This window comes from Caballeronia sp. LZ034LL (assembly GCF_031451215.1).
Taxonomy (GTDB): Bacteria; Pseudomonadota; Gammaproteobacteria; order Burkholderiales; family Burkholderiaceae; genus Caballeronia.
Window position 1 is genome coordinate 1 of sequence record NZ_JARUXR010000004.1, and the last position, 113,855, is coordinate 113,855.

104 protein-coding genes and 1 pseudogene (1 of these 105 running past the window's edge) are annotated in these 113,855 nt (G+C 63.9%); 41 read left to right on the forward strand and 64 right to left on the reverse strand.

The window, feature by feature from the left end; genetic code table 11:
- Both sdhC and QCE83_RS27390 read right to left on the reverse strand, forming a co-directional pair.
- Positions 1-387 (reverse strand): succinate dehydrogenase, cytochrome b556 subunit (gene sdhC, locus QCE83_RS27385; protein WP_309818781.1); only part of this gene is annotated, 387 nt, incomplete at its 3' end.
- A 179-nt stretch (positions 388-566) separates the two neighbouring features.
- Entirely contained in the window at positions 567-1,355 is a 789-nt protein-coding gene (locus QCE83_RS27390; protein ID WP_309818782.1) for a GntR family transcriptional regulator, read from the reverse strand.
- Positions 1,356-1,926: 571 nt separating this feature from the next.
- Here QCE83_RS27390 and QCE83_RS27395 point away from each other — a divergent pair.
- The 6 genes from QCE83_RS27395 to acnA all read left to right on the forward strand — a co-directional run bounded on the left by QCE83_RS27395 (position 1,927) and on the right by acnA (position 10,267).
- Positions 1,927-2,913, forward strand: coding sequence for a malate dehydrogenase (locus tag QCE83_RS27395; RefSeq protein WP_309818783.1), 987 nt, complete (start codon positions 1,927-1,929; stop codon positions 2,911-2,913).
- Positions 2,914-3,114: 201 nt separating this feature from the next.
- Positions 3,115-4,119 carry an aldolase/citrate lyase family protein gene (locus QCE83_RS27400; protein WP_309818785.1) on the forward strand — a complete coding sequence of 335 codons (1,005 nt, stop codon included), beginning with the start codon at positions 3,115-3,117 and terminating at the stop codon, positions 4,117-4,119.
- A 106-nt stretch (positions 4,120-4,225) separates the two neighbouring features.
- Positions 4,226-5,407 (forward strand): 2-methylcitrate synthase, encoded by a 1,182-nt coding sequence (gene prpC / locus QCE83_RS27405; RefSeq protein ID WP_309818787.1) that lies wholly within the window; start codon positions 4,226-4,228, stop codon positions 5,405-5,407.
- Between the two features lie 89 nt (positions 5,408-5,496).
- Positions 5,497-6,027, forward strand: a complete 531-nt coding sequence (locus QCE83_RS27410) for a hypothetical protein (protein WP_309818788.1) — start codon at positions 5,497-5,499, stop codon at positions 6,025-6,027.
- A 33-nt stretch (positions 6,028-6,060) separates the two neighbouring features.
- Positions 6,061-7,512 (forward strand): bifunctional 2-methylcitrate dehydratase/aconitate hydratase, encoded by a 1,452-nt coding sequence (locus tag QCE83_RS27415; protein ID WP_309818790.1) that lies wholly within the window; start codon positions 6,061-6,063, stop codon positions 7,510-7,512.
- 37 nt (positions 7,513-7,549) lie between these two features.
- The gene (gene acnA / locus QCE83_RS27420) at positions 7,550-10,267 is read left to right on the forward strand and encodes an aconitate hydratase AcnA (protein ID WP_309818793.1); all 2,718 of its coding nucleotides are present in this window, start codon (positions 7,550-7,552) and stop codon (positions 10,265-10,267) included.
- Positions 10,268-10,372: 105 nt separating this feature from the next.
- Here the strand turns inward: acnA and QCE83_RS27425 are convergent, their stop codons facing one another.
- A complete protein-coding gene (locus tag QCE83_RS27425) occupies positions 10,373-10,696 on the reverse strand; it encodes a DUF2917 domain-containing protein (protein ID WP_309818795.1) in 324 nt (107 codons plus the stop codon).
- Positions 10,697-11,006: 310 nt separating this feature from the next.
- On the opposite strand from QCE83_RS27425, the gene QCE83_RS27430 reads away from it, so the two are divergent.
- Positions 11,007-12,431: a PLP-dependent aminotransferase family protein gene (locus tag QCE83_RS27430; RefSeq protein WP_309818797.1), complete on the forward strand. Its 1,425-nt coding sequence runs from the start codon at positions 11,007-11,009 to the stop codon at positions 12,429-12,431.
- Between the two features lie 4 nt (positions 12,432-12,435).
- Here QCE83_RS27430 and QCE83_RS27435 read toward each other — a convergent pair whose 3' ends face one another.
- From QCE83_RS27435 to QCE83_RS27445, 3 genes are all read right to left on the reverse strand, one after another.
- Complete coding sequence (locus QCE83_RS27435) at positions 12,436-13,275, reverse strand: DUF1932 domain-containing protein (protein WP_309818798.1); 840 nt, start codon at positions 13,273-13,275, stop codon at positions 12,436-12,438.
- Between the two features lie 57 nt (positions 13,276-13,332).
- Positions 13,333-13,563 carry a hypothetical protein gene (locus QCE83_RS27440; protein WP_309818799.1) on the reverse strand — a complete coding sequence of 77 codons (231 nt, stop codon included), beginning with the start codon at positions 13,561-13,563 and terminating at the stop codon, positions 13,333-13,335.
- Positions 13,564-13,792: 229 nt separating this feature from the next.
- Positions 13,793-15,244, reverse strand: a complete 1,452-nt coding sequence (locus QCE83_RS27445) for an NAD-dependent succinate-semialdehyde dehydrogenase (protein WP_309818801.1) — start codon at positions 15,242-15,244, stop codon at positions 13,793-13,795.
- Positions 15,245-15,397: 153 nt separating this feature from the next.
- Here QCE83_RS27445 and QCE83_RS27450 point away from each other — a divergent pair.
- Positions 15,398-15,814 (forward strand): annotated as a pseudogene (locus QCE83_RS27450) (MarR family winged helix-turn-helix transcriptional regulator).
- Between the two features lie 68 nt (positions 15,815-15,882).
- Here QCE83_RS27450 and QCE83_RS27455 read toward each other — a convergent pair.
- Genes QCE83_RS27455 through QCE83_RS27465 form a run of 3 tightly spaced genes read right to left on the reverse strand, consistent with a single transcriptional unit; the run spans position 15,883 to position 17,906 of the window.
- Positions 15,883-16,494 carry a hypothetical protein gene (locus QCE83_RS27455; RefSeq protein ID WP_309818802.1) on the reverse strand — a complete coding sequence of 204 codons (612 nt, stop codon included), beginning with the start codon at positions 16,492-16,494 and terminating at the stop codon, positions 15,883-15,885.
- 50 nt (positions 16,495-16,544) lie between these two features.
- The gene (locus tag QCE83_RS27460) at positions 16,545-17,318 is read right to left on the reverse strand and encodes a molybdopterin-dependent oxidoreductase (protein ID WP_309818804.1); all 774 of its coding nucleotides are present in this window, start codon (positions 17,316-17,318) and stop codon (positions 16,545-16,547) included.
- Between the two features lie 3 nt (positions 17,319-17,321).
- Positions 17,322-17,906 carry a cytochrome b/b6 domain-containing protein gene (locus QCE83_RS27465; protein WP_309818806.1) on the reverse strand — a complete coding sequence of 195 codons (585 nt, stop codon included), beginning with the start codon at positions 17,904-17,906 and terminating at the stop codon, positions 17,322-17,324.
- A gap of 177 nt (positions 17,907-18,083) precedes the next feature.
- On the opposite strand from QCE83_RS27465, the gene QCE83_RS27470 reads away from it, so the two are divergent.
- Positions 18,084-18,755 carry a heavy metal response regulator transcription factor gene (locus tag QCE83_RS27470; RefSeq protein WP_309818807.1) on the forward strand — a complete coding sequence of 224 codons (672 nt, stop codon included), beginning with the start codon at positions 18,084-18,086 and terminating at the stop codon, positions 18,753-18,755.
- Complete coding sequence (locus QCE83_RS27475) at positions 18,752-20,155, forward strand: heavy metal sensor histidine kinase (RefSeq protein WP_309818809.1); 1,404 nt, start codon at positions 18,752-18,754, stop codon at positions 20,153-20,155. Before QCE83_RS27470 ends, QCE83_RS27475 begins: the two co-directional genes overlap by 4 nt.
- A gap of 9 nt (positions 20,156-20,164) precedes the next feature.
- Here QCE83_RS27475 and QCE83_RS27480 read toward each other — a convergent pair whose 3' ends face one another.
- The 13 genes from QCE83_RS27480 to QCE83_RS27540 form a co-directional block, all read right to left on the reverse strand.
- A complete protein-coding gene (locus QCE83_RS27480) occupies positions 20,165-21,958 on the reverse strand; it encodes an FAD-dependent oxidoreductase (protein ID WP_309818811.1) in 1,794 nt (597 codons plus the stop codon).
- On the reverse strand, positions 21,955-23,058 hold the full coding sequence (locus QCE83_RS27485; RefSeq protein ID WP_309818813.1) for a DedA family protein/thiosulfate sulfurtransferase GlpE: 1,104 nt from the start codon (positions 23,056-23,058) through the stop codon (positions 21,955-21,957). The genes QCE83_RS27480 and QCE83_RS27485 overlap by 4 nt, the downstream gene beginning before the upstream one ends.
- Before the next feature lie 292 nt (positions 23,059-23,350).
- Complete coding sequence (gene denD, locus QCE83_RS27490) at positions 23,351-24,310, reverse strand: D-erythronate dehydrogenase (RefSeq protein ID WP_309818815.1); 960 nt, start codon at positions 24,308-24,310, stop codon at positions 23,351-23,353.
- A 13-nt stretch (positions 24,311-24,323) separates the two neighbouring features.
- Positions 24,324-25,112, reverse strand: coding sequence for a 2-oxo-tetronate isomerase (otnI, locus tag QCE83_RS27495; protein ID WP_309818817.1), 789 nt, complete (start codon positions 25,110-25,112; stop codon positions 24,324-24,326).
- Positions 25,113-25,228: 116 nt separating this feature from the next.
- Positions 25,229-26,524, reverse strand: a complete 1,296-nt coding sequence (otnK, locus tag QCE83_RS27500; RefSeq protein WP_309818819.1) for a 3-oxo-tetronate kinase — start codon at positions 26,522-26,524, stop codon at positions 25,229-25,231.
- Positions 26,521-27,555, reverse strand: coding sequence for an L-threonate dehydrogenase (ltnD, locus tag QCE83_RS27505; protein WP_309818821.1), 1,035 nt, complete (start codon positions 27,553-27,555; stop codon positions 26,521-26,523). The genes otnK and ltnD overlap by 4 nt, the downstream gene beginning before the upstream one ends.
- On the reverse strand, positions 27,443-28,147 hold the full coding sequence (locus tag QCE83_RS27510; protein WP_309818823.1) for a FadR/GntR family transcriptional regulator: 705 nt from the start codon (positions 28,145-28,147) through the stop codon (positions 27,443-27,445). Before QCE83_RS27510 ends, ltnD begins: the two co-directional genes overlap by 113 nt.
- A gap of 331 nt (positions 28,148-28,478) precedes the next feature.
- Positions 28,479-28,913, reverse strand: coding sequence for a DUF3757 domain-containing protein (locus tag QCE83_RS27515; protein ID WP_309818826.1), 435 nt, complete (start codon positions 28,911-28,913; stop codon positions 28,479-28,481).
- A gap of 365 nt (positions 28,914-29,278) precedes the next feature.
- Positions 29,279-29,617 (reverse strand): thioredoxin family protein, encoded by a 339-nt coding sequence (locus QCE83_RS27520; protein ID WP_309818828.1) that lies wholly within the window; start codon positions 29,615-29,617, stop codon positions 29,279-29,281.
- Between the two features lie 64 nt (positions 29,618-29,681).
- Positions 29,682-30,209, reverse strand: coding sequence for a chromate transporter (locus QCE83_RS27525; RefSeq protein WP_309818829.1), 528 nt, complete (start codon positions 30,207-30,209; stop codon positions 29,682-29,684).
- Positions 30,206-30,754 (reverse strand): chromate transporter, encoded by a 549-nt coding sequence (locus QCE83_RS27530; RefSeq protein WP_309818831.1) that lies wholly within the window; start codon positions 30,752-30,754, stop codon positions 30,206-30,208. The genes QCE83_RS27525 and QCE83_RS27530 overlap by 4 nt, the downstream gene beginning before the upstream one ends.
- On the reverse strand, positions 30,751-31,686 hold the full coding sequence (panE, locus tag QCE83_RS27535) for a 2-dehydropantoate 2-reductase (protein ID WP_309818833.1): 936 nt from the start codon (positions 31,684-31,686) through the stop codon (positions 30,751-30,753). The genes QCE83_RS27530 and panE overlap by 4 nt, the downstream gene beginning before the upstream one ends.
- A 27-nt stretch (positions 31,687-31,713) precedes the next feature.
- Positions 31,714-32,055 (reverse strand): hypothetical protein, encoded by a 342-nt coding sequence (locus tag QCE83_RS27540; RefSeq protein ID WP_309818834.1) that lies wholly within the window; start codon positions 32,053-32,055, stop codon positions 31,714-31,716.
- Between the two features lie 272 nt (positions 32,056-32,327).
- On the opposite strand from QCE83_RS27540, the gene gndA reads away from it, so the two are divergent.
- Positions 32,328-33,734: an NADP-dependent phosphogluconate dehydrogenase gene (gene gndA, locus QCE83_RS27545; RefSeq protein ID WP_309818836.1), complete on the forward strand. Its 1,407-nt coding sequence runs from the start codon at positions 32,328-32,330 to the stop codon at positions 33,732-33,734.
- A 175-nt stretch (positions 33,735-33,909) separates the two neighbouring features.
- The gene (locus tag QCE83_RS27550) at positions 33,910-34,257 is read left to right on the forward strand and encodes a DUF1493 family protein (RefSeq protein ID WP_309818838.1); all 348 of its coding nucleotides are present in this window, start codon (positions 33,910-33,912) and stop codon (positions 34,255-34,257) included.
- Here the strand turns inward: QCE83_RS27550 and QCE83_RS27555 are convergent.
- From QCE83_RS27555 to QCE83_RS27580, 6 genes are read right to left on the reverse strand one after another with little or no spacing between them, the layout of a single operon-like run.
- The gene (locus QCE83_RS27555; RefSeq protein WP_309818841.1) at positions 34,252-35,373 is read right to left on the reverse strand and encodes a Gfo/Idh/MocA family oxidoreductase; all 1,122 of its coding nucleotides are present in this window, start codon (positions 35,371-35,373) and stop codon (positions 34,252-34,254) included. The genes QCE83_RS27550 and QCE83_RS27555 overlap by 6 nt on opposite strands.
- Positions 35,370-36,431 carry a sugar phosphate isomerase/epimerase family protein gene (locus QCE83_RS27560; protein ID WP_309818843.1) on the reverse strand — a complete coding sequence of 354 codons (1,062 nt, stop codon included), beginning with the start codon at positions 36,429-36,431 and terminating at the stop codon, positions 35,370-35,372. Before QCE83_RS27560 ends, QCE83_RS27555 begins: the two co-directional genes overlap by 4 nt.
- 51 nt (positions 36,432-36,482) lie before the next feature.
- Positions 36,483-37,445 carry a substrate-binding domain-containing protein gene (locus QCE83_RS27565; RefSeq protein WP_309818846.1) on the reverse strand — a complete coding sequence of 321 codons (963 nt, stop codon included), beginning with the start codon at positions 37,443-37,445 and terminating at the stop codon, positions 36,483-36,485.
- A 36-nt stretch (positions 37,446-37,481) separates the two neighbouring features.
- Positions 37,482-38,498: an ABC transporter permease gene (locus tag QCE83_RS27570; RefSeq protein ID WP_309818847.1), complete on the reverse strand. Its 1,017-nt coding sequence runs from the start codon at positions 38,496-38,498 to the stop codon at positions 37,482-37,484.
- Positions 38,479-39,966, reverse strand: coding sequence for a sugar ABC transporter ATP-binding protein (locus QCE83_RS27575; RefSeq protein ID WP_309818849.1), 1,488 nt, complete (start codon positions 39,964-39,966; stop codon positions 38,479-38,481). Before QCE83_RS27575 ends, QCE83_RS27570 begins: the two co-directional genes overlap by 20 nt.
- A gap of 2 nt (positions 39,967-39,968) precedes the next feature.
- Positions 39,969-40,988 (reverse strand): LacI family DNA-binding transcriptional regulator, encoded by a 1,020-nt coding sequence (locus QCE83_RS27580; RefSeq protein WP_309818851.1) that lies wholly within the window; start codon positions 40,986-40,988, stop codon positions 39,969-39,971.
- Between the two features lie 201 nt (positions 40,989-41,189).
- Between QCE83_RS27580 and QCE83_RS27585 the strand changes: the two genes are divergently transcribed.
- On the forward strand, positions 41,190-41,606 hold the full coding sequence (locus tag QCE83_RS27585; protein ID WP_309818853.1) for a YciI family protein: 417 nt from the start codon (positions 41,190-41,192) through the stop codon (positions 41,604-41,606).
- A 27-nt stretch (positions 41,607-41,633) separates the two neighbouring features.
- Here QCE83_RS27585 and QCE83_RS27590 read toward each other — a convergent pair whose 3' ends face one another.
- Complete coding sequence (locus QCE83_RS27590; protein ID WP_309818855.1) at positions 41,634-42,341, reverse strand: SDR family oxidoreductase; 708 nt, start codon at positions 42,339-42,341, stop codon at positions 41,634-41,636.
- Positions 42,342-42,421: 80 nt separating this feature from the next.
- Positions 42,422-42,850, reverse strand: a complete 429-nt coding sequence (locus tag QCE83_RS27595; protein ID WP_309818857.1) for a MarR family winged helix-turn-helix transcriptional regulator — start codon at positions 42,848-42,850, stop codon at positions 42,422-42,424.
- A 368-nt stretch (positions 42,851-43,218) separates the two neighbouring features.
- Between QCE83_RS27595 and QCE83_RS27600 the strand changes: the two genes are divergently transcribed.
- Positions 43,219-44,373, forward strand: coding sequence for a branched-chain amino acid ABC transporter substrate-binding protein (locus tag QCE83_RS27600; RefSeq protein WP_309818859.1), 1,155 nt, complete (start codon positions 43,219-43,221; stop codon positions 44,371-44,373).
- A 15-nt stretch (positions 44,374-44,388) separates the two neighbouring features.
- Here the strand turns inward: QCE83_RS27600 and QCE83_RS27605 are convergent, their stop codons facing one another.
- Complete coding sequence (locus QCE83_RS27605) at positions 44,389-45,315, reverse strand: LysR substrate-binding domain-containing protein (RefSeq protein WP_309818861.1); 927 nt, start codon at positions 45,313-45,315, stop codon at positions 44,389-44,391.
- Between the two features lie 128 nt (positions 45,316-45,443).
- On the opposite strand from QCE83_RS27605, the gene QCE83_RS27610 reads away from it, so the two are divergent.
- From QCE83_RS27610 to QCE83_RS27620, 3 genes are all read left to right on the forward strand, one after another.
- Complete coding sequence (locus tag QCE83_RS27610) at positions 45,444-46,598, forward strand: methionine aminotransferase (RefSeq protein ID WP_309818863.1); 1,155 nt, start codon at positions 45,444-45,446, stop codon at positions 46,596-46,598.
- Positions 46,599-46,621: 23 nt separating this feature from the next.
- On the forward strand, positions 46,622-47,404 hold the full coding sequence (locus tag QCE83_RS27615; RefSeq protein ID WP_309818865.1) for an ABC transporter substrate-binding protein: 783 nt from the start codon (positions 46,622-46,624) through the stop codon (positions 47,402-47,404).
- A gap of 246 nt (positions 47,405-47,650) precedes the next feature.
- The gene (locus tag QCE83_RS27620; protein WP_309818868.1) at positions 47,651-49,222 is read left to right on the forward strand and encodes a DHA2 family efflux MFS transporter permease subunit; all 1,572 of its coding nucleotides are present in this window, start codon (positions 47,651-47,653) and stop codon (positions 49,220-49,222) included.
- A 42-nt stretch (positions 49,223-49,264) separates the two neighbouring features.
- Here the strand turns inward: QCE83_RS27620 and QCE83_RS27625 are convergent, their stop codons facing one another.
- The 3 genes from QCE83_RS27625 to QCE83_RS27635 all read right to left on the reverse strand — a co-directional run bounded on the left by QCE83_RS27625 (position 49,265) and on the right by QCE83_RS27635 (position 55,173).
- On the reverse strand, positions 49,265-49,702 hold the full coding sequence (locus tag QCE83_RS27625; RefSeq protein WP_309821148.1) for a DUF29 domain-containing protein: 438 nt from the start codon (positions 49,700-49,702) through the stop codon (positions 49,265-49,267).
- Between the two features lie 107 nt (positions 49,703-49,809).
- Complete coding sequence (locus QCE83_RS27630; protein ID WP_309818870.1) at positions 49,810-53,508, reverse strand: DUF748 domain-containing protein; 3,699 nt, start codon at positions 53,506-53,508, stop codon at positions 49,810-49,812.
- Between the two features lie 207 nt (positions 53,509-53,715).
- Complete coding sequence (locus QCE83_RS27635) at positions 53,716-55,173, reverse strand: DUF1214 domain-containing protein (RefSeq protein ID WP_309818872.1); 1,458 nt, start codon at positions 55,171-55,173, stop codon at positions 53,716-53,718.
- A 481-nt stretch (positions 55,174-55,654) separates the two neighbouring features.
- Between QCE83_RS27635 and QCE83_RS27640 the strand changes: the two genes are divergently transcribed.
- Positions 55,655-57,928: a heavy metal translocating P-type ATPase gene (locus QCE83_RS27640; protein WP_309818874.1), complete on the forward strand. Its 2,274-nt coding sequence runs from the start codon at positions 55,655-55,657 to the stop codon at positions 57,926-57,928.
- On the opposite strand, the gene QCE83_RS27645 is transcribed toward QCE83_RS27640, so the two are convergent.
- From QCE83_RS27645 to QCE83_RS27660, 4 genes are all read right to left on the reverse strand, one after another.
- Complete coding sequence (locus QCE83_RS27645) at positions 57,871-58,350, reverse strand: thioesterase family protein (protein ID WP_309818876.1); 480 nt, start codon at positions 58,348-58,350, stop codon at positions 57,871-57,873. The genes QCE83_RS27640 and QCE83_RS27645 overlap by 58 nt on opposite strands.
- 10 nt (positions 58,351-58,360) lie before the next feature.
- Positions 58,361-59,308 (reverse strand): L-carnitine dehydrogenase, encoded by a 948-nt coding sequence (locus tag QCE83_RS27650; RefSeq protein ID WP_309818877.1) that lies wholly within the window; start codon positions 59,306-59,308, stop codon positions 58,361-58,363.
- A 36-nt stretch (positions 59,309-59,344) separates the two neighbouring features.
- Positions 59,345-60,274 carry a 3-keto-5-aminohexanoate cleavage protein gene (locus tag QCE83_RS27655; protein ID WP_309818879.1) on the reverse strand — a complete coding sequence of 310 codons (930 nt, stop codon included), beginning with the start codon at positions 60,272-60,274 and terminating at the stop codon, positions 59,345-59,347.
- 89 nt (positions 60,275-60,363) lie between these two features.
- On the reverse strand, positions 60,364-61,323 hold the full coding sequence (locus QCE83_RS27660) for a choline ABC transporter substrate-binding protein (RefSeq protein WP_309818882.1): 960 nt from the start codon (positions 61,321-61,323) through the stop codon (positions 60,364-60,366).
- A 514-nt stretch (positions 61,324-61,837) separates the two neighbouring features.
- On the opposite strand from QCE83_RS27660, the gene QCE83_RS27665 reads away from it, so the two are divergent.
- Complete coding sequence (locus QCE83_RS27665) at positions 61,838-64,906, forward strand: acetoacetate--CoA ligase (RefSeq protein ID WP_309818884.1); 3,069 nt, start codon at positions 61,838-61,840, stop codon at positions 64,904-64,906.
- Between the two features lie 104 nt (positions 64,907-65,010).
- Positions 65,011-65,988 (forward strand): GlxA family transcriptional regulator, encoded by a 978-nt coding sequence (locus tag QCE83_RS27670; protein WP_309818886.1) that lies wholly within the window; start codon positions 65,011-65,013, stop codon positions 65,986-65,988.
- Here the strand turns inward: QCE83_RS27670 and QCE83_RS27675 are convergent.
- Entirely contained in the window at positions 65,985-67,163 is a 1,179-nt protein-coding gene (locus QCE83_RS27675; RefSeq protein WP_309818888.1) for a porin, read from the reverse strand. The genes QCE83_RS27670 and QCE83_RS27675 overlap by 4 nt on opposite strands.
- A 728-nt stretch (positions 67,164-67,891) precedes the next feature.
- Between QCE83_RS27675 and QCE83_RS27680 the strand changes: the two genes are divergently transcribed.
- From QCE83_RS27680 to QCE83_RS27690, 3 genes are read left to right on the forward strand one after another with little or no spacing between them, the layout of a single operon-like run.
- Complete coding sequence (locus QCE83_RS27680) at positions 67,892-68,386, forward strand: type VI secretion system tube protein Hcp (protein ID WP_309818889.1); 495 nt, start codon at positions 67,892-67,894, stop codon at positions 68,384-68,386.
- Entirely contained in the window at positions 68,383-68,793 is a 411-nt protein-coding gene (locus QCE83_RS27685) for a DUF3592 domain-containing protein (protein WP_309818890.1), read from the forward strand. Before QCE83_RS27680 ends, QCE83_RS27685 begins: the two co-directional genes overlap by 4 nt.
- Positions 68,786-69,334: a hypothetical protein gene (locus QCE83_RS27690; RefSeq protein ID WP_309818891.1), complete on the forward strand. Its 549-nt coding sequence runs from the start codon at positions 68,786-68,788 to the stop codon at positions 69,332-69,334. Before QCE83_RS27685 ends, QCE83_RS27690 begins: the two co-directional genes overlap by 8 nt.
- Positions 69,335-69,433: 99 nt before the next feature.
- Here the strand turns inward: QCE83_RS27690 and QCE83_RS27695 are convergent, their stop codons facing one another.
- Positions 69,434-70,381 carry a choline ABC transporter substrate-binding protein gene (locus QCE83_RS27695; RefSeq protein WP_309818892.1) on the reverse strand — a complete coding sequence of 316 codons (948 nt, stop codon included), beginning with the start codon at positions 70,379-70,381 and terminating at the stop codon, positions 69,434-69,436.
- 39 nt (positions 70,382-70,420) lie between these two features.
- Positions 70,421-71,965 (reverse strand): choline-sulfatase, encoded by a 1,545-nt coding sequence (gene betC / locus QCE83_RS27700; RefSeq protein WP_309818893.1) that lies wholly within the window; start codon positions 71,963-71,965, stop codon positions 70,421-70,423.
- Positions 71,966-72,090: 125 nt separating this feature from the next.
- Between betC and QCE83_RS27705 the strand changes: the two genes are divergently transcribed.
- Positions 72,091-73,002 carry a choline sulfate utilization transcriptional regulator gene (locus tag QCE83_RS27705; RefSeq protein ID WP_309818894.1) on the forward strand — a complete coding sequence of 304 codons (912 nt, stop codon included), beginning with the start codon at positions 72,091-72,093 and terminating at the stop codon, positions 73,000-73,002.
- A gap of 119 nt (positions 73,003-73,121) precedes the next feature.
- Positions 73,122-73,997 carry a formyltetrahydrofolate deformylase gene (purU, locus tag QCE83_RS27710; protein ID WP_309818895.1) on the forward strand — a complete coding sequence of 292 codons (876 nt, stop codon included), beginning with the start codon at positions 73,122-73,124 and terminating at the stop codon, positions 73,995-73,997.
- On the opposite strand, the gene QCE83_RS27715 is transcribed toward purU, so the two are convergent.
- Genes QCE83_RS27715 through QCE83_RS27730 form a run of 4 tightly spaced genes read right to left on the reverse strand, consistent with a single transcriptional unit; the run spans position 73,994 to position 76,688 of the window.
- Complete coding sequence (locus tag QCE83_RS27715; protein WP_309818896.1) at positions 73,994-74,908, reverse strand: DMT family transporter; 915 nt, start codon at positions 74,906-74,908, stop codon at positions 73,994-73,996. The two genes, purU and QCE83_RS27715, sit on opposite strands and share 4 nt — an antisense overlap.
- Positions 74,901-75,287 carry an NUDIX domain-containing protein gene (locus QCE83_RS27720; RefSeq protein WP_309818897.1) on the reverse strand — a complete coding sequence of 129 codons (387 nt, stop codon included), beginning with the start codon at positions 75,285-75,287 and terminating at the stop codon, positions 74,901-74,903. Before QCE83_RS27720 ends, QCE83_RS27715 begins: the two co-directional genes overlap by 8 nt.
- A gap of 10 nt (positions 75,288-75,297) precedes the next feature.
- Positions 75,298-76,032 carry a hypothetical protein gene (locus QCE83_RS27725; protein WP_309818898.1) on the reverse strand — a complete coding sequence of 245 codons (735 nt, stop codon included), beginning with the start codon at positions 76,030-76,032 and terminating at the stop codon, positions 75,298-75,300.
- Entirely contained in the window at positions 76,029-76,688 is a 660-nt protein-coding gene (locus tag QCE83_RS27730; RefSeq protein WP_309818899.1) for a TIGR00730 family Rossman fold protein, read from the reverse strand. Before QCE83_RS27730 ends, QCE83_RS27725 begins: the two co-directional genes overlap by 4 nt.
- Before the next feature lie 121 nt (positions 76,689-76,809).
- Here QCE83_RS27730 and QCE83_RS27735 point away from each other — a divergent pair, with 121 nt between their 5' ends.
- The gene (locus tag QCE83_RS27735; RefSeq protein WP_309818900.1) at positions 76,810-77,742 is read left to right on the forward strand and encodes a LysR substrate-binding domain-containing protein; all 933 of its coding nucleotides are present in this window, start codon (positions 76,810-76,812) and stop codon (positions 77,740-77,742) included.
- A 36-nt stretch (positions 77,743-77,778) separates the two neighbouring features.
- On the opposite strand, the gene QCE83_RS27740 is transcribed toward QCE83_RS27735, so the two are convergent.
- From QCE83_RS27740 to QCE83_RS27780, 9 genes are all read right to left on the reverse strand, one after another.
- Complete coding sequence (locus tag QCE83_RS27740; RefSeq protein WP_309818901.1) at positions 77,779-78,633, reverse strand: glycine betaine ABC transporter substrate-binding protein; 855 nt, start codon at positions 78,631-78,633, stop codon at positions 77,779-77,781.
- A gap of 163 nt (positions 78,634-78,796) precedes the next feature.
- A complete protein-coding gene (locus QCE83_RS27745) occupies positions 78,797-80,035 on the reverse strand; it encodes an FAD-binding oxidoreductase (RefSeq protein ID WP_404985727.1) in 1,239 nt (412 codons plus the stop codon).
- A 33-nt stretch (positions 80,036-80,068) separates the two neighbouring features.
- Positions 80,069-81,367 carry an aromatic ring-hydroxylating dioxygenase subunit alpha gene (locus tag QCE83_RS27750; RefSeq protein ID WP_309818902.1) on the reverse strand — a complete coding sequence of 433 codons (1,299 nt, stop codon included), beginning with the start codon at positions 81,365-81,367 and terminating at the stop codon, positions 80,069-80,071.
- A 92-nt stretch (positions 81,368-81,459) separates the two neighbouring features.
- Positions 81,460-82,218 (reverse strand): electron transfer flavoprotein subunit beta/FixA family protein, encoded by a 759-nt coding sequence (locus QCE83_RS27755; protein ID WP_309818903.1) that lies wholly within the window; start codon positions 82,216-82,218, stop codon positions 81,460-81,462.
- Complete coding sequence (locus tag QCE83_RS27760; RefSeq protein ID WP_309818904.1) at positions 82,215-83,378, reverse strand: electron transfer flavoprotein subunit alpha/FixB family protein; 1,164 nt, start codon at positions 83,376-83,378, stop codon at positions 82,215-82,217. The genes QCE83_RS27755 and QCE83_RS27760 overlap by 4 nt, the downstream gene beginning before the upstream one ends.
- A gap of 4 nt (positions 83,379-83,382) precedes the next feature.
- Positions 83,383-85,293 (reverse strand): (Fe-S)-binding protein, encoded by a 1,911-nt coding sequence (locus QCE83_RS27765; RefSeq protein ID WP_309818905.1) that lies wholly within the window; start codon positions 85,291-85,293, stop codon positions 83,383-83,385.
- Between the two features lie 15 nt (positions 85,294-85,308).
- Positions 85,309-87,372, reverse strand: a complete 2,064-nt coding sequence (locus QCE83_RS27770; RefSeq protein WP_309818906.1) for an NADH:flavin oxidoreductase — start codon at positions 87,370-87,372, stop codon at positions 85,309-85,311.
- A gap of 69 nt (positions 87,373-87,441) precedes the next feature.
- Positions 87,442-87,975 carry a DUF5943 domain-containing protein gene (locus tag QCE83_RS27775; RefSeq protein ID WP_309818907.1) on the reverse strand — a complete coding sequence of 178 codons (534 nt, stop codon included), beginning with the start codon at positions 87,973-87,975 and terminating at the stop codon, positions 87,442-87,444.
- Between the two features lie 29 nt (positions 87,976-88,004).
- The gene (locus tag QCE83_RS27780) at positions 88,005-88,976 is read right to left on the reverse strand and encodes a dipeptidase (RefSeq protein ID WP_309818909.1); all 972 of its coding nucleotides are present in this window, start codon (positions 88,974-88,976) and stop codon (positions 88,005-88,007) included.
- A gap of 528 nt (positions 88,977-89,504) precedes the next feature.
- On the opposite strand from QCE83_RS27780, the gene QCE83_RS27785 reads away from it, so the two are divergent.
- A complete protein-coding gene (locus tag QCE83_RS27785) occupies positions 89,505-90,500 on the forward strand; it encodes a GlxA family transcriptional regulator (protein ID WP_309818912.1) in 996 nt (331 codons plus the stop codon).
- A gap of 3 nt (positions 90,501-90,503) precedes the next feature.
- Here QCE83_RS27785 and QCE83_RS27790 read toward each other — a convergent pair whose 3' ends face one another.
- Positions 90,504-91,034, reverse strand: coding sequence for a GNAT family N-acetyltransferase (locus QCE83_RS27790; RefSeq protein WP_309818914.1), 531 nt, complete (start codon positions 91,032-91,034; stop codon positions 90,504-90,506).
- Between the two features lie 64 nt (positions 91,035-91,098).
- Positions 91,099-92,295, reverse strand: a complete 1,197-nt coding sequence (gene fdhA / locus QCE83_RS27795) for a formaldehyde dehydrogenase, glutathione-independent (protein WP_309818915.1) — start codon at positions 92,293-92,295, stop codon at positions 91,099-91,101.
- A gap of 239 nt (positions 92,296-92,534) precedes the next feature.
- On the opposite strand from fdhA, the gene betI reads away from it, so the two are divergent.
- From betI to QCE83_RS27815, 4 genes are all read left to right on the forward strand, one after another.
- Positions 92,535-93,122, forward strand: a complete 588-nt coding sequence (gene betI / locus QCE83_RS27800) for a transcriptional regulator BetI (RefSeq protein ID WP_309818917.1) — start codon at positions 92,535-92,537, stop codon at positions 93,120-93,122.
- Positions 93,123-93,148: 26 nt separating this feature from the next.
- Positions 93,149-94,618: a betaine-aldehyde dehydrogenase gene (betB, locus tag QCE83_RS27805; RefSeq protein ID WP_309818918.1), complete on the forward strand. Its 1,470-nt coding sequence runs from the start codon at positions 93,149-93,151 to the stop codon at positions 94,616-94,618.
- Between the two features lie 11 nt (positions 94,619-94,629).
- Positions 94,630-96,324, forward strand: a complete 1,695-nt coding sequence (gene betA / locus QCE83_RS27810) for a choline dehydrogenase (RefSeq protein ID WP_309818920.1) — start codon at positions 94,630-94,632, stop codon at positions 96,322-96,324.
- A gap of 127 nt (positions 96,325-96,451) precedes the next feature.
- A complete protein-coding gene (locus QCE83_RS27815; RefSeq protein ID WP_309818922.1) occupies positions 96,452-99,835 on the forward strand; it encodes a hypothetical protein in 3,384 nt (1,127 codons plus the stop codon).
- Positions 99,836-99,857: 22 nt separating this feature from the next.
- Here QCE83_RS27815 and QCE83_RS27820 read toward each other — a convergent pair whose 3' ends face one another.
- The 7 genes from QCE83_RS27820 to QCE83_RS27850 are packed head-to-tail and all read right to left on the reverse strand — an operon-like array spanning position 99,858 to position 107,218.
- Positions 99,858-100,121 carry a hypothetical protein gene (locus tag QCE83_RS27820; protein ID WP_309818923.1) on the reverse strand — a complete coding sequence of 88 codons (264 nt, stop codon included), beginning with the start codon at positions 100,119-100,121 and terminating at the stop codon, positions 99,858-99,860.
- Positions 100,118-100,555 (reverse strand): dihydroneopterin aldolase, encoded by a 438-nt coding sequence (locus tag QCE83_RS27825; protein WP_309818925.1) that lies wholly within the window; start codon positions 100,553-100,555, stop codon positions 100,118-100,120. The genes QCE83_RS27820 and QCE83_RS27825 overlap by 4 nt, the downstream gene beginning before the upstream one ends.
- A complete protein-coding gene (locus tag QCE83_RS27830) occupies positions 100,552-101,214 on the reverse strand; it encodes a sarcosine oxidase subunit gamma (RefSeq protein ID WP_309818927.1) in 663 nt (220 codons plus the stop codon). The genes QCE83_RS27825 and QCE83_RS27830 overlap by 4 nt, the downstream gene beginning before the upstream one ends.
- Entirely contained in the window at positions 101,204-104,206 is a 3,003-nt protein-coding gene (locus QCE83_RS27835) for a sarcosine oxidase subunit alpha family protein (protein WP_309818929.1), read from the reverse strand. Before QCE83_RS27835 ends, QCE83_RS27830 begins: the two co-directional genes overlap by 11 nt.
- Complete coding sequence (locus QCE83_RS27840) at positions 104,203-104,502, reverse strand: sarcosine oxidase subunit delta (protein WP_309818931.1); 300 nt, start codon at positions 104,500-104,502, stop codon at positions 104,203-104,205. The genes QCE83_RS27835 and QCE83_RS27840 overlap by 4 nt, the downstream gene beginning before the upstream one ends.
- Positions 104,503-104,535: 33 nt before the next feature.
- Complete coding sequence (locus QCE83_RS27845) at positions 104,536-105,780, reverse strand: sarcosine oxidase subunit beta family protein (RefSeq protein ID WP_309818933.1); 1,245 nt, start codon at positions 105,778-105,780, stop codon at positions 104,536-104,538.
- Between the two features lie 43 nt (positions 105,781-105,823).
- Positions 105,824-107,218, reverse strand: a complete 1,395-nt coding sequence (locus QCE83_RS27850; protein WP_309818935.1) for an L-serine ammonia-lyase — start codon at positions 107,216-107,218, stop codon at positions 105,824-105,826.
- Between the two features lie 262 nt (positions 107,219-107,480).
- On the opposite strand from QCE83_RS27850, the gene QCE83_RS27855 reads away from it, so the two are divergent.
- The 10 genes from QCE83_RS27855 to QCE83_RS27900 all read left to right on the forward strand — a co-directional run bounded on the left by QCE83_RS27855 (position 107,481) and on the right by QCE83_RS27900 (position 113,057).
- Positions 107,481-108,569 carry a GlxA family transcriptional regulator gene (locus QCE83_RS27855; protein ID WP_309818937.1) on the forward strand — a complete coding sequence of 363 codons (1,089 nt, stop codon included), beginning with the start codon at positions 107,481-107,483 and terminating at the stop codon, positions 108,567-108,569.
- Positions 108,570-108,629: 60 nt separating this feature from the next.
- Complete coding sequence (locus QCE83_RS27860) at positions 108,630-109,397, forward strand: class II aldolase/adducin family protein (RefSeq protein ID WP_309818939.1); 768 nt, start codon at positions 108,630-108,632, stop codon at positions 109,395-109,397.
- Positions 109,398-109,549: 152 nt separating this feature from the next.
- Positions 109,550-110,029 carry a DUF2778 domain-containing protein gene (locus QCE83_RS27865; protein WP_309818941.1) on the forward strand — a complete coding sequence of 160 codons (480 nt, stop codon included), beginning with the start codon at positions 109,550-109,552 and terminating at the stop codon, positions 110,027-110,029.
- The gene (locus QCE83_RS27870; protein WP_309818943.1) at positions 110,026-110,340 is read left to right on the forward strand and encodes a hypothetical protein; all 315 of its coding nucleotides are present in this window, start codon (positions 110,026-110,028) and stop codon (positions 110,338-110,340) included. The genes QCE83_RS27865 and QCE83_RS27870 overlap by 4 nt, the downstream gene beginning before the upstream one ends.
- A 111-nt stretch (positions 110,341-110,451) precedes the next feature.
- Positions 110,452-110,910, forward strand: coding sequence for a DUF3592 domain-containing protein (locus QCE83_RS27875; protein WP_309818945.1), 459 nt, complete (start codon positions 110,452-110,454; stop codon positions 110,908-110,910).
- A gap of 5 nt (positions 110,911-110,915) precedes the next feature.
- Positions 110,916-111,212 carry a hypothetical protein gene (locus tag QCE83_RS27880; RefSeq protein WP_309818947.1) on the forward strand — a complete coding sequence of 99 codons (297 nt, stop codon included), beginning with the start codon at positions 110,916-110,918 and terminating at the stop codon, positions 111,210-111,212.
- Positions 111,213-111,450: 238 nt separating this feature from the next.
- On the forward strand, positions 111,451-111,930 hold the full coding sequence (locus QCE83_RS27885; RefSeq protein ID WP_309818950.1) for a DUF2778 domain-containing protein: 480 nt from the start codon (positions 111,451-111,453) through the stop codon (positions 111,928-111,930).
- On the forward strand, positions 111,927-112,241 hold the full coding sequence (locus tag QCE83_RS27890; protein WP_309818952.1) for a hypothetical protein: 315 nt from the start codon (positions 111,927-111,929) through the stop codon (positions 112,239-112,241). Before QCE83_RS27885 ends, QCE83_RS27890 begins: the two co-directional genes overlap by 4 nt.
- Positions 112,228-112,548: a hypothetical protein gene (locus tag QCE83_RS27895; protein ID WP_309818954.1), complete on the forward strand. Its 321-nt coding sequence runs from the start codon at positions 112,228-112,230 to the stop codon at positions 112,546-112,548. Before QCE83_RS27890 ends, QCE83_RS27895 begins: the two co-directional genes overlap by 14 nt.
- Before the next feature lie 32 nt (positions 112,549-112,580).
- Positions 112,581-113,057 (forward strand): type VI secretion system tube protein Hcp, encoded by a 477-nt coding sequence (locus QCE83_RS27900; protein WP_309818955.1) that lies wholly within the window; start codon positions 112,581-112,583, stop codon positions 113,055-113,057.
- 1 nt (position 113,058) lies between these two features.
- Here QCE83_RS27900 and QCE83_RS27905 read toward each other — a convergent pair whose 3' ends face one another.
- A protein-coding gene (locus QCE83_RS27905; protein WP_309818958.1) for a choline ABC transporter substrate-binding protein crosses the window boundary here: on the reverse strand, positions 113,059-113,855 show its 3' portion. Its footprint extends 151 nt past the window's final position; 797 of the gene's 948 nt are visible here — the last part of the coding sequence; its start codon lies off the right edge, out of view — the gene reads right to left on this strand; it ends in the stop codon at positions 113,059-113,061.

Here is a 113,855-nt window from a genome sequence, read left to right on the forward strand (position 1 = left end):
CGCCATCGCGAGCGTGAGCAGCAGCGAGACGATCAGCACGATCATGGCGCTCTGCTTGCCGCCTTCCTTGTTCACGCCGACGTGCGTATCGAGCAGCAGGAAACGGATGCCCGCGCAGAAGTGATGCAGGTACGCCCACGACAGCACGAGCGTAACGATCTTGACGAAGGGGTTGGCGAGGAAGCCCTTGAAGGCGTCGAAACTGATTTCCGACGTGAGGCTCTGATCGAGCAGATACAGGATGAACGGCAGACACACGAAGAGCAGCAGGCCGCTCACACGATGCAGGATGGAGACCTTCCCCGCCAGCGGCAAGCGATACTTCGCGAGTTGGCCGATCCCGATGTTCCGGTACTCGGGCCTTGGTTTTTTTACGGCTTCAGCCATGCTAGACCCCAACTTGTTAACACACTAATCCGCGATTTTAGCGCCTTTTTATTTCGCGCTGCAGCGAGAAACCGTCCAATAGACTGTTGCTCCGCGCGTGAAGAAAGCGCCTGGCGCGCCCATTCGGCGCGTACCCACGACCCCGCTTCCGATCGATCAACTCAAGGATCAACTCAAGATCAACTCAGGTCGTTCTGATAGTAATAGCCGGTCGTGACATACCATCCACGCCGCACTTCGACCGGGCGATCGCCATAGGTATAGGACACGCGTTCCACCGACAGCAGCGGAAAACCCTGCGCCACCTGGAGATGCTGTGCAACGGCTTCATCGGCGGGAACGGCGCGGATTTTCTCCGACGCACGAATCATGCGCGTGCCGAACTCGGTTTCGAACATCGCGTAGAGCGGGCCCTTGTATTCCGACAGCCGTTCCGCCGTCAGTCCGCGAAACACCGCGCCCGGCAACCAGATTTCATCGAAGACAGTAGTTACGCCATCAAACTGCAACAGGCGCCTGATAAGAACGACGGGATCGGCCGGTTTCAGGTCGAGCTGGCGGGCAATCTCCGCCGGCGCGCGCAGGCGCTTGCATTCGAGCAGGCGGCTTACGTGAGGATGGGCGTCGCCGTCGTCGGGCAGCAGGCGCAGGAAGCGAAACTGCACGCGGTCTTCGCTGTGCGTCGCAACGAACGTGCCTTTGCCCTGACGGCGCACCAGCAAGTTGTCGGCAGCGAGTTCGTCGATGGCCTTGCGAACGGTGCCCTGGCTCACCTTGTAGCGCGCGGCGAGTTCGACCTCGCTCGGGATGATTTCACCAGGCTTCCATTCGCCGGATTCGAGGCCCTGCGTAATGAGCGCCTTGATCTGCTGATACAGCGGGCTGAACGTCGGCGACGGCACACCGGCGGCCTCAGCCGCAGGCGCGGTGCCGTTGGGGGTCGTCGAGCTCGCCGGGTTGGAATTCATGCCGCGCATTTCAACACAAAGGCCCGCCGTGCGTCCAGACCTTTCCCATAGAATCCTATGTCTTATATAAGACATAAGATAGTGTTGACTTTACCGGGGCACGCTCCTACACTCCTTGTCGAGCAAGGGTTTGCGGGTTGTCGCATGTGCGCACGAAACGCCGGTTTCCGGTCTTCGCCACGCGCGGCACATCGCCAGGCACGCCCTTTCGCTTTCGCCTCACGCCGACCGCCCCACTCGTTCGCGCACCGCTGCCTGCCCCACGTCTCGCAACGTCAAGCGCCGTCTCGAATGGGCGCCTTGCCGTCAGACCCAAGCGAATTCCTCGCGTCCTCACAGAACATCCCGCTGGCCTCGCGCTCGAAGAGAAAGATTCATCGGCATGACGGTCACGCCGCTCACGCATTCATGCGGCGCGAAACCCTATGCACACGTGCGCAACGCCTGCTGCGCCGGTGCTTTTCGGGGGTCGCGCGGGGCCAGGGCCGCATGTCTTCATCAACGCTTGGCGTATCGCGCATAAAATGGCGCTTTTCCCTTGCGTTCCACGCACCGTCCAGGAGAGTTATCAATGGCTAAGTCCGCAAAGCGCGTTGCCGTCACCGGCGCCGCAGGTCAAATCGGCTACTCGCTGCTGTTCCGCATCGCCAATGGCGATCTGCTCGGCAAAGACCAGCCCGTGATTCTTCAGCTGCTCGATCTGCCGCAAGCGCAAGCCGCCGTGAAGGGCGTCGTGATGGAACTGGAAGACTGCGCGTTCCCGCTGCTCGCGGGCGTCGTCGTCACGGACGATCCCAAGGTCGCCTTCAAGGATGCCGACGTCGCGCTGCTCGTGGGCGCCCGTCCGCGTTCGAAGGGCATGGAGCGCAAGGACCTGCTGTCGGCCAACGCCGAAATCTTCACGGTTCAGGGCAAGGCGCTGAACGACGTCGCCAGCCGCGACGTGAAGGTGCTGGTCGTCGGCAACCCGGCGAACACGAACGCCTACATCGCGATGAAGTCGGCCCCGGATCTGCCGAAGAAGAACTTCACCGCCATGCTGCGCCTCGACCACAACCGCGCGCTGTCGCAACTGGCCGCCAAGTCGGGCAAGCCGGTCGCGTCCATCGAAAAGCTCGCCGTGTGGGGCAATCACTCGCCGACCATGTACCCGGACTTCCGCTTCGCAAGCGCCGAAGGCCAGGACCTGACCAAGCTGATCAACGATGACGAATGGAACCGCAACACGTTCATCCCGACCGTCGGCAAGCGCGGCGCGGCGATCATCGAAGCACGCGGCCTGTCGTCGGCGGCATCGGCGGCCAATGCAGCGATCGACCACGTGCGTGACTGGGTGCTCGGCACGAACGGCAAGTGGGTCACGATGGGCATTCCGTCGGACGGCTCGTACGGCATCCCGGAAGACATCATCTACGGCGTGCCGGTCACGTGCGAAAACGGCGAGTACAAGCGTGTCGAAGGCCTGGAAATCGACGCGTTCTCGCGCGAAAAGATGGACGGCACGCTGAACGAGCTGCTCGAAGAGCGTGACGGCGTCGCGCATCTGCTGGGCAAGTAAGCACACGTCGTCTGGCGGAAGCCCTCGGGAAGCTCCGGGGGCCTGTCTTCACGTCCGCCACGACAGCGCGAGCGCCTGTGCGTCTCGCGCCTGATCCGCCCGCGCTTGAGCAAGCAGCACCATGTTCGAGCGCGGCCGAATCGGAATCAGAGCACCTGAGCAAGCCGGACCTCACTCCCCACATCGGACCCCACGCCGAGTATGCGCGCCCTCACTCCCGCCGAAGTGCTGTTTGACGGCGAACCGCAGCCCGCGGTTCTTCCCCCTTGCGATCACTACGCCGGCAGCGAAAAGCTGATTCGCAAATCGCTGGCCTTGCAGGCGCAACTGGGACCCGTGTTCGACATCACGCTCGATTGCGAAGACGGCGCCCAGGTTGGCCACGAGGCGGAACACGCGGAGATGGTCGCGTCGTTCGTGGGCGGCGAGGATGATCGCTTCGGCCGCGTCGGCGTGCGCATCCACGATTTCAATCACCGCGCGTGGCGCGACGACGTGCGCATCATCCTGCGCAACGCCCGCAAGGCGCCCGCCTTCGTCATGCTGCCGAAGATCCGCAGCGTCTTCGACGCCGCCGAGATGGTGGCCTTCATCGAGGCCTCGCGCTGCGAGTTCGGCATTTCGCAGCCGGTTCCCTGTCATCTGCTGATCGAAACTCACGGCGCACTCGCTGAAGCTTTTGAACTGGCGGCGCTGCCGGGCGTCGAATCGCTGAGCTTCGGCCTGATGGACTTCGTATCCGCGCACAATGGCGCGATTCCCGATACCGCGATGCGCTCGCCCGGCCAGTTCGATCACCCGCTGGTGCGGCGCGCGAAGCTCGAAATTGCAGCGGCGTGTCACGCGCATGGCAAGGTGCCGTCGCACAATGTGTCGACGGAAGTGCGCGACATGAGCGTCGTCGCGAACGATGCCGCGCGCGCCCGCAACGAGTTCGGCTACACGCGCATGTGGAGCATTCATCCGGACCAGATCCGGCCGATCGTCGAGGCCTTCTCGCCGCGCGCGGAGGAGATCGCGCTGGCCGCGGAGATTCTGCTGGCCGCGCAAAACGCGCAGTGGGGCCCGACGCGCCATGGGGACACGCTGCATGATCGCGCGAGCTATCGCTATTACTGGTCGGTGCTGCGGCGCGCGCATGCCACCGGACAAAGCGTGCCCGAGGACAGCGCGCCGCTGTTTGCAGCGCCGGCGCAGGCAACCTGAATCATCGAATCGCAGTTCAGCACCACGCCGGGACCGGGTCCGGGCGCATTCTTCAAGCACAACGAGTCACGCCGCATCGCGGACGTACGAAAGGAGACTGGAGAGCATGACTGACACCGCATCGACCGAAGCACCCGCAACCTCCACCGCAGGCGGTTTCAAACCGAAGAAGTCCGTTGCGCTGTCCGGCGTGACGGCGGGCAATACCGCGTTGTGCACGGTCGGCCGCACCGGCAACGATCTGCATTATCGCGGTTATGACATTCTCGATCTCGCCAACACGTCCGAGTTCGAAGAGATCGCCTACCTGCTCGTGCACGGCAAGCTGCCGAACGCCGCCGAACTGAAGGCCTACAAGACCAAGCTGAAGGCCATGCGCGGCCTGCCCGCGAACCTCAAGGCCGCGCTTGAATGGATTCCCGCTTCGGCGCATCCGATGGACGTCATGCGCACCGGCGTCTCGGTGCTCGGCACGATCCTGCCCGAGAAGGACGATCACAACATTCCGGGCGCGAAGGACATCGCCGACAAGCTGATGGCTTCGCTCGGCTCGATGCTGCTTTACTGGTATCACTACTCGCACAACGGCAAGCGCATTGAAGTGGAAACCGATGACGATTCCATCGGCGGACACTTCCTGCATCTGCTGCATGGCGTGGAGCCGTCGAAGTCGTGGGTCGATGCGATGCACGTCTCGCTCAACCTCTACGCCGAACATGAATTCAACGCGTCCACCTTTACGGCACGCGTGATCGCGGGCACGGGCTCGGACATGTATTCGGCGATCGCGGGCGGCATCGGCGCATTGCGCGGTCCGAAGCACGGCGGCGCCAACGAAGTCGCGTTCGAGATCCAGTCGCGCTATCTGAACGCCGACGAAGCCGAAGCCGACATCAAGCAGCGCGTCGAGAAGAAGGAAGTGGTGATCGGCTTCGGGCATCCGGTGTACACGATCTCGGATCCGCGCAACAAGGTCATCAAGGAAGTCGCGAAGAAGCTCTCGAAGGAAGCGGGCGATACGAAGCTCTTCAACATCGCCGAGCGCCTCGAAACGGTCATGTGGGACGCGAAGAAAATGTTCCCCAATCTCGACTGGTTCAGCGCCGTGTCGTATCACATGATGGGCGTGCCGACTGCCATGTTCACGCCGCTGTTCGTGATCTCGCGCACGTCGGGATGGAGCGCGCACATCATCGAGCAACGCATCGACAACAAGATCATCCGGCCGAGCGCGAATTACATGGGACCGGAGAATTTGAAGTTCGCGCCGCTAAATAAGCGAAAATAGCGGGCTGCGCGGGTCAGATCCTGCGAGGACAGGGTCACCCCGCGCGGCAGAACCGCCATTCAACCCAATGTTTTTGAAAGGTTTTATCGATGAATAAAATTTTGATCGCTGCAATCGCCGGCACGCTGGCTACGACGAGCCTCTTCGTCAGCGCCGGCGCTTTCGCCGCGACCGCGACCACGACCGAATCGGGCAAGGCCAAGGCCACGGCCAAGACGACCGCCAAGCGTCCCGCCCCCGCACGACGTCTCATCAAGCGCAGCCCGAAGGCCGAAGCCGCCGCGGCAGCCAAGGTCGATCCGATCCCGGACGGCGCAACAAAATGGTCCTGCAAGGACGGCAATGCTTTCTACCTGAAAGGCGACATGAAGCGTGACGCCGTCGTGACCGTCAACTGGGCCAAGAAGGACTACCGTCTGCCGCGCCAGGACACGACCACCGGCGCCGACCGTTTCCACGATGCGGCAACGGGCATGGATCTTGTGGTGATCCCGACGAAGGCGATGTTGTTCTCCGACAAGGATTCGTCGCGTCTCGCCGATGAATGCATGACGGCCGAAATGGCCGCCGGCGGCGCCGCACCCACGCAGTCGAACGCGCTGATCAAGCCTGCGCAGTAAGGCGGCTGAGCGCGCATCAACAGGAAATCTTCGATGTCCGCACCGATCTCCACGGTCCGGCCCGATCCGGACAAGGTACTGGTCGACATGGTCGACTATGTCCTCAATACTCGTATCGACAGCACGCTTGCGCTTGAGACCGCGCGCAACTGCCTGATCGACACGCTCGGTTGCGGACTCGAAGCCCTTTCCTACCCCGCCTGCACCAAGCTGCTGGGACCCATCGTGCCGGGCACGATCGTCCCGCACGGCGCAAAGGTGCCAGGCACGCAGTTCCAGCTCGACCCGGTTCAGGCCGCGTTCAACATCGGCGCGATGATCCGCTGGCTCGACTTCAACGACACCTGGCTGGCCGCCGAATGGGGCCACCCGTCGGACAATCTGGGCGGCATCCTCGCCACCGCCGACTGGCTCTCGCGCAGCGCCACGGCCTCCGGCAAGCAGGCGCTCAGCATGAAAGACGTCCTGATCGCGATGATCAAGGCGCATGAAATCCAGGGCTGCATCGCGCTCGAGAATTCGTTCAACAAGGTCGGTCTCGATCACGTGCTGCTCGTGAAGGTCGCTTCCACCGTCGTGGTCGGCCAGATGATCGGCCTCACGCGCGACGAACTCATCAATGCCGTCTCGCTCGCTTTCGTCGATGGTCATTCGCTGCGCACCTACCGGCACGCGCCGAACACCGGTTCGCGCAAGTCATGGGCGGCCGGCGACGCCACCTCGCGCGCCGTGCGTCTCGCGCTGATCGCGAAGACCGGCGAGATGGGCTATCCGTCGGTGCTGACGGCGAAGACCTGGGGCTTCTACGACGTGCTCTTCAAGGGCAACGCGTTCAGTTTCCAGCGTCCGTACGGCTCGTACGTGATGGAGAACGTCCTCTTCAAGATCTCGTTCCCGGCCGAATTCCACGCGCAGACCGCCGTGGAAGCGGCCATGACGCTGCACGGCATGCTGAAGGATGCCGGCAAGTCCGTGGACGACATCAGCCGCATCACCATTCGCACGCACGAAGCGGCGCTGCGCATCATCGACAAGCAGGGTCCGCTGAACAATCCGGCCGACCGCGATCACTGCATCCAGTACATGATCGCCGTGCCGCTGATCTTCGGCCGTCTCACCGCCGCCGATTACGAAGACACTATCGCGCAGGACCCGCGCATCGACGCATTGCGCGACAAGATGACCTGCGTGGAAGTCCCGCAGTACACGAAGGACTATCACGATCCGGACAAGCGCTCGATTGCCAATGCGCTCACTGTCGAGTTCAATGACGGCTCGCGGCTGAACGAGATTGCAGTCGAGTATCCGATCGGTCACAAACGCCGCCGCGCGGAAGGCATTCCGCTGCTCGTCGAGAAGTTCAGGACGAACCTGGCGCGCCGCTTTCCGCAGAAGCAACAACAGGCGATCCTCGCGGCATCGCTCGACCAGGCACGGCTCGAAGCCATGCCGGTGCATGAATATGTCGATTTGTACGTGATTTAAGCAGCGCAATTTCCTCGTCCAGCCCAAGGAAAACAACATGGCCCACAATCTCCACAACACGCTCAAGGAATTCGACAGCGGTTCCGGCAAAGCCAAGTTCTACTCGCTGCCGCAACTCGGCGACGCGCTGAAGATCAAGATCCAGCGCCTGCCGGTTTCGATTCGACTGGTGCTCGAATCGGTGCTGCGCAACTACGACGGCAAGAAAATCTCGGAAGAGCACATCGAGCAACTCGCGAACTGGAAGCCGAACGCTTCGCGCGTCGACGAAATTCCGTTCGTCGTCGCCCGCGTGGTGCTGCAGGATTTCACCGGCGTGCCGCTGCTCGCCGACATCGCCGCGATGCGTGGCGTCGCCCAGCGCGCGGGCAAGGATCCGAAAGCCATCGAGCCGCTCGTGCCGGTGGATCTCGTCGTCGATCACTCGGTGCAGATCGATCACTTCCGCGAACCCAACGCGCTCGACCTGAACATGAAGCTGGAATTCCAGCGCAACAACGAGCGCTACCAGTTCATGAAGTGGGGCATGCAGGCGTTCGATACGTTCAAGGTCGTGCCGCCGGGCATCGGCATCGTGCACCAGGTGAACCTCGAATACCTCGCGCGCGGCGTGCACAAGAAGGGCGAAGGCAAGGACACGGTTTACTACCCGGACACGCTCGTCGGCACCGACTCGCACACCACGATGATCAACGGCATCGGCGTGGTGGGCTGGGGCGTGGGCGGCATCGAGGCGGAAGCGGGCATGCTCGGCCAGCCGGTCTACTTCCTGACGCCGGACGTGGTCGGCGTCGAGCTGAAGGGCAAGCTGCGCGAAGGCTGCACGGCAACGGACCTCGTGCTGACCATCACCGAAATGCTGCGCAAGGAAAAGGTCGTCGGCAAGTTCGTCGAGTTCTTCGGCGAAGGTACGGCGTCGATCGGCGTGCCGGATCGCGCGACCATCGGCAACATGGCGCCCGAATACGGCGCGACCATGGGCTTCTTCCCGGTCGATGAAAAGACCATCGACTACTTCAAGGGCACGGGCCGCACCGACGCCGAAATCGCCGCGTTCGAGAAGTACTTCAAGGCGCAGAAGCTGTGGGGCGTGCCGAAGGCCGGCGACATCGACTACACCAAGACGCTGACGCTCGACCTGGGCACGGTGGCGCCGTCGCTGGCGGGTCCGAAGCGTCCGCAGGACCGCATCGAAATCGGCAATGTGAAGAGCAACTTCGTCGATCTGTTCTCGAAGCCGGTCGGTGAAAACGGCTTCAACAAGAAGGCCGCCGAACTCGACACGCAATACACGACCACCGACGGCGTCGACGTCAAGAACGGCGATGTGCTGATCGCCGCGATCACCTCGTGCACGAACACGTCGAACCCGAGCGTGCTGCTCGCCGCCGGCCTGCTCGCGAAGAAGGCTGTGGAAGCCGGCCTGACGGTGGCGCCGCACATCAAGACGTCGCTGGCGCCGGGATCGCGCATCGTCACCGAGTACCTGACGAAAACCGGCCTGCTGACCTATCTCGACCAGCTCGGCTTCACGCTCGCCGCGTACGGCTGCACGACGTGTATCGGCAACGCGGGCGACCTGACGCCGGAACTGAACGACGCCATCGTGAAGAACGATATCGTCGCGGCGGCCGTGCTCTCGGGCAACCGCAACTTCGAAGCACGCATTCACCCGAACATCCGCGCCAACTTCCTGGCTTCGCCGCCGCTGGTCGTGGCGTATGCCATCGCGGGCAACATCACGCGCGACCTGATGACGGAACCAGTCGGCAAGGGCAAGGACGGCCGCGACATCTATCTCGGCGACATCTGGCCGACGAGTGACGAAGTCCACGCGCTGCTGAAGTTCGCGCTCGACGCGAAGGCGTTCCGCGAGAACTATTCGCAGCTCACGAAGGACGGCGACCTGTGGAGCAAGATCGCGGGCGAAAGCGGGCAGGTCTATGACTGGCCGAAGTCGACGTACATTGCCGAGCCGCCGTTCTTCGGCAGCAACTTCTCGATGAAGCCGGCCGACTCGATTCCCGCCGTGAAGGGTGCGCGCGCGCTCGGCATCTTCGGCGACTCGGTGACGACCGACCACATCAGCCCGGCGGGTTCGATCAAGGAAACGTCGCCGGCGGGCGTGTGGCTGAAGGCGAACGGCGTGCAGAAGGCCGACTTCAACAGCTACGGCTCGCGCCGCGGCAATCACGACGTGATGATGCGCGGCACGTTTGCGAACGTGCGCATCAAGAACCTGATGATCCCGGCGAAGCCGGACGGCACGCGCGTGGAAGGCGGCCTGACGCTGCATCAGCCGAGCGGCGAACAGCTGTCGATCTATGACGCGGCGATGAAGTACATCGAAGCCGATACGCCGACCATCGTCTTTGCGGGCGAGGAATACGGCACGGGTTCGTCGCGCGACTGGGCGGCGAAGGGCACGCAACTGCTCGGCGTGAAGGCCGTGGTGGCGCGCAGCTTCGAACGGATCCACCGCTCGAACCTGGTGGGCATGGGCGTGCTGCCGCTGCAGTTCAAGGGCTCGGACAGCATCCAGTCGCTGAACATCACGGGCGAGGAAACCTATGACGTCGAAGGGCTCGGCGACGACTTCAAGCCGCAGCAGGAAGTCACGCTGGTGATCCATCGCAAGGACGGCAAGGAAGATCGCGTGCAGGTTCTGCTGCGTATCGACACGCCGATCGAGGTGGATTACTACAAGCACGGCGGTATCCTGCCGTTCGTGCTGCGCTCGCTGCTCGCGGCGTAGACTACGCTTGTTTTGCAGGTGACCGCGCTCGAAAGAGCGCGGGAACATTGGACCCGGCCTCGGCCGGGTTTTTTTTCGCCTTGGTGGGCGCGGCCATACCCGTTGTCATGCCTTGATCGCGGCGAGCTTCGCCGGCTGCGCACGACGACCGAACCACGCACGCATCATGTCGCCGGGACCGCGCGTGCGCACAGGGGCAGAAGTCGACGCCAGCGAGAACCAGCTCGCCTCCCGATTGCCGCTGACCCAGATCGTCGTATAAGGCGGCAACTCGACCGAGTCGCCCGCGCCCAGCCAGTGATCGTCCGTCTGGCCTTCGATGGTCAGCCAGATCTGGCCGCGCGTGACACGCAGCGTTTGAGGCCGGTCGATGATCCAGCGCGCAGGCGCTTCGCGCCCGTCCAGTTCGAAAGTCCGAATTTCACGCATGATGCCGCTCCTTCTGTTCACGTTTCGGAAGGCCACCTCCGTTCATGCAGTTCGAGCAGGAAGCAACCGTTGATGTCATTATTCGACCGATTCCGAACAGCTTGAATGTACAGTTATGAACAGTTGCAGCGGAACTGTTAAGCTGATTTGGCCGAACAGTTCGACACCTTTTTGACACTAAAAAATTGCGACGTTAGCCGTCTGGCCAGTCTTGACGGCGGTTTTCGGATGCGTTCGAATGGCGAAATGACACGGCTGAACAGCGAAATCACAACTGTTCACTCAGACTCACTGAACACTTTGGAACACCATGAACGCGCTTCCGCTTCATATCGACGGCGGCACCGGCGTGCCGCTCACCGAGCAGATCGTCAGCCAGATCGAGACGATGATTCGCTCGCGCCGCGTACTTGCCGGCGCCAAGCTGCCGTCCATCCGCCAACTGGCAGCGGAGCAGCACATCAGCCGCTTTCCGGTGATCGAGGCGTATGACCGGCTCGCGTCGCGCGGGCTGATCCAGCCGAAGCACGGCTCGGGCTTCTATGTGGCGAATCACGTCGAAGAGCGCGACAGCAGCGCCGGCAACTGCAATCCGCGTCTGGCGGAAGAGGAATCCACCCAGATCCTTCAGCAGTTCAACTACCCCGGCGAGACCCTGAAGCTGTCGAGCGGCTTCATTCCGGAAGCATGGCGCGAAGTGGACGGTCTCACGCAGGCCATCCGGCAGGCCTCGCGCAACGACGTGTCGAGCGTGATCGACTATGCACTGCCTCACGGCGACACGGGTCTGCGGCAGCAGATCGTGATGCGCATCAACGCGCTCGGCATCGACGCCGATCTGCCCAACGTGATGCTCACGAGCGGCGCGAGCCAGGCGCTCGACCTGGTCGTGCGCTACATGCTGAAGCCGGGCGACACCGTGTTCGTCGAGGATCCGGGCTACTACAACCTCTTCGGTCTCTTGAAGCTGCAAGGCGTGCGGCTGGTCGGCGTGCCGCGGCTCGCGAATGGCCCGGACATCGACGCCGCCGAGGCGCTGCTCAAGCAGCATCAGCCGAAGCTCTTCTTCGTCAACACGGTCTTCCAGAACCCGACCGCGACCAACATCGCGCCGCAGGTGGCGTTCAAGCTGCTGCAACTGGCGGCCCAGCATGGCTTCTCGATCGTCGAGGACGACATCTACGCCGACTTCCAGGCCGTGCCGACACAACGGCTCGCGTCGCTCGACCAACTCGACCGCGTGATCTATGTGGGCGGCCTGTCGAAGACGCTGTCGTCGTCGCTGCGTATCGGCTATCTCGCGGCGAATCGCGAACTGGTGAAGAATCTCGTCGACGTCAAGGTGCTGACGAGCCTCGGCGGCTCGCGCTTTGCGGAAAGCGTCGCGGCCAGCCTGCTCGAGCGCGGCACCTATCGCAAGTATCTGGAGCGCCTGAGAAAGCGCGTGCGCGATTCGCTGTCGAGCGCGGTGCAGACGCTCGAAAGCCACGGCTGGGATGTATTCGATGAACCGAGCGGCGGCAATTTCGTCTGGGCGAAAGTGCCGGGCATCGAGGATTCGACGGTACTCGTGAAAGCCGCCCTCGAGTTCGGGGTGACGCTTGCGCCCGGCAGCTACTATCGGCCGAACGGCGAAGTGAGTCCGTGGGTGCGCATCAATTCGGCCTATGCGGGCGACCGCCGCGCGGGACGCTTCTTCGCGGCGATGACGGAGCAAGCCATCGCCGGGAACTAGGCGGTCATTTATCCCGCTCGGCGAAGAAGCGTTCGAGCGCATCGGTCGCGTCGCGATCCTTCGCGAGCCGTGCGTAGAGTCCGGCGGCGCCTTCATATACGCGATGCTCGGCGAACTCCTCGCCGATGAACTGCGCGATCTCTTCCATCTCCGCCACCCAGCGATACGCCTTTGGCGGCATGCGCGGCACATTGCGCGAAAGCCATGCGGCGAGCGCGGGCTGGCTCTCTGTCAGTTCGGCGAAGAGCGCGTCGCCGGCGCCGTTGCGCATCGCGGCCAGCGACATCGCGGAACCGATTGCCGTCAGTCCCTTCGTGATGCCCGCGTACGACATCTTGAGCGCCGATGCCGCACCGATCGGACCATCGAGCACGTGGATGACGAGGCCGGCTTCGCCAAGCGGCTGCGCGTCCGGCGCATGCGGCCCGGACAGATAGAACTTCGGCGCGGCAGGCAGACCGATGATCGCGCCATCGACGAAAGGCGTGCCCGACGGTTCGAGCACCTGAGCCACCGTCCTGACCGTATCGGGATTGATGGCGTTGCAATCGACGTAGACGGCTTTGCGCGAGGCACGTTCGAGCGCCGGTGCAAGACGCTGCGCAGTCTCCACGGCCACCGCCGGCGGCACGACGGAGAGGATGAAGTCGCACGTGACGAGATCGTCGAGGCTGGCGTCGCGCATGCCGGCTTCCTGCGCCCGCTTCGCACTCGCGGCGCTGCGGCCCTCGAGCGACGTGAAAACCTGCGCGCCGCCCTGTGTCAGCGCATGTCCTACCGCGGATCCCATGTTGCCCGCGCCGAGCAGCGCGACAGTCGGTTTCTTCGCATCAGTCACTTGCATGCTCCATGTGTCGGGGTCGAACCACAGCATACCCTCGCCGCTTCGGGACCGCTCGCGCTAGCCGTTCTCGTCGTGATCGTCAGCCGCCTGACCGCGCAGTGCGCCGAGCCGCAGCAGCATGTCCCGGCCTTTCGGTGTCAGCGAAGGCAGCGCGTGACCGCTCGGCAGACGCGTCATCTCGATCAACGCCTCCTGACGCAGACGGACCGTATGGAAGCCGGCTGCTTCGACCAAATGAGGCGAGCGCTGGATCAGCAGCAGCGTGGATAGTTCGTGAGGGCTCAGCATGCGATTCTCCAGGAACAGGACGGGCAGATCACGCGCGTCCCGAACCCATCCTAGAGAGTGAAGCTGGCAATTCGGCTACGCACATTTTTCCGCGCGTTACGTGGTTACACTCTTGAAACTGACCCGTATTGCATGGACCTTGCGTTGCTGCTTACAACCCGCGAGCGATAAAAAAAAGCGGCCTCGACGAGGCCGCTTCCATGCAGCACATGCGCTGCAATTCAACGATTTAACGATGTTCCGTGACGAACTTCGTGACGAGATACGCTTCCATCGCTTCGCTGCCGCCTTCCGAACCGTAGCCGGAATCCTTCACGCCGCCGAACGGCGTCTCGGGCATGCCGAGGCCATGATGGTTGATCGACACCATGCCGCTTTCGATATCGTCGGCGAACGCAGCGGACGTGGCCGCCGAGCTCGTGTAGCCATAGGCCGCAAGACCATAAGGCAGGCGGTTCGCCTCGGCGATCACCTCGTCATACGAACTGAACGAAGCGATCGGCGCGATCGGGCCGAACGGCTCTTCGGTCATGATGCGCGCGCTCATCGGTACGTCGGTGAGCACGGTCGGCGCGAAGAAGTAACCTTCACGGCCGACGCGCTCGCCGCCCGTCAGCACCTTGGCGCCGTGTTCGCGCGCATCGGCAACCAGACGTTCCATGGCTTCCAGGCGGCGACCATTGGCGAGCGGCCCCATCTGCACGCCGTCTTCCAGACCGTTGCCGACCTTCACGGCGCTGGCCGTGGCGACGAAGTGATGCACGAACTCTTCATACACGGCTTCTTCGACGAGAAAGCGCGTCGGCGAGATGCACACCTGCCCCGCATTGCGGAATTTCGCGCCCGCCAGCATCTTTGCGGCACGCGGAATGTCGGCGTCCTTGAACACGACGGCCGGCGCGTGACCGCCCAGTTCCATCGTCACGCGCTTCATGTGCTCGCCCGCCATGGAGGCGAGCAGCTTGCCCACCGGCGTGGAGCCGGTGAACGAGATCTTGCGGATGACCGGATGCGCGATCAGGTACTTCGAGACATCGGCGGGCACGCCGAACACGAGGTTGACGACACCGGCGGGCACGCCTGCATCGGCATACGCCTGAACCAGCGCTGCGCAGCTCGCGGGGGTTTCCTCCGGGCCTTTCAGCACGACCGAGCAGCCTGCCGCGAGCGCCGCCGATACCTTGCGCACCGCCTGATTGATCGGGAAGTTCCACGGCGTGAATGCGGCCACCGGACCGACCGGCTCGCGCGTGACGATCTGACGCACCGCATCCGCGCGCGACGGGATCACGCGGCCATACGTACGGCGTCCTTCCTCGGCGAACCATTCGATGATGTCGGCAGCCGAAAGCGTCTCGATGCGCGCTTCGCCCAGGGGCTTGCCTTGCTCCATCGTCATGATCGCGGCGATGTCGGCCGCGCGTTCACGAATGATCTGCGCGGCGCGGCGCATGATCTTGCTGCGCTCGTAGGGCGACACCTTGCGCCATTCCTTGAAGCCGCGCGCGGCTGCGTCCGCCGCGAGCGCCAGTTCTGACTCTCCGGCCAGCGCCAGGCGGCCAATCTCGGCTTCGCTTGCCGGATTGATCACAGCCGTGTCGCGCGAGCCGTTGCGCCACGCGCCGTCGATATACAGCTGGACATTCGGATAAGCAGGAAGGTCGGAACGAGTGTTGCTCATGCATGTCTCCTTGAGTGTGGAGCGGCGCAACGCAAAGTTGCCCAGGATCGAAAAACGCAGGCGGCCATCTTATCGCGAACGCGTAAAATCTGCCGATGAACCCCGCCCCACTGATAGTTGCAGAGCGAATCACATGACTTCACGGTGAACCGTATGTTCGACCAATGCCTTTATTTCAACACGACCGCGCTGGCCCGCTCGCTCGAACGCGAATAGGCAAAAGCATTCAAGCCCTTCGGACTCACGCCGTCGCAGGCTTTCATGCTGCGCGCCGTCGTCGATCATCCCGGTCTGTTGCAGAGCAATCTCGCCGATGCCCTTGCTATCTCGCGCCCGACGGCCACGCGCACGCTCGACGGACTACAGCAGTTCGGACTCGTCGAGCGCTGGTCCACTGAAAGCGACGGCCGCGAATCCGCGATCCATCCCACCGATGCCGCGCATGCCGTGATGAAACGCATTGGCACGGCAAGCGCCGAAGTGACGCGCCGCATCAAGCGCAAGCTCGGCACGTCGCAGTTCGACGACACGGTGACGAGCGTCCGTCATCTGCGTGCATCGCTGGAATGAGCCGTTGAAAAAAATGCCCGCCGGATCGCTCCAGCGGGCATTCATGCCGCATTCGAAGCACACGCCGATTACATCGGCGGCACGACACCATCCTTCTCGACCACGATACGCTGCGCCGCGAAGTCCGAGCCCGCCGGGCTCGCCACGACGAACACCTTCTTGCCCGGCTTGAGGTCGTCATGCGTTGCAGGCGAGAAGGTCACGACCGGCACGTTCTCCGGCACCGTCACCGAGTTCGAACCGCCCTTGTACGAGAGCTTCAGGTCGCGGCCGCTCGTGCCCTGCACCACCTGGTCGACGTTCGCGTTGGTCATCGAGCTCTTCGGGCCGAGATCCCAGTCATAGTGACCTTCGCCGGTGCCGCGCGCTGCTTCCGGGAACACCAGCACTTCGGTGGCGGTGAGCTTGCCGTCCGTGCCGGTCATCGCCGCCGTGCCGACGAACGAACCCGGCTTGATGTCCTGCAGCTTGATGTTCTTCAGCGCGGTGACGGGCGTGTCCGACTTCACCGCGATCTTCACGGTGTCGCCGCTCTTGCGATGCACGGTCAGCGTATCGCCCGACAGCGACACGATATCGCCGCGAATGCGCGTGGGTTTGGCGGCGGGCGCCTGGGCAAAGGCGGTGGAAGCAAGTGCAAGCGTCACGATGCTGACGCCGAGTTTCATGCGGATCGACATGCAATCTCCTTGGGTTAATCGAAGCGGAAGCGTTGAGCGAAACACGGCGATCAGGACCCGCCGAACCAGTTGTAGCCCTGGTTCTCCCAATAGCCGCCGGGGTAATCGTTGGTCACGGTGATCGCGACAATGTGCTTCGGATTCTTGTAGCCGAGCTTGGTCGGCATGCGCAGCTTCATCGGAAAACCATACTTGGGCGGCAGGATCTGCCCGTCATAGGTCAGCGTCAGCAGCGTCTGCGCATGCAGCGCAGTGGGCATGTCGATGCTCGTCGAATAGTTGTCGGCGCAATGGAAGGCCACGTACTTCGCGCTGGTATCCGCACCGGCGCGGGCGAGGACGTTCGCGAAGCGCACGCCGCCCCACTTGCCGATCGCGCTCCAGCCCTCGATGCAGATATGCCGCGTCACCTGGCTTTCCTGCGGCAGCGCGTGCAGTTCGTCGAGCGTCCAGACGCGCTTGCCCTTCACCCTGCCGCCGATTTCGAGCTTGTACGCAGCCGGATCGACTTCGGGCACTTCGTCGATGTCATAGAACGCGTTGAACGGAAACGGCCGCGTGATCATCGACTCGGGATACGTGGGCGCGAGCGCGTTCGGATCGAACAGCAGCGCCTGCACATCGTCATTGAAGGACGAGATGCGCCGCAGCATGGCATTGACGGACTTGTCGTCGGTGATGTTGCAGCCGGAGAGCATGGCCAGTCCGCCGAGCGAAAGAATGCGCTTGCCGAACAGACGGCGCGCCGGCGCCTTCAGTTCCTTCGCCGCATCCTTGATGATGAGGTCGGCGTCGGGTCTCGATTTGAACAGTTTCAGCGACATGGATCAGCGGCCTCGAATCATCAGCACGAGCGAGCGCGGCACGAGCGCGACCATCGCGACGTGCACCACGAAGAACGCCACCAGGAAGCTCATGCCGAAGAAATGCACGACGCGGGCGTTGTCATAGCCGCCCATCAACGCGCGCAACAACGGGAACTGCACGGACTTCCACACCGCCAGCCCCGACAGAATCACGATCACGATGTCCACGATGACCGCGAGATAAGCGAACTTCTGCACGGCGTTGTAATGCGTGAGGTCGTCGTGACCAAGCTTGCCGCGCACGGCGGCCAGCGCATCGGTGAAGATGCTCTTGATGGACAGCGGGAACATGCGGCGGCGCAGGCGGCCCGTGAAGAGGTTCATCGCCAGATAGACGATGAAGTTCGCGACCAGCAGCCACATTGCCGCGAAATGCCATTGCAGCGCACCGCCGAGCCAGCCGCCCAGCGTGATGGCCGGGGCGAAGGTCAGCGACTTGAAGATCGGCGAGGCGTTGTAGATCTGCCAGCCGCTCGTCACCATGATCAAGACGGCGAAGGCGTTGAGCCAGTGCGTGATGCGCAGCCAGAGCGGTTGTACTTGCACGGGTTTCCTCGCGAATGGCGAAACAATTAGCGAAACAATGTGCAGGCATGTTAGCCACGCCGCGCTGAATGATCGATGACCCTTCAATGACTTTTTTGTCATTCTTGGCGGCCGACGGACGGGCTCTGGCTAGAATGTCGTCAATTCATCCGAACTCGAACCCCGCGCAGCGCGAGCATGACCATCCTCGTTATCGAAGACGACCGCAAGACCGGCGACTACCTGAAAAAAGGGCTTATCGAGTCCGGTTATCAGGTCGAGCTCGTGCGCAACGGCACGGACGGGCTGCATCAGGCGCTCGCGAACCCGTACGAGCTGATCGTGCTCGACGTGATGCTGCCCGGCATCGACGGCTGGCAAGTGATGGCCGCGTTGCGCGCGAAACGTGACTTGCCTGTCATTTTTCTGACCGCGCGCGATCACGTGACGGACCGCATCCACGGACTCGAACTCGGCGCGGATGACTACCTCGTCAAGCCGTTCTCCTTCACGGAACTGGTGCTGCGCATCCGCACGCTGCTGCGTCGGGGCGTGATGCGCGAGTCGGATACCTTCCAGATCGCGGACCTGCACGTGGATGTCCTGCGCCGCAAGGTGACGCGCCAGGGCGCCGACATCGCGCTGACCAACAAGGAATTCGCGCTGCTGCATCTGTTCTGCAAGCATCAGGGCGAGGCGCTTTCGCGCACGCTGATCGCCTCCGAAGTGTGGGACATGAATTTCGACAGCGACACCAATGTGGTCGATGTCGCCATCAAGCGCCTGCGTGCGAAGCTCGACAACCCGTTCGAGCTCAAGCTGATTCACACGGTGCGCAGCATCGGTTATTCGTTCGGGGAGAATCCTTGAAGCGGCAGTCGCGCTCACTCGCGGTACGCATCGCGCTGTCGTTCGTCGTGATCGTGTGCATCGTGCTGGCCATGGTTTCGGCAGCGCTCTATCACGCCACGAACGTGGCGCTCTCCACGCGCGCGGACTACCAGTTGATCGCGCGCGTCGAGCATTTCCGCTCGCTGCTGCACGATCTCTATACGATCAAGGAAATCGAGGCGCGGCCACGGCTCTTCGAAACCATGCTGGGCGACCGGCAGGACGTGATCCTGTTCCGGCGCGCGGGATCGGCGCCCTTCATCAACGTCAATCCGGAACAGATGTCCTTGCCGCCGCTGCATGTCGTGCCCGTGACGCAGCCTATCGGCCTCGACGATCTCTACGAAGGAACCCGCGCCGACGGCGTGCGCATGCGCTGGGTCGGCGCACAGGCGCGCATCGGCGATAACGGCGAGGTCGTGGAGATCATCGCGGCGCACGTGATGACGCAGGAAGCGCGCGTGCTGTCGGTCTATCTGGAGCGTGTGTGGCTCAACGTGATCGGCGCTGCGCTCGTCACCATGCTGCTCGCATGGTGGGTGACGAGCCGCGGTCTCAAGCCGCTCAAGCTGATGGCGGACAAGGCCGCGGAGATCGCGCCGGACCGGCTGTCCGCGCGGCTCGACGTGGCGCATGCGCCGGCCGAGTTGCAGAGTCTCGCCGCGTCGTTCAATGCCATGCTCGATAGGCTCGAACATGGCTATGAGCGCCTGCTGCAGTTCTCCGCCGATCTCGCGCACGAACTGCGCACGCCTATCGGCGTGTTGATCGGCGAGACGCAGGTCACGCTCGCGCACGAGCGCAACGTTGCCGAATATCGCAACGTGCTCGAATCGAATCTCGAAGAACTCGAACGGCTCGCGCGCATCGCGCAGAACATTCTGTTCCTGGCGCAGGCGGATCATGGGGAACAACGCATCGAGCGCGAGCGGCTCGACATTCACGACGAGCTCGACACGATCTGCACTTACTTCGAAGGCATTGCGGACGAGCGGCGTATTCGCTTCGATATCGACGCAAGCGGCGAAATGGTTGCGAATGCAATCATGTGCCGCCGGGCCGTGGGCAATGTGGTCGTGAACGCCGTGCGCTATGCGACGGCAGGTTCAGTCGTGCGTCTGCATGGACACGCGGACGCTGCAGGCGCGGTGGTGAAAGTGCGCAATCAGGTGGATGGCGATATCGGCCCGGAAGAACTCGGCAAGCTGTTCGACCGGTTCTATCGCGGGGATGCGGCGCGCAGCGAGTTCACGGAATCGAGCGGGCTGGGACTCTCGATCGTGCAGGCGATCATGCGGCTGCACGGCGGCAGCGCCACCGTCGAATCCCCCGGCGAGGGGTGGATCGAGTTCACGCTGCGCTTTCCGTCGGCGAACTAGAAGCGCCTGTCACACCGGCACGGCCAGCGCCTGGCGCTTCGCCAGCAAGCCGTGGATTTGCGAGACGACCGCCGCCCCTTCTCCCACCGCCGCCGCGACGCGCTTGGTGGAACTGGACCGCACGTCGCCGATGGCAAACACGCCCGGCACGCTCGTCTCCAGCGCCATCACGCCCTCGGTGCGGCCTTCATGCGCCTCCGGTCCGGTCAGCACGAAACCCTTGCCATCGACGTTCACATTGCAGTTGCGCAGCCAGTCCGTGTTGGGATCCGCGCCGGTGAACAGGAACAGATGCCGTGAGTCGAGCGTGAGCGGGCCGTCCGGCGTCTTGCAGTGGATCGCGTTCAACGCGCGGCCATCGCCCTCGAGCGACGTGATCTGCGTATGCGTACGCACCGTCACGTTCGGCAGCGAGCGGATGCGCTCCACCAGATAGTGCGACATGCTCGCCGCCAGCCCCGCGCCGCGAATCAGCACGTGCACGTGCTTCGCGTGCGTCGCCAGGTACACGACGGCCTGTCCCGCCGAATTGCCGCCGCCGACCAGCACCACCTCCGAGTTCTTGCACAGCTTCGCCTCGACCGGCGACGCCCAGTAATACGTGCCATGCCCTTCGTAGCGTTCGAGCCCGTCGATATCGGGCCGCCGATACGCCGCGCCCGACGCAATCACCACCGTCTGCGACGTGACGCGCGTGCCGTTCTCCAGTTCGATCTGGATCGGCGCGCAATCGCAGTGCAGCGACTTGATCTTGGTCGGGATCGCAATGTGGGCGCCGAACTTCTGCGCCTGCACGAAGGCACGCCCGGCAAGCGCCTGGCCGGAAATGCCAGTGGGAAAGCCGAGGTAGTTCTCGATGCGCGAACTGGCGCCCGCCTGGCCGCCCGGCGCGCGGCAATCGAATACCGCGACCGACAAGCCCTCGGACGCCGCATAGACTGCCGTCGCCAGTCCGGCCGGTCCCGCGCCGACGATCGCGACATCGTAGACATGCGCCGAATCGAATTCCGGCAGCCAGCCGAGTTGCGTCGCCACCTGGTTCTCGCTGGGCGCGCGCAGCACGGTGCCGTCCGGACAGATCACAAGCGGAAAATCCGCCGTGGAGGCCGAGATGCGTTCCAGCAAGGCGATCGCATCAGGATCAGCGCAGGCGTCGATCACCGTGTGCGGATAGCCGTTGCGGCGCAGGAAGCCTTGCAGGGACACGAGGCGCCCGTCGTCGGACTGGCCCAGCAGCACCGGACCGCTGCCCTTCTCGATCAAGCCCACGCGGCGCAGGATCAGCGCCCGCATGATGCGCTCGCCGAGCTCCGCCTCCGCGACCAGCAGCGCCCGCAGCCGCTCCGGCGCAATCACGATGCCCTCGACATCTTCGGCCGCCATGCCGTCGACGAGACAGGGCTTGCCCGACAGCTGCGCCACTTCAGCCAGGAAGTGCCCCGGCCCGTGCTCGACCACCAGATGCTCCTTGCCGAGCGCGTTGCGCCGCGTCACCCGCACAAGCCCCTTCAGCACGATCACCATGCCGCGCCCGGTCTCGCCCATGCGGAACATCCAGTCGCCCTGACGCCACCGCGACGTCTCGCCGAAGCGGCTCATGCGCTCGATCTCGCCGTCGGTCAGACGCGGGAACATCTGGTGTGCGCGGCTTTCGAGCGGCGAGTACGGCGCGTTGTCGTCGCTGACGGGCGGCGCGGCGGCGGGCGTCGGCACGACATTCGGGTTCTCGGGCGTTTCGCGCGCGCTCCAGGCGACGACGTTCGGCATGCTCTGACGCGAATGGTCGAACGGGGTGGTGCTCATGCGCGATCTCCGTGTGGCAAACCAGCTTCATGAAGGGATGCAGCGCTTGATGGTGTCGCGGCCGATGCCGCCGACTTCACCGACCAAGGGCACATCGCGGCCATCTCCGCGACTTCTTCAGGCGTCGTCGCGACGAGCTCGCCGAATTCGGTCAGCGTCGCGACTTCGAAACCGGCGAGGCGCCAAGCATCGAGACCGCCGGTGAGCGGCACGACATCGCGGAAACCGGCGTTGCGCATCGTCTTGGCCATCCACGCCGCCGAGACTTCGTTGGGACACGAGCAGTAGATGACGACCTTGCGCGACTTGTCGTAGTTCTCGATGATCCTCGCGAGATCGCGCTCGTCGGCGAACAGCGAGCCGGGAATCGCGGCGGGATCGAGCATGCGTTTCTCGGGCGAGCGGATGTCGAAGATCACCGGCAGCGGCTGGTCGTTCATCAGCGCATAGAGTTCGTCGACGCTGATGCGCGCCTTTTCGAGCGTCGCCATGAGCGCGCGGCGGCGCCACCAGCGATAGGCGACATAGACGGCCAGCAACACCGCGACCACCATCACCGCCTGCCGGCCGAGCTGCGAGATCAGCGCGAAGACCATTTCGAGCTGCGCGGCAAAGACGACGCCGACCGTCAGTCCGACCATGCCCCACAAGGCGACGCCCGCACCGTCATGCACGATGAAGCTGCGCAGCTTGACGCCCATGGCGCCGGCGAGCGGCACCGACACCAGCGAGAGGCCCGGAATGAATTTCGCGACCAGCAGGACGCGGACGCCCCAGCGGCCGAAGAAGCGTTCGGTCTTCTTCACGCAGGTATCGCGCGAGAGGGACAGCTTGCAGATGGTCTTGAGGGTCTTGTCGCCGTACTTGCGCCCGCCCTGGAACCAGACGAGATCGCCGATCACGCCGCCCGCCACGGCTACGCACAGTACGCCCGCGAGTGGCGGCCAGAACGCGCCGCCGTTCACCGCCATGAGCGCGATGGACGCGCCGACGATGATCATGGTCGGCATCGCGGGAACGGGCAGCCCGAGTGCCGAGCCCATTACGTTGAGAAACACGATCGCCGGGCCGAATCGATCGACGAGATGATGCAACGACATGGAAGACTCCCGCGCGGGAAGGATGCGTAATCACCGGGCGACGAGGCGGCGCGGCTCGGGTGCGGCTCAGGCGGAATACAGCCGCAAGGGAGCCGCAAACAAGCGCAGGAAGCATGAAAGCGACGGAGAAACGAGCGTGCGGACGCTCGTGATTCAACGCGGTGCATGCAGCGCCGGGCCGACGTTCGTCACATATAAGCGAACAGTGTAGCCCGGAAATGCGAACGAAAGCATGACGGCTGTCGCGCTGCCCCTGAACGCCGGGGCAGCGCGTGCAGGACGCGGCGCGGGATCAGGAATCCGCGATATGGGCGCGGATCACGTCGGCGAAGGCGGCATCCCCTTCGAGCCCCAGCGCTTCGGCGCGTGCGGTGTTCCACGCGCCGGGCCAGCTGTACACGATCTTCTCGATGCGCTCGTCGCGCTGGAAGTCGATGCGCGCTACCGCATCCTCGCCCGCCACCTCGCGCAGCGCCGCGATCATCTCGTCCACGCTGACCGAAAGCCCCGGCAGATTGATCACCGGCCGGTCGCCGAGCCTGCCGCGCTCGATCTCGCAGCCCGCGATCAGCGCTTCCACCGCGCGCTGCGGCGAAAGGAGCCAGACGCGCGTGTCGCCGCTGACGGGACACACCGAGCGTTCGCCGTTCAGGGGCTCGCGAATAATGCCGCTCGCGAAGGACGAAGCCGCCGCATTCGGCTTGCCCGGACGCACGCTGATGGTCGGCAGCCGCAGCACGCGGCCATCGACGAAGCCACGCCGCGTGTAGTCGCACAGCAGCAATTCGGCGATGGCCTTCTGAGTTCCATATGACGATTGCGGATTGAGCGCGGTATCGTCCTGAACGATGTCGGGCAACGCGCCGCCGTAGACCGCCACCGAACTCGTGAACACGACGCGCGGCCGGTGCCCCGCCGCGCGGCACACTTCCAGCAGCGCGCGCGAGGCGTCGAGGTTGATCTTCATGCCGAGGTCGAAGTCCGCCTCCGCCTGACCGCTGACGATGGCCGCGAGATGGAACACGGCTTCCGTCTGCGGGTCGAGATGGCGCCGCAGCACCGCCGGGTCCGAGATGTCGCCGGTTTCGGCACGCACGCGCGGGTCGTCCAGCAGGCGCTCGTCGCCGGGCCGCGCGATATCGAGCAAGACCAGTTCGGTGACCGGCTGGCCGTCGAGCGTGCCGCGTTCGAGCAGACGCCTGGCGAGCCGCTGGCCCAGAAAGCCCGCGCCGCCTGTGATCAGGATCTTCATGAGCGTCGTCTCCTCACAGATAGGGCTTGAGCCAGCCGAGGCCAGCGGACGTGCCGGCCTTCGGCTTGTATTCGCAGCCGATGAAGCCCGCGTAGCCGAGCGTGTCGATCAGCTCGAACAGATACGGATAGTTGAGTTCGCCCAGGTCCGGCTCGTGACGCTCCGGGACGCCCGCGATCTGGATATGCCCGATGCCCGCGTTGGCGCGCTGCATGTCGCGCTTGAGCTTGATCGCGATGTCGCCTTCGACGATCTGGCAGTGATAGATGTCGAACTGCACTTGCAGGTTCGGCGCGCCGATTTCCTCGCAGATGGCCTGCGCGTCGTCCTGACGATTCAGGAAGAAGCCGGGAATGTCGCGCGTGTTGATGGGTTCGATCACGATGCCGATGCCCGCCTTGCGCGCCTCCTCGGCCGCATGGGCCAGATTGGCCAGATAGACCGCGCGATGCCGTTCGCGCGGTTCCTCTGGCTTGATGAGGCCGGCCATCACGTGCAGTTTCTGGTTACCGAGCACCGCCGCGTATTCGAGCCCCTTCGCGACGCTTTGCCGGAACTCCGCCTCGCGGCCCGGCAGCGAGGCGATGCCGCGCTCGCCCGCCGCCCAGTCGCCGGGTGGCGCGTTGAACAGCGCCTGCGTGAGACCGTTGTCGGTCAGGCGCTGCCGGATGTCCTCGGCCGGATAGTCGTACGGAAACAGGAACTCGACGGCCTTGAAGCCGTCCTTCGCGGCGGCGGCAAAGCGGTCGAGGAACGCGTGTTCTGTGTACATCATCGTGAGATTCGCGGCAAAACGTGGCATGGGTTCGTGTCTCCGTTGCGAAGGTGCGAAAGGGTTTGACGTCGCGCGGTCGATGGCCGCTTCAGCTAGCGGCCTGCGACGCGGCGACGTCGAAAGTTACGGATGGGGGCATTTCATCACAGCGCCCGCAGCGCTTTCTCGAAGAAATCGGCGGTGCCGAAATTGCCGGATTTGAGCGCGAGGCCGAGCGCATCGCCCGCTTGCGCGCCGATGGACTGCGTCGCCGGCACGCCCGGATCGATCTGCGGGCCGATCCGCAGGCTGCGCACGTCCAGCGCCTGCACGACCGCGCCGGAGGTCTCGCCGCCCGCGACGACGAACTTGCGCACGCCTTCATCCCGCAAGCGCCGCGCGATGCCGGCAAGCGCCGCTTCCACCAGTTGTCCCGCCTGCTCAACGCCCAGCTGGCTCTGCACCGCCTTGACTTCGTCAGGCGACGAGGTTGCGTAGATCAGCACGATTTCGTTCTTGCCGAAGTGCTCGCGCGCGAACGCGACCGCCTGATCGACCACCGGCTCGCCGCGCGCGAGCGCCAGCGGATCCACGCGAAAGCTCGGCCTCGACGCGCGCCACGCCGCCACCTGCGCGTTCGTCGCTTTCGATGCGCTGCCCGCCAGCACGACCGCCTTGCCGTCGATCGACGGCAGCGCCGCCGCCTGTTCCGCATGCGCGAGCCGGTTGGCCGCGCCGAAGTTGCGCGGCAAGCCCAGCGCGACGCCGGAGCCGCCGGTAATCAGCGCGAGATCGCGGCATGCTTCGCCGAGCGTGTAGAGATCGGCGTCGGAGACGGCATCGGCGATCGCCAGGCGCACGCCTTCCTGCCGCAATCCGGCGATGCCCGCGCGCACCGCGTCCGCGCCTTGCGCGATCGTGTCGTAGCGCAGCAGCCCGACCTTCGATGGCGTCTGCCGTTGCAGGACGCGCACGAGATTCGGATCGGTCATCGGCGTGAGCGGATGATGCTCCATGCCCGATTCGCTCAGCAGCACGTCGCCGACGAACAGATGGCCGCGGAACAGCGTCCGGCCGTTCTCCGGGAACGCCGGGCAGGCAATCGTGAAGTCGTCGCCGAGCGCATCGAGCAGCGCGTCCGCGACGGGGCCGATGTTGCCGCGATCGGTGGAATCGAAGGTCGAGCAGTACTTGAAGAAGAACTGTGTGCAGCCTTGCGCGCGCAGCCAGTCGAGCGCGTCGAGCGACTGGCGCACGGCCTCTTTTGCGTCGATGGTGCGCGACTTGAGCGCGACCACCAGCGCATCCGCCTCGATGCGCGCGCCCGCCTCCGGCACGCCGATAGTCTGCACCGTGCGCATGCCGCCGCGCACCAGCATGTTGGCGAGATCGGTGGCGCCGGTGAAATCGTCGGCGATGCAGCCGAGCAGCGCTTGCGGCGCTTGTGTGTTGCCCGTCATGCCTTCGCTCCCTTCGGCACCTCGATGCCCGGAAAGATCTTGATGACCGCGGAATCGTCCTCGCCGCCATGGCCGGCGGTGGACGCCATCATGAACATCTGATGCGCCGCCGCCGACAGCGGCAGCGGAAACTTCGAGGTGCGCGCCGTATCCAGCACCAGGCCGAGATCCTTGACGAAGATATCGACGGCGGACAGCGGCGTGTAGTCGCCAGTGAGAATGTGCGGCACGCGGTTCTCGAACATCCACGAATTGCCCGCGCTGTGCGTGATGACTTCATAGAGCGCATCGGGATCGACGCCTTCCCGCAGACCCAGCGCCATGGCCTCGGCCGCCGCCGCGATATGCACGCCCGCCAGCAGCTGATTGATGATCTTGACCTTCGACCCCGCGCCGTGCGCCTCGCCCAGCCGATACACCTGCCCGGCGATCGCCCCGAGCACGTCCTCGCACGCGGCATAAGCGGCAGCGGGGCCGGACGTCATCATCGTCATCGCACCGGAGTTGGCCTTCGCCGCGCCGCCCCAGAGCGGCGCATCGAGCATCTGCACGCCCCGCGCCTCGCAGCGCGCGCCAAGGTCTGCGGCGAACTGCGGCGATACCGTCGCGCACGCGAGGACCACGCCGCCCGGCTTCATCGCGGGCACGGCGCCGGTTTCGGCGAACAGCACGGCTTCGGTCTGCGCCGCGTTGACGACGACCGTCAGCACCACGTCGCACTGCGCGCCGAGTTCGGCCGGCGATGCACACGCCACGCCGCCTTCCGCCGCGAACGCGTCCAGCACGGGCTGGCGCACGTCGCACGCGTGCACCGCAAAGCCCGCGCGCAGCAGCGAACGGGCGACGCCCATGCCCATCGCGCCCAGCCCGATAACGCCCACGTTTCTCGTCATGTTGTCCTCTTCGTCGGATAGGGATTCAGCAAATGCCCGCTTCCGCCAGACGGCGCGCGGCGTTGATGAGATGCGTCTGCGCGGCGCGGCGTGCGGCGTCGGCATCGCGTGCGCGGATGGCCTCGACGATCGCCGCATGTTCCTCGCGCACCTGCCGCATGAAGTCCTCGCGCAGCGCTTCGTTGCCGCGCGTGACGAGCGTGCCCGCTTCGAGATACTGGTTCAGGAAGGTGAGCGTTTTCAGGAAATAAGGATTGCCGCTGGCGGTCGCGATCTCGCGATGGAACGCGACGTCTTCCGCGACGCCGTCGCGCGCCTCGCGCACGGCCACGTCGATCTGCGCGAGCGCCTGGTCGATGGCCGCCATGTGCGCGGCGCTGTGCCGGAGCGCGGCTTCGCTGGCCACTTCGGCCTCGATGGCGCGGCGCAGCGCGAGGATCTGCACGACCGCGCCCGGCTCGACCGCCTGCGCGTAATCGATACGCAGCGGCCGGATGCCCGCCCGTTCGACGATGAACACGCCGCTGCCCTGGCGCGGTTCCACCATGCCTTCGTTCTTGAGCCGGGAGATGGCCTCGCGGATGACCGTGCGGCTGACGCCGAATTGCTGCGCGAGCACGGTCTCGCTCGGCAGCTTGCCGGTGCCGGCAAAGCTGCCTTTTTCGATCTGCTTCTGCAATTGCTGCGCGACGGTGTCGGACAGCGCGCGCGGCGGAATCTTCTCGAACATGCGGTGACGACGTGCTCAGTCCTGTCAGGTTGTCGGGTTATCATACAACTTAGTTCGACGCTAAAGGACTGGGCGAAAACCCTTGGTTTCTGGGTGATGTCTTCGTTATCAAGAAGAAGGCACGCCTGACCCCGCCACGCGCGATGATCCGCGCCGCGGGGTGGCCCTGCTTCAGCTCACTTGTTTTCGGAACACTTCAGTTTCACAACAGCAGGCTTTTTTAGTTCTAGTTTTAGTGCTCGTTTATTAAACAAGCTGCCTTCGAAATTCAGAAACTCGAGTGGGATAATCCGAAAGAAGCAGTGATGCTTTGAGGGTGTGGGTTAATGAATCAACCGAGTTGGAAAGTGCATTTTTGCGGCTTATCCGCAACACAGCGGGGCAAAACGCTGCCATCCGGCTGCTTCTGATTTTGCCAATTGGCTCCCACGGCTTTGGCGCTGGAATCGATCTTGATCGACATGCGCATACCGCCACCCTGATCGTTCGGGAGGACATAATCGCACGCGACGAAATTCCGCGCATTTAGAATATAGGCTTCCTTGAAACCCGTTGCGCGCAGATCCGACTCGTTGGCCATGATGTTTTCGCCCGTCCACTGCTTGCCATCGCCGGCTGCGGCCATGTAGGCAAAGCCGCCGTACGACCCGGGGGTCTGCTTGATATCGGAAACAGCGGGGCACTTCAGGGAAGCCGCCATGGCATTACCCGCGATTGCGACAGCAATGACCACACCAAATTTCAACACTTTGCTCGTTTTAATCATGTTTTGGCTCCAGCCAATATGGTGATATTTTCATCGAAATACAACTCTGGCGATTGCGCCTTCCATTTTCTCAATAAGAAGAAAGGGCAGTCACATTTACGATAATAATGCAGGGATTTTTTAATCAATCAGGTATTTTTGGAAATTTTTGTAGATTTACCGCGCAGTCAATTATGCGAACAACTCTATATCGCATTTAAGACGTGGGACATAAAGACATGCCAGTGTCTCAAGTCAAAGCCTGATGGACGTTTCGACCTGCGGCTCGCAATCGAGTCAGTGCAAAGCGATTTGCGCGATCGGCTCACCGGCTTCGGAATTCAATGACAAAGCGCAATGCCGTTGCGGCATTGCACATGGCGGCCTTATTGCGCGGACGGTGCCTCGATCTGCGCCAGCGCGTCGCGGATCGGGGCGACATCGCCCGGCCTAACGAGCCGCGCGACTTCCTTGCCATCACGCAAAAAGACGAGCGTCGGCCAGAGCTTGACCCGGAACGAGCGGCCGAGCGGCCGGCCGCTGCCGTCCTCGATCTTCATGTGCCGCACCGCGTCATGCTCCTGAAACGCCTGCGCAATCAGCGGCTGCGCCGCGCGGCAATGGCCGCACCAGTCCGTGCCGAACTCGACAACCAGCGGGCCGCGCGTGGTGTCGAGTTCCGCGCGTTCCGGCGCGGTCTTCACGTATTCGAGGTTCGTCGTCATGGCGCTCGTCCTTGTGTCCTGGTTGTGAGTTTTTCAGCAGGAAGCCTGCCCGCGCAAGCCTCGGCTATTGCCCGAATCCCGTCAGGCCGATCAGCGCACCGGCCGCCAGCAGCCACAGCGGATGCAGCTTCGTCCGGTACGACAGCAGCGCCACGGCGGCGGTGATCGCCGTCAGCATGACGGTTTCGTCGGAGGCCTCGGCGATCAGCAGCGCACTCGCCGCCACGAGTCCCGCCGTGATCGGCACGAGCCCGAGTTGCACGGTGCGCCGCCACGGACGCGTCTTGAAGCGTTCCCACGCGTGGAGCGCGGCCATCGTCACCAGCGACGACGGTCCGAACTTCGCAATCGACGTGACCAGCACGCCCGGCCAGCCGGCCACATGCCAGCCGATCAGCGTGACGACCATCATGTTCGGGCCCGGCGCCGCCTGCGCGAGCGCGAACAACGCCGAGAAATCGGCCTTCGACATCCATTCGTGCACCTGCACGACCTGACGCTGCATCTCCGGCAGGATGGAATTGCCGCCGCCGAACGCCAGCAGCGAGAGCTGGCTGAAGATGGCCGCGAGCGAAACCAGGTCGTGATTCATCGGCCCACCTTCCAGGCGACCAGGACCGAGATCGGCGTGAAGACGAGCATGGTCGGCAGGAGCGGCGTGCGCAGGAACGCGATGGCCGCGAACATCAGCAGCGCGACACCCGCCGCCTCGGGTTTGCGCCGCAGCGGCCAGAGGAGCTTCACCGCCATCGCGATCAGCAAGCCCGCCGCGGCCGCCGCGAGGCCGGCGAACAGATGCGCGATGCGCGGGTCATGATGCGTGCGCTGATAGATCACGCCGAGTCCGATCACGATCAGCGAAGGCCCGACCAGCAGCCCGAGCAGGCCCGCGAGCGCGCCGGGCACGCCGCGAAAGCGCATGCCGATCGCCACCGACAGGTTGATCACGTTGCCGCCCGGCAGGAACTGGCAGAGGCCGAGGAGATCGGTGAATTCGTCGGCATCGAGCCATTTGCGGCGCTCGACGATTTCACGCCGCGCCAGCGGCAGCGCCCCGCCGAACGCGGTCAGTCCGAGCGTGAGAAAGCCCGTGAAGATTTCCGCGATGCCGGGACGCGGCGCGTGCTGCTCGGTCATGCGCGTGCGGTGCGCGTCCGGCGCGCTTCGTAGGCTTTCAGATGCGCGTACGCCACTTCCAGCATCGATGCGCCCTCCACCTTCGAGCGCCGCCGCGCGATCAGATCGCCGACGATGTGATCCGCTTCGATCGGCGCGCCGTTCTCGAGGTCGCGCAGCATCGACGCGGTCAGCAGCGAGCCGCGCTGCCCGAAGCTCGCGCGCGCCCGCTCGATGACCGCTTCCGGCGGCGGATGATCGTTGTCCGCCGCGACGCCCTGGCACTCCATGAAGAGCCGCCTGAGCACGTCTTCGCCGCCGGGCGCATCGAGAATGTCGCCGATTGGCGCACGCATCAGGCACGTGCCGGTCGCGAGCGTGGCGAGGAACACCCACTTGTCCCACATCGATTGCAGGATGTCCTCGCTCACGTTCAGTTCGAATCCGGCGCCGTCGAGCTGCGCCGCGACCGCCTCGATGCGCGCGGAGCGTCCGCCGGCGCGCTCGCCGACCGTCATCGAATGCATGTTGTTCAGATGGACGATCTCGCCTTCGGCATCGAGCGTCGCGGCGATCACGCACTGGCCGCCGAGCACGTTGGCCGCGCCGAAGCGCGCGTCGAGCGCATCGAGATGCGCCATGCCGTTGAGCAGCGGCAGGATCACCGTGTCCGGACCGACAGCGGGCGCGAACGAATCGATCGCATTTTGCAGGTCGTAAGCCTTGCAGCTCAGCAGGATCAGGTCGAACGGGTGGGTCAGGTCTTTGGCGAGAGTCATCGGCGGGCAGGCGAACGTGAGATCGCCCTCCGGACTCTTCACCTTCAGGCCGCATTGCCGCAGCCGTTCCGCGCGGCGCTCGCGCACGAGAAACGTGACGTCCCGGCCCGCTTCCAGCAGCCGCGCCCCGAAATAACCGCCGATCGCCCCCGCACCCACTACCAGAATCCGCATGTCCCGCTCCTTGTCATTGAGTCCGTGTCAGGCCTGCCAGACGCCATAACCCGCTTCCCGCAAACCGATGCCCAGTTCCACTTCCATGTCGCACGCGCCGTCGTAGGGCATCGGGTTGTACATCTCGTACAGTTGCGGCAGGAGCCGCAGACCGTAGTCGCGCACGAAGCGGTTCGACTGGATGCCCGCCTTGTGCTTGTCGAAACGCACGTCCGGATCGATGCCCGTCATGCCCACATAGACGAACGGCTTGCCGACGACATAGTCCGGATTGGCGCGGCGAAAGCGCGCTTCGTTCCAGACCTGGTCGGACAATTCGACGACGTAGACCGAGTAATGATGGCGTCGCGCGCGCCGTGCGGGCGGCATGTTCCAGGCGCCTTCGCGGCGTGTTCGTTGCGGGCTGACATTCTAAGACGGGGCGGCGTCCGGCGCTCGTCCGGACAGCGCGCTCCCTGCTGGAAGCGCGTCAAAGTGGTAAATTCGGGTCGGTCTGCGTTCGCGCGTCTGACCGGTCCGGCCCATCGCCGGCCGCACCGTGAGGCGATCTCTCCACGCGCGGGCGCCGCTCCCATCGACACGTTTTCACCCCGAAGCCGCGCGCCACGAGCCGCGCGGCTTCGGTCTTTCGGAGATCAAGCATGAGCAAGCAAGCTATCGGCGTGGTGGGCCTCGCCGTCATGGGCCGCAACCTGGCCCTGAACATCGAGAGCCGCGGACACGCCGTTTCGGTCTACAACCGCAGCCGCGAGAAAACCGACGAACTGATTGCCGAACACCCCGATAAGAAGTTGGTCCCCACGTACACGCTCGAAGAGTTCGTGCAGTCGCTCGAAAAGCCGCGCCGCATCCTGATGATGGTGAAGGCCGGCGCCGGCACCGACGACACCATCGCCCAGCTTCGCCCGCTGCTCGAGAAAGGCGACATTCTCATCGACGGCGGCAACACCCATTTCACCGACACCATCCGCCGCAACCAGGATCTCGCGAAGTCGGGCCTGCATTTCATCGGCACGGGCGTGTCGGGCGGCGAGGAAGGCGCGCTGAAGGGTCCGTCGATCATGCCGGGCGGCCAGAAGGAAGCCTACGAACTGGTCGCGCCCATCCTCACCGAGATCGCAGCGAAGGCGCCGGACGGCGAGCCGTGCGTCGCGTACATGGGTCCGGACGGCGCGGGCCATTTCGTGAAGATGGTGCACAACGGCATCGAATACGGCGACATGCAGTTGATCGCCGAAAGCTATGACGTGCTGAAGCGCGTGGCGGGTCTGTCGAATGAGGAACTCGGCAAGGTGTATGTCGAGTGGAATCAGGGCGAACTGGATAGTTACCTGATTGAAATCACGTCGAAGATCTTTTCGAAGAAGGACGAGGAAACCGGCAAGGATCTCGTCGATGTCATCCTCGACCGCGCCGCGCAGAAAGGCACCGGCAAGTGGACGAGCCAGAATGCGCTCGATCTCGGCGCGCCGCTGCCGCTGATCACGGAAGCCGTGTTCGCGCGCGTGCTGTCGTCGCTGAAGACGCAGCGGGTCGCGGCGAGCAAGGTGCTGTCGGGACCGAAGCCGGGCTTCGAAGGCGATCGCGCGGCATTCGTCGAAGCGGTGCGGCGTGCGCTGTATCTGTCGAAGATCGTTTCGTATGCGCAGGGTTTCGCGCAGTTGCGCGCGGCATCGGACGAATACAACTGGGATCTGCATTACGGCGAGATCGCCAAGATCTTCCGTGCGGGCTGCATCATCCGCGCGCGCTTCCTGCAGAAGATCACCGATGCCTACAAGACCAATCCGGAACTCGCGAATTTGTTGCTGGACCCGTACTTCAGCGACATCGCGGCGAAGTATCAGGACGCGCTGCGTGAAGTGATTGTCGCAGCGGTGAAGGCGGGCATTCCGGTGCCGGCGTTCTCGTCGGCGATTGCGTACTTCGACGGCTATCGTTCGGAGACGCTGCCGGCGAACCTGGTGCAGGCACAACGCGATTTCTTCGGCGCGCATACGTTCGAACGGACGGACAAGCCGGGCAGCTTCCACGCGAACTGGGCGTGAGCGTTCGGGTGACTGAATGCTGAAGGTGAATGCGGCTCTTTCGGGAGCCGCATTTTTTTTGGGTGGGGGCTTTGGTTGATTGTGTTGTGGCAAGCGTTGCTGGCGTGAGTACACCCGGCTATGCTCGTGCGATTGCGTAACGGAACGACGCAACCGTCAAGCCGGAGGGCCGTTGATGATAGTCACGGAGCATCAAGCCTGGGACGCGCTCCTGACGTTCGTCGAAGCGCTCCTCGGACGAAACCACTTCACCCGCGACACCGATCTCTATCACGACCTCGATCTGAACCCCGACCGCATCTCGGCGTTTCTCACCGAGTGGAGCGCGGCGTTCGACGTCGACATGCGTGCGTTCGACATCACCCACTACTATCCCGCCAGCACGCTGAGCCTGTCACGTCTCCTGCTCACCGTGTTCAAAACGCCTTTCAGCCGCGCGTCGCGCGACACGCTCGGCGGTTGCCAATTGACCCTGGGCATGCTCGAAGCAGCGATGCTGGGCGGCAAATGGCCCGCCTCATGACACGCCCACCCACGCCCCGTCCTTCCCGTTGCTCCGCAACACCGCATCGATGAAGCGCAAGCCAGCGACGCCATCCTCGACCGTCGTGAGCCAGCCATCGCCCTGCGTCGTGCCGCTCGTGATACACGTCGCCGCATCCGCATAAAGCTGCGCGAACGCCTCCAGATAGCCTTCCGGATGCCCCGCCGGCACGCGCGTCGCGTGCACTGCCTCGGCGCTCTGCACGCGCCCGCGCGTGACCCGTTCCGACGCCCCGCCTATCGGCGTGAACCACAGTTCGTTCGGCGTCTGCTGATCGAACGACAAACCCGCCTTCGTGCCATACACGCGCAGCCGCAACGCGTTTTCCTCGCCCGCCGCCACCTGACTCGCCCACAACATGCCGCGCGCGCCGTCGTCGTAGCGGAACATCGCCTGCACGTGATCGTCCACGCGCCGGTTCGGCACGAAGGTCGTCACGTCCGCCGCCAGTTCCGACGGACGCATGCCGGTCACGTACTCGGCCAGCTGATACGCATGCGTGCCGATATCGCCGAGACAACCCGCCGGACCCGCCAGCGCCGGGTCCGTGCGCCATACGGCCTGCCGGTTCGACTGCGTCTCCACCGGCAGCGACAGCCAGTCCTGCGCATACTCGACCTGCACCACGCGAATGTCGCCGAGCAGTCCGTCCCGCACCATGCCGCGCGCGTGCCGCACGAGCGGATAACCCGTGTAGGTATAAGTCACCGCGAACAGCAGGCCCTTCTCGCGCGCAAGCTTCGCAAGCGCCTCGCCTTCGTCGAGCGACACCGCCAGCGGCTTGTCGCAGATCACGTGGATGCCGGCTTCGAGAAAGGCCGTCGCGACCGGCGCATGCAGATGATTCGGCGTGACGATCGCCACCGCTTCGACGCCATCGGTTCGCGCCGCCTCGGCCCGCGCCATCTCGCGATAGTCGTCGTAACTGCGCGAAAGGCCGATCGCCGCCGCGCTCGCCGCCGCCCGTCCCGCATCCGCCGACAACGCGCCTGCCACCAGCTCCCAGCGGTCGTCGAGCCGCGCCGCCATGCGATGCACCGCGCCGATGAACGCGCCCTCGCCGCCGCCGACCATGCCCAGCCGCACGCGCCTCATCGCGCCTCTCCGATGCCCAGCAGCCCGCGCATTTGCGCGCGGCTCGCGCCGCTGCCGGCGAAGTCGTCGAAGGCACGTTCCGCCACGCGGATGATGTGCTCGCGAATGAACGGCGCACCCTCGCGCGCGCCGTCTTCCGGATGCTTTAACGCGCATTCCCATTCGAGCACGGCCCAGCCCGGAAAGTCGTACTGCGCCATCTTCGAGAAGATCGCCTTGAAGTCGATCTGGCCGTCGCCGAGCGAACGAAACCGTCCCGCCCGCTCGGCCCATCCCGAATAACCGCCGTACACGCCCTGCCGTCCGTTCGGCCGGAACTCCGCGTCCTTCACATGGAACGCCTTGATGCGGGCGTGGTAAATGTCGATGAACGCGAGGTAATCCAGCTGTTGCAGCATGAAGTGGCTCGGATCGAACAGGATGTTCGCGCGCGGATGATCGTCCACCGCCGCGAGAAAGCGCTCGAAAGTCACGCCGTCGTGCAGGTCCTCGCCCGGATGCAGTTCATAGCAGACATCGACGCCCGCACGATCGAACTCGTCGAGAATCGGGCGCCAGCGCGCCGCGAGTTCGTCGAAGGCGGCTTCGACCAGACCCGCCGGACGCTGCGGCCACGGATACACATACGGCCAGGCCAACGCCCCCGAAAACGTCACGTGCGCGGCGAGTCCCAGCCGTTTCGACGCCGCCGCCGCCAGCTTGAGCTGCGCGATCGCCCATTCGGTGCGCGCCTCGGGATGACCGCGCACGTGCGGCGCGGCGAAGCCGTCGAAGAGCGTGTCGTACGCCGGATGCACGGCGACCAGTTGCCCTTGCAGATGCGTCGAGAGCTCGGTGATCGCAACGCCCGCGTCTTCCACCGTGCGGCGAATCTGGTCGCAATAGGCATCGCTGGACGCGGCTTTCTCCAGGTCGATCAGGCGCGGATCGGCGGGCACCTGGATGCCCTCGTAACCGAGCGAGGCCGCCCAGGCCGCGAGGTTGCCCAGCGTATCGAACGGCGCCTGGTCGCCCATGAACTGCGCCAGAAAGATCGCAGGGCCCTTGATGGTCTTCATCTTCCGCCTCTCAGTGGAAACTGCAGGGCCGCATGACGCGGCCCGCGCGCGTCAGAACGGCGAGTTCGGGAAATAGAACTGCTTGGCGTTGTCCTTCGTGATCAGCACCGAAGGAATGATGGTCGTCGCCGGCAGCTTGTCGCCCTTCAGCCGTGCTTCGGCCGTCAGCTTGATCGCGTCGTAGATGAACTTCGGCGAGTACGACACGTCCGCCGGCACGCGCTTGTCGCCGTCCATCACGCGCTTCACCGCTTCCTTCGATCCCGCACCGCCGAACACAATCTTGACGTCCGTGCGCTTGGCCTGATCGATCGCCTTCAGCACGCCGATCATCATGTCGTCGTCGGCGGCCCAGACGGCGTCGATATGCTTGAAGCGCGTCAGATAATCCTGCATCACCTTGAAGGCATCGTCGCGATTCCAGTTGGCATACTTCGCGTCGAGGATCTTCATGTCCGGATGCTGCTTGATGACGCCTTCGAACGCCGTCCAGCGCTCGTTGTCGAGCGTCGTCGGAATGCCGCGCAGCGCGACGATGTCACCCTTGCCGTCCAGCGCCTTCGCCAGATACTCGGCGGGGATCTTGCCGAACGCGGTGTTGTCGCCGGCCACGTAGGCATCCTGCGCGCTGGTGTCGGTCAGGCCGCGATCCACCACCGTCACATACACGCCCTTCTTCTTCACCTGCGCGACCGGCTGCGTCAGCGAGGCCGATTCCTGCGGGAAGATCACGAGCGCATTGATCTTGTTGACCGTCACCAGATCCTGCACCTGGTTGGCCTGCTCGGGCGCGCTGCCCGCCGTCTTCACGATGACCTTGAGATCAGGATGCGCCTTCTCCAGGTCCTTCTTCGCTTCATTGGCCCACCAGACGATGCCGCCCGTGAAGCCGTGATCCGCCGTGGGAATCGCGACGCCGAGCACGACCTTGTCGGCGGCCGACGCGGGAGCGATGGCGGCACAGGCGCTGGCCACGAGTGTCAGCGCACCGAGCGCGCGAAGCATTTTTTTCATGACGATGTCTCCGGTTTTATGAATGTGCAGGCGCGGCTAGCAGCGGCCGCGCTGCAGATACGCTACAAGGATGATCACGGCGCCCTGCACCGCCGCATTCAGATACACGCTGATGATGCTCGTCAGGTTCAGGATGTTGTTGATGACCGAAAGCAGGATCGCGCCGATCACCGTGCCGATCACGCGGCCGTCGCCGCCCTTCAGCGCGGTGCCGCCGACCACGACGGACGCGATTGCTTCGAGTTCCCACAGCAGGCCCGTCGTCGGCGTGGCCGATCCGAGGCGCGGCACGTACAGGATGGTGGCCACGGCGACGCACAGGCCGAGCAGCACATAGGTCACGATCTTCACGCGATCGACCTGAATGGCCGCGTAGCGCGCCACCTGTTCGTTCGAGCCGATGGCCTGCACATGCCGGCCATACACGGTGCGGTTGAGCACGAGCGCGCCGCCCGCCGCGACGATCAGGAACACCCAGATGGGCACCGGCACGCCGAACAGGCTCGCGTAATAAACCGGGCCGTAGAGATCGGCGAGCGAATTGTCGAGCGTGAGCGCGCCGCCGTCCGCGAGCCACGTGAGCAGCGCGCGAAAGATCCCGAGCGTGCCGAGCGTGACGATGAACGGCTCGATGCGTCCCTTCGTCACGAGCACGCCATGCGAAAAGCCGAACAGCGCGCCGAGCACGAGCGCCAGCACGATGCCGAGCGCGATGATCGCGAGCGGCGGCACCGCGTGCCCGTGAAAGCCCTGCAGCAGCCCGTTCATCACGTAGATCATGCTGCCCGCGATGAGCGCGGCCATCGAACCGACCGAGAGATCGATGCCGCCGGAGATGATCACGAAGGTCATGCCCACCGCGATGATGCCGATGAACGACGTGCGCGTGAGCACGTTCATCGCGTTGTCGACGGTGGCGAAATCGCCGTTGAGCAGCGTGCCGCCGATGCACAGCGCAATCAGCCCGATCAGCGGCCCGACGCCGAACAGGAAACGCGCGACGCTGGAGAGCCGGCTCTCGCTTGCAATGTCTTCAGTGTGTGCCGGTCGCATGCGCGATCAACCTCTCTTCGGTCAGAAGATCCATGCCGAGCGTCGCGACGAGTTCGCCCGCGCACATCACGGCGACGCGATGACACAGGCCAATCAGCTCGATCAGTTCGGACGAGATCACGATCACCGCGCGCCCTTCCGCGGCGAGCCGGTGAATCAGGAAATAGATGTCGCGTTTCGCGCCAACATCGACGCCGCGCGTCGGTTCATCGAGCACGATCACGCGCGGGTCGGGATGCAGGAACTTGGCGAGCGCGAGCTTCTGCTGGTTGCCGCCCGACAGCATCCGCGCACGCGCCGACAGGTTGCCCGTGCGAATGCCGAAGTCGCCGACCGCCTGCTTCAGCGCATCGCGTTCGGCGCGCATGTCGACGAGCGGATGCGCGTAGCGTTCCAGCGTCATCATCGTCAGGTTGTCTTTCAGCGCCATGTCGACATGCAGGCCGCGGCCCTTGCGATCTTCGCTCAAATAAGTGAGGCCATGGCGCATCGCGTCGCGCGGATTGCCGAGCTTCACGCTCGCGCCATTCACCGCGACGCGCGCCGCGCCCAGCGGCCGCAGGCCGACCAGCGCCTCGAACAGTTCCGTGCGGCCCGCGCCCACGAGGCCCGCAAAGCCGAACACTTCACCCTGGCGCACGGCGAAGCTCACGTCGTGCGCCCAGCCCGGCACCGAAGCCCGCTCGACTTCGAAAGCGACCGGCGCCGTCGCGGCGAGCGCGGGTTTGGCGGGGAACATGTCGGAGACTTCGCGGCCCACCATCAGGTTCGCCATCTGCTGGCGCGTGAGTTCGGCAGTCGGCGCGCGCGCGACAAAACGCCCGTCGCGCATCACGATGACTTCGTCGGTGACGCGCTCGACTTCATCGAGCTTGTGCGAGATGTACACGATGGTCGTGCCCGCTTCCTTCAGGCGCGCCATCAGCCCGAAGAGCCGCTGCGTCTCCGAAGGCGTGAGGGTCGCGGTCGGCTCGTCCATGATGAGCAGGCGCGCTTCGCGCAGCATCGCCTTCGCGATCTCCACCAACTGCTTCTCCGCGACGATCAGATCGCGCACCCGCGTATCCGGATTCTTGTGCAGACCCACTTCGGCGAGCCGCGCGCGTGCGGCCTCGCGCATCGCGGTCTCGTCGAGGAAGAAGCCCTTCTTCAACTCGTGCCCGAGAAACATGTTCTGCGTGATGCTCAGGTGATCCGCCAGATTCAATTCCTGGTGGATCAGCACGATGCCGGCCTCTTCGGCATCGCGTGAACTGCCGAAGTCGCGCGCACGTCCGTCGATCAGGATTGCGCCCGCGCTCGCCCGCTCGTAGCCCGCGAGAATCTTCATCAAGGTCGACTTGCCCGCGCCGTTCTCGCCGAGCAGGCCATGGATGCGCCCCGGCGTCAGCTCGAAGTCCACACCGTGCAGCACGCGCACCGGCCCGAACTGCTTTTCCACTCCGTCGAAGCGCACCGCGAGGCTCATGGTCAGGCGCTCCCACGCTGGATCAGCCGATGTGGCAGCAACACGCCCGGCACGTCGGCGCGCGGATCGCGCAGGCGTTTGAGCAGCAACTCAGCCGCCGATTCGCCGAGCTGCTGCATCGGTTGCGAGACCGTGGTGAGCGGCGGATCGACATGTGCCGCCACGGCGATGTCATCGAAGCCGACGACCGCGACGTCGTCCGGCACGGCGAGGCCCGCGCCGCGCAAGCCGTTCATCACGCCGATGGCCAGCGTATCCGAGACGGCGAACACCGCAGTCGGCCGCGTTGCGCCGAGCGCGGCAAGACGCGCGGCCGCGTCTTCGCCTGCGTCATAGTCGAGGCTGTCGAGTTCGATCAGCCACGCGGGATTCGGTTCGATGCCGGCGTCCTGCAACGCATCGCGATAACCGGCGAGCCGCTGACGTCCGTAGAGATAGCCTTGCCCCGAGTTGATCAGCGCGATGCGCCGGTGGCCCTTGCCGAGCAGATAGCGCACGACATCGCCGGCGGCGAGATGATTGTCGATGCCGACATACGGCACGCCCGCAGCGGGATCGAACTCGCAGCATGCAACCCAAGGCAACGTCGAGGCCTCTTCAGCCAGCGCCTTCTGCACGGCGGCCGGATCGAGGCAGATCGCGCCGTCCGCCCGCCGGCCACGCAACAGATCGAAATAGCTGCGCTCGCGCAGCGGGTCCGCGCCGGTATCGCACAACAACATGAAGTAGCCGTTCTGGCGTGCAACGCTGTCGATGCCGCGCACGATCGCCGCGTAGAACGGATTGCCGAAGTCGGGAACCATGGTGAGCAGCAGGCGGCTTTCGGCCGTGCGCAGATTGCGCGCGAGCTCGTTGATGCGATAACCGCTCGACGCCACCGCGGCACGCACTTTCTCACGCGTGACCTCGCGAACGTTCGTATGGCCGTTGAGCACGCGCGATACGGTCGCCACCGACACGCCCGCGCGCTGCGCGACATCGGCAATGGACACTTCCTCGCGTGGACGAACCGTCTCCGGCATACGCTGCGCCGCCGACCGGCGAACGGGATGTAATGGATTACATTATTTGATCGTATGGTCGCGAAGGCAACATCAATCGACTAGGGACAAACGCCAATCCGCTGCTTTCCGACAGCTGTCGATTTGGCGTGGCGTCAGTCGTCGTAGAGTTCGAACGGGCACATTCATGCTCGCGTACTCAACCTTCCGGAGACCCCTCTCATGCGATTCATGATGCTGATGATCCCGCGCGGCTACGAAAGCGCCGCACCCGGCACGATGCCGAGCGCCGAAGCCGTCACTGCGATGATGAAGTACAACGAGGAACTGCAGAAGGCCGGCGTGCTGCTCGCGCTCGATGGTCTCCATCCGCCTTCGATGGGCGCGCGCGTCAGCTTCGCAGGCGGCAAGCCGCGCGTGACGGACGGCCCGTTCGCCGAGGCCAAGGAAGTACTCGGCGGCTACTGGATGCTGCAGGTGAAGTCGCGCGACGAAGCCATCGAGTGGGCGAAGCGCTGTCCGGCGGGCGACAACGAAACGATCGAAATCCGCCAGGTCATGGAAATGGAAGACTGCCCGCCCGACGTGCAGCAGGCAGCCGCCAGCTTCGAAGACCTGCACAAGGCCGAGAAGGACTAGTCGCTTCGCCCGGCGTTCGGCTTGCGCTCAGCGCGGAATGCCCGTCAGGTAGATCGGCTTGTCGGTGGAGAGCGACTGCTTGACGGCGCGCCCGGTTTCATCGACGAGCACTTCCTCCTGGTCACGCGCCACCGCCGCGAGCACTTCGTTCACGACGTGCTCCGGCGTCGACTTCGCACCGGTGACGCCCGCGGTCATGTCGGTGTCGATGTAGGCCGGATGCGCCGCGACCACCAGCGTGCCCTGCTCGCGCAGTTCTTCGCGCAACGCATTGGTCGCCGCCCACATCGCCGCCTTCGAGAGGTGATACGCGCCGCCCGCCGGCAACGAGACCCAGCTCAGCACCGACAGAATGTTGATGACCGCCCCGCCGCCGTTCTTCTTCAAGACCGGCGCGAAGGCCTGCGTCAGCGCGATCGGACCGAAGGTGTTGATCTCGAGCACGTCGCGGATGCCCTGGGTCGAAGCCGGATCGACGAGCTTGCCGCGCGTCGTCACGCCCGCGTTGTTGATGAGCACCTGCACGTCCGTGTACGTGGCTGCGGCTTCGGCGATGTCGGCGGCATTCGTTACGTCGAGGCGAATCGCTTCGACGCCCGGAATATCGACGCTCTTCGGATCGCGCGCGGCCGCATAGACCTTCGCGGCGCCCGCCTTCAGCAACGAAAGCGCGAATTGCTTGCCGAGACCGCGATTGGCGCCCGTGACGAGTACGACTTTTCCCTTGATTTCCATGATGAACTCCGCTTCAAAGTGCATATGCACTAAATGACGTAAAAGAAAGGCTCGCGCGAGGCGAGCCGAGGTTGTTCCACTCACTCCATCGTCGTCAGTTCGAAGAGCGACTTGCGCAAGGCCTTCGCGCGCTGCTCGCCGAACTTCGCTTCGAATTCTTCCTGCGCCGCGCGCCATTGCGCCGATGCCTTGGCGAGCGTGTCCTTGCCGAGCGCCGTGAGCCGCAGACCGACGGCGCGTGAACTGCGCGACTCCTGCGCCGCCTCGACGATGCCGTCACGCTGCAACGGCTTCAGCGCACGCACGAGCGTGGTGCGGTCCATGACCATTTGCTCAGAGAGTTCGGCCATCTGCACGCCGGGCTTGCGGCCGATGGCCGCGAGCAGCGTGAACTGCGCGGCCGTGATGCCCGCCACGTTCAGATGCCGCTCGTACATCTGCGACACGTAACGCGCCGCCTGACGAATGGCGAAGCAGTTGCAATCCAGAGGAGATGAGTTGGAAGTCATGCACGGAGAATAATTTGTGCATATGCACTCTGTCAAGTCGGCAAATCAATGACGCCGATAGGCAGGACATCGGCGGCTTTTAGCCGGTGGAAGCAAATCGTCGCGCGCGAATGGGCGGCGAAACGCCCGAAGCCGCGCCCGGCTTGCGCGCAGGCGCCGTCGGGCCTGTGCCGAAATCCGCACGTCCGGCGCGACGAAACTTCAAGACGCGCCGAAATTGGCTTCCTACATTGCGCATGTCCGCTGTCCGAGCGTCGCCAGGCATGTCGGCGGCAGCGGTTACCCGCACGCTCAAGGGCAAGTCCGTCTTGCCGGCACGGAAGGGCTCGTGTTCCATTCGATTGCCACACTAAGAAGGAGAGGAAACCATGCGCTTTCTTACCCAACCTCTGGCCTGGGCCGTTGCCTGCGCCACGGTCGCGTTTGCTGCAGCGCCGCTGACGGCGTCGGCGGAAGACATGCCGGTGAAGGTCGGTTTCGCTGCGCCGCTGACCGGCGCGAACGCGGGATACGGAAAGGACCTCCAGAACGGCGTGCAGCTCGCGCTCGATGAAGCCAACGCGAAGAAGATCACCATCGGCGGCAAGACGGCCAAGTTCGAGATTCACGCGGAAGACGATCAGGCCGATCCGCGCATCGGCGTGCAGGCGGCGCAAAAGCTGGTGGATGACGGCGTGGCGGTGGTCGTCGGCCACTTCAACTCGGGCACGACCCTGCCCGCCTCGCCGGTCTACAACAACGCCGGCATTCCGATGATCGACCCGGCCGCGACCAATCCGACCATCACCACACGCGGCCTCGAAAACGTCTTCACGGTGATTTCAAGCGACGCACAGAACGCAGGCAACGCCGGTGTCTACGCGGTGACGACGTCGAAGGCGAAGCGCATCGCCATCATCGACGACCGTACTGCGTTCGGCCAGGGCGAAGCCGACGAGTTCGAGAAGGCGGTCAAGGCGAAGGGCGGCAACATCGTCACGCGTGAATACAGCGACAACCAGACCGTCGACTTCAGCGCGCAACTGACGCGCATCAAGGCCGCCAACGCCGATCTGATCTTCTTCGGCGGGCTCGACCGGCAAGCGGCGGCGGTCGTCAAGCGGATGAAGCAGCTCGGCATGAACGCGCAGTTCGTGGGCGGCGGCGGCGTGATGGACGCCGATTTCCTCAAGCTCGCCGGCGATGCGGCCGAGGGCGCGCAGGCCTGGGAATACGGCAGCCCGCTCGACAAGCTGCCCGACGGCAAGGCGTTCAGCGACAAGTTCCGGAAACGCTTCGGCGTCGCGATTCTCTCGTATGCGCCGTTCGGCTATGACGCGGCGTGGGCGGCGATCAACGCGATGCAGAAAGCCAATTCCATCGATCCGAAGGTGTACCGGCCGGTGCTCAAATCGAATTCGTTCGAAGGCATCACCGGGCCCATCGCGTTCGACAGCAATGGCGCGCTCAAGAATGCGTCATCCACGCTGTATCAGGTGAAGAACGGCCAGTGGGAATCGGTCGTCACCAAGCACGGCATGTGATTCGACTCGCGCGGCTCAGGCCTGGGCCGGCTGCGTCCGGGCCTCCAGCCGCGCACGCGTGTGTGCGGCCTCGTCGCTCAGCCAGCGGGCAAACAGCTGCAACGCCGCCGACGGCGCGGGCCGCTCCGGATACGTCAGCCAGTAGGCCGCGCCGCTCGGCACGCACAGCGTGAACGGCGCGATCACGCGCTGCGCCCGCAAGTCCTCTTCGATCAGCGCGACATCGCCGATGGTCACGCCCAGTCCCTGCATCGCGGACGAGATGGCGAGGTCGAGCGTGTCGAAATGTTGCGCCTTCGTCGACGGCAAACCCGGATGGCCGTATGCCTCGAGCCAGCGCAGCCAGTCGCGCCGATCCCGCGTGGGATGCAGGAGCGTCTCGCCGGCGAGATCGTCGGGAGTAGGCGAAGGCGGCCGCTTCGGCTTCCAGAGCGCCGGCGCGCACACGGGCGTCAGCACTTCGTCGAACAGATGATGGCTCGTCACGCCCTTCAGCGCGGGCGCCGCGCCGAACACGATGGCGGCATCGAACGGCTCGGCGCTGAAGTCGACGCCATGCGACACCGAAGCCGTCACCTCCACCACCAGCTCCGGCCGCTCGTTCTGCAGCCGGATGACACGCGGCAAGACCCAGCGCATTGCGCAGGTCGGGCACTTCACGCGCAGAATGCCGGATTGCGCGCCGCCTCGCGCCAGTGCATCGTCGATCTGGCCGAACGCCTGCTGCAAGGGCGCGATCAGCAACGCGCCGTGATGCGTCAGCGTCAGCCCGCGTGCCTGCCGGGTGAAGAGCGCGTAGCCGAGATGCGCCTCCAGTCCCGCGATCTGCCGGCTCACCGCGCCCTGCGTGATGTTCAGCGCCTCGGCCGCGCGCGTGAAATTGAGCTTCCGGGCGACCACCAGGAAGGTTTTGAGGACATCGAGCGAGGGCAGCGGTTTCATCGGGTTTGCGGCATGTAGCCATGATCTGCAAGCATGGCTAGTATGACAAAGTTTCGATTGTCCCCGCTTTATTGCCGCGGTTGAATCGACGGCAATTCTCGTCGAACCGCCCTTCCGGAGACACCGCCGTGCACAGCGCCTGCATTCCCGAATCGAAGCTGCCCAGCGTCGGCACGACCATTTTCACGGTGATCGGCCAGCTGGCCGAGGAGCATGACGCGCTCAACCTCTCGCAAGGCGCGCCGAACTTTGCCTGCTCGCCGAAGCTGATCGAAAGCGTTGAGCGAGCCATGCGGGCGGGACATAACCAGTATGCGCCGATGTCCGGCGTGCTCGCGCTGCGCGAGGCGATCGCGCTGAAAACCCAGCGGTTGTACGGCGCGCAGTACGATCCGGGCACGGAGATCACCGTGGTCGCAAGCGCGAGCGAAGGTCTGTACGCGACGATCAGCGCGCTCGTGCATCCCGGCGACGAAGTCATTTACTTTGAGCCGTCCTTCGACAGCTACGGGCCGATCGTGCAACTGCAAGGCGCCACGCCGGTCGCGATCAAGCTGTCGCCGGTGGATTTCCGCATCGACTGGGACGAAGTCGCGGCCGCCATCACGCCGAAGACACGCATGATCCTGGTCAACTCGCCGCACAATCCCACCGGCAGCGCGTTCACGGATGCGGACATCGAGCGGCTCACGGCGCTGACGCGCGACACGAAGATCATCGTGCTGTCCGACGAAGTCTACGAGCACGTCGTGTTCGACGGCGCGCCGCATCACGGCATGGCGCGCTATCCGGCGCTGGCCGAGCGCAGCGTGATCGTGTGCTCGTTCGGCAAGTCGTATCACGTGACCGGCTGGCGCGTCGGCTACTGTCTCGCGCCCGCGGCGCTGACGGCCGAGATTCGCAAGATCCACCAGTTCATGACCTTCGCCGCCGATACGCCGATGCAGATCGCCTTCGCCGAAGCGCTCGAGGACGAATCGAGCTATCTGGATCTCGCGCCGTTCTACCAGCACAAGCGCGATCTGCTCGCCAACGCGCTGGCCGGCTCGCGCTTCGAACTGCTGCCGAGCGCCGGCAGCTTCTTCATGCTGGCGCGCTACGACGCGATCTCCGACGCAGGCGACAGCGACTTCGTGCTGCGCCTGATCCGCGAAGCCCGCGTCGCGACGATCCCGCTGTCCGCGTTCTATACCGACGGCACCGACAACCACGTGATCCGCCTGTCGTTCGCGAAGGACGACGGCACGCTCATCGAAGGCGCGCGCCGCCTTTGCACGATCTGACGCTTTCCCTGGAGACCCATACGATGAAACTGAATTCGTTCGCCGCCGCCCTGCTCGTTGCGTGCGGCTTCGCAAGCGGCGCCGCTCTCGCCGCCGACACCTTGCGCTTCGGCTTGGAAGCGCAGTATCCGCCGTTCGAATCGAAATCCTCGACGGGCGAGCTGCAAGGGCTCGACATCGATGTCGGCAATGCGGTGTGCGCGGCCGCGAAGATGCAGTGCAAGTGGGTCGAGACGTCGTTCGACGGCTTGATTCCCGCGTTGCAGGGCCGCAAGTTCGACGCGATCAATTCGGCGATGAACGCCACGGAACAGCGTCGTCAGGCGATCGATTTCACGACGGTGGTGTATCGCGTGCCGACGCAGCTGATCGCGAAGAAGGGCAGCAGTCTGGAGCCGACGTCGGCATCGTTGAAGGGCAAGAGCGTGGGCGTGCTGCAGGGCTCGATCCAGGAGACCTTCGCCAAGGCGCACTGGGAGAACGAAGGCGTGAAGGTCGTGCCGTACCAGGACCAGAATCAGGTCTATGCGGATCTGAAGTCCGGACGTCTCGACGCGACGCTCGTGCTCGCGCCCGCCGGACAGAGCGGCTTCCTCTCGAAGCCGGACGGCGAAGGCTTTGCGTTCGTGGGCGCGCCGGTGCGCGACGACAAGATTCTCGGCAGCGGCATTGCCTACGGCGTGCGCAAGGGCGATGACGCGCTGAAGACGAAGCTCAATGCGGCGATCGAGAAGGTTCGCGCGGATGGCACCATCGACAAGTACGCGAAGAAGTATCTGGGGAACATCGATATTTCGGCGAAGTGAGCTTGCGAGGACGCGGCGGCGCTTTCGTCGCGTCCTCGTCTTACAGCAACAGGAACGCGCGGATCGCGAACTTTGCCGCGTCGAGTTCCAATAGGTCGAGGCTAGGCGCACGAATTGAGACGTGTCAACGCGTATCTACATGAAATCGCCTGGCCACACTCGCCCCTCTGCCGTTTGCCTCAGCAACTTTTTTTAAGCACAGGCACACTGTCGGCTCGATCCATCGTCCCCCCGAATCCGAGCCGCATGAGCACACCGACGACGCCCCGTCCCGCGCCCGCCCCGCCCTCGCCGCTCGAAGGCGGCAAACTCGTGCTCGCCACTTTTGCCGTGGCGCTCGCCACGTTCATGAACGTGCTGGACTCGTCCATCGCCAACGTCGCGATTCCGACCATCTCCGGCAACCTCGGCGTGTCCGTCAACGAAGGCACCTGGGTCATCACCGTGTTTGCCGCATCGAACGCGGTGTCGATTCCGCTGACCGGCTGGCTCACGCAGCGGCTCGGACAGATCCATCTGTTCGTCGGCGCGATCCTGATGTTCGTGTTGTCGTCCTGGCTCTGCGGCCTCGCGCCGAATCTTCCCGTGCTGCTGTTCGCGCGCGTTTTGCAAGGTGCGGTCGCCGGGCCGCTGATTCCGCTCTCCCAGGCCATCCTGCTGGGCTCCTATCCGAAGGAGAAAGCGTCGATGGCGCTTTCGCTCTGGGCCATGACGGCGACCGTCGGGCCGATCGCCGGACCCGCGCTCGGCGGCTGGATCACGGACAGCTATTCGTGGTCGTGGATCTTCTACATCAACATTCCGGTGGGCATCTTCGCGGCGGGCGTGACGTGGATGATCTACCGCGACCGCGAGTCGCCGACGCGCAAGGCGCCCATCGACGTGATCGGCCTGCTGCTGCTCGTGACCTGGGTCGCTTCGCTGCAGATCATGCTGGACAAGGGACGCGACCTGGACTGGTTCTCGTCGCCGCTGATCGTCGTGCTGGCGATTGTCGCGGCGATCGCGTTCGCGTTCTTCGTGGTGTGGGAGCTGACCGATTCGAATCCGGTGGTGGATCTGCGGCTGTTCGCCGGACGCAATTTCTTCGGCGGCACGGTGGCGATTTCCGTGGCCTACGGCGTGTTCTTCGGCAACCTGGTGCTGCTGCCGCAGTGGATGCAGCAATACCTGAACTACCGTTCCGTCGATGCCGGCCTGGTCACCGCGCCGCTCGGCATCTTCGCGGTGATCCTCGCGCCCGTCATGGGCAAGGTGCTGCCGCGCAGCGACGCGCGCATCATCGCGACGATGGCCTTCATCGGCTTCGCGTTCGTCTTCTGGCTGCGCTCGAAGTACGTGATCGAGATCGACACCTGGCATCTTGTCCTGCCGACGCTGCTGCAAGGCATTCCGATGGCCATGTTCTTCGTGCCGCTCACGGCGATCGTGCTGTCAGGGCTGCCGCCTTCGAAGATTCCCGCCGCGGCGGGGCTGTCGAACTTCGCGCGCGTGTTCTGCGGCGCGGTAGGCACGTCGCTCGCGGGCAATGCGTGGGACGACCGCATCGCGCTGCATCACGAACGGCTGACGGAGCAGGCAAACATCTATAACCCGACCTTCCTGCACTCGCTCGGCGCTTCCCAGACGACGCTCGATATCGGCGAAGCGCAGGCGCGCGGCATGTTCAACTTCACGGTGAATTCGCAGGCCGCGATGATGGGCCTCAACGATATCTTCCTGATCTCGGCGGTGATCTTCATTCTGATCATCCCGCTGATCTGGATCACGAAGGTGGCGAAGGGTGGTGGTGGCGGGGCGGCTTCGGGGGCGCATTGAGGTTCGCGAAGGCAAGAGCGCGAGCCCGATACGCTCGCGCGATCAATCGAGCTGGAAGCCTTCGTCGAGCACCGTGCGCATGGCCCAGGGGCAAAGCTCCGGAAACCGCTCGAACTCGATTCCCGTCTCTGCTTCCGCCAGGTTTCTGGCTTTCGACCACACCAGATCGATCCATTCCGGATTATCAAAGTTGGACTTGAGACTTGGCGCATCACGCAACACGAACTTCACTTCCTTCCGTTGCGTGCGTATCGTGCTTGTCCAGCTCCGGCTTCGTCGGTCTGCCTGATATTGCCACTTCAACATGTGCGCGAGCAGAACCGACATTCTGCTCACCAGCTCTCTCTGCTCGCTCCTTCCCACGGCCTCGATTTCCTCTGCGATATGCTCGATATCGATGGCCGCAAGCTTTCCCGCACGCAGTAACGCAGCCTGTTCCCTGGCCCACGCCACCACGTCCTTCTCATACGGTGTTCCCATCGGCTGACTCCCGTTCTCTTCCTGATTCCCGGTATCGCCGATACTAAGTTCGTTATCCTTGTTCATCCAGATCGTCCAAACGGCCAATGGCCAACGGCCAGCGCACATCACTTCAGGCCCAGATCCACCCTGCTGCCCGTCCCCTTGTCCTTGATGTCGTCCGCCTTCAGTTTCGGCGCCACGACGAAAACCCGCTTGCTGTCGATCTTCCCGTCGAAGTACTCCTGCACCGCCTGCGCGCGCTCCTGGGCGAGTTCGCGCAACGCGCCTTCGTCGACCGGCGCGTTTTGAGTCAACGCGGCTTTCATATCGGCATCCGGCAGCGACTTCGTCATGCCGATGAAGTTGGTCGGCTTCTTGAAATCCGCCGACTTGTAGACCTTGGTCAGATACTTGTCGTAGTCCGCATCCGACACCTTGATGGCGTTCCAGTCCACGTTCTCGCCATTGCCCGCCATGTCGCGCACCTTCGCGCGCTTGACCTGGGCGTCCACCCACGCCGAACGCAACGCCGGCTCGTCCACCTTCGGATCGACGCGGCCCGTCACGTCCACGCGCACCGATGGCTTGTCCACCAGCGCCTTCGCGATGGTTTCGAGCTTCTTCTGCGCCGCGTCGGTCAGATCCGCCGAGCCCGCATTGAACTCGATGTAATTGAGATCTTCCCCGCTGCCTCCGCCGAACGCATGCGCGAGCAGCGTGAACGGCGCCGTCACCGCCTTCTGGACCAGGTTGAGAAGAGCCTGCCACACCAGCCCGCCGATTGAAAACTCCGGATTGTCGAGCGAGCCAGAAATCGGAATGTTCACGTCAATTTCGCCGCGCGAATTCTTCAGCAGCGACACCGCGAGCCGGACGGGCAGTTTGGTCGCCGTCGAGTTGTCGACGTGATCGCCGAAAGTCAGCTGATCGATGAACAAGTGATTGTTCGCCGTCAGTTTGTTGTCGGCGAGCATGTAGTGCAGGTCGACGTTCAGCTTGCCCTTCGTGATCGGATAGCCCGCGTACTTCGACGAATAAGGCGTCAGGTTCGTCAGTTCGACGTCATGCGCACTCGCCGTCAGATCGAGCGCCGGTTTGTCGATCAGCGGATTCACCTGCCCCTTGATCGACACCGGCCCGTTCGCCGCGAGTTTCGCCGTGACGTCGACGGGCGCGGGCGTCGTCGAGTGCGTGCCGAACGCGCCGATCGTGCCGTTGATCGCGACGAGATTCGCCGTGTAGTTCGGCTTGATGAAGTTGTCGGTGTAGGTGACGCGGCCGTTCTGCAGCACGAGCTGCCCGAAGCGCAGGCTGACCGGCGGGCCGGCCTTCTCCGCGGGCTTCGGCGTCGCCGCTGCGCTCGCGGCGGCCGGCGGCGCGGCCTTGACCTTCTCGCGCGTGACCGGCTGCGTCGCGCCGTTCTCGTTGGCCACCACGCCTTTCAGGTTCAGCTTGCCTTGCGCGTCGAGCAGCACGCGGCCGTAGAAGTTCGCGAAGGTCACGCGCGCCGCCTCGACGTCCGTGCCGCGCTCGTCGTAGCTCACCTTCATGTTGGTCAGCCCGAGCAGCTTCCAGCCGGCGAAGCGGTCGTTGGTCAGCTTGTCGATCATGCGCACGTCCGTCAGCGACGCATCGCCCTTGTACGTCGCCGCGAGCGTCTTGCCGCTGCCGGACAGCGTCAGGTCGCCATTCGCGTTGGCATTGGCGCTGGCCACGTCGACGTTGAGCTTGTCGCCGAAGTAAGGCTCGAACGCGGATACGTCCACCTGATGGCCCTTCACGTGCAGCGCCAGCTTGAGCGGACTCACCGTCACGTTGCCGCCGAGCGCAAGCGTGCCCCGGCCGTTGAGCGTCAGCTTGCCGTCCACGGCAAGCGGCCGGGTCAGGTCGTCGCTGAACTGCTTCACGTTGAGCGCGAGCGGCGCGACCTGAAGCTTCACCGGGCGCGCCAGCGTCTCGTCGGTAAAGCCGGCCGAAGCGTTCTCGACCGTAATCTGTCCGATCTGGTAATGCCACTCCGGACCCGCTTCCTGCGCCTTCTGGATCTTGCGCGTCGCGGTGGGCTCCGGCGCGGCCTCGTGCGGACCGGCGAGCGACGCCAGATCAATGCTGCCGTCCTTGCGGCGCGTCGCGTCGAGCGCGAGGCCGCTCACCTGCACGCTGTCGAGCGACGCCTGGCGCGCCGCCACATCCACCTTGGCGATCTTCGCCTGCGCGGACGCCAGCTTCACCGGCGCGACACCCTGCGCCGTGGGCGCGAGCGTGACGGCGTCGAGCCTGACCTCGCCCGCGCCGACCTGCACGCCGCCATCCGGCTTGCTCCAGTCGACCGAAACCGGCAGCGTGGCGCCCAGTGTGCCGCTCGTCACGCGCGCCGCCATCAGGTTCGACAGATAAGGCTGCAACGGCGGCAGCGCGAAAGCATTCAGGCCGATCTTCGCGTCGGCCTGTTTGGCTGCGAGCATCACGCGGCCGGAGACATCGAGCGCGCCGCCGTGGTCGAAGGCCGTCTTCAGCGTGTAGGTGGCGGGCGTCTTCGCGAGCGTGGAGAAGCCGTCGAGCGTCACGCCGAAGCCGGTCAGCGTGGCCTGCACGCGCTGCTTCAGCAGTTGATCGTCGAGGGCGATCCTGCCGTCTTCGATCGCCAGATGGCGGATGGACACATCGAGCGGCGGGGCGTCCTTCTCCGGCTCCGCGGCGGGTGCGTGCTCTTTCGCAGGCGTTCCCTGCGACGTCCCGCCCGCCAGCTTCTGCACGTTGAACTGGCCGGACGAATCGCGCGCGAGATGCACGTCGGGATTCGCGAGCGTCACTTCATCCAGCCGATAAATATCCCGCAACGGCTCGGCATCGGCGATCTTCACATGCAGCGCGCGCGCCGCGACCAGCGGTGCGTTCGCTTTGTCGGTGACGGCGAGATCAGCGAGATCGGCGGTGCCGGCGATGCGGATCGTCGGCGCATCGCCGGCAATCGAGAAGCTGACGTTGAGGTCGGTGGACAGCTTGCCGCTCTTCACCGCGACCGGCACCGATGCCGGCGCATAGGACGCCAGTTGCGGCACGTCGAGGCCGTCCAGCGTCAGCGCGATCTCCGATTCACGCGACTGCGCAAACGGCTTCGTGCGTCCCTTCACGACCAGCGGCGAGCCGTCAATGCGCGCCTGCAACAGCGGCGTCACGAAGATGTCGGTAGCGGACGGCAGGGTTGCGATGAACGGAATGCCGAGCGCAAAACGGTCGATGACGTGCTTCGCGTCGAGCAGCCGGTCGTCGAACGTGATCTGGCCGTTTTCCAGGCGGATGTTGGACACCGAGAAGCGCGCCGGCTTTTTAGAGGGTTCAGCCGACGGTTTCGAAAACTTCTCGATGAGATCGGAGAAATTGAAATGCTCGCCGTCGTAGCGCACGACGTGGATGCGCGGCGAATCGATCTTCAACTCATTGACGACCGGCGCGAGCTTGATGACCGACGCCCACGAAGTACGCACGACGAGCCGCGATACGTCGATGAAATCGGCCGGGCTGCCCGGCGCCTTCGCGAGATTGGCGGGCGACTCGCCGATATGCACGCCGTCGGCTTCGAAGTCGAGCGTATAGGGATTGAGCGAGATGCGCCGGATGCTGACGGGCCGGTCGAGCTGCTTCGCGAGTTGCTGCTCGGCGACATGCCGGATGACCGGCGGCGCGACGAAGAAGCCGAGCGCGCCGATGACCAGCAGCGCGATCACCAGTCCGATGAAGATGCGCCGCGTGCGCCGCGCCTGCACGACGCCGCGCAGGGTCTGGCCAGCGGACGCGAGAGAAGACTTGCTGATGCTTGACATTCGATGCGCGGCGGGCGAGCGCGCCGCATGTGCGCCGCTCGAGCTCGCCGTCCGGGATAAGTGAAGCCCGAGTATACGACGGCACGGCCCGCAAACGTTCGCTCTTGCGCGCTTCAGAAGCACAAAGGCCGCGACGGATCGCGGCCTTTGCATGACGCTTCATGATCGCGCCCGGCGTTTCACTCGCTGTGTGTCACTCGCTGTGGTTCACTCGCGATCGACCGAAGGCGGCGCCCATGAACCATCGCTCGCCTGGGGCTTCGGCGCATAGAGGCGCAGCGCGAGCTGGAAGTCGCCTTCCGGCACCGGCAGCCAGTTCGCCGCGTGCGCGCGTCCCGGCGATTTCGCCGACAGGATCACATCGAAAGAGCCGTCACGGTTCTTTCTCAGCCGGTCGCGCTCCGAGATCGACAGGCGCGGCAGCTTGCCATTCGCGAGCGCGCCGTCCTTCGTATAGGCGGTGAGCGTCCAGAAGCCGCGCACCGGCGGCAGCGCATCCGCCGTGAAGTGCAGCGTGTACTGGTTGGCGCCGTTCAGCGCATGACCCTCGCTGTCGGTCCGGGCGACCGGCTTCACCTCGCCTTCCTTCGTGCTCGTCGCCACCTGACGGCGCGCAAGGTAAGCGCGCAGCGTGTAGTCGGTGCCGTAGATGCCGACGCCGTCGCCGAACCAGGTCCAGCCGTTCTTGGTCAGCGCATTGGAGGGCACCGTGGCAAGCCGCTCGCGCGCATCGCTCAGGCCGGAATCGAGCAGCGGCGCGTCCGTCTTCTTGAACTGCACCGGCTCGCCCGGCTTCACGCCCAGGTCAGCGAGCCCGCTCATCGCGTGGCTGTCGTCGGTGGCGGCGGGGTTGTCGTCGAGCGAACGGGCCAGGCGCGCAAAGAACGCGTTGGCGTCGAGCGCCTCGGCCTGCGCGCCGGGCGTCGCCGCGGCAAGACCGCTCGGCAGCGGCGGCACCGCCGGCTGACGCGCCGTGCTCGAACCCCACGCGCCGGCAACCACCGGCGTCGGATCCGACACGGAGCCCTTGGCGGGCGTCAAGGTGTCGATGTGCATCGCGGTCTGCAGCTTGCGCGCCTCGCGCAGGTCGCGCGGACCGTTCACGCGCACGCGCACCGACAGCCACACATAGCGCGTGCGAGTCTCGACGCGGGTCGCGCCCGTGGGCAGCGTGCCGGTCCAGCCGGCGGGCACGAAGGCGATGCGCTGCGGTTTCGGATACGGCGTGGTGTCGGCGCTGGAATAGAGGGCGTTGGTCCAGGCGTCGAACGCGCGGGCATCGAGATAACGTCCGCGCGGCGCGGCGGGCAGTGTCACGATCACCGGATCGGCGGAAACATCGAGCCAGGCGCTCGATTCCAGCGTATCGACACTCGGCCAGCCCGTCGCGCCGACCGGCGGCAGCGCCGTCGCATGGCGGAAGGTATTGAGCGCCCCCTGGCCCGGAGCGGCGCCGGCGCGTTCGCGCGCGATGTCGCTGGCGACCAGCGGGAAGCCGAACGTGTAGGCATCCGCCACCTGATTCTTCACCCAGCCGGGGCTGCTTGCTTTGACTTCATCGGGCGCCTTGGTGGCGCAACCGGCCAGGACGGTCATCCCCGCGAGGCTCACGCTCATCCACAGGGCAGCGTCGAGCGGAAACGTCCAGCGTCGGTGGTTCTTCATTCGAATTGGAATCCGGGTTTTCTTTCGATTGGGTTGGCTCGCAAATCCGGGATGGTCCATACCGGAACGCGGCTTCGGGTTGCGAGCGCAACACCGTGAGCGCCATCTCGGAATTCGGGTTTTAACTTATCCGCTGACGATAGGCAAGAAGCAGCTTGCAAAAGGCCAGCGGCGTTTCAAAAATCGGGGCGAAGGCGCCAGAAACGCACGCCGGCGATGTGTTCAGGCGGTTCCAGCGCGCCTTCGTCAGCCCGCACTACGATAGCGGAATACGGTGACGCTCATCGGTCGAAAAACGACCATGGATGGGGCTCATCGCCCGCATTGTTTCGGCAATGCACGACGCCGCTGCTGCTTTTCCTGCGCTTCCACCTTGACCTTCCCACCATTGGAAGCTCGATACTCGTGGTGTGAGGGAGTGCCGCGACCTGTCTGCCATCCGTCGATGTCGCGCATCCCAGTCAGACCGGAGTGTTCCAGCATGTCCACAGAATCATCCACGCAAGCATCCACGCAAGCCGCCCGCACCGCCGAATTCGCGGTCAGCGGCATGACCTGCGCCTCGTGCGTGATGCGGGTCGAGAAAGTCCTGAAACGCGTGCCCGGCGTCGAGAGCGTCGCGGTCAATCTCGCCACCGAGAAGGCCACCGTCCACGCCAGCGCCGCCGTCAGCGACGATCAGCTCGTCGCGGCGGTCGCGAAGGCCGGCTATGAGGCCGCACTCATCGTGCCCGAGGCGCCGGCGGCCGCGGCCGTAGACGCCGGTGTCGATCGCGAACTCATCGCCGTGCTGGTTGCCGCGCTCATCACCCTGCCGCTGCTCGCGCCCATGTTCGGCCTCCAACTCGATCCCTGGCTGCAACTGGCGCTCGCGAGCGTCGTGCAGTTCGGCTTCGGCGCGCGTTTCTACGTGGGCGGCTATCGCGCGGTGCGGGCGTTGGCCGGCAACATGGATCTGCTCGTCGCGCTCGGCACGTCAGCGGCGTGGGGGCTGTCTGTCTATCAGATGCTGGCGCACCGTGGCATGGGCGCGCATCTGTTCTTCGAGGCATCGGCGGTCGTCATTACGCTGGTGCGCTTCGGCAAGTGGCTGGAGACGCGCGCACGGCGCCAGACCAGCGCCGCGATCCGCGCGCTCAACGCACTGCGCCCGGCCACTGCGCGCGTGCGCGACCGCGACGACCCGGCGCGCGAACGCGACGTGCCGCTGGCGGACGTGCGCATCGGCGACATCGTGATCGTGCGGCCAGGCGAGCGCGTGCCGGTGGACGGCATCGTGCGCGCGGGCCGCACGCACATCGACGAATCGCTGATTACGGGCGAAAGCCTGCCCGTGGCGAAGGAAAGCGGCGCGCGCACGACCGGCGGCTCGGTCAACGGCGAAGGCGCGATCGAGATCGAAACCACGGCGATCGGCACGGAAACGACGCTCGCGCGCATCATCCGGCTGGTCGAATCCGCGCAGGCCGACAAGGCGCCGATCCAGCGGCTGGTCGAACGCGTGGCCGCGGTGTTCGTCCCGGCAATCCTGGCGATCGCCCTCGTCACGCTGGCCGGCTGGCTGTGGCACGGCGCCGGCGTGGAAACGGCACTGCTGAACGCGGTCGCGGTCCTCGTGATCGCCTGCCCCTGCGCGCTCGGCCTCGCGACGCCGACCGCGATCATGGCCGGCACCGGCGTCGCCGCGCGTCAGGGCATTCTGATCAAGGACGCGCAGGCGCTGGAACAGGCGCATGCCGTCGCAATCGTCGCGTTCGACAAGACCGGCACGCTGACCGTCGGCCGTCCGACGCTCGTCGAATTCGAGGCGGCTCCCGGACACACGCGGGAAGAAGCGCTCGCGCTGGCGGCCGCCGTGCAGCGTTCGAGCGAGCATCCGCTGGCCAAGGCCGTCGTGGCCGCCGCACTGGACGATCCGGACGCGCCGCGCTTCGAGGCGAGCGTGGCGCGCGCGGTCGCGGGACGCGGCATCGAGGCGAACGTGAACGACAGGCGTATCGCCATCGGCAGCGGGCGCTGGGTCGCGGAACTGGGCGCGGACGTGCCGCCATCGCTCAGGGAACGCGCGCAGGCGCTCGAAGCGCGCGGCAACACGGTGTCATGGCTGATCGAGCAGACCCAGGCGCGGCACGAGGTGCTCGCACTGCTCGCCTTCGGCGACACCGTCAAGCCGACCGCCCGCGCGGCTATCGAACGGCTGGCGGCGATGGGCGTGCAGAGCGCGCTCATCACCGGCGATAACGCAGGCAGCGCGCAGGCCGTGGCACGGGCGCTGGGCATACCGGCGGAGCGGGTGTTCGCGCAGACCCTGCCCGACGACAAGGCGCGCGTCGTCGCGCAATTGCGGGCATCGGCAAAAGGCATCGTGGCGATGGCCGGCGACGGCATCAACGACGCCCCCGCGCTCGCCGCCGCCGATGTCGGCATCGCCATGGCGAGCGGCACCGACGTCGCGATGGAAGCCGCCGGCATCACGCTGATGCGCGGCGACCCGGCGCTGGTCGCGGATGCCATCGACATCTCGCGGCGCACCTATCGGAAGATCCAGCAGAACCTGTTCTGGGCGTTCGTCTATAACCTGATCGGCATTCCGCTGGCGGCGTTCGGTCTGCTCGATCCGATGTTCGCGGGCGCGGCCATGGCGTTCTCGAGCGTGAGCGTCGTGACCAACGCGCTGTTGCTGCGCAACTGGCGCGCTCAGGCCGGCGCGGTGGACGAAGCGCGCGCCGGCAAGCCGATCACGCGTCCGGCATGACGCGCGTGCTCCGGCGCGACCGTCGGCTCGGCGGCAATGCGCGCGGCGACGTCCGCATCGAACGAAGCCGACTTCGGCGCGCCGCCGGTGTCGATGTGCATCAGCATCTGCTCGCACGCCGATACCGGTTCGGCTGAATCGCCCTCGAACATCTCCAGGTACAGATGAACGCGCTTGCGGTCATGCGCGATCACCCGCACGTCGACGCGCACCGCCGCGCCTTCCTTGATCTCCCGCAGATAGCTGACGTGCGCTTCCAGCGTGTACAAGGTGCGCTGGCGCGCGCGGCGGCCGGCGTCGTCGAGACCGATGCGGTCCATGAAGGCATCGGTCGCGAGGCTGTAGATCAGCATGTAGAAGGCGTCGCGCAGATGGCCGTTGTAATCGACCCATTCGGCCTTCACGGTGTCGCGGTAGATCATCGTCGCTCCTTCAGTCCTCGATGCCGTGCCGTGCCTTCGCCGCCGCAATCGCTTCGATGACGCTCGAAATGCAGTCGTCGCGATACCGCTCCAGCGCCTTGATGTCGCGTCCGCCGGTTTGCCGTGACGTGCCGTCGACCACGCGATCGATCAGTTCGTCGGTCAGTTGCGGCGCCACCAGCTTGGTCCACGGCAGTTCCAGCGCGGGGCCGAACTGCTGCATGAAGTGTCGCATGCCCGCCTCGCCGCCCGCCAGCGTGTAGGTCAGGAACGTGCCCATGAAGGACCAGCGGATGCCCGCGCCGTAACGGATGGCGTCGTCGATTTCCCCGGTGGTCGCGACGCCGTCGTTCACGAGATGCAGCGCCTCGCGCCACAGCGCCTCCAGCAGCCGGTCCGCGATGAAGCCCGGCACTTCCTTGCGCACCCGCAAGGGCCGCATGCCGACGGATGCATAGAAGCTCATCGCTGCATCGATCGCCTCGCCCGAGGTCTTGTCGCCGCCGAGCACTTCAACGAGCGGCAGCAGATACACCGGATTGAACGGATGCCCGACCACGCAGCGTTCGGGATGCAGGGCGCGCGCATAGAAGTCGCTCGGCAGCAGGCCCGAGGTCGACGACGCAATGATCGCGTCCGGCTTGGCCGTACGGCTCACGCGCTCGTGCAGCGCGAGTTTCAGTTCCTCGCGTTCCGGCGCGCTTTCCTGGATGAAGTCCGCCTGGGCCACGCATTCCTCGACCGTCGCGACCACGCGCAGGCGTTCCGGCGATGCCCCCGCAGCCAGCCCGGCACGCTCCAGCGCGGGCCACGCGTTGGCGACATTCGCGCGCAATTGCGCTTCGGCGCCGGGCGCCGGATCCCACGCGGTGACGTCGAGCCCTGCTCCGAGCGCACGCGCCACCCAGCCGCTGCCGATCACACCCGCGCCGAGCGCGGCGAATTGCTTGACTTGCATGTTGATGAGGTCCGTTTGAGTTCGAGCGAGTGAGGTTCAGGCGAATTGTTCGAGCGCGCGCTTGTCGAGCGGACGTTCGCCGCGCGCGGGCAGTCCCAGCTTCCTGCGGCCTTCGGCGGGCGTCAGCGCGCGCGCCCCCAGCCGCTCGATGATCTCGATCGCGCGCTGCACCAGCGAGCCGTTGGTCGCGTGGACGCCGCGATCGAGCCACAGGTTGTCTTCGAGCCCGACACGCACGTGGCCGCCGAGCAGCATCGCCTGGGCGACCATCGGCATCTGCATCCGGCCGATGCCGAACCCCGCCCAGTGCGCGCCGGGCGGCAGGTTGTCGACCATCGCCTTCATCGTGCCGGTGTCGGGCGGCGCGCCCCACGGAATGCCCATGCACAGCTGGAAGAGCGGCGGGTCATCGAGCAGCCCTTCCTTCAGCAGCTGGTTGGCGAACCACAGATGGCCCGTATCGAAGATCTCCAGTTCCGGCTTCACGCCGAGTTCCTGGATGCGCTTCGCACCCGCACGCAACTGGGCGGGCGTGGAGACGTAGATATAGTCGCCGTCGCCGAAGTTGAGCGTGCCGCAATCCAGCGTGCAGATTTCGGGCAGCAACTCTTCCACGTGCGCGAGACGCGTCAGCCCGCCGACGAGATCCGTGCCGCGCCCGAAGCGCATCGGCTCTTCGCCGGGGCCGATCTCGAGATCGCCGCCCATGCCGGCCGTCAGATTGATGATGACGTCCACATCCGAGGAACGAATGCGGTCGACGACTTCCCGGTACAGCGCCGGATCGCGGCTGCCTCTGCCCGTCTTCGGATCGCGCACGTGGCAATGCGCGACGGTTGCGCCCGCGCGCGCAGCTTCGATCGCCGCTTCGGCGATCTGCTTCGGCGTGACGGGAATGGCGGGATGCCTGGCCGTGGTGTCGCCGGCGCCGGTGACCGCGCAGGTCACGATGACTTCGTAGTTCATGGAGTTTCCGTTCAAGAAGACTGTTAGGGTTCCTGCTTTCCCTGCCCGCCCGAAGATCCGGGAAAACGTCGGGCGCACTGCTCAGCTTGTCAAAGCCCCAGGTATTGCTTCACTGCGGGCAAGCCTTCCTTGCCGTCGACCGTCTTCACGCCGGCCAGCCACGCATCCAGCACCTGCGGATTGCTCTTCAGATACGCCTTCGCCGCTTCCTGCGGGCGCTCCTTGTTCATCACGGGCTGCATCAGGCGGTTTTCCAGATCGGTCGTGAAGCGCAGGTTCGACACCAGCTTTCCGGCATTCGGACAGCGCGACAGGAAGTCGGTGTTGGTCAGCGTGTAGACGCGCGCCTCGCCATAGTTCGGGCCGAATACGTCATCGCCGCCGGAGAGGTAGTCGAGCTTCATCTGGATGTTCATGGGATGAGGTTCCCACCCCAGAAACACAACCGGCTTCTTCTCGCGGATGGCGCGCTCGACCGTCACCAGCATGCCCGCTTCGCTCGATTCCACCAGCTTGAAGCCGCCGAGTCCGAACTGGTTCGAATCGATCATCTTCTGGATCTTCGCGTTGGCGCTGCTGCCCGGCTCGATGCCATAGATCTTGCCGCCGAGCTCGTCGCGATGCTTCGCGATATCGGCGAAGGTCTTGATGCCTGCGTCGTAGGCATAGGCCGGCACGGCGAGCGTCGCCTTCGCGCCGGAAAGATTCGGCGGATCGAGCTTCTGAATGCTCTTCGCTTCGAGATACGGCTCGACGGCCTTCTGCTGCACCGGCCACCAGTAGCCGAGCGACACATCGATCTGCTTGCTCTTGAGGCCGGCCAGCGAGATGGGGACCGAGGCGACCGTGGTCTTCGGCGCATAGCCGAGTCCTTCGAACACGACCGACGCGAGCGCGGTGGTCGACGTGATGTCGGTCCAGCCGATATCGACGAAACGCACGGTCTTGCAACTGGCATCTTCCGCACGCGCGTCCTGCGTCAGGGCGAACGCCACGCCCGCGGCGCAGGTTCCGGCCATCAGCAGCTGGGAAATCAGGCGATGTCTCATTGGCGTTCTTCCGTGGTGGGTTATCTCGATGAGCCGGTTCGGGGCGCCGGCATGGATACAAAAGTATCGCCGCATAAAAGTGCGCGAACGTCCGCCGGCGACGGCGACTTGCCTGCCTGCGACGTCGTGTCGAAAATCAACCGCTCGTGCGGCTGCGGGCGCCGCGTCATAAAGTTTTTCATCGCGTGCCTTGATCTTGGCTGGCAGTTATCTTGCTCATGACAGGCGGATGATGTTAAGGAAACCGTTGCGTCGGGAATGTCGCGAGTGTGTCATTCAGCAACGCGACCATTCATGAATATGAAATGCGCGCGAGCAAGAGTAACCTTCGTTGACGGCGGCAGACTTTGTGGGTGTTCGAACATTGCCGTGCCTTCCGGACGAGTAATCTGCGTTTGAGGGATCGACGCCGGGCGTTGACACAGACGCATAAAAGGGAAAAAGAGAGATTTCCCGTCTGTGTTCGAGTACCCAGGCGCTTAAAGCCACGCAGTCCAATTACAGGTGCATAAAAATGGACCGACAGGACGCTATCCGAGAGCGTGCGCGTAGCTACGCGCGCGAGCCATTGTTTCAACCCGCCTTCGAGCAGATCAGCGCTTCACGCATGACAGCCTTCACTGAAGGCTTCGAGAAAACCATCGGCGAGCATTTCGGCAGTTATGCCGGATTGCATGCTTTTGCGTGCCGTGAATATCGGCAGTTCTGGAAATACTTTCTCGATTCGGCTGAAGGGCTTGAATGGTCCGGATCGGATGAACCGGTTTGTATTGGCACGCAATGCGAAACCGCGCGATTCTTTCCGAATGTCGAATTGAATTACGCCGAGAATCTGCTAGGCAAGCGCATTGCATCCGATGACGCCCCCGCGCTCACCTCCCGTTATGCCGATGGCCGCCGTATCGCCTACACCCGCGGCGAACTGCGCGAACGCGTCATGCGGCTTGCGCATGCACTGAGTGAACTCGGTCTGAAGCCGGGCGATCGCGTGGCCGCCATCATGCGCAACGACGGCGACGCGATCACTGTCGCGCTGGCGGTGACGGCGCTGGGCGCCACGCTTTCCACCGCAGCCCCGGAAAACGGCGTGCAGGCGATACTCGACCGCTTCGCGCCGCTCGAACCGAAGATGTTGTTCGCGCACACCACGCAGCGGCCTTTCGACACCGGCGGCTCGATCTCGGGTCACATTGCGGCTGTCGCGATGCAGTTGGGATCGCTGACGGATATCGTCTGTCTCGACGAAACCGAATTGCCCAGCTCCGTCACGGTGCGCCAGCACGAAATGCGTGCATTGATTCTGCACGGCAATGCCTTGCGTTTCGACTGGAAGCGCTTCGAGTTCAATCACCCGTTGTTCATCATGTTTTCGTCGGGCACCACCGGGAAGCCGAAATGCATCGTGCACGGTGCGGGCGGCACGCTCATCGAGCATGTGAAGGAACACCGGCTGCACAGCAACTTCGGTCCCGGCGACAAGCTGTTCTTCCATACCAGCTGCTCGTGGATGATGTGGAACTGGCAATTGTCCGCGCTGGCATCGGGCGTGGAGATCGTCACTTATGACGGCCCGGTGGCCGCTGTGGACACGCTCTGGCGGCTCATCGCGAACGAACGCGCGACGGTGTTCGGCACCAGCCCCGCGTATCTCAAGATGAGCGAAGACGCCGATCTCGAACCCGGCGCGCAGTTCGACCTTTCGGCGCTGCGCGCGATGCTGTCGACGGGCGCCGTGCTGTACGACGCGCAATTCCACTGGGTCCGCGACCGCGTGAAGCCCTTGCAGCTGCAATCGATCTCCGGCGGCACGGACATCATCGGCTGCTTCGTGCTGGGCAATCCGAACCTGCCGGTCTATGCAGGCGAGGCCCAGTGCCGCAGCCTCGGCCTCGACGTGCAGGCGTTCGACCAGGGCGCGAGCACCATCATGCCGGGCGAACTGGTCTGCGCCAATCCGTTTCCTTCACGGCCGCTCGGCTTCTTCGGCGATGCCGACGGCACGCGCTTTCACCAAGCGTATTTCGCGGCGAACGAAGGCGTGTGGACGCATGGCGATGTCATCGAGTTCTCGCCGCAGGGCTCCGCGCGCATGCATGGCCGCAGCGACGGCGTGCTCAACGTGCGCGGCATCAACGTGAGCCCGGGCGAGATCTACCGCATCCTGAGCGGCATCGCGGAAGTCTGCCAGGCGATGGCCGTGCCGCAGACGGACACCAATGCGGACGAAGCGGGCCAGCGCATCGTGCTGCTGCTCGTGCTGCGCCCCGGTGCGCAGATGAACGCGGCGCTCGCCGCGCGCATCCGACGCGAACTGAAACGTCAGGGCAGCGCGGCGCTGGTTCCCGACGTGACCGTTCAGGTGGACGCGCTGCCGGTCACGCACAACGGCAAACCTTCTGAGGCTGCGGCCCGCGATGCCGTCAACGGCCTGCCGGCGCGCAATGTCTCGTCGCTGGCGAATCCGGATTGCCTCGAACGCATTCGCGAACACCCGTCCCTTTCGCGCGTGAAGACCGCGTTGCCTGCGCCGGGCGAATCCGTCGCGCAACTCGAGGCTTATCTGTGCGCACTGTGGGAGCAGTGTTTCAGCTTTTCGCCGATCGGCCGCGACGACAATTTCTTTGACCTCGGCGGTCATTCGCTGCTGGCGGCGCGCATGCTCGCCGACGTGCAGCGCGCCACGGGCCGCGCACTGACCCTCTCGACGATGATCGTCGCGCCGACCATCGCGCGCCTCGCGGCCGTGCTCGCCGCGGGTTCCGAGTCGCAGACCACGGGCTCGACCGTCGTGCAGATGCGCGCGGGCACCGGCCGCCCGCTGTTCATGGCGCATAGCATCACGGGCTCGGTGATGGAGTGCCTGACGCTCGCGGGCATGCTGGAGAACGAGCGGCCCGTGTACGGCCTGCAGGCGCTAGGACTCGACGGCGATGAAGCACCGCAGCACAGCGTCGAGAAAATGGCCGAGGGCTACGTGCGGCGCATGCGCGAAGTGCAGCCGCAAGGGCCGTATGCGATCGCCGGCTATTCGTTCGGCGGGCTGATCGCGTTCGAGATCGCGCAGCAACTCGTGGCGGCGGGCGAACGGATCGAGATGCTGTGCCTGCTCGATACCTACGTGCACGAACACTGCCTGCCGTTCCCGCAATGGACGCGCTTCCAGGCGGACGTGATCGCCGATCGCCTGCGTGAATTCCGCTCGCTCGATACGCGGGCACGGCTCGGCTATGTGTGCACCAAGGCGGGCGCATTCGCCGACCGCGTGCGCATGCGCCTGGGACATCAGGCCCACAAGGCCGCGCCCGATGCGCAAGGCCTGCCGCCCGCGCTGCTGCGCGTGCGCGAGTCGATGCGCGTCGCGATGACGACTTACACGCCGCGTCATTACCAGGGCGGTCCGATCGTCTATGTACGCGCGACCGTCCTGGAGACGATGCGCGGCGATCCGCTTCCGGTATGGCAGCGCGTCGCGAAGAATGGCTTGCAGGTGATGAAGGTCGAGGGCAGGCACACCGATCTGGTGGTCGAGCCGCAACTCGCGACGGTCGCGCAGACGCTGACGCACGCGCTCTCCCGGGTCTGAAGGGGCAACGCGCATCACGATCCGGCGCGCTCTACGGGGCGCGCCGGATTGCGCATGCATTTTGCTCTTGCTACGGTGAACGGCCTATCTTCATCGAATCTCCGATGCCCGCTCCACAAGACATCCACTTTCTTCTGCTGCCCGAGTTCTCGTCGATCGGCTTCATGTCGGCCATCGAGCCGTTGCGGGTCGCCAACCGTTTCGCGGGCGATCTGTACCGCTGGCATATCCTCTCCGCCGACGGCGGCCCTGTCGCCGCGAGCAACGGCATCACCGTGAACGCGGAAGCCGCGTTCAATGACATCACGGACGCCCGCACCGTGTTTGTCGTATCGGGCTTCGAGCCGCTCGCGGGCTTCACGCGGGAACTCGGCGACTGGCTCAAGCGGCTGGACCGCGCGGGCGCGACGCTCGGCGGCATCGATACCGGCAGCTTCATCCTCGCGCGCTGCGGCCTGCTCGCCGGCAAGCGCGCGACACTGCATTGGGAAGCCGCAGCGGCATTCGCGGAACAGTATCCCGAGATCGAGACGAGCCAGGAACTCTTCGAAATCGACACGCGCCGCATCACCTGCGCGGGCGGCACGGCTTCCATCGACATGATGCTCGACCTGATCGGCCGCGAACATGGCGCGGGCCTCGCGGCGCAGGTGTCGGAGCAGTTCGTGCTGGGGCGCATAAGGCAACGTTCGGATCATCAGCGCCTGCAACTCGCCGCGCGCTACGGCATCCACAATCGCAAGCTGATCCAGGTGATCGGCGTGATGGAACAGAACATGGAGGAGCCGCTTCCGCCCGATGCGCTCGCTGCGTCCATCGGCGTCACGCGGCGGCAGCTGGAACGCCTGTTCTGCGCGGCATTGCAGGACACGCCGACGCACTTCTATCTCGGCCTGCGCCTCGCTCGCGCCCGCGAACTGCTGCAACAGACGGACATGTCGATCCTGGCGGTCTGCGTGGCGTGCGGCTTCGAATCGCCGTCGCACTTTTCGCGCACCTATCGCGCGCGCTTCAACACGAGCCCGCGCCAGGACCGCAGCGCACTGCGCAACGCCGGTCCCGCGCGGCTCGCCGCGGCCTAGAACGAGTGACGCATGCCGATGCGCACGTCGGACTGTGTATTGGTGGATGAAGGCGTGAAGCTGTAGCCGATCACGGCGTCGATGGGGCCGGAAGCGCGCAGATAGTCGCCGGAGATATAGACGTCGGTGCGCTTCGAGAGCAGGTAGTGCAGGCCGAGCGATCCCTGATTCCAGTGATTGCCTTCAAAGCGCGTGTGCTGATAGCCGCCGTATAGCGCGAGGTCGGGCCTGAAGTTATACGACGCGCCGCCCTCGTACACCTGCATGTGCGAAGTCTGGCCGAGGCCCTTGATGGTCGTGTACGTAAAGTTACCCGACAACATCAGGTTGCCGAGCGTCCAGGCCGCGCCCACTGCGAACGCGCCTTGCTTGTCGACGGGAAAAGAGTTCGCGCTGTAGAGATCGGTGACGGCGCCCGTCGCGGGATCGACGGATACGGTCGGCTGGCCGAGGAACGTGCGAGCGCCGATCATCGCGTAGGGATCGAACGCATAGATGCCGTTCGGGTTGTTGAGCTGCGTGTACGCGGCGCCCACGTTGAAGGTGTTCGCGGCATAGTGCGCGCCGACGCTCCACGCGCTGTTCTGATGGAAATTGCCCGACACGTTGCCGAACGAATACATGCCGCCGAACGTGAAGCCGCCGATGTTGTTCGACAGGAACTTGATCGAGTTGGGCAGGCGGTCGCCGTTCATGCGGTCGAAGTCGCCTTGATGGATCGCGTAGCCACTGGCCCATGCCGAGATGTTGTAGAGGTAAACGAACTCTTCGGTCATGTCGAGCTGATTGCCGAGCGAGACCGTGCCCCACTGGTTCTTGAGGCCCACGTACGCCTGGCGTCCGAATTCCGCGCCGCCGAACGCATAGCGGCCCGTGCCGAGACGAAAGCCCGATTCGAGCACGAAGACGGCTTGCAGTCCGCCGCCGAGATCCTCGACGCCGCGAAAGCCGAGACGGTTGCCGTAGGAAACGCCGTCATCGAACTTGACGACATGCGCGCCGCCGCTGTTGTTCACCCACGTGACGCCTGCATCGAGGATGCCGTACAACGTGACGCTGCTTTGTGCGTGCGCCAGCGCCGGAGCGAGACTCGCGCCTGCTGCGACGGCAAGGCTCGCGAGCCGGGCGCTGCGTGCAGTAGATGTCGTGCGGGTTGCGGCATGTCGCTTTCTCATGTGCTCGTCCTCTTCTTGTCGTGATCGGTTTCGTTGGAATAAGCGATGCCCTGCCTTCACGCTTCGCGTGATGACACATCGCCTGACCTGCCGGGAACTGCGGAGACTGCCGCTGACGCGCCTGAGTGGCTATGCGGCGAAACGGATCGTCGCGCCGGTGTTGTAAAAATAAGGTTCCATATATAAGACGGCTCGACCGTTTGCGACGGAAATCTGTCTCTCTGCGACTGATACGTTCCGCACCGGGATGAAAGCTGCCTACTTCACGTCGAGCGCTGTGTGCAGCGCTTCACTCTGCCCGTCACGGCATGCTCAAAGCGGGGGTTCGCGTTGCGGTCACGTTGCAGTGTCCAGGTCGACGCCCGAAGCCAGATTGATCGCGGCTCGCTTCGGCCGCAAACTCGCCTCAGCCACCGTACAGCGGACCGGAGATACCGATGAGCGCGCGTTAAGGTTACAGCCTAGACCTGCTTCACATGGCGCGCGATCCCGGGTGATCCGCACCGCCCTTTTCTTTGAAGGCTGTACACCTTCCCTTCACCATCATGCTCGTGAATCGGTAGCACCTCATCGCGCCGCTCCAAGACGTGACCAGAGCAAAGCGATTTCTTCAATTGACCGAGTAAGCATCAGATTTATCCAGTTCTCTTGCCGTTTTGATTACCTTACGATCACCACGCGCGGAAATTCTGCCCATCCAAAACGAACAATCTGAAGGTTCAAAACACATGAGCAACATTTTCTTGAGCATCGGTGAAGTAAAAGGCGAATCAGCTATTATCGGTCATGTAGGTGAAATTGAAGCACTCAGTTGGGGATGGCGACTGACTCAAACGACCCGAGTATCGTCGTACTCGGAAAGGCGAAAAGCCAGCCTTGATAATCTTTCGTTCGTCCATCGCGTCAGTCTCGCGTCAAACGGGCTGATGTCCATGCTGCTGAATTCGACTTGCGCGCAAAACGCGGTGCTATCGGTGCGAAGCGCGGACGCGCAGGCGTCAGCAGAAGGACTCGCCGGCAAGCTCATTCCGCCGCCCGATTTCATGAAAATCACCATGAAGAACGTCATGGTGCATGACATCCGCCCATACGGCTCCGCTTACGGTCACTTCGAGGAAGTCTTTCTGTCTTTCACCGAATTCAAGCGGGACTACATACCCACTGCCAAGGGCGGCTCCGTAGGCGGCATCGCATCGGTCTCCTATAACATCGGCTTGGCATGAAGATCAAAAGACCCAAACCCAATTGGCACACCGTTGCGGGGGGCGTCGCGATCCTGCTGTCGCAGACCCTTTTCATCCCTTCGGCGTACGAGTTCCAGACTCAATCCGTCACGGCCATAGGCGAGGTGGTCCGGCTGAATGCCGGGGGCTTTCATCCCGAAGTCGTGTTCACCACACAGAGCGGTGAGCGCATCTCGTTCGCCGGGAGTAGTCGTTATCCAACCGATGTGGGCGACAGGATCGAAGTGCGCTATATGCCCGACATCCCCAAGCTCGCCGAAATCAATCAGATCGAGAACATTTGGGGCATTGAGATTTACATCACAGCATTCTCCGCCATCTTCATCATCGGCGGCTTGTTTGGGATGCGGGCGTACTTGAACCGACAGGCGGAGAGCGATGCTTAAGCGGAGTTTGTGGACCTACGAAACGTCCAGCGGTGCCGGCGGATCGATTGGCGACCTTGCGTTATCGAGCGGACAGATCATTCTGAAAAGCCCGGAGGGCAACCTTCACGCATATCGATATCGCGGCTTCGGTCCGGGACTGGGCTACTCAAAACGCGTACCGAAGGAGATACAGCTACCTGACTTGAAGCTGCCGCGAGGCAAGACCGGGACCGCGACAGGCAGCACCACCGATTTCCCGGGTAAGGGTCTGGTGTACCGCCTTCACAAGCCCGAACTCAAGCCGCGTGACTTCGAAGGCTACACGCTCTATGCCGATGCCTCCGCGGGCTTCCTGATCGCGCAAGGCGTCACGAGTTTGCTTGTGGGCATCAGCGAGAAGGCACTCGTGCCCTGGATATTCGCGCCCGGTGTTTTTGCCCACGCCATCACCGCCAGTGCAAAAAGTGTCGTGATCCTCCGAGGGCAAAGCGAGGGCTTGATCGATGGCGGCGGGATTGGGTTCATGGTGGGTCACGTGTCTTACGAGGGTCCATGCTGAAGCGATTCTAAGGAGAAGCCACCAAGCGCCGCGCCGAAGCGCCTGAGTGTCCAGGCGGCGAGGCGGACCGATCCGCCCCGCACCCGCACCAATACCCACCTACTTCACACCCAGCGCCGCCTGCACCGCTTCCAGCCCATTGCCGCCGCTCGCAGTCGTCACACCATCGAGCCAGGATTTGAGCAACTCGGGATGATGCTTCAGCGCGTCGCTGGCGGCTTCATCGACGTGAGTCTTCTTCTCCAGCACCTCGGTGATGACGCCGTTCTCGAGATCCACATTGAAGGCCATCTGCTTGAACAGGCGTCCGAGATTCGGACACTGTTGCTCGTAACCGCTGCGCGCCACCGTATTGACCGTCGCGCCGCCGTAGTTCGGACCGAAGTAGCGATCGCCGCCGTCGAGATACGCGAGCTTGAACTTCGTGTTCATAAGGTGCGGCTCCCACGCAAGAAAGACGATCCACTTCTTGTCACGCACCGCACGCTCGACCTGCGTCAGCATCGCGGTCTCGCTCGACTCCACCACCTTCCAGTCGCCCAGTCCAAACGCCTTGTCGTCCACCATGCGCTTGATGTTCTGGTTCGCGGGCGCGCCCGGTTCGATGCCGTAGATGCGGTTATCGAACTTGTCCGCGTTCTTCGCGAGGTCCGCGAACGAATGCACACCCGCCGCGGCCACGTAATCCGGCACGGCCAGCGTGAACTTCGCATTGGACAAGTTGGGCCGCACCACTTCAATCGATTTCTCCTCGAAGAACGGCTTCACGAGCGGCGCCTGAGCGGGCATCCAGTTGCCGAGGAAGACATCGATCTGTCCTTTCTTCAAGCCCTGATAGGTGATCGGCACCGACAGGTTCGCCACGTTCTGCCGATAGCCCAGCGCCTTGAGCACGATGCCGCTCATGGCATTGGTGGCGTCGATGTCGGTCCACCCAGGGCCGGCCATGCGCACCTGCGTGCAGGACTGCGGCTCGGCGGCGAATGCGTGAGATGCCACGCAGGCAAGCGCGGCGGCGAAGAGCGCATCGATGAAGCCCTTTTTCATGATGGGTCCTGTCGTAGGTGGGGAGGAAAGAGGCACACGTCAGCGCTCGACGGCGGGGAACCGCGCCATGGCTTCGAGATCGTCGAGGTCGATATGGTTGCGCATGTAACGCTGGCTCGCATCCACGTGCGGCTGCCAGTCCCATGACTGGATGGTGCCGCGCGTGGTCGCCGCGAAGTGGAAGTGACGGCGGCGCTGGCTCGTCAGCACGTCCTGATGCAATGCGTCCAGATTCCAGCGGCGCGCGATCTCCGCGCGCAACTCCGCGACGAGCGGAGCGTGGCGTTCGGTATCGGCGAGGTTGGTGCGTTCAAAGGGATCGGACTGGACGTCGTAAAGCTGATCAGGATCCACGCTCGAATGGATGAACTTGTAGCGGCCACGCCGGATCATGACGATCGGCGCGATGGCTCCTTCCGCGAGGTACTCGCCGGTCGCCTCGTCATGCCCGCCGCTGCCCTGCAGATGCGGCACGAGGCTGCGGCCGTCGACGCTGTCGGGCCAGTCTTCCGGCCCGGTCGCTGCCACGCCGCGCGCCAGGTCAACAAAAGTGGGCAGCACATCCAGATGCGACACCGACTCCGTCACGCGACGTGCGCCGAACTGCTTCGGCGCGTGCACGATCAGCGGCACGCGGCAGCCGCCTTCGAAGAACGTCATCTTGTACCAGAGGCCGCGCTCGCCGAGCATCTCGCCATGATCCGACGTGACGACGATGATCGTGTCGTCGGCGAGCCCCGCCTGTTCGAGCGCTTCGAGTATCGATGCGAACTGGTCGTCCACGTAGGACACCGCGCCGTAGTACGCGCGACGCGCGTTGCGCACCTGCCGTTCGGTGGGCGGCGTGCGGTCCGCCTCGTACACATGGCGCAGACGCTTCGAATGGGGATCGCTGGCATCGAGCGAATCCTGATACGACGGCATATAGATGTCTTCGTCGCGGTACAGGTCCCAGTATTTGCGCGGAATGGCATACGGATCATGCGGATGCGTCAGCGACGCGACCATCATGAACGGACGCGCGTCCCGGCCCGCGTTGCGCTCGCGGGCGATATCGAAGAGCTTCTGGCGCGTGGTGAAGGTCACTTCGTCGTCGAAGTCGAGCTGATTGGTGCGCACGCACGGACCCGCGTCGATCACGGAGCTCATGTTGTGATACCACGTCGGGCGCGCTTCGGGGTCTTGCCAGTCGGGCGTCCAGCCGAAATCGGCGGGATAGATGTCGGTCGTGAGGCGTTCCTCGAAACCATGCAGCTGATCCGCGCCGCAGAAATGCATCTTGCCGGAGAGAATCGTGCGATAGCCTTCGGCGCGCAGGTAATGCGCGAAGGTCAGGGTTTCGGACGGCAACTCGGCGGCGTTGTCGTAGGCGCCGATGTTCGACGGCAGCTTGCCCGCAAGAAGTGAGAAGCGCGAAGGCGCGCACAGCGGACTTGCACAATAAGCCGACTCGAACACGACGCCTTCGCGCGCGAGTGCGTCGATGCGCGGCGTCTTCGTCACCGGGTTGCCATAGGCCGACAGCGCGAACGGCGTGAGCTGGTCGGCCATCAGTACGAGAATATTTTGTTTCGTCTCAAGCATGAAAGCGTGCCTCGAATAGAATCCACCACAGCAGGCGTTGGTTGAACAGCGGTTCAATGTGACTATTGCCGGTCAATTCGCGGCTGTGAAGACAGCAAAACGTTATGCGCCCATAAGGAGGGGTTATGCCGCGGCCGGATCGTCTGCCGCCCATGCAGGCGTTGTTGATGTTCGAGTCCGCCGCGCGTCTGGCGAGCTTCACCGCCGCCGCGCGCGAACTCGGTTCCACGCAGCCCGCGGTGAGTCAGCGTGTGGTGCAGCTGGAGGAAGCGCTCGGCGCGGCGCTGTTCGAGCGCGGGCATCGCGGCGTCACGCTGACGGAAGACGGCGTACGGCTGTTCGAAGCCGTGCGCCAGGGGCTCGACGTGATTCGCACGGCCACTGCGGACATTCGCTCGCGGCGCGCGCAGCGCACGCTCACCCTCGCCACCGACTTTGGTTTCGCCACCTTTTGGCTGATGCCGCGCCTGCCGCAGTTCAAGGCGCTGATGCCGGATGTCGACGTCAAGATCATCACGTCGCAGAGCATGCCGAGCGCATCGGGTCAGCAGGCGGATGTGGTGATCGTATTCGGCGATACTCAGGCGGACTGGAGCCCGCGTCGCGCCGTGAAGCTGTTTCCCGAATGCGTGATGCCCGTGTGCAGCCCGTCGCTGTTGCACAAGGTCCAGGCGCCGCGCACGCCCGCTGATTTTCTCGCGCTGCCGCTGCTCCATCTGGAAGCCACGCATCCGGAGCGCTGGCTCTCGTGGAGCGCGTGGTTCGAAGGGCACGGACTCGCCGCGCCGCCTACGCAGGGCGGCTTTACATTCAACAGCTATGCGCTCGTCACGCACGCGGCGGTGATGGGCCAGGGCGTCGCGCTCGGCTGGGCGCCGCTGGTGGACGAGCTGATCGCCACCGGCCAGCTGGTGCCGCTGTGCGAAACGCCGCTCGTCACGGAGCGCGGCTACATGCTGGTCACGCCGCGCGAGCCGTCGGCGGCGGTGCGGGCGTTCAGCGACTGGCTGCTCGAGGAATGCGACGTGGGCGTCTGACGTTTTTGTACTAGATGCGCGGCGTCTGGCTTCTATCGCGTCGACCCCGCCTTTTGTTCTACTGATGCGCACGCTCGCCGTATTTCGCGGCGCGCCGATCATCCGAATGTGGAGCACGCATGGCAGCCGATTCCCGCTTTGATCAACTGGTGCTTACCGTCTCGTGCCCGAGTGCGGCGGGGCAAGTGGCCGCCATCGTCGGCTTTCTGGAGCGGCATCACGGGTATATCGACGAGCTCACCGTCTTCGACGACGACCTGAGCGAGCGCTTCTTCGTGCGCTGCGTGTTCCATGGCGCGCGACCGGACGAACTGCTGGATCTGGCGATGCTCAAGCGCGAGTTCGAGCCCATCGCCGGACGCTTTTCGATGTCGTGGGCGATGCACGACCTGGCCGTGCGGCCGAAAGTGCTGCTCATGGTGTCGAAGCTCGAACATTGTCTCGCGGACCTGCTGTTCCGCTGGCGCATGGGCGAACTGAAGATGGATATCGTCGGCATTGGCTCCAATCATCCGGATCTCGCCCCGCTCGCGGAGCAGCATGGCCTGCCGTTCCATCATCTGCCGGTCACCGCGGATACCAAGGCGCAACAGGAAGCCCGCCTGCTCGATCTGTTCGACACCTCCGGCGCTGAACTGATGGTGCTCGCGCGCTACATGCAGATTCTCTCGGGCGAGACGAGCCGCAAGCTGAGCGGGCGCGCCATCAACATCCATCACTCGTTCCTGCCGGGTTTCAAGGGCGCAAAGCCCTATCACCAGGCGCACACGCGCGGCGTCAAGCTGATCGGCGCGACCGCGCACTTCGTCACCGACGACCTCGACGAAGGTCCGATCATCGAGCAGGAAGTGGAGCGCGTGGATCACGCCTACAGCCCCGAGCGGCTGCTCGCGACCGGACGCGACGTGGAATGCATCACGCTTGCTCGTGCGGTCAAGGCGTTCATCGAGCGGCGGGTGTTCATCAACGGCGAACGGACCGTGGTGCTGCGCTAACAGCGTGCGAGCTTGCGTGCCGCGCGTAACGCAAACGCGCCGTGCACCGCAAGCGACATCACCACCACGCTGCCGCCGATGATGGCGAAGCGCGTCGGTGTTTCGCCCAGGAAGGCCCAGATCCAGAACGGTCCGAGCACGGTTTCGATCAGCAGGAACAAGCCCACCTGCGGCGCCGGCAGCGTGCGCGCCGACGCCGCGATCATGCCTAGTGCCAGCGGCACGACCAAGGCGCCTTCGAGCGCCATCAGAAGCATCTGGTTGCCATCCGGAACGGCCGCACGCGATACGAACGGCAGCAGCACCACAGCGGCCAGCAGTCCGCCGAACGCCGGCGCCAGCGCCAGATCGCCACGCGACCGCCGCGACAGCAGCAACGCTCCTGCCATCAGCAGCGCGGTGGCCAGCGCCAGTGCATCGCCCGCGCCGACAGTCGCCCGCGTGGAGAAGGACGGCCACACGACCGTGACCACGCCGAGCAACGCGCAGGCGCACGCGAGCCAGGTCCTGCGCGGTGGCCAGTCCTTGAAGAACACGCCGGCGCCGAGCGCGGCCCAGAGCGGTGCTGTCGCGATGAGCGTGAGCATGTTCGAGATGTTCGTCATCATCGCGCTGAGGACGAAGGTAACGGAGGACAGGCCATAGCAGACGATGACCGCCCGTGCAGCCCACCCTCGTGCGACCGTCCGCCAGCCGGAGCCGTGCCGGAACAGCGTGACGATGACGCCCGCGAGCAACATCAACAGGCCGCGCGCAAACGCCATCTGGAACGGGTCGCCATGAATCACCCGCAGCAGCAAGGTATCGACGCTAAGCAGCACCGCGCCGAGCGAGGCGAGCATGAGGCCCTTGCCGGACGAGCCCATCGCCATGTTCCACGACTGGCCATGACGCCCCGCTGCATCAGGCATCGATGAGATCCCGCCGGACGAGCTCGGGGATCACGCACTCGGCGAACACCGAACCCACGGGCAGCAAGGGAGCGCCCGCGATCCAGCCTAGTTCCTCGATTTCTGCATGCGGCAGGCACACGCCGTCCACCGAGGTCAGCCACGCATGGATACGAATGGCGTATTCTTCACCTTCCGCACGCCGTTCATAGGTGCCAAACCGCTCGGCCTCAATCAGTTTCACGCCGAGTTCTTCCCGCAATTCCCGGCGCAGGCAGTCGAGCTGGCCTTCCGCTTTTTCCATCTTGCCGCCTGGCGAGATGAAAGTGGACGTGCCGCGCTTGCGCACGACGAGCAGACGCCGGTTCCTCACGATGATCGCTGCACATTTTTCGATCATGCCGCGCGGCTCAAAGATTATTGGTGATCGCGTCGCGAATGTTCGCCGTCCGCGTTTCCGCGCTACGGCTCAGCCGCAGCGTGTGATCGTCGTGACCCGTCAACAGGCTGATGATGTCGCGACAGAGCGGCTCCTTTCTCTGAAGATAGGCAAGCACCGTTTCGTCCGAAGGCTCGGTGAAACTGTCGGCGAAGATGGAGATGCCTTCCAGCGACTTGGTCGAGAGGCCGATCAGCAGCAGACGGTACTTGACATCATCGACCGATCTGGCGATTTCGTAGATCGGACTGTGATAGGTAATGCCGTACTCGCGCATGAGGCCGACGAAGTAATCCTTCGCGACCCTGCGCTGCTCCGGGAACTCCTCCTGATAACGGGCGATGCCATCGTTGATGACCTCGATACCATTGCGCAAACAGTAGTTGACGACATGCGCATGAATGGCGATCTTCTCGCCCAGCAGAACGAGGTTCTTGCGGTCCTGGACGATGTCGGTTTCCAGTGAAGCAATGGCAATGTTCCGAAACGCCCCGCTGATGTCTTCCACGACATGCCGCACCACCAGGTCGCCGAACCTGCGCTTCAGTTCATCGACGCGATGGGAAAGAATCTCGCGATGGATCGAGCAGCCGCTGTTGGCGCTGAAGAGGTGGACCGGAACACCCTGCAACATCAGCAGGCAAGCGGCAAGCGTGCTGTCGCGTCCGCCGGTGAACATGACAAGTTGAGGTGCGGTTGGCTTCATGGCAAGGCTCCGTCGGTTACCTTCAGGGCGTGCGCGATCCTTCGCGAACGGATCCCCGCGCTGGTCCCTTCAATGACAAATTTCACGACTTCGTCTGCGTCATCGAAGAGTCCGACGCTGTCGATGTCTTCCTGATGGATGAACCCCGCCGACAAGGGCTGCTCGCGCAGCCACGCAATCAGGCCGCGCCAGAACGCGCGATCGACCAGCGCGACCGGCTTCGATGCGAGCTTGCCCGTCTGGATCAGCGTGAGCATTTCGAACAGCTCGTCGAGCGTGCCCATGCCGCCCGGCATCACGACATAGGCATCCGAACACAGGCTGAAGGCAAATTTTCGCGTGAAGAAACGATCGAACGTCAGCGAGATGTCCTGGTCCCGCATGTCGAGCGGTTCGAACGGAAGCTTGATGTTGAAGCCGATGGCTTGCGTTCCGCCGGCCCGCGCGCCTTCCAGCGCCGCGCGCATGATGCCGGGGCCGCCGCCCGAGATGACGGACAGGTCCTCGCGCGCGAGCTTCCCGGCGATCAGCTTCGCCATCTCGAAGTGGCGGGAACCCGGTGCCGCGCGTGCGCTGCCGAAGATGCTGACCGCGCCGTTCAGTCTGCGCGACAACTCATTCACGCCGCGCAACTCGTTCAGTACTTCGCGATACACACATCCTCCGGTGGCTGACAGCAGATCGTTCAATGCTAAGATCATATTTCACGATCATTCATCATCCTAACTAATTATTTTAGCGGCCCCCGTGAATAAAATTGACAACCCAACGAAGCGAATGCCCACCCTTCGCGCCTTACTGAGTTTCGAAACGGTGGCCGGGTTTTCGAGCTTTTCGAAGGCCGCTCAATCGATCGGCATGACGCACGGTGCAATCAGCCATCAGATGCGAACGCTCGAAGAATGGCTAGGCCAGCGGCTCTTCGAACGGCACAGCGGCGGCGTGCGGCTCACGCGCAACGGCGAGCGTCTGAAGCAGGTGTGCAAGGACACCTTCGCCGCGCTGGAGGAAGGATGCCGGCAGATCAGGGAAGATCAGGCGGCACAGCGGCTCTCCATAGGCTGCTCCACTACCTTCCTCGCGCAATGGCTGCTCCCACGTTTTGAAACCTTTGTTCAACAACATCCGGCACTGGCCGTGTGCTTCCAGACGCGTGCAAACTTTGACGCGTTGCTGGACGGCACTGTCGACGTGCTGATCCTGAGCGGGCAGCCTCGCGCTTCGGTGGGCGGCGTGACGGTGACGCATCTGGCTTCGGAGCGTATCGGTCCGGTATGCGCGCCAGGCTGGCCGGATCCGCCCGTCAGGCCGGATCGGATGCTGGAACTGCCGCTGTTGCACGCATCGTCGAAGCTCAATGCATGGAGCGAATGGGGCGAAGCCCATGGCGTCGGGCTCGACGTATCGGGCGGTGCGGTCTTCGAGTCGCTGACGCTTTCGGTGGAAGCGGCGAAGGGCGCGCTTGGCTTTGCGATCGCGCCAGAATTCCTGGTGCGCAGCGAACTGGAGAAGGGAACGTTGATCGCTCCGCTGGGCTTTCATCCGGTGGATCGCGAAACGTGGATCTACACGCGCGATCCCGTCAGGCACCCCTCCAACGTGACGCCCTTCGTGACCTGGCTGCTCGAAACCGAACGAAGCGCACAGGACCGCAGCGGCGGCGAGCTTCACGCTCCCGAAAAGACAAATGGCCCGATCAGCGCAAGCTGATCGGGCCACTTTGATTGCAGCGAAAATCCGGGAGGCTTACTGGGTCCAGGAACTCACGCGGTCCGCGTGCGCGCTGATCCATGCATCGGCGGCGGCCTGCGGCTTTTCGCCGTTCTGCGTGGCCAGCATGACGCTGTCGATCTCACCCGGCTTCCACTGGAACTTCTTCAGGAAGGCCACCACGGGCGGCGCCTTCTTTTCCAGTTCCGGATTGACGACGTTGTCCACGTGCTCGGACTCGCCGAACACCTTCTTCGGATCGTCGAGGAACTTGAGCTTGTACTTCGCGAACATCCAGTGCGGCTTCCAGCCCGTCACGATGATCGGCTTGTTGGCGGCTTCCGAGCGCGCCAGTTCCGCCGTCATCGCCGAACCCGAGCTGGGCAGCAGCTTGTAGTCGAGGTTGTAGGCCTTGATGGCCTCGCTCGTCTTCTGCATCACGCCCGCGCCCGCGTCGATGCCCACGATACGCGAGTCGAATTCCGCCTTCTTCGCTTCGAGGTCGGACAGGCTGCTGACGTCCACGTTCTCCGGCACGATCAGGCCAATCTTCGCGTCCTGGAAGTTCGGTCCGAGATTGACGACCTTCGACTTGAAGTTGTTCCAGTAGGCGCCATGCGTGACCGGCAGCCAGGCCGACAGCGTCGCGTCCAGATCGCCGCGCGCGACGCCCTGCCACATCACGCCCGCCGCCACCGGCACCAGCTGCACCGGATAACCCAGCTTCTTCTCGATGATGCGCGCGGCGACATTCGACGTCGCGACGCTGTCATCCCAGCCTTCGACGTAGCCGATCTTGATGGTTGGCTTGTCAGCGGCGTTTGCCCCGAGGCTCGCTGCGAGGGCAGCGGTCATCGCCCCCAGAACGAGCTTTCTTCTCATCGCTTTCATTCGATTTCCCCTTAAGCGGCCCCACGCCGTGTAGCGTCAAGATTCACCAGCCAGAATTGGCCCGTAACGCGCTTTTCCGACATCGACTTGTCCAGAAACGACGCTCCTCCCTGCCCTCTCCCCGATACGGGCCTGCCCGAGGAAATCCGGTTCGTGCTCGTGCTTATTTGTCGACGACGAGATCGCTCAACGGCTTGCTGCAACACAGCAGCACCATGCCCTGATCGATGTCGCGCTGGCGGATGCCGCCCGCGTGCTTCATGCTGACTTCACCGGACACCAGCTTGACCTTGCAGGTGCCGCACATGCCTTGCGTGCATGAAGAAGGCAGACGCACGCCCGCCTTCTTGGCGGCATCGAGCACGTGTTCGTTGCTGCCGCATTCGATATCCCGGCGGCTCTTGGCGAAGCTCACCTTGTAGCGCGTGTCGACTGGTGCCGCTATGGGTTCCGCAACGGGTTCCGCAACGGGCTCTACAGGCGCCGGCGCGAACCCGATCGCCTGTTCGCGCGCTTCCACGAAATCCGCATGCATGGCGAGCGCATCGGCGACATGCGCCGTCGTCAGTTCGGCTGCCACTTCCTCGATCACGCCGAACGAGAAGCTCTCTTCGTGATAGTGCTTGCGATCGAAGCCGCCTTCGTCGAGGAGATCGCGCACCGCCTTCATGTACGGTGCAGGTCCGCAGGTGAAGACCTCGCGTTCCAGGTAATCCGGCGCGATCAGCTTGAGCAGCGGCAGGCTCAGGAAGCCCGTCACGCCGGGCCAGCTGGTGCGCGCGCCCACTCGCTCGCAGACGAACGACGCGCGGAAGTTCTTCTGATTGGAGGCGATCAGGTCCAGCTCGCGCGCAAAGATGATGTCGTCGGGCGTGCGTGCGCTGTGAACGAAGACGATGTCGGCGTCGTCGCCGAGTTCGTGATGCGCGCGGCTCATCGACATCAGCGGCGTGACGCCCGACCCCGCCGAAAGAAACAAATACTTGCGCGCCGGATGCCGCGCGCAGGTGAACTCGCCCGACGGCCCGAGCACCCTTACCGTCGTGCCCGCGACGACCGTGTCATGCAGCCAGTTCGACACCTTGCCGCCCGGCACGCGCTTCACCGTGATGGAGATGGTGTGCGGCCGCGTCGGCGCCGAAGAGATGGTGTAGCAACGGTTGATCTGCTCGCCGTCGATATCGAGTTCGAGCGTGATGAACTGACCCGGTTCGAACACGAAGGCGCGTTCGCCCGGCGCCTTGAAGAAGAAACTCTTGACGTCGTGGGTCTCTTGCCGGACGTGACAACAGACGAGCGTCTCGTCGGTGTCGCAATCCCAGCGCGCCGGCAGCGCGCCCCAGAATTGCGGCTGGGTGACACGGCTGTCGGTCGGCTCGAACGTGGCCTGATCGCGCATCATGCTTGACTCCTGCTTGCTGCTCGGGGTGCGCGCTTAGCGCATGAAGGAAACGACTTTCTCGCCGTGCGCCGCATCGACGCCTTCGGCCGGCGTGTTCGCATAGTCACCCAGACGATTGATGTACCACTCGCAGAACTTTTCGACGAGACCCTCCGTGAACGGCGAATACGGACCCGGTTCATACGCGTTGCTCTTCACGCCGAGCTGCGAATACTCGACCAGCGTGCGGTCCTGATCGTTCGTCGCGCGCCACACGGCGGTGAGGTTGTCGACGTCGTAGTCGATGCCTTCGCGCGCGTCCTTGTGCACCAGCCATTTCGTGCGCACGAGGGTTTCGCCGGCAGACAGCGGAATCACGCTGAACGTGACGATGTGATCGCTCATGAAGTGATGCCAGGAATTCGGCTGCGTCCAGAACGACAGGCCGCCGAGATCCGCGCGTTCGAAACCGCCCAGCAGCTTCTTCGACGCGACCTTCGCATCGAGCGTCTGCGATTCGCCGTCGCGATCGAGCGGCAGGCGCTGTGTGCGGAAGCCCGTCACGAGGTCCGAGAGACGTTCGATCTCGGCGGACGGCAGGCACATGGCTTCCCATTGCTTCGTGCGCTCTTCGACGGTCTTCTCGAACGCGGCCATGCCTTCCTCGTTGGCGGGCGAGCGTTGATAGCCGAAGCCGTACTCATAGAGCGAGATGGTCAGCTCGGGATGGTTCGCGACGCAGTGATAGCACTCGCGGTTGTTCTCCATCGTGAGCTTCCAGTTGCCTTGCTCGACGATGTCGATGCTCGCAGCAATCTTCGTGTCCCCGAGGCCGTGCGGCGCGAGATACGGCTCCATGGCTTCGCGCATCACGGCGAAGTCGACGGGCGGTTCGTCGGCGAGGCAGATGAAGATCAGGCCCGCGAGGTTCTGCACGTGCACTTTCTTGAGGCTGTGCTTGCAGCGATCGAACTGGTCGCCCATGTGCTCGGCGAACATCAGGTCGCCCGAGAGGTTATAGGTCCAGCTGTGATACGGGCACACGATATTGCCGAGCGAACCCTTCTCCTGGTTGCACAGGCGCGCACCGCGATGCCGGCAGACGTTGTAGAACGCGCGGATTTCCATGTCGTCGTCGCGCACGATCAGGATCGAGTCATTGCCGATCTCGACGGTCGTGTAATCGCCCGGCTCGGGGATATCCGGTTCGATGGCGACCTGGATCCAGGTCTTGCGGAAGATGGCATCGAGGTCGAGCGCGTGGATGTCCTCGCTCGTGTAGAACGGCGCCTCGAGCGTATGGCCCTTTTTGCGGCGTTCGATCATTGCGCGAACGTCTGCCGAAACTTTCATCGTGTGCTCCGTGTGCGTCACGTCTGGTGCCCCGCCACACACCTTTGAACGCGGGCTGCTGCTTTTTTGCTGCTCGTATGGGGGTCGAGAAATCAGTAATCGACCAGTTGATGCTCGCGCAAATACGCCAATATCACTTGTGCTTTTTCGACAGAACTTCCTTCAATTACGACGCTGCCGCCACGGCTTTCCGTGGTCGTCGCGGACAGCATGCGCGAGTGCCCCGAACGCTTCTCGGGCGCGGCCAGCTTCTTCGGCTTCGCACCGGCCGGACGCACCGTCCACGCGGCTTTTTCCTTGTCCGCCGCCACCACCGATGCAACCGGCGCGACATGCCCTTCGCGCAGGCGAGCATAGGCATACCGCGGCACGGCATTGGCGAGCGGATGCACGGCGACGAGCGCGGGCAACGGCGCGCGCACGCGGCGGCGCAAGCCCTTCGGCATGAACTGGCGCACTTCGACGCCGTCCGGCGTCACGCTGACATCCACGGCCGCGCCGACCAGCGGCAGATTCAGTGCGTCCGCGAGCTTGTAGGGCAGCGTGCCGCTGTCGTAGGCGCCTTCGGCGCGCGTGCCGGTGAACACCAGGTGGTAGCCGGCGAGCCGCTGCGCCAGCGCGGCGCAGGCATCGCCCTCGGTGTTGAGCACTTCGACCTTCGGTGCGCCGAGCGCGAGATATTCGGCCAGCGCCGGGTTCGCGGGATCGCCGGCGTGGAGTACGTCGAGTTGCGCACCTTGTGCTTTCGCGATGCCGATGGCGATGGTCAGCGCGGCGGCATCGTTGCGGCTGTAGCGCGCGGTGCCGCTGACGGGATGACGCCCGGTGGATACGAGAACGGCGATCTTCACGCTGCAACTCCTTCCGCGACGGACGCGGTCTGCACGACCGGCGTGCCGCCGGCCCGCGCCGCGCGCGCGGCGGTGGCCGCATCGGTCAGCGCCTTGATGGTTTCCTGCGTGTCCGCGACGATGGTCAGGTTGGCGCGCTTGGCAATCGGCGCGCTGGCGTCGAGATTGACTGCGATGACATGGCGGCAATCCTTGATGCCCTGCAAGTGCTGCACTGCACCCGAAATGCCGAACGCGATATACACGCTTGCCTCGACCGTCTTGCCGGTCGCACCGATCTGCTTGTCGCGCGTGAACTTGCCGTCGTCGACGGCCACGCGGCTCGCGCCGATCGCCGCGCCCAGCGTGCCCGCGAGCGCTTCGAACGCGGCGATGTCGGAGACACCGTTGCCCGCCGACACGATGAAGTCCGCTTCCTCCAGCGCCACCTGCGCAGCATCCATCTCCTCGATGCCGAGATCGACGAAGACACTCGCCTTCGCCGCCGGCACGATGACTTGCGCGGGCACCGCTTCGCCTGCGCCGACGAACGGCAGCCGCGCATCCACCGCATTGGCGGCGAGCAGCACGACGTCGGGCAGATCGCGTGAAGCGATTGCACGGCCCGCCTGTGCGTAGGACGCGACATGCCCGGCATCGAGCTCGACCACCTGCGTGGCGATCGACGCATCGGCGCGCGCGGCGTAGCGGCGGCCGAGATCGCCGTCGCCGGTGGCGTTGTCCGGCATGAAGATGCGCACCGGCGCGAAATGCGCGACGCAGGCCGTCAGCGCACGCACTTCCTCGTCGGGCGCGAAGCTGCGCCGGTCGAAACCGGGTAGTTCGATATAACGGTCCGCGCCGAGCGCGGCGGCATCGTCCTTGAATTCGCCGAAGGCAATCAGCACGACTTCGGTGGCGCCGTCCGCGAGCAGCGCCGCGGCGGCCAGCGCCTGACGCGCGTGATCGTCGAGTGAGCCGCGGTCCGTATGCGCGGCGACGAGCAGCGCGCGTGTCGCGGGCTGGGTCGTGCGGCGCGGCCTGGCGGCATCCTTGTGTGCGCCGTGCGTGAACTGCAGCATGGCGCCGTTGCCGATCTCGCCCAGCGTGATCCGCTTCAGTCCCGCCGCCGTGACGATGAACGGCCGGCGGGGATCGATTCGCTTGATATCGTTGTTCATCGCTTTACTCCAGCGCCGCCGCGACCAGTTCCGCCACGTCCAGCACTTCAGGACGCGGGCCGACCACACCCTCCAGCATCGCCGTACATTGCGGGCAGCCGACCGCGACCACATCCGCGCCGATCGACCGTGCATCGGCGATACGGATATCCGGGATGCGCTGCTTGCCGGGAATGTCGGTCAGCGGCGCGCCGCCGCCACCGCCGCAGCAGCGCGCGCGCATGCCGTGGCGCTCCATCTCGACGACCTTGATGCCGATGGTCTTCAACAGCTTGCGCGGTGCTTCAGTCTCGCCGTTGTAGCGGCCGAGATAGCAGGGATCGTGATAGGTGATCTTCTTGTCGGCGAGCACCGCGGCGGCCTTCGGCGTGAGCTTGCCGCTCGCGACCAGTTCGGCCATGAACGCGCTGTGATGCTGCACTTCGTAGTAACCGCCGAGCGCGCGATACTCGTTGCGCAGGCTGTGCAGCACGTGCGGATCCGCGGTAACGATGCGGCGGAACTGATACTGCGACAGCGTGTTCATCAGCTTCGACGCGCACTCCTGGAACGTGGCTTCGTCGCCGAGACGCCGGGCGGTATCGCCGGTATCCGTTTCCACGCCGCCAAGCACCGCGTAATCCACGCCCGCCTTGTTCATCACCTTGGCGAGCGCACGCAGCGTGCGCTGGTAGCGCATGTCGAAGGCGCCTTCGCCGGCGATCAGCAACACATCCACCGGACGGCCGGGCTGCGCAACCTGCACCTGCAAATCCACCGACCAGTCGTAACGCGCGCCGATGTCATAGCCGTTCTGGCTGCCGGTTTCGCGCAGGTTCGCGAGCGTGATCGGACCCTTGCCCGGCACGTCGCCTTCCACGAGCGTCTGGTTGCGGCGCATGTCGACGATCGCATCGACGTGCTCGATCAGCATCGGGCACTCCTGCACGCAGGCGCGGCAGGTGGTGCAGGACCAGATCGTGTCGGCTTCGATCATCTGCGAGATCAGCGGCTTGCCCGGACCGCCCGAGTGCTTGCCGACCGGAATGCCGGGCGTCGGACTGCCGGCATATTGCGCATCCGATCCGCCGACCATGCCCGTCACGAGATCCTGGATCAGCTTCTTCGGGTTCAGCGGCTGGCCCGAGGCGAACGCCGGGCACGCGGCTTCGCACTTGCCGCACTGCACGCAGGCATCGAAGCTCAGCAGCTGATTCCAGCGGAATTCAACCGGCTTGCCCACGCCATATTCCTTCGCGTCCAGAACAGGCTTCTTCAGCGCCGTGGGCGGCACCACTTCCCGCTCCGTATGCGCCTTGAAGCGTTCCTGACGCGGATGAAATGCAAGATGCAGGAGACCCGCCATTGCGTGCTTCATCGGACCGCCCTTCGCGGCGCCGAAGGTCATCGTGTAGGCGCCCGCCGCAATCAGCAACGCGACGATGATCGCCAGCGCGCCCGACATCCACGACGCCGGCAGCAGCATGAACAACGCAAGCCCCGCCGCGAACGAACCGAGCAGCAGCGGCAGGCTGTCCCACGGACCGCGCGACAGCCGCGCGGGCACGTCCTTCGCGTGGCGGCGCTTCCACACGAACACCGCACCGACGAGCATGATGATCGCCGCGATGAAGATCAGCCTGTCGAGCCAGGGCGAGTAGATGGCCAGGCCGTAGTTGATGAAGACGAGCGCCATCGCAAGGATCGCGCCGCCGGCGGTGGCGACGTGCGTCCTGGCGATATACGGATCGCGCGATACGACATGATGCAGGTCGACGAAATAGCGCTTCGGGATGGTGAGCAGGTTCGCCCAGCCATACGCGCCCGCCGTCGTCGCGCGGCCTTCGCGCCAGTAGGCCGCACGCTTGAGTAGAGCGAACGCGAGGCCGGCCATCGAGAGCCACAGCAGCACGGTGATGACAAACACGGGGTTCATCGTCGAATACCCTCGTCAGAAGTCTTTGCAGAGGCGCAGCGAATCGTAGATCGCGCTGTGGATGTTGTGCATCGAGATGCAGTCGCCGACGCGGAACAGCAGGAAGCGTCCATTGCCGAGCTCTTCCGACAGCGACGGTTGCGGTTCCGAGGCGAACAGCGTATGCATGTCGATCTGTCCGCGATTGAGCGACTCGGGCTTGAGCTTCCAGTAGATCGCATCGTTCGGCGTGATGCCGTTCTCGATCACCACCTGATCCACGGCCCGCTCTTCCTGCTCCTCGGTGTACTCGTTACGGATCACGGCTATCTTCTTGCCGTCTTCCTCGTAGACCTTGTCGAGCCAGTAGTTCGGCGTGTGGATCACGCCCTGCGCATACAGGCGGCGGTAGAAGATCGGGAACGTGGTGCCGCCGGTGTCGTCGGCGACCTTCACATCGGGCGTGACGATCTCCACCGTGTTGCCCCGCGAAGCGATGAAGTCCGCGACGCCTGCGCCTGCATGAGTCGATACGCCGTCATAGACGAGCACGTTCTTGCCCGGCTCGACCTTGCCCGAAAGAATGTCCCACGAACTGACGGCGAGACCTTGCTCGACGCCCCATGCGGGCACCTGGTCCGTGAACGACGAACCGCCCGTCGCGAGCACGACGATGTCGGGCTTTTCGGCCATGATCATCTTGTCGTCGGCGGCGATGCCGAGACGGCGATCGACGCCCAGACGCTTCGTCTCCATGTCGAACCAGCGCACGATGCCCGCCATCTGTTCACGCTGCGGCGCCTTGGCGGCCAGCATGATCTGCCCGCCCACGAAATCGTTCTTCTCGAACAGCACGACATCGTGACCGCGCGAACGCGCCACGCGCGCCGCCTCGAGTCCGGCCGGACCCGCGCCGACCACCACGACCTTGCGCTTTGGCCCGCGCGTCTTTTCGATCACATGCGGCATCGTCGCTTCGCGCGAGGTGGCGGCGTTCTGCACGCACAGCACGTCGAGGCCGTTGTACTGGCGGTCGATGCAATAGTTCGCGCCCACGCACTGCTTGATTTCGTCTTCGCGGCCGTCGCGGATCTTGATGACCATGTGCGGGTCCGCAATCTGCGCGCGCGTCATGCCGACCAGATCCACCATGCCGTTCGCCAGCAGCCGTTCCGCCTGGCCTGCATCGCGGATGCTTTGCGCATGCATCACAGGCAGCTTCACGACCGACTTGATGCCGGCCGCGAGATGCACGAACGGCTCGGGCGGCAGGGCCATCGGCGGCATGCAGTTGGCGAGCGTGTTGTGCGTATCCGCGCCCGACCCGATCACGCCGACATAGTCGATCAGTCCAGACTCGGACATGGCCTGCGCGATTTCCTTCAGGTTCTCGTGCGAAAGACCATCTTCATGAAACTCGTCGCCGCACATGCGCAGGCCGACGCAGAAGTCCGCGCCCACGGCTTCACGCACGGCTTGCAGCACTTCCCGACCGAAGCGCAGACGGTTCTCCAGCGAACCGCCCCATTCGTCCGTACGGAAGTTGGTGCGCGGACTCCAGAACTGATCGATCAGATGCTGGTGCGCCGCCGAGATCTCGATGCCGTCCATGCCCGCATCCTTCACGCGCTTCGCGGCGGCCGCAAAGTCCTGAATGATGCGCTTGATCTCTTCCACTTCGATGATCTTCGCGTTGCCGCGATGAACCGGCTCGCGCACGCCCGACGGCGACATCAGATGCGGCCAGTGCTCGCCGTGCCAGGCCGAGCGGCGGCCCATGTGCGTCGCCTGGATCATGATGAACGCGCCGTGCCGATGCATGGCTTCGGCGAGCCGTGCAAGCGGATCGATGACCTTGTCGGTCGAGAGGTTCACCGACTTCCACCAGCCTTGCGGGCTGTCGATCGACACCGGGCTCGAACCGCCGCACACGGCGAGGCCGACGCCGCCCTTTGCCTTTTCCTCGTAGTAACGGATATAGCGGTCCCCGGGCAGGCCGCCCGGCTCGGCGTAGACCTCCGCATGCGCGGTGCTGACGATGCGGTTGCGCAGGGTCAGCTTGTTCAGCTGAAGAGGCTTGAAAAGGTTCGGGTAACGCATTGCGATCGACCTCGGGGTGGCTCAGTGTGGTGACGTCTGCAAAACCTTGGCGGCTGGCCGCGTCGTGTGTTACGCGAGCGGCGAGACTTCGAACACGCAGTGGTCGTGGCCTTCCGCCGCGCATTGCGTTTCGATGGACTTCGAGCGCGGGCCCTTCTTCGCGCTATCGGGAGCGGTGTCGTTGACCCAGTCCATCGCGCCGGAGAACCATCCCGCGAACATGTAGCAGAGCTTGCCCTGCTTGCCCGGCTGTGCCAGCACGAACGACGAGTTGTGCAGATGGATGCGGGCATGCGAGCTGGTCGGATCGGATTCGACGATCGAGAACAGGCCCCAGCCGCGCTGCGACAGACGCTTCAGGTAATGCTCGAAGACCGCCATGCCGCTGATGCCGTGCTTCTCGGCTTCCTTGTCGCACCAGTGATACGCCGACTTGTAGCCGGCCTTGTAGAGAATCTCGGCGTAGGTTTCGCGGCCGAGCGCTTCCTCGACGGCAACGTGATTGTTCGTGAAGAAGTGACGCGGGACGTACAGCATCGGCAGCGCGTCCGTGGTCCAGACGCCGGTTTGCGGATCGACGTCGATGGGCAGTTGAGGTTGCATCGCAAGGTTCCTTGGTGTTGTGCTCAGGTTCAGACGTTCCACACTTCGCCGAAGAAGCGCATCCAGTTTTCGCCCATCACCTTCTTGATGCGCGACTCGCTCCAGCCTGCGCGTTCCATCGCGGCCGTCAGGTTCGGAAACTCGCCGATCGTGCGGATGCCTTCCGGATTCACCACCTTGCCGAAGTTCGTCAGGCGGCGATAACGGCCTTTGTCGTGCGTGATCCAGTCGAAGAACTCGGTGCTGTAGCCCTGCGTGAAGTCCGTGCCGATGCCTACCTTGTCTTCGCCGATCACATCTATCGTGTATTCGATCGCTTCGAGGTAATCGTCGACGGTCGCGTCCGGGCCTTTCTTCAGGAACGGCGAGAACATGGTCACGCCGACAAAACCGTTGGCATCGGCGATCTCGCGCAGCTGATCGTCGGTCTTGTTGCGCGGATGATCCTTCAGGCCCGACGGGCAGCAATGCGAGTACGTGACCGGCTTCTTCGAGCAGGCAATCGCATCCGAAGAAGTTTTCGCGCCCACGTGCGAGAGATCCACCATGATCCCGACGCGGTTCATCTCGTGGATCACTTCCTTGCCATAACCCGACAGTCCGCCATCGGGTTCATAACAGCCGGTGCCCACCAGGTTCTGCGTGTTGTAGCAGAGCTGCACCACGTTCACGCCGAGTTCCTTGAACACCTCGATATAGCCGAGGTTGTCCTCGAAGGCATACGAGTTCTGGAAGCCGAAGATGATGCCGGTCTTGTTCTCCTTCTTCGCGCGCAGGATGTCGTCGGTCGTGCGCACCAGCGTGAGGATCTCGCTGTACTCGCGGATCTGCTGCTTCATCTCCGCGATGTTGTCGATGGTCTTCTGGAAGTCTTCCCACACCGAGACGGTGCAGTTCACCGCGGTGACGTTGCCTTTGCGCATGTCCTCGAACACGGAGCGCTCGAACTTCGAAATGTTCAGGCCGTCGATGATGATGCTGTTGTCGTGCAGGGTGCTCATCGTGATGTGCTCCGTGTTGCTCGGTAAATGGGAAGGCGCGCGCACAACGCCGCGAGCGGCGCTTTGAACGGAAGAGTCGGGTTCGACATGGAAGGGTCCGTGGGGTCAGGAAGGACGGTCTTTTCGATCAGGTCTGGCGCGGCTTTGAGCCGGTCTCGCCGCCTTCATTCGTTGCGTCTATTCTTGACTTTCGCCCCGTCGGTCAATTTACGAATTTAGACGTGTTCTTGGCGTTTTCCGACATCGACGTCTGTTTTCGACAAGTGGCGATTCAAGATTCGGTGTAGCTCTTCGAACGGCAGTGCTTGCTGCACTGCGACGGCACGATCGTGCGCTGGAGCGGTGCGCGCCTTTGCCCGTCAGGCCCCGCGTCAGTGCGCAGGTGCGATCAAGCATGACCGATGCCTTGAGCCGCTCAGGGTTTAGCCTGATGGCATGGTAGTTGCAATCGAAACCAAAATTGCGAAAGTGGCAAAGCGCCGCGTCTGACGGCGCCAATCAAACAGATTCGAAGGAATCAGTTCTCACATGTCCCCCGATCGCACGGCGTCGCTGTCGCACTTCGCGTTCATGCCGCTTCCCAACTTCACGATGATCGCTTTCACCAACGCGATCGAAGTGCTGCGCATGGCGAACTATCTGACGGGGCAGCCGCTGTATCGCTGGTCGATCGTCAGTCCGGACGGCGGCCCAGTGACCGCGAGCAATGGACTCTCCGTCGATACCGGTCCGGTGGAATGCGTCGGTCAACCGGACATCGTCTTCGTAGTCGGCGGCATCGACGTGCAGCGCGCCACCACCACCGAACACCTGTCCGCGCTGCGCCGCTTCGCGCGCACCGGCAGCGTGCTCGGATCGCTCTGCACCGGCACCTACGCACTTGCCCGCGCCGGGCTGCTTGCCGGCTATGCATGCGCGATCCACTGGGAGAACATGTCGGCGCTCAAGGAAGAGTTTCCCGACACGCGCTTTCTCAAGGAACTGTTCGTCATCGATCGCGACCGCGTCACCTGCACCGGCGGCGTCGCGCCGCTCGACATGATGCTCAACCTCATTGCCGCGCGGGTCGGCACGGCGCGCGTGACGCAGATCGCGGAGCAGTTCATCGTCGAACACGTGCGCGATACCAGCGCGCAGCAGCGCATGCCGCTGGTGGCGCGGCTCGGATCGGCCAACAAGTCGCTCTTCGAAGTGATCTCGCTGATGGAGAACAACATCGAAGAGCCTTTGTCGCGGGAAGAACTGGCGCGGCTCGCCGGGATGTCGCAGCGTCAGTTGCAGCGCCTGTTCCGCGAGCATCTCGGCATGACGCCGACGCATTACTATCTGACGCTGCGCCTGCGCCGCGCGCGCGAACTTCTGCTGCAGACCGACATGTCCATCATGCACATCACGATGGCGTGCGGCTTTCAATCAGCCTGCCATTTTTCGAAGAGCTATCGCGACGCGTTCGGCACCGCGCCGACCCGGGAGCGCCGCAAGCAGGTGCCGCCGCTTTCGTCGGTTGCGGCGATGGTTGCCTGACGTTCAGATGTGCATGCGCAGGCGCGTTTCGCAGACCTCGCAACCGCCCACCCGCTCCGTGCGGAACACGCCATCCAGCGTAAAGCCCAGCGCCTTGTAGAAGCGCAGGCCGCGCGCATTTTCCTCCAGCGCCCAGAGCGTCACCTGCCGATAGCCCTCGCTCGCGGCAGCGTTCACCGCTTCTTCGATCAGCATCCTGCCCGCGCCTTGCCGCCAGTGCGGCGGGTCGATATAGACGGCCTCGATTTCCGCATCCGTGCGGTTCTTGTCGTAGTCACGCGAAGCGCCCCACGCGATCCAGCCGAGCGTGACGTCGTTGCGCTGCGCCAGCATCACGCGCGGCATGCCGCGCGCGATCAGTTCAGACCATAGCGCCTGGCGCCGCGGCACCGAAAGCGAGGCGAGGAACTCAGCAGGGAAAATGGACCGGTAGGCGACTTGCCACGCGTTGACGTGGATGCGCGCGATCTCCGCCGCATCGGCAGCGAGCGCGAGACGGACGGAGAGCGCAGTGCGGAGATAGTCGGCGGTCATACATTGAGTATGCCGCCGTTTCGGGAGGAAAGCTCTAACTGATACGGCCTTCTCAGCGGGTGTCTCAGGCCGCCTTCAGCAGCCCATGCGGATCGATGACGAATTTGCGCGGTGCACCACCGTCGAACTTGCGATAGCCGTCAGGCGCGTCGTCGAGCGTCACCACTGAAACGTTCACGATGTCCGCAATCGGCAGACGGTCCCACAGGATGGCTTGCATCAGATTGCGGTTGTACTTCATCACCGGCGTCTGCCCCGTGTGGAACGAATGCGACTTCGCCCAGCCCAGGCCGAAGCGAATGCTCAGGCTGCCCTTTCGCGCGGCGGCATCCACGGCGCCCGGATCGTCCGTGACATAAAGGCCCGGAATGCCGATCGCGCCCGCCGCCTTGGTGATCTCCATCAGCGAGTTGAGCACCGTGGCCGGCGCTTCGTGGCCGCTGTCCGAGCCATGACCGTGCGCCTCGAAGCCGACGCAATCGACCGCGCAATCCACTTCAGGCTTGCCGAGCAGCTGCTCGATCTGCTCGCCGAGCGTGGCGTCCTTAGAGAGATTGATGGTCTCGAAGCCCATCTTGCGCGCATGCGCGAGACGCTCCTCGTTCATGTCGCCGACGATCGTGCATGCGGCGCCCAGGATGCGCGCCGAAGCCGCCGCCGCCATGCCCACCGGACCGGCGCCCGCGATATACACCGTCGAACCCGGGCCGACCCCGGCCATCACGGCGCCGTGATAACCCGTCGGAAGAATGTCGGAGAGACAGGTGAGGTCGCGGATCTTGGACATGGCCTGATCCTTGTCCGGAAACTTCAGCAGATTGAAGTCGGCGTACGGCACCATCACATACTCGGCCTGCCCGCCAATCCAGCCGCCCATGTCGACATAACCGTAAGCACCGCCCGCGCGCGACGGATTCACGTTCAGGCACACGCCCGTATGCTGCGCCTTGCAGGTCGGGCAACGGCCGCAGGCCACATTGAACGGCACGGAAACCAGGTCGCCGATGGCGAGCGTCTCGACATCGCGGCCCACCTCGATCACTTCGCCCGTGATCTCGTGGCCGAGCACGAGGCCGACCGGCGCGGTCGTGCGGCCCCGCACCATGTGCTGATCCGAGCCGCAGATATTGGTGGTGACGACGCGCAGGATGACGCCATGGCCGATGTCGCGGCCGCGTGGATCGACCATCTTCGGATAGTCGATGGATTGCACTTCGACCTTGCCCTGCCCCAGATATACGACACCGCGATTGCTGCTCATTGATCGTCTCCATGTTTCGTGGACGGCTCGCGCGACGTCCGTGCATGCACCTTTTCGGTCCATCGCGCCCGTGCATCGAGGGTAGCGCCGCTAGCACACGGCGACTGTCATTCAATGCGACGCGCGTTTGACTGAATCCGACATCGCCGCCCCAGAACGTTCCGTTCCGGTTTTTATTGATTGACCGTTCAAAATAAAAAACCTACCATCGGCGCACGATACTGACTGGAAAGCCCGTCATGCCCAAGCTCGGAATGCGCGAGATTCGCCGCGCGCAATTGATCGACGCCACGCTGCACACCATCGACCAGTCCGGTCTGGCGGGAGCCACGCTGGCCTCCGTCGCGCAGCGCGCCAGCATCTCGACGGGCATCGTGAGCCACTATTTCGGCGACAAGGACGGGCTGCTCGAAGCCACCATGCGCCACGTGCTGCGCGCGCTGTGGCAAGGCACGGCGCGCCGTCGAAAGACCGCGAAGCCCGACCCGCGTTCGAAGTTGCGGGCCGTGGTCGCGGCGAATTTCGACGTCGAACAGGTGAACGGCCCGGTCATGAAAACGTGGCTGGCATTCTGGTCGGAAAGCATGCACAAGACCGAACTGAAACGGCTGCAATACGTCAACACGCGGCGTCTCCATTCCAATCTGTGCGCCGACTTTTCCCGGGCGCTGCCGAAGCCCGCCGCACGGCGCGCGGCAAGCGGCCTGGCCGCGCTGATCGACGGACTGTGGCTGCGCGGCGCGCTCGCCGGCGAGCCGTTCGACACGAAGGCGGCGCTGCGCCTGGCTTACGACTACATCGATCTCGTGCTGGACGCGCGCGGTTGACCTCACTCTATTTGAAGGAGCGCGACATGTCGGCTTTCGGAGAGCAACGGCTTTACATCGGCGGCGCCTACGTCGATGCAACCAGCGGCGAAACCTTCGACACGCTCGATCCCGCCAACGGCGAGTTGCTCGCCCGCGTGCAGCAGGCTTCGCAAGCGGATATCGACCGTGCGGTGCGCAGCGCGCACGAGGGTCAGCGTGAATGGGCCGCGCTGACCGCGATGCAGCGCTCGCGCATCCTGCGGCGCGCCGTCGACCTTCTGCGCGCCCGCAACGACGAACTCGCCGCGCTCGAAACGCGCGACACCGGCAAGCCCATTGCGGAGACGCGCAACGTGGATATCGTCACGGGCGCGGACGTCATCGAGTACTACGCGGGACTGGCCACGGCCATCGAAGGCGAGCAGATTCCGTTGCGCGAGTCGTCGTTCGTCTATACACGGCGCGAACCGCTCGGCGTGTGCGCGGGCATCGGCGCGTGGAACTATCCCATTCAGATCGCGTGCTGGAAATCGGCGCCGGCGCTGGCGGCGGGCAACGCGATGATCTTCAAGCCGAGCGAAGTCACGCCGCTGAGCGCGTTGAAGCTTGCGGAAATCTATACCGGGGCGGGCGTGCCCGCGGGCGTCTTCAACGTCGTGCAGGGCGATGGACGCGTCGGCGCGATGCTGGCGGAACATGCGGGCATCGAGAAGATTTCGTTCACGGGCGGCGTCGAGACGGGCAAGAAGGTCATGGCGCGCGCGGGTGGATCGACGCTCAAGGAAGTGACGATGGAACTGGGCGGCAAGTCGCCGCTCATCGTGTTCGACGACGCCCATCTCGAACGCGCAACGGACATCGCAATGAGCGCCAACTTCTTCAGCTCCGGACAGGTGTGTACGAACGGCACGCGTGTGTTCGTCCAGCGCGGCGTGATGGAAGCGTTCGAGGCGCTGCTGCTGGAACGTGTGAAGCGCATCCGCATCGGCGCGCCTGATGATCCGCAGACGAACTTCGGTCCGCTTGCCAGCGCAGCGCAGTTGCAGAAGGTGCTGGGTTTCATCGAGAGCGGCAAGCGCGAAGGCGCGCGGCTCGTTGCGGGCGGCGCGCGTTTGACCGAAGGCATCTTCGCGCAAGGCCAGTACGTCCAGCCAACCGTGTTCGCCGATTGCCGCGACGACATGCGCATCGTGCGCGAGGAAATCTTCGGCCCGGTGCTGAGCCTGCTTGCCTTCGACGACGAAGACGAAGTGATCGCCCGTGCCAACGACACCGACTACGGTCTCGCAGCGGGCGTCGTGACGGAGAATCTGTCGCGCGCGCATCGCGTGATCCATCGGCTTCAGGCGGGTATCTGCTGGATCAACACCTGGGGCGAGTCGCCGGCGGAAATGCCGGTCGGCGGCTACAAGCAGTCGGGGATCGGCCGCGAGAACGGCATCGCGACGCTCAACGCCTACACGCGCATCAAGTCCGTGCAGGTGGAGCTCGGTCCCTATCAGCCCGTGTTTTAAGGAGCTCTACGATGAGCGCGAACGAATACGACTACATCGTCGTCGGCGCGGGATCGGCGGGCAATGTGCTCGCCGCGCGTCTCACCGAGGACGCGGACGTGACCGTGCTGCTGCTGGAAGCGGGCGGCCCCGATCATCGCTTCGATTTCCGCACGCAGATGCCCGCGGCACTGGCGTATCCGCTGCAAGGGCGGCGCTATAACTGGGCGTATGAAACCGAGCCCGAGCCGCACATGAACAACCGCCGCATGGAATGCGGTCGCGGCAAAGGCCTGGGAGGGTCGTCGCTCATCAACGGCATGTGCTATATCCGCGGCAATGCGCTCGATTACGACAACTGGGCCTCGATGCCCGGCCTGGACAACTGGAGCTATCTCGACTGCCTGCCCTATTTCCGCAAGGCGGAGACACGCGACATCGGGCCGAATGCGTATCACGGCGGCGACGGCCCCGTGCACGTGACGACGAGCAAGCCCGGCAACAACCCGCTGTTTGCCGCGATGGTCGATGCAGGCGTGCAGGCGGGCTATCCGCGCACTGAAGATCTCAACGGTTATCAGCAGGAAGGCTTCGGTCCGATGGACCGCACCGTGACCGCGAAGGGAAGGCGCGCCAGCACCGCGCGCGGCTATCTCGACCGCGCGAAACCGCGCGGCAATCTGACGATCGTGACGCACGCAACCACTGACCGCGTGCTGTTCTCGGGCAAGCGGGCGATCGGCGTCGCCTATCTGCATCGCGGCGAACGCGTGACCGCGCATGTGCGCCGCGAAGTGCTCGTGTGCAGCGGCGCGATTGCCTCGCCCCAGTTGCTGCAACGCTCGGGCGTCGGACGGCCCGACTGGCTGAAGCCGCTGGAGATTCCGCTGGTGCATGATCTGCCGGGCGTCGGTGCGAATCTTCAGGATCACCTCGAGATGTACATGCAGTACGAATGCAAGGAGCCTGTGTCGCTGTATCCGGCGTTGCAGTGGTGGAACCAGCCGGCCATCGGGCTCGAATGGATGTTGAACGGCACGGGCATCGGCGCGAGCAACCAGTTCGAAGCGGGCGGCTTCATCCGCACGCGCGACGATGATTCATGGCCGAACATCCAGTATCACTTCCTGCCGGTCGCGATCAACTACAACGGCTCGAACCCGATCCGCATGCACGGCTTTCAGGCGCATGTCGGCTCGATGCGTTCTCCGAGCCGGGGCCATGTGAAGCTCAAGTCGCGCGATCCGCACGCGCATCCGGGCATCCTGTTCAACTACATGGCCGATCCGCTCGACTGGCGCGAGTTCCGCGACGCCATTCGCATCACGCGCGAGATCATGCGCCAGCCGGCTCTCGAACGATACCGGGGCCGTGAGCTGCATCCGTCCGACGACCTGAAGAGCGACGCGGAACTCGATGCCTTCGTGCGCGCGAAAGCGGAGACGGCGTATCACCCGTCATGCTCGTGCAAGATGGGCTACGACGAAATGGCGGTCGTGGATGGCGAAGGCCGCGTGCATGGCATGCAGGGCCTGCGGGTCGTGGATGCGTCGATCATGCCGCAGATCACGACCGGCAATCTCAATGCGCCGACCATCATGCTGGCGGAGAAGATCGCGGATCGCATCCGGGGCATCGAGCCGCTGGCGCGGGTCGAGACGCCTTACTTCGTGGCAGGTGGAAAACGAGCGCGGGCGGCGCAGGCGCTGGATCTGGCCGGACATTGATCGAGCCAGGTGAGGTTCGTCGTACTGCGGTACGACCGGGCACGATTCGCTGCGGTTTTTAATGGAACACGCGAAGGGCGGGCGCATCGCTGCTCCCGCCCGACAACTCAATGCCCGAGAGTGTTCCATGTCAGTCAGTTCCGTCGGCAGTCGGTCCGGCGATACAGCATCGCCAACCGATTCGTCAGATTCCAGTACGACGCAGCCCGTTCAAGACGCGCCGCAGCCTGCGCCTAAGCCAGAGAAACCGGACGACAAGGACACGGGCGTCCAGGCCGACGAACCGCGCACGCCATCCATTCCGACCCAGCTTTCGGTCGACCCGCCGACCGACTCCACGCCTTCGCCTGACGCCACGGCGCCGGCTTCCGATACATCGAAGCAGGACGACACCATCCTCCAGGGCGCCACCGCCGACGAACTCGAACGTCTCAACGAGACCTACGACCGCGACAACAACGCGTCCTGGCGCAATCAGGAAAACGCCGCCAGCGCGCGCGAGCTCAACAGCATCAACATGACGGGCCGCCCCGACTACGCCAAGGCTTTCCAGAATCAGTTGCCCGGCCTTCAGGCGCAGATCGCCGACATGCCCGACGACGCCCAGCGCGAACAGAACCTGGCCCAGCTCTCGATGTTCAGTACGGCGTTCGAGAACACCGCCGATCCCGGTCAGCGCGCCACCATCGTCAAGCAGTTCGAGTCGTTCCGCCAGGCAGTGTCCGAAGAGCATGAGAACACCCAGGCCGATCCCGTCAAGCACGCCGAGTCGATCTTCACGGCGCCCTTCGGCAGCGGCTATCTCGATGCCGACGGCAAGCGCGGCGTCGAGCGTCTGGATAATCTGCGCGACAATTTCGAGAGCGCCACCACGTCCGCGGAGCGCGAAAGCGCGATGAATCAGGCCACCGCGCTCAAGCGTGTTCTGCAGTCAAAGATCGCCGACCGCATTTACGACGAGGTCGATGCAGCGAGAGGCGCCCGCCAGAAGACCTTCGGCGAGGTGATCCAGCGCATGAAGGATGCCTCCGGCATGACCGTCTTCGGCACGCGCGACGACTCACCTGCGCGGCTGGAATACTTCGGCGCGCTGCTTCAGGACGAACAGCACGCGCTCGCCTTCACCGAACTGATGAAGATGAGTCCGGAGGGCTTCAGCAAGCTCAAGGAATGGGAGGACCGCACCCGCCACCTGGATGCCGACGCGGAGCAAGCCGAGCGAAGTCATCTGTTTCACCGCTTCGAGTTGCCGCCTTTCTCCAGCTTTTCCGATGTCCTCAAGAACCCGCCCCTGCCCAACGATGACTACGGCAAGAACCTAATGTCCGGGTATCAATGGGCACAGCGCCGGCTCGTGGCCGCAGAGCGACGCATCAGCGTGCAAGGCAAGACCGACATGGACCCGCAGCGTCGCGAATACCTCGCAGCGTATTCACCGCCTCCGCCCGAATGGCAGCAGCAACTCGAAGAGGCGTTCTGCCGCTTGACCGTCGGCGCCATGCCCGTGGCGAGCCTTTTTACCAACTCGATCTGCCCGCACAGCCATCTGAACGACACCGCTCGCACGTTCATCGATATCGGTGCAGGGGTGCTGGGCACGGCGCTGGGCTACAAGATGCCCGACGTCGACATCGTCGGTCCGGCGATCAAGGGCGGCATGTCGAAGGCCGGTGCACTGCTCGACCTGTTGCGCAAGCCCGGGGCCGTCAAGGCGGCGGCCTCCGGCGCGGAGGAGGTCGCCCAGGCCGCCTCTTCCGCCAAGGCGCCGCCGCTCAGCGAACTCGACTCTGCCAGCGCGCATATCAACGGCGAGCAGCCCTTACCCACGTCTTATCAGTACGAGGCCCCGATCACCCAATCCACGCCGGGCAGCGCGCCCGGTGTCATGGTCGACCAGCAAGGCCAGAACTTCATCACGATGGACGGTCAGCCTTTCGCGGTCAAGTACGACAAGGACAACGGCACCTGGCGCGTCTACGACCGCAACAATCCGTGGCGGCCATCGTTTCCGGTTCGGGTCAATGAAGAGGGCGTCTGGGAGCCCCACTCGGATACCGGGCTTGCCGGCGGTGCTCCGCCTCTACCAGCCGAAAAGAGGCAAGCCATCCTGGACGATCTGAGACAGCATCCCTACTCTTCGCAGAGACAGATTGCCCTCCGGAACAATGTAAGCAAGAGTGTGGTAGGCAAGATTGCGAAAGCGAACGACATGGAACAGCGGGGACTCGGACAGCAATGGCAAGCACGCGTGAACCAGCTGACCCCGGATGTCCGGTCGAGAATCACCGAGTCGCTGGCGGCCCATCCCTATCAATACGCGGAGATCGCCCAACAGTTCGACACCACGCCCGGCGTCGTGAAATGGCTGGCCAAAGGCGCGCCGGAGAACCTGTCGTTAAAGACGACCGCCGAAGCGATCAAGACCGAACTCGCCGACTTTCCCGGGCTGGATCATGGAGAGTTGGCCAACCGGTTCAATGTGACTCGCGAAGAGGTCAACGCGATCGCTGCACTTCCGCAAGATCCTCCAGGTGGAAATCGGCCACGTCCCTTGAACACGGGTGTAGCGATGCGGCCGGAAGTCGCTCAAATGATATCGGACTACCTGCAGGCACATCCTGATGCAAGCTATGCGAACGTCGCGGCAAAGCTTGCTGTCAGTGAGCAGGCGGTCTCCAACATTGCAACGGAAACTGGACTGACGCGCGCGGCGCCCCGTTACCGTATCTCCAATGAGACGACTGAAGCGATACGGCGTTACGTCGTGGCGCACCCGGATGCCGGCCCGGCAGCCATTGCCCGAGAGTTCGGCATTTCAGCCACTTTCGCGGGAAAAGTCCGACACCGTACTTTGCGGGGGCAAAACTTGCGGCAGGCGGTTGCGACACCCGCAACCATCAGGCATCGCGTGGTGCAGGATCTCCAGACGACATCCTTGTCGTACGTTGAAATTGCCCGGAAAGAAGGAGCAGACGTCGCCACGGTCATCAGGCTCGCCGAAGAACGCGGATTGGACCGGCCCATGGCCCCTGCCGCAGAAGGCGCGCCGCCGCATGAAGCGGCTGAGGGCGCACCAGCCGCGACGCATGCCACCGAAATGGCGCCGCCCGGCCTCACGGAAGCCAACCAGGCCGACATCCGCAATTTCATGGAGAACTGGGTCACGCCCGAATACATCGCGCAGATGCTCGGGCTGGATGAAAACCTCGTCACCCAGTACGTGCATAACCTCGCGCCGAATTACGCGACCACCGGCTACTTCTCTGTGAATCCCGCGCCGGTGGAGCACAACGTCCGGTGGCAAGAATCTTCACCCGAACAGCCCGGCTCGTCCGCGCAGTCAACGGCGCCGATGCTGACCCGGCAGGATCAGGCAACCGTCGAGATGCTCATGGGAGACAGCTATCAGTTCCCGCTGCAATCCATCGCGGACTGGATACAGCAGCCCATAGAAACGGTACGGGCCTACATCCAGTCGGTCAACCCGGCGTATTTACACGCACACGATTGATCGAGCGCACACGGCGCCCGCATCACATATCGAACCGCGCGCGTGCCGTCGCGGCAATGCTCATCAACGCGTCCACGCTGAGCCGCGCCGCGATCGCCTTCACATAGTCGTGATGGCGGCTTTGCAGCGGCGCATCGAGATATTGCGCATGCAGGTAGCGAATCAGCGCGATCCGCCGATGCTTCAGCGCAATGCTGCGGTCGAGCAACGCGAGCGCCGCATCCGCATCGTGCTTCTTGAAGGCACGTGCGGACAGCTGTGCGGCGGCATCGCGCGACGGATTCATGGCGTCGCGAATTCACGCGCGGCGCTACGCAACCGCCACGCCTCATGATCCGCGCGACGCCAGTCCAGTTCCAGCCCGAGACGTTTCGTGCCCGGGCGAATCTTCGGCTTGTGCAGCGTGAGCGTCAGGGCATCGAGCGCGGGCCATTCATCGAACGAGAGCGCGGCAATCTCCACGGCCAACGTTTCGAGCAGGCGCGTATGCGGCTTCGTTTCGAGAAACGCGCTCACGCGATTGCACCACGCTTCGTAGTCGATGAGGCCATCGTCCGATTCATCCGGCATCGCGCGGTAATGCAGGCTCGCATCGATGCAGACAGGCTGCGGTCCTTCATGTTCATGCTCGTAGAGACCGACGCGCGTCTGCACGATCAACTCGTCGACCACGACGCGCCAGCCTCGTCCGCCCATCTCCAGCGGCTCGAACGGCTTCATGAAAGCAGCGGCTCGGCGGCGTCGAGCATGATCTTCACGAAGTAGTCCGCGAAGCTGCGGCGCACGATCAGTTCGAAGCGGTCGCCGCCCAGCGGCACCAGCGTCAGCGATGCCTTGAAGAAGTGGCTCTGCGCGCACTGGCCTTCGCCGAACAGCTTCGGATGCAGATCGAGCGGACAGCCGCGCGACAGCACTTCGCGTGTCTTCGGGCCATCGATATCGAGCACCGTGTAGCCGCTGCCGATATCCACCGCCGCCGAGAACTGGCCGACGAACGCTTCACGCAGCTTCGCTTCGAGCGGCGCGGGACGCGAGGCGTCGTGAGCGGCGTCGGAATGCACGAGCCATTCGTCGGGACCGAGCCACAGCATCGTGTAGCCATTGCCGCGCGCGACGGTGTTCGGCTTCTCGGGCGGCGTGCAGCCGAGCACGTTCTGCACGGCCTTTACAAAACTCGCGTCGCGCGTATCGCCACGCACGTTCACGAGTTCGAGGAAGGGCCGTTCGGTGAGTCGGAACGCCTTTGGCGAGCCGCCCTGATGCGCCTTGAGCAGCGCATCGGCGCCGACGAGCGGGGATTCCTGCCAGGTACCGCTCAGTCCTTGTGCGCCGATGGCACGATCGACGACCGCAGCGCCCGTTTTGATCTCATTCAACATGCTGACGTGCTCCTTCGCTGTCGTAGAACACCGAACTGGTGATTTTTGCCTTCACTTGCTTGCCGCTCGCGAGCGGGATCAGGACCGATTCGCCCATCTTGTCGAGACCGCCCTTCACCACGGCCAGCGCGATCGAACGCTTCAGGATCGGGCTGTAGTAGCTCGACGTCACGTGGCCGAGCATCGGCGCAGTGTCGCCCTGGAACGGGCCTGCCACGATCTGCGCGCCTTCCGGCAGCACATATTGCGGGTCGTCGGTCAGCAGGCCGACGAACTGCTTGCGCCCCTGCTTCGCCGTGTCCGAACGCGTCAGCGAACGCTTGCCGATGAAGTCCTTCGACTTCGCGACCAGACCGCCCATGCCGAGGTCGTAGGGCGTCATCGAGCCGTCCGTATCCTGGCCGACGATGATGTAGCCCTTCTCCGCGCGCAGCACGTGCATGGTTTCCGTGCCATACGGCGTGATGTCGAACTCGGCGCCCGCTTCCATCAGCGCTTCCCACACCGCGCGTCCGACGTTCGCCGGCACGTTGACTTCATAGGCGAGCTCGCCCGAGAAGCTGATGCGCATGATGCGCGCCGCCGCGCCCGCCACCGTGCCGTCGCGATAGCTCATGAACGGGAACGCCGCGTTGGCGAAGTCCACGTCGTGGCAGACCTTCTGCAGCACCTTGCGGCTGTTCGGTCCGACGACGGCAAAGGTCGCCCAATGGTCCGTCACCGATGCGAGCCGCACGCGCATGTCGGGCCATTCAGTCTGCAGCCAGCGTTCGAGCCACGTCAGCACGCGCGCCGCGCCGCCGGTCGTGGTCGTCATCATGTAGTGCTGTTCGCCGAGGCGCACGGTGACGCCGTCGTCGAAGATCATGCCGTTTTCATCAAGCATCAGGCCGTAGCGGCATTTGCCCACTTCGAGCTTGCTCCACGGGTTCGTGTACATCCAGTTGAGCAGCTTCGCGGCATCCGGACCCTGGATGTCGATCTTGCCGAGCGTCGACGCATCGAGAATGCCCACGCTCTCGCGCGTCGCGAGCGACTCGCGCGCCACGGCCGCATGCATGTCCTCGCCCGCCTTCGGGTAGTACCACGGACGCTTCCAGTTGCCGACATCCTCGAACATCGCGCCGTTCTCGACGTGCCACTCGTGAATGGCGGTCTTGCGCACCGGATCGAGAAACTCGCCCAGCTCGCGGCCCGCGAACGTGCCGAACGTCACGGGCGTGTAGTTCGGGCGGAAGGTCGTCGTGCCGGTTTCGGGAATGGTCTTGTTCAGCGCCTGCGCGAGAATCGCCATGCCGTTGATGTTGCCGAGCTTGCCCTGGTCGGTGCCGAAGCCCATCGCCGTATAGCGCTTCACGTGCTCGACCGACTCGAAGCCTTCGCGTGCGGCGAGATAGATGTCCGCCGCAGACACGTCGTTCTGGTAGTCGACGAACTGCTTCGGACCGCGCGTCGCCAGCTCCTTGTTGCCGACGATCCACAGCGGCAGCATCGGCGCCTCGACGATCTCGGCTACCTGCACCGGCTGCGGCTTCGCGACGATATGGCCCGCCGCGCGCGCCGCATCCGCACCCGCCTCGACGCCAAACCGAAGGCCGCGCGCCAGCGAGAACTCGCCCGCGCATGCGCCGACGCTGCTCTCCGCCTGCATCGCCTTGCCCGGCACGAAGCACGCTTTTTCGTCGTGCCAGTGGGCCTTGCCGCCCGACTGCGCGAACAGGTGCAGCACCGGACTCCAGCCGCCCGACATGGCGACCAGATCGCACGGCAGGTTTTCCTGCTTCTGCCCGACCTGTCCGTTCGCGTAGGCCGCGACTTCCACCGACGCGACGCGCAGCTTGCCGTGCGCGGCCGTGATCACCGCGTTGTTCATCACGCGGATGCCTTGGCGGCGTGCGGCCGCCGGCAGCGTGCCCTTCGATTCGGCCGCGCGCGGATCCACCACGGTCACGGCAGCGCCGGCCGCCTTGAGGTCGAGTGCGCACTGATAGGCGTCGTCGTTGTTGGCGAACACCACCGCGTTGCGGCCCGGCAGCACCGCGTAGCGATGCAGATACGTCGACACCGCCGACGCCAGCATGATGCCCGGCAGGTCGTTGTTGCCGAACACGATCGGACGCTCGTGCGCGCCGGTGGCGAGAACCACGCGCTTCGCGCGGACCTTCCACATCAGTTCGCGCGTGCCCTTGCGGGTCGAGACCGGCAGATGCTCGGTCAGACGCTGCGTGATCGTGACGAGGTTGTGGTCCTGATAACCGAACGCCGTGCTGCGCGACAGGATCTTCACGTCGGGCATGCGGCGCAGTTCGGCTTCGACCTTCTGCACCCATTGCAGCGCGGGCTTGCCGTCGATCTCCGCGCGGCACGACAGCAGCGAGCCGCCGAGTTCGCGCTGGTCGTCGACCAGGATCACGCGCGCGCCGGAAAGACCCGCCGCATGCGCCGCCGCCAGACCCGACGGTCCGCCGCCGATCACGAGCACGTCGCAATGCGCGAAGCACTTGTCGTAGCGGTCGGCATCGAGTTGCTTCGGCGCTTCGCCGAGGCCCGCTGCGTCGCGAATCACTTCTTCATACTTCGGCCAGAACTTGCGCGGCCACATGAAGGTCTTGTAGTAGAAGCCCGCCGGAATGAAGCGCGCGATCTTCTGATTGACCGCCATGCGATCGTTCTCGATGTTCGGCTTCGCGTTCACGCTCTTGGCGACGAGCCCCTGATACAGCTCGACTTCAGTGGCGCGCGCGTTCGGCACCGTGTAGGCGCCGGTTTCGAGCTGCACGACGGCATTCGGCTCTTCCACGCCCGCCGTGATGATGCCGCGCGGACGGTGGTACTTCCAGCTGCGCGCGACGAAGCGTTCGCCGCTGGCGAGCAGCGCGGAAGCGAGCGTGTCGCCTTCGTAGCCCTGATAGGTCTTGCCGTTGAACGTGAAGGTCAGCGTAATGGCGCGGTTGATGCGCCCGCCCAGGCCGAGTCGGTCTTTCTGGCTCATTTCGACTGTGCTCCGTTGTCATTCATCACAGCCAGCGGACGGTCGAACGTCTCGTAGCCCTGAATCTCGTATGAAACCGTATCGCGCTGCACCTTGAACCAACGGCGGCAGCCTTGTGCGTGCATCCATTGCTCGCGCGCCGTGCCGCGCGGGTTCTTGCGCATGAAGAGGTAGTCGCCCCATTCGCGGTCGGTGAGCTTTTCGGTGTCGAGCGGACGCGCGATGTCCGCTTCGCCGCCGCAGGAGAATTCGGTTTCGGCGCGTGGCCCGCACCAGGGGCATTCGATCAGCAACATGGTTCTTTCCTCGTGTGCGGCTCAGTGTCCGGATTAGTGAGCCACGGCAGCCGCGCCGTGTTCGTCGATCAGATGGCCGGTATAGAACCGGTCCAGCGAGAAGGCTGCGTTCAGCGCATGCGGTTCGTCGCGCGCGATGGTGTGCGCATACGCCCAGCCCGAGCCCGGCGTCGCCTTGAAGCCGCCCGTGCCCCAGCCGCAGTTGAAGTACAGGCCCTTGACGTCAGTCTTGGAGATGATCGGGCAGGCGTCCGGCGAGACATCGACGATGCCGCCCCACTGGCGGTTCATGCGCACGCGCGAGAACACCGGGAACATCTCGACGATCGCCTCCAGCGTGCCTTCGATGATATGGAAGCTGCCGCGCTGGCCGAAGCCCGTGTACTGGTCCACGCCCGCGCCGATCACGAGATCGCCCTTGTCGGACTGGCTGATGTACGCGTGCACCGCGTTCGACATCACCACCGTGTTCACCACCGGCTTGATCGGCTCGGATACGAGCGCCTGCAACGGATGGCTTTCGAGGGGCAGGCGCACGCCGGCCATGTCGGCCAGTGAAGTCGTGTTGCCCGCCGCGACCACCGCGACCTTCTTCGCCTTGATGAAACCCTTGGTCGTATCGACGCCTGTCACCTGGTTGCCTTCGCGGCGAATGCCCACGACCTGGCAGTTCTGGATGATGTCCACGCCCGCACGGTCCGCGCCGCGCGCGAAGCCCCAGGCCACGGCATCGTGACGGGCGACGCCGCCGCGCCGTTGAATGGACGCGCCCAGCACCGGATAGCGGCTGTTGAGGTTGATGGTCGGCTCGATTTCCTTGATCTGCTGCGGCGTCAGGAACTCGGCATCGACGCCGTTGAGGCGGTTCGCGTTCACGCGGCGCTCGGTGTCGCGCACGTCCTGCAGCGTATGCGCCAGGTTCATCACGCCGCGCTGCGAGAACATCACGTTGTAGTTGAGGTCCTGCGAGAGACCTTCCCAGAGCTTCATCGCCTTTTCGTAGAGCGCGGCGGATTCGTCCCACAGGTAGTTGGAACGCACGATGGTCGTGTTGCGCGCCGTATTGCCGCCGCCGATCCAGCCCTTCTCCAGGATCGCGACATTCGTGATGCCGTGTTCCTTCGCGAGGTAATACGCGGTCGCGAGACCATGACCGCCGCCGCCGACGATCACCACGTCGTACTCGCGCTTCGGCTCCGGACTTCTCCACTGGCGTTCCCAGTTCTCGTGATACGACATGCCGTTGCGCAGCAGGCTGAATATCGAGTAGCGGCTCATGGTGTTTCCTTCTTCGTGCGGGGTGTTATGCGTTGAATCAGAATCAGCATTCGATGACGTTCACGGCCAGGCCGCCGCGCGACGTCTCCTTGTATTTCGTCTTCATGTCGGCGCCGGTTTCGCGCATCGTCTTGATGACCGAGTCGAGCGACACGTAGTGCGTGCCGTCGCCTTTCATGGCCATGCGCGCGGCGTTGAGCGCCTTGATCGCGCCCATCGCGTTGCGTTCGATGCACGGAATCTGCACGAGCCCGCCCACCGGATCGCAGGTCATGCCGAGGTTGTGTTCCATGCCGATTTCGGCGGCGTTCTCGACCTGCGCGGGCGTGCCGCCCATGACCGCGGCGAGCGCGGCGGCGGCCATCGAGCACGCGACGCCCACTTCGCCCTGGCAGCCCACTTCCGCGCCGGAGATCGACGCCGTTTCCTTGTAGATGATGCCGATGGCCGCAGCCGTCAGCAGAAAGCGCACGATGCCTTCGTCGTTCGCGCCGTGCATGAACTTCACGTAGTAGTGCAGCACGGCGGGAATCACGCCGGCGGCGCCGTTGGTCGGCGCGGTGACGACGCGGCCACCCGCGGCGTTTTCCTCGTTCACGGCCATTGCGTAGAGATTGACCCAGTCGAGCATCGACAGCGGATCGCGCAGCGACTCTTCCGAGCGCGAGCGCAGCGACGCGGACAGGTCCGCCGCGCGGCGCTTCACGTGCATCGGACCGGGCAGCTCGCCGCGCTCCTTGCAGCCGCGCTCGACGCACGCGGCCATCACGCGCCACACGGCCAGCATGCCTTCGCGCACTTCGGCTTCGCTGCGGCTCGCGCATTCGTTCTGCATCGTCACTTCGGCGATGGAGAGACCGGTTTCACGGCAGACGCGCATGAGATCGTCGCCGGTGCGGAACGGATGCGGCACCGTGCCGCCCGCGCGCAGGCCGTTGACGCGATCGCCCTCGCGATTCACGACGAAGCCGCCGCCGACCGAGTAATACTCCTTCTCGACGAGCAACTGGCCGTTGTCGTCGAACGCCTGGAAGCGCATGCCGTTCGGATGCACGATGCTCGAACCGGGCGCGCCCGGCATCAGCTTGCGATAGAAGCCGATGTGCTCGCGCTCCTCGAACATCACTTCGTGCTTGCCGAGCAGCATCAGGCGCTTGCTCTTGCGGATGGCGTCGAGGCGCGGCGCGATCACGTCGGGATCGATCAGATCGGGCAGATTGCCTTCGAGGCCGAGCAGCACGGCCTTGTCAGTGCCGTGGCCCTTGCCGGTCGCGCCGAGCGAACCGAACAACTCGACGCGCACTCGCGTGACGAAGGCGAGCAGATTGGCGTCCTCGATGTGGGACGCGAACCGGCACGCCGCGATCATCGGTCCGACGGTATGCGAGCTCGACGGTCCGATGCCGATCTTGAACAGATCGAAGACGCTGACGTTCATGAGCGAGTCCCTTTGCTTGGCTTTGACTGGGCGCGGCGCGACGGGCGCGTGCGTGCTTTCGGTATGGCGCTCATTGCACCAAACCGCAAAAAGACTCGATAGAACAAAAACGCCGTCGAAATGGGATGGCGGCGTCAGCGCGCGTGCATCGGTGTAATCCCTAGGTTCCGGAGCGGCCTGCGCGTTTTCTGACGCGGGTGCCGCGCGCCGCGCGCGAGTGATATGCTCGCCGGATAACTTCGAGCCGCCGCACGTCACGCGCATGAACCCCGCAGAGTCCCTTCCACCGCTGTCCATCGACGGTCAATCGAAATCGCGTATCCGCTTCGGCATCATCCTGCTGCCGAACTTCACGCTGACCGCGTTCTCCGGTTTCGTCGACCTGTTGCGCCTCTCCGCCGACGAAGGCGACTTCAGCCGCCCGGTGCGCTGCTCCTGGAGCGTGATCGGCGAGACGCTGGCGCCGGTCCGCGCAAGCTGCGGCATCCAGATCACGCCGTGGGAAACCTATGAGCAAGCCGAGCCGTTCGACTACGTGGTGGTGGTCGGCGGCCTGCTGCATTCCGGTCCGGCGACGAGCGATGCCACGCTGCAGTTCATCCGCCGCGCAGCCGCGGCGGATGCGACCATCGTCGGCATGTGTACGGGCGTGTTCTCGATGATGCGCGCCGGCGTGCTCGAAGGACACCGCATCTGCGTGAGCTGGTTTCACTACTGGGACTTCGTCGAGCGCTTTCCGCATGCGGATGAACAGGCGCTGGTCGCGGACCGGCTGTTCGTGATCGACCGGCGGCGCATCACGTGTTCGGGCGGGCGCGCTTCCATCGACGTGGCCGCGGCCATTCTGCTGCGCCACTTCGAGACGGCGACGGTGCAAAAGGCGTTGCGCATCCTGCTCGTCGACGACATGCAGAAAGGCAACGCGCCGCAGCCGCATCCGCCCGGTCTCGCGCCGGCGACGCATCCGAAAGTCAAACGTGCGATCCTGCTGATGGAACAGCACGTCGGGCGTTCGTTGACGCTGGACGAACTGGCCCACAAGCTCGACATGTCGACGCGCCAGCTCGAGCGTCTTTTCAAGGCGGAGACGGGCAAGGCGCCGCAAGCGTATGCGAAGCAGGTGCGGCTGCGCACGGCGGCATGGCTGCTGACGAGTTCGGACAAGACGGTGGCCGATATCGCGTCGAGCTGCGGCTTCTCGGATGCCTCGCATCTCGGCCGCGAGTTTCGCAAGCAGTTCGGCGTGCCGCCGATGATGTATCGCGAGCAAGGCGGTTCACAGAACGCGGAGGCCGCCGAGCAATCGATGGATTACGACGAGACTTTCCCGGGCCGCGCCCAGGCGCTGTAGAGCGCCGTCAGAGTACTTGGTTCACGTTTTCCGCGGCTCATCACACCAAGGAGGAACGGCATGGCGACTCACGGATACTCGCAGGAAGAATGGCAGGTACGTTGCGATCTTGCGGCGCTCTATCGCGTGATCGGGCATTTTCGCTGGACCGACATGATCTTCACGCACATCAGTGCGCGCGTGCCGGGATCGGACCATCACTTTCTGATCAACCGCTATGGCGTGCTGTTCGACGAGATGCGCGCGTCGGACCTGGTGCGCATCGACAGCGAAGGACGGCCGGTCGAGCCCGGCGCCCGCGACGACCCGGAGCGCTATCGCGTGAACCCGGCGGGCTTCACGATTCATTCGGCCATTCACATGGCGCGTCACGATGTGGCGTGCGTCGTGCATACGCACACGGCGGCGGGTGCGGGGGTATCGGCACAGAAGCGCGGCCTGCTGCCGATCAGCCAGCATGCGTTGAAGTATTACGGGCATCTGGCTTATCACGACTATGAAGGGATTGCGCTGGATCTGGCCGAGCGGGATCGGCTGGTGAATGATCTGGGTTCGCATAACGCGATGATCCTGCGCAATCATGGATTGCTGACCTGCGGGAAGTCGATTCCGGAGGCGTTTCAGGAGATGTATTTTCTTGAACGGGCTTGTGAGATTCAACTCCGGGCGCTGGCGGGAGGCGGGGAATTGAACTGGCCTTCGGAGAAGGTTTGCGAAGTGACGGCTTCGCAATATCGGAGGGATGAATCGGAGGGGATTACGCGCATGCAGTGGGAAGCGGCGTTGAGGATGATTGAAGGTGGGGCGAGGACGGATTATCGGAGTTAGGGCGATTTGCTTGTTGTTGATGGCAGTCTTATATGCCCTCGATTTTGTTGATCGGGGGCATTTTTGTTTTACAAAATGCCATGCATTGGAAGACGGGATAGCGGTACTGTTTGGTTTCTTCTTGTGTTCGCTCACATTTGAGGAGCCTGCGGATGCCGGTATGGTGCACTTTCACGCTCAATGGCAAGGAAACTTCAACGCTCGTGTGTGATGGCTATGGAACTGTCGAGGCGTTTTCTGGCAGGCTGGAAGGTCGCGACAATCCGCAGCTAAGCGACAGGCCCCGAATCGGACCAATACCACCTGGAGTCTACTACCTGATCGACCGTCAATCCGGGGGCACGCTCGGCTTCGCGCGTGACTGGATCGCCGAAGCTATGGGCTCGACCGATCACTCGAAATGGTTCGCGCTTTGGAATCCTCGAACTGGCGACACCACGATGATAAACGGCATAAAGCGTGGGCTTTTCCGGCTTCACCCGGCTGGCGATCGCAGACTCAGCGAAGGTTGTATCACCGTCGTCAATTCTGCTGAATTTGAATATCTTCAACGTTTCATCCGGAAGACGCCCGGACAGATTCAGATTCCCGGCACGACCCTTAATTCATATGGCACGGTTGAAGTGAGATGAGGCGAGTTCTGTTCAGGGTCACACTGGCTTTGATTTTTATCGGCCTCACTTATCGCGCGGGCATCTGGCTGGCGGTCTTCATCATCCGGCAAACGCCAGAGATGCCAGACTGGCTGGATGACACCATTCGCTTCGGGATTGAGCTTACGCATTCGGACGTCAGCGATCCCGAAGATATATCCACAATCGCCAACTTGGCTACGTTCGTGGCCAGCTGGATTGTGGTGGGGGTTATGTTGAGTGCAGCCTATGTGCTGGCTTGCAGATTCTGGCGTCGCAGGCGGCAACGCAAGGGAGCGACTACAAGCTGAGGAGGATTACCAACTTTGAGGGGTTTCAGGTGAGGCGGATTGCGTGCTGCTCGTGGCAATCCGTACCCTCCCTTCTGTTGATCGTAGGCCTTTTTTGATTTACAACCTTCCATGTTTCGCGAAGCTTGGAGACAGCATTTTCGACTATACCCTGTGTATGCTCGGGTCGGACGCAGCGTGACAACAAGACGTCTTCGATTCGGGCCATTGCTTGCGGGAGCAGTCGTATTGCTCATACAACTGCCATTTCTACATCCGGAAATCGACTGGTATCGGCATTCGCAAACTGCTGAGGGCGTGGTGCTTCGTCTGCGCGCGGGAAATCATAAGCCCGACGTTGCATTTACCACCGTCACCGGCGAGCGCCTTTCGGTCGCGGGAAGCAGTACGTGGCGCAAGTTCCAGGTAGGCGACAGAGTAACCATGCGCTACGACACGAGATCACCCGCACTCGCCCGAATCGACGGCATATTCAATCTCTGGGGCTGGCACGTCTTCCTCACTGCGCTGGCGTTGTGCGCTTTTACGAAAGGGATTGCGGATGTCAGTGAAAAAAAGAGACTCGAATAAGCGGCATGAAGAGAAGGCGCACTCTAAAGACGATAGGCTTGATTTCGCTATGGTTCTTTCTTTCCTACAAGTTGGGCATCTTCCTTCTCCGTTATATCGACGCCCATATTGAAGCGTGCCCGGAATGGATCGAACGGAGCGTGCGTTTTGCACTCGATTCATTCGGCTACAGTGATGTGCGGGATCCGGAAACCGTCGGCTCCGCTTGCGGCCTGTTCGCGCTCGTGCTCTGCCGCATTTTCGTGGCAATGACCTTGCTACTTATTTTTCGATCGATTGTTCGAGTCATTCAGAATAGTTGATAAGCCAGACTTCCCATGCGTATTGGTGCACTCTAGTTGCCGACTGATTTGAAACCGTGCGCCGAAACAGCAAATCGCCGATGATGACTGTCAGCTCCTAATAAGTGTTGCCGTTGGTAGCATTAGACACGTGTCATTTCTCGATTTATTACATAAGTTTTCACACTGAACGGTAATCCACCGCTAACTTTTCGTACTCCAGTGTTTGGCATCTCTTCAACGCGTTCTTGGAAAATCAATGCCAGTCAGCTGTGTATTCAAACTCAATCGACAGGTTTTCTCCGACCTCGAGTGCACAGGCTTTGGTTCCATTGAGGCTTATTCGGGCAAAGATATTGGTCGAGACAATCCTGACGCTGTTGCGCTTCAAGGCATTGGGCCAATTCCGCCTGATCGCTACTACATAATCGATCGACAGGCAGGCGGTCGCTTGGGACGAACTCGTGACCTAGTGGCGAAATACGGGTTTGGCAACGACCATGCTAAGTGGTTCACCCTGTGGAATCCCAAAACCGGCGACGAGACCATTGTCAATGGAGTCACGCGTGGCAGTTTCAGACTGCATCCAAACGGTTTCGGCGGTTTGAGTGAGGGGTGCATTACCGTTGTGGACGAAAAGGATTTCGAGAGACTGAGAAAATTCATCCGTTCGGGTCCACCGACTGTTTCTATCCCGGGCTCACCGCATAAGGCCTACGGTGTAGTGGAAGTTCGATGAAACGAATCCTCTGGCTAGCCCTTCAGGTCTCACTTTGGCTAGTACTTTCGTACAAACTCGGCGTCTTCCTTTTTAGATACCTCAACACGCGCGTTGAAGAGGCGCCGGGATGGATTGAATGGACTGTTCGCTTTGCGCTCAAGATTTTCGGTTACCAAGACGTGCAGGAGCCTGAGACTATCGGCGCCTTGTGTGCCCTCTTCGCGCTAGTCCTCTGCTGCATATTCGTGGCGATGGTCTTGCTGATCGGGTATCGATTGATCGTCCGAATCGTTCGCAGTCGCTCAGAAATTGGCGATGGGCAAGCTTGACCATTTCACAACGAAGCGCTTGCTCCGCCAAGCCCTTCTCATATCGCTCTGGCTCATACTGTCGTACGAACTCGGCATCGTTGTCTTTCGTTATATCGATGCTCACGCTCAAGGGTGTCCGCTATGGATTTATAGGATCGTCAGATTCGCACTGGATGCATTTGGTTATAGCGATGAAAAGGATCCTGACACCATCGGCGCCTTCTGCGGCCTCTTCGCCCTGGTCCTCAGCTGGATCTTCTCAGCCCTGGCCCTATGGCTGGCCTACCGCTTGATCACCCGCATCGTCCGCAGCCGACGTCAATAACCCCCCTTCCAATCACCCTAAACCCCACCACCATGCACTCCGACATCCTCCTCAAACTCCAGGGCATCGACGGCGAATCGCAGGACAAAACCCATCCCAAAGCCATTCAGGTGATCTTCTGGGAATGGACCGTCTCCCAACCCTCCTCGATGCACGTCAATTCAGGCGGAGGCTCCGGCAAAGCATCCTTCTCCGGCCTCGAATTCAAGCACGAGATCGACCGCGCATCGCCCAACCTGTTCCTCTACAGCGCCACCGGCAAGCACATACCCAAAGCGGAACTCATCATGCGCAAGGCCGGCGGCACGGCCCTCGAATACTTCCGGATCACCATGGAAGACGTGCTGATCACGAAGGTCCACCCATCCGCCGACGCCGGCTACGCCATCGAAAGCGTCGGCCTGTCCTTCGCGAAAATAAAACAGGAATACGTCGTGCAAAACGCTCAAGGCGGCAGCATGGGCGCGGTCACTGCCGCCTTCGACATCAAGGCCAACAAAGCCCTGTAACTCAATTCGCCCCCGCTACATAAGCCTTCACCGCCGGCAGCCCGTCCTTCCCGTCGAACGTCTTCACACCCGCAAGCCACTTGTCCAGCACCGTCGGATTGGCCTTCAGCCACTCGCGCGCCGCCTTGTTCGCATCGGTCTTGTTCATGATCGGCAGCATCACGTGATTCTCGATATCCGTCGTGAACTGCAGATTGGAAACCAGCTTCGCGACATTCGGACAACGCGAATCGTAATCCGTCGGCGTCACGGTCAGCACCTTGGCCTCGCCATAATTGGGACCAAAGACCTCATCGCCGCCCGAGAGATAGTCGATCTTCATCTGCACGTTCATCGGGTGCGGCTCCCAGCCCAAAAATACGATCGGCTTCTTCTCGCGAATCGCGCGATTCACCTCGACCAGCATGCCCGCCTCGCTCGATTCCACCAGCTTGAACTTGCCAAGTCCATACTGATTCGAATCGATCATCTTCTTGATCAGCGCATTGCCATCATTGCCCGGCTCGATGCCATAGATCTTGCCGTCGAGCTTGTCGTAGTTCTTCGCGATATCGTTGAAGTTGCGAATGCCCGCCTGATACGCATAGTCCGGCACCGCCAGCGTGTACTTCGCGCCCGTGAGATTCGGCGTCGCCAGCACCTTCACCTGATTGTTCTTCCTGAACGGATCGATGATCGGATCCATCGTCGGCGACCAGTAGCCGAGGAACACGTCGATCTGCTTGCTCTTCACGCCCGCGAACGTGATCGGCACCGAGGCGATCGTCTTCGTCGGGTTGTAGCCGAGGCCCTGCAGGA

Excerpts from the sequence above, each read along its gene's own strand:
- QCE83_RS27825 (WP_309818925.1), bottom strand. The coding sequence starts at position 100,555 with ATGAAGCCGTTCGAGCCGCTGGAGATGGGCGGACGAGGCTGGCGCGTC.
- QCE83_RS27410 (WP_309818788.1), top strand. The coding sequence starts at position 5,497 with ATGAATAAAATTTTGATCGCTGCAATCGCCGGCACGCTGGCTACGACG.
- QCE83_RS27750 (WP_309818902.1), bottom strand. The coding sequence starts at position 81,367 with ATGAAAGTTTCGGCAGACGTTCGCGCAATGATCGAACGCCGCAAAAAG.
- QCE83_RS27445 (WP_309818801.1), bottom strand. The coding sequence starts at position 15,244 with ATGAGCAACACTCGTTCCGACCTTCCTGCTTATCCGAATGTCCAGCTG.
- QCE83_RS27635 (WP_309818872.1), bottom strand. The coding sequence starts at position 55,173 with ATGAAGAACCACCGACGCTGGACGTTTCCGCTCGACGCTGCCCTGTGG.
- QCE83_RS27850 (WP_309818935.1), bottom strand. The coding sequence starts at position 107,218 with ATGAACGTCAGCGTCTTCGATCTGTTCAAGATCGGCATCGGACCGTCG.
- QCE83_RS27520 (WP_309818828.1), bottom strand. The coding sequence starts at position 29,617 with ATGACGACGAACCTCGAATACGTGAAGACCGCGCCGGAACGCGCGGAA.
- QCE83_RS27565 (WP_309818846.1), bottom strand. The coding sequence starts at position 37,445 with ATGAAAAAAATGCTTCGCGCGCTCGGTGCGCTGACACTCGTGGCCAGC.
- QCE83_RS27660 (WP_309818882.1), bottom strand. The coding sequence starts at position 61,323 with ATGAGACATCGCCTGATTTCCCAGCTGCTGATGGCCGGAACCTGCGCC.
- QCE83_RS27690 (WP_309818891.1), top strand. The coding sequence starts at position 68,786 with ATGCTTAAGCGGAGTTTGTGGACCTACGAAACGTCCAGCGGTGCCGGC.
- betC (WP_309818893.1), bottom strand. The coding sequence starts at position 71,965 with ATGCTTGAGACGAAACAAAATATTCTCGTACTGATGGCCGACCAGCTC.
- QCE83_RS27780 (WP_309818909.1), bottom strand. The coding sequence starts at position 88,976 with ATGAGCACCCTGCACGACAACAGCATCATCATCGACGGCCTGAACATT.
- QCE83_RS27395 (WP_309818783.1), top strand. The coding sequence starts at position 1,927 with ATGGCTAAGTCCGCAAAGCGCGTTGCCGTCACCGGCGCCGCAGGTCAA.
- QCE83_RS27400 (WP_309818785.1), top strand. The coding sequence starts at position 3,115 with ATGCGCGCCCTCACTCCCGCCGAAGTGCTGTTTGACGGCGAACCGCAG.
- QCE83_RS27895 (WP_309818954.1), top strand. The coding sequence starts at position 112,228 with ATGGGCAAGCTTGACCATTTCACAACGAAGCGCTTGCTCCGCCAAGCC.
- QCE83_RS27570 (WP_309818847.1), bottom strand. The coding sequence starts at position 38,498 with ATGCGACCGGCACACACTGAAGACATTGCAAGCGAGAGCCGGCTCTCC.
- QCE83_RS27860 (WP_309818939.1), top strand. The coding sequence starts at position 108,630 with ATGGCGACTCACGGATACTCGCAGGAAGAATGGCAGGTACGTTGCGAT.
- QCE83_RS27560 (WP_309818843.1), bottom strand. The coding sequence starts at position 36,431 with ATGAAGACCATCAAGGGCCCTGCGATCTTTCTGGCGCAGTTCATGGGC.
- otnK (WP_309818819.1), bottom strand. The coding sequence starts at position 26,524 with ATGACGGGCAACACACAAGCGCCGCAAGCGCTGCTCGGCTGCATCGCC.
- QCE83_RS27615 (WP_309818865.1), top strand. The coding sequence starts at position 46,622 with ATGAAACTGAATTCGTTCGCCGCCGCCCTGCTCGTTGCGTGCGGCTTC.
- QCE83_RS27715 (WP_309818896.1), bottom strand. The coding sequence starts at position 74,908 with ATGCCTGATGCAGCGGGGCGTCATGGCCAGTCGTGGAACATGGCGATG.
- QCE83_RS27760 (WP_309818904.1), bottom strand. The coding sequence starts at position 83,378 with ATGAACAACGATATCAAGCGAATCGATCCCCGCCGGCCGTTCATCGTC.
- QCE83_RS27865 (WP_309818941.1), top strand. The coding sequence starts at position 109,550 with ATGCCGGTATGGTGCACTTTCACGCTCAATGGCAAGGAAACTTCAACG.
- QCE83_RS27645 (WP_309818876.1), bottom strand. The coding sequence starts at position 58,350 with ATGATCTACCGCGACACCGTGAAGGCCGAATGGGTCGATTACAACGGC.
- QCE83_RS27765 (WP_309818905.1), bottom strand. The coding sequence starts at position 85,293 with ATGAACCCCGTGTTTGTCATCACCGTGCTGCTGTGGCTCTCGATGGCC.
- QCE83_RS27855 (WP_309818937.1), top strand. The coding sequence starts at position 107,481 with ATGAACCCCGCAGAGTCCCTTCCACCGCTGTCCATCGACGGTCAATCG.
- QCE83_RS27830 (WP_309818927.1), bottom strand. The coding sequence starts at position 101,214 with ATGTTGAATGAGATCAAAACGGGCGCTGCGGTCGTCGATCGTGCCATC.
- QCE83_RS27470 (WP_309818807.1), top strand. The coding sequence starts at position 18,084 with ATGACCATCCTCGTTATCGAAGACGACCGCAAGACCGGCGACTACCTG.
- QCE83_RS27695 (WP_309818892.1), bottom strand. The coding sequence starts at position 70,381 with ATGAAAAAGGGCTTCATCGATGCGCTCTTCGCCGCCGCGCTTGCCTGC.
- fdhA (WP_309818915.1), bottom strand. The coding sequence starts at position 92,295 with ATGAGCAGCAATCGCGGTGTCGTATATCTGGGGCAGGGCAAGGTCGAA.
- QCE83_RS27555 (WP_309818841.1), bottom strand. The coding sequence starts at position 35,373 with ATGAGGCGCGTGCGGCTGGGCATGGTCGGCGGCGGCGAGGGCGCGTTC.
- purU (WP_309818895.1), top strand. The coding sequence starts at position 73,122 with ATGGCAGCCGATTCCCGCTTTGATCAACTGGTGCTTACCGTCTCGTGC.
- betB (WP_309818918.1), top strand. The coding sequence starts at position 93,149 with ATGTCGGCTTTCGGAGAGCAACGGCTTTACATCGGCGGCGCCTACGTC.
- gndA (WP_309818836.1), top strand. The coding sequence starts at position 32,328 with ATGAGCAAGCAAGCTATCGGCGTGGTGGGCCTCGCCGTCATGGGCCGC.
- QCE83_RS27580 (WP_309818851.1), bottom strand. The coding sequence starts at position 40,988 with ATGCCGGAGACGGTTCGTCCACGCGAGGAAGTGTCCATTGCCGATGTC.
- QCE83_RS27595 (WP_309818857.1), bottom strand. The coding sequence starts at position 42,850 with ATGACTTCCAACTCATCTCCTCTGGATTGCAACTGCTTCGCCATTCGT.
- QCE83_RS27835 (WP_309818929.1), bottom strand. The coding sequence starts at position 104,206 with ATGAGCCAGAAAGACCGACTCGGCCTGGGCGGGCGCATCAACCGCGCC.
- QCE83_RS27875 (WP_309818945.1), top strand. The coding sequence starts at position 110,452 with ATGTTTCGCGAAGCTTGGAGACAGCATTTTCGACTATACCCTGTGTAT.
- QCE83_RS27680 (WP_309818889.1), top strand. The coding sequence starts at position 67,892 with ATGAGCAACATTTTCTTGAGCATCGGTGAAGTAAAAGGCGAATCAGCT.
- QCE83_RS27510 (WP_309818823.1), bottom strand. The coding sequence starts at position 28,147 with ATGTTCGAGAAGATTCCGCCGCGCGCGCTGTCCGACACCGTCGCGCAG.
- QCE83_RS27745 (WP_404985727.1), bottom strand. The coding sequence starts at position 80,035 with ATGATGCGCGATCAGGCCACGTTCGAGCCGACCGACAGCCGTGTCACC.
- QCE83_RS27440 (WP_309818799.1), bottom strand. The coding sequence starts at position 13,563 with ATGCTGAGCCCTCACGAACTATCCACGCTGCTGCTGATCCAGCGCTCG.
- QCE83_RS27425 (WP_309818795.1), bottom strand. The coding sequence starts at position 10,696 with ATGCGTGAAATTCGGACTTTCGAACTGGACGGGCGCGAAGCGCCTGCG.
- QCE83_RS27430 (WP_309818797.1), top strand. The coding sequence starts at position 11,007 with ATGAACGCGCTTCCGCTTCATATCGACGGCGGCACCGGCGTGCCGCTC.
- QCE83_RS27655 (WP_309818879.1), bottom strand. The coding sequence starts at position 60,274 with ATGAACTACGAAGTCATCGTGACCTGCGCGGTCACCGGCGCCGGCGAC.
- QCE83_RS27640 (WP_309818874.1), top strand. The coding sequence starts at position 55,655 with ATGTCCACAGAATCATCCACGCAAGCATCCACGCAAGCCGCCCGCACC.
- QCE83_RS27460 (WP_309818804.1), bottom strand. The coding sequence starts at position 17,318 with ATGTCGCTGAAACTGTTCAAATCGAGACCCGACGCCGACCTCATCATC.
- QCE83_RS27630 (WP_309818870.1), bottom strand. The coding sequence starts at position 53,508 with ATGTCAAGCATCAGCAAGTCTTCTCTCGCGTCCGCTGGCCAGACCCTG.
- QCE83_RS27870 (WP_309818943.1), top strand. The coding sequence starts at position 110,026 with ATGAGGCGAGTTCTGTTCAGGGTCACACTGGCTTTGATTTTTATCGGC.
- QCE83_RS27665 (WP_309818884.1), top strand. The coding sequence starts at position 61,838 with ATGGACCGACAGGACGCTATCCGAGAGCGTGCGCGTAGCTACGCGCGC.
- QCE83_RS27890 (WP_309818952.1), top strand. The coding sequence starts at position 111,927 with ATGAAACGAATCCTCTGGCTAGCCCTTCAGGTCTCACTTTGGCTAGTA.
- QCE83_RS27785 (WP_309818912.1), top strand. The coding sequence starts at position 89,505 with ATGTCCCCCGATCGCACGGCGTCGCTGTCGCACTTCGCGTTCATGCCG.
- QCE83_RS27790 (WP_309818914.1), bottom strand. The coding sequence starts at position 91,034 with ATGACCGCCGACTATCTCCGCACTGCGCTCTCCGTCCGTCTCGCGCTC.
- prpC (WP_309818787.1), top strand. The coding sequence starts at position 4,226 with ATGACTGACACCGCATCGACCGAAGCACCCGCAACCTCCACCGCAGGC.
- QCE83_RS27685 (WP_309818890.1), top strand. The coding sequence starts at position 68,383 with ATGAAGATCAAAAGACCCAAACCCAATTGGCACACCGTTGCGGGGGGC.
- QCE83_RS27480 (WP_309818811.1), bottom strand. The coding sequence starts at position 21,958 with ATGAGCACCACCCCGTTCGACCATTCGCGTCAGAGCATGCCGAACGTC.
- QCE83_RS27840 (WP_309818931.1), bottom strand. The coding sequence starts at position 104,502 with ATGTTGCTGATCGAATGCCCCTGGTGCGGGCCACGCGCCGAAACCGAA.
- QCE83_RS27435 (WP_309818798.1), bottom strand. The coding sequence starts at position 13,275 with ATGCAAGTGACTGATGCGAAGAAACCGACTGTCGCGCTGCTCGGCGCG.
- QCE83_RS27770 (WP_309818906.1), bottom strand. The coding sequence starts at position 87,372 with ATGCGTTACCCGAACCTTTTCAAGCCTCTTCAGCTGAACAAGCTGACC.
- QCE83_RS27845 (WP_309818933.1), bottom strand. The coding sequence starts at position 105,780 with ATGAGCCGCTACTCGATATTCAGCCTGCTGCGCAACGGCATGTCGTAT.
- QCE83_RS27415 (WP_309818790.1), top strand. The coding sequence starts at position 6,061 with ATGTCCGCACCGATCTCCACGGTCCGGCCCGATCCGGACAAGGTACTG.
- betI (WP_309818917.1), top strand. The coding sequence starts at position 92,535 with ATGCCCAAGCTCGGAATGCGCGAGATTCGCCGCGCGCAATTGATCGAC.
- QCE83_RS27530 (WP_309818831.1), bottom strand. The coding sequence starts at position 30,754 with ATGACCGAGCAGCACGCGCCGCGTCCCGGCATCGCGGAAATCTTCACG.
- QCE83_RS27815 (WP_309818922.1), top strand. The coding sequence starts at position 96,452 with ATGTCAGTCAGTTCCGTCGGCAGTCGGTCCGGCGATACAGCATCGCCA.
- QCE83_RS27600 (WP_309818859.1), top strand. The coding sequence starts at position 43,219 with ATGCGCTTTCTTACCCAACCTCTGGCCTGGGCCGTTGCCTGCGCCACG.
- denD (WP_309818815.1), bottom strand. The coding sequence starts at position 24,310 with ATGAAGATCCTGATCACAGGCGGCGCGGGCTTTCTGGGCCAGCGGCTC.
- QCE83_RS27515 (WP_309818826.1), bottom strand. The coding sequence starts at position 28,913 with ATGATTAAAACGAGCAAAGTGTTGAAATTTGGTGTGGTCATTGCTGTC.
- QCE83_RS27625 (WP_309821148.1), bottom strand. The coding sequence starts at position 49,702 with ATGGGAACACCGTATGAGAAGGACGTGGTGGCGTGGGCCAGGGAACAG.
- QCE83_RS27720 (WP_309818897.1), bottom strand. The coding sequence starts at position 75,287 with ATGATCGAAAAATGTGCAGCGATCATCGTGAGGAACCGGCGTCTGCTC.
- QCE83_RS27900 (WP_309818955.1), top strand. The coding sequence starts at position 112,581 with ATGCACTCCGACATCCTCCTCAAACTCCAGGGCATCGACGGCGAATCG.
- QCE83_RS27455 (WP_309818802.1), bottom strand. The coding sequence starts at position 16,494 with ATGTCGATCCGCATGAAACTCGGCGTCAGCATCGTGACGCTTGCACTT.
- QCE83_RS27540 (WP_309818834.1), bottom strand. The coding sequence starts at position 32,055 with ATGCCGCCCGCACGGCGCGCGCGACGCCATCATTACTCGGTCTACGTC.
- QCE83_RS27725 (WP_309818898.1), bottom strand. The coding sequence starts at position 76,032 with ATGAAGCCAACCGCACCTCAACTTGTCATGTTCACCGGCGGACGCGAC.
- betA (WP_309818920.1), top strand. The coding sequence starts at position 94,630 with ATGAGCGCGAACGAATACGACTACATCGTCGTCGGCGCGGGATCGGCG.
- QCE83_RS27550 (WP_309818838.1), top strand. The coding sequence starts at position 33,910 with ATGATAGTCACGGAGCATCAAGCCTGGGACGCGCTCCTGACGTTCGTC.
- QCE83_RS27820 (WP_309818923.1), bottom strand. The coding sequence starts at position 100,121 with ATGAATCCGTCGCGCGATGCCGCCGCACAGCTGTCCGCACGTGCCTTC.
- QCE83_RS27880 (WP_309818947.1), top strand. The coding sequence starts at position 110,916 with ATGAAGAGAAGGCGCACTCTAAAGACGATAGGCTTGATTTCGCTATGG.
- QCE83_RS27675 (WP_309818888.1), bottom strand. The coding sequence starts at position 67,163 with ATGAGAAAGCGACATGCCGCAACCCGCACGACATCTACTGCACGCAGC.
- QCE83_RS27670 (WP_309818886.1), top strand. The coding sequence starts at position 65,011 with ATGCCCGCTCCACAAGACATCCACTTTCTTCTGCTGCCCGAGTTCTCG.
- QCE83_RS27585 (WP_309818853.1), top strand. The coding sequence starts at position 41,190 with ATGCGATTCATGATGCTGATGATCCCGCGCGGCTACGAAAGCGCCGCA.
- QCE83_RS27775 (WP_309818907.1), bottom strand. The coding sequence starts at position 87,975 with ATGCAACCTCAACTGCCCATCGACGTCGATCCGCAAACCGGCGTCTGG.
- QCE83_RS27620 (WP_309818868.1), top strand. The coding sequence starts at position 47,651 with ATGAGCACACCGACGACGCCCCGTCCCGCGCCCGCCCCGCCCTCGCCG.
- acnA (WP_309818793.1), top strand. The coding sequence starts at position 7,550 with ATGGCCCACAATCTCCACAACACGCTCAAGGAATTCGACAGCGGTTCC.
- ltnD (WP_309818821.1), bottom strand. The coding sequence starts at position 27,555 with ATGCGGCGATCGTCGAGGCCATCCGCGCACGCGATGCCGACGCCGCAC.
- otnI (WP_309818817.1), bottom strand. The coding sequence starts at position 25,112 with ATGCCACGTTTTGCCGCGAATCTCACGATGATGTACACAGAACACGCG.
- QCE83_RS27485 (WP_309818813.1), bottom strand. The coding sequence starts at position 23,058 with ATGTCGTTGCATCATCTCGTCGATCGATTCGGCCCGGCGATCGTGTTT.
- QCE83_RS27390 (WP_309818782.1), bottom strand. The coding sequence starts at position 1,355 with ATGAATTCCAACCCGGCGAGCTCGACGACCCCCAACGGCACCGCGCCT.
- QCE83_RS27650 (WP_309818877.1), bottom strand. The coding sequence starts at position 59,308 with ATGCAAGTCAAGCAATTCGCCGCGCTCGGCGCGGGTGTGATCGGCAGC.
- QCE83_RS27705 (WP_309818894.1), top strand. The coding sequence starts at position 72,091 with ATGCCGCGGCCGGATCGTCTGCCGCCCATGCAGGCGTTGTTGATGTTC.
- QCE83_RS27590 (WP_309818855.1), bottom strand. The coding sequence starts at position 42,341 with ATGGAAATCAAGGGAAAAGTCGTACTCGTCACGGGCGCCAATCGCGGT.
- panE (WP_309818833.1), bottom strand. The coding sequence starts at position 31,686 with ATGCGGATTCTGGTAGTGGGTGCGGGGGCGATCGGCGGTTATTTCGGG.
- QCE83_RS27740 (WP_309818901.1), bottom strand. The coding sequence starts at position 78,633 with ATGAAAGCGATGAGAAGAAAGCTCGTTCTGGGGGCGATGACCGCTGCC.
- QCE83_RS27525 (WP_309818829.1), bottom strand. The coding sequence starts at position 30,209 with ATGAATCACGACCTGGTTTCGCTCGCGGCCATCTTCAGCCAGCTCTCG.
- QCE83_RS27885 (WP_309818950.1), top strand. The coding sequence starts at position 111,451 with ATGCCAGTCAGCTGTGTATTCAAACTCAATCGACAGGTTTTCTCCGAC.
- QCE83_RS27575 (WP_309818849.1), bottom strand. The coding sequence starts at position 39,966 with ATGAGCCTCGCGGTGCGCTTCGACGGAGTGGAAAAGCAGTTCGGGCCG.
- QCE83_RS27735 (WP_309818900.1), top strand. The coding sequence starts at position 76,810 with ATGCCCACCCTTCGCGCCTTACTGAGTTTCGAAACGGTGGCCGGGTTT.
- QCE83_RS27605 (WP_309818861.1), bottom strand. The coding sequence starts at position 45,315 with ATGAAACCGCTGCCCTCGCTCGATGTCCTCAAAACCTTCCTGGTGGTC.